Raw genomic sequence first — 114,710 nt, 5'->3', positions numbered from 1 at the left:
CGAGCCAGCACATCATCGCGGCCGGCAGCGGGCTCTGGCTGTACACCGTGAAGATCACGGCCGCGTCGAAGCGGCCGGCCAGCAGCCGGTCGATCATGTCGAGATCGACGACCGGATCGCCGCGCGCCGCCGGATGCTTGACCCACGGCGCGTCATACGTCCACACGTCGTCGACCATCGGCAGATGCTTCTCGAGCGCGGCGCCGGTGCGCGAGGTCAGCAGCGTGAGCCGGCGGCCGTGCCCGCTCTCCTTGAGCGCACGCAGCGCGGGCGTCGTCATCAGTACGTCGCCGAGGCTGTCGAGCCGCACGCACAGGATCCGGCGTGCACGATCCCACGCCGCGCTCATCGCCGCCCCCACGAGCCGTGGCGGCGCACGGCCTCGCGCACGACGATGTCGGCGGCGAGGTCGAGACGGGTGACCACGTGGAGCGGCGTGCGCCGGGCATCGATCCGCCATTCGGTCTCGTTGCCGCAGTCGACGAGGATCGTGCCGCAGCGTGCGGCGCGGCCGGCCTCGACGTCATCGAGGATGTCGCCGATCATCCAGCTCCATTCGGCGACGGCGCCGAGCGTGGCGAGCGCGCGGCGCACCATGCCGGGGCGCGGCTTGCGGCAGATGCAGTCGCAGGTATAGCGCGGCACGCTGCCGGCCGGGTGATGCGGGCAGTAAAAAAAGTCCGCCAGCACCGCGCCGTTCGCTTCAAATAGTTCGGCGAGACGCTGGCGGACCGCGCCAAGCTCCTGTTCGGTAAAGCGGCCGAGCGCGACGCCCGGCTGGTTCGACACGACCGCGATCGGCATGCCCGTCTCGCCGAGCGTGCGCAGCGCGCGCGCCGCTCCCGGCGCGAGTTGCATCCGCGCGGGATCGACGTTGTACGGCACGTTCTCGAGCAGCGTGCCGTCCTTGTCGAGCAGCACGGCGCCGGGCAGCCGCCGTTGGTGCTTCAGGGCCATGACGTCTCCTTCATCGGCAGCACCATCAGCTCCGGCACGACGGTGCCCGGCGGCTGCGTCAGCACGAAACGCACGGCCGCCGCGACGTGCTCCGGCGGCTGCAGCGTGTCCTCGTCGATGTCGGGGAAGCGGTCGAGCAGGAACGGCGTGCGCATCCCGCCCGCGACGATCGCCGACACGCTCACGCCGGCCGGCCGCAACTCCGCATGCAGCGCATGCGACAGCCCGAGCAGCCCCCACTTCGTCGCGTGATACGCGGACGCATTCGGCCACGCGCGCTTGGACGCCGTCGACGCGATGTTGACGATATGGCCGCTGCCGCGCGCCTTCATCATCGGCACGGCCGCGTGGCACATCAGGTACGGGCCGAACAGGTTCGTCATCAGCACCTGCTGCCAGGCTGCCACGCTGACGTCGTCGATCGGCGCGGTCACGTCGATCGCCGCGTTGTTGACGATCACGTCGAGATCGCCGAGCGCCTCGCGCGCGTCGTGCACCACCTGCAGCACCGACGCTTCGTCGCGCACGTCGAGCGGCCGGCCGACCGCCTGGCCGCCATGCCGCTCGAGTCGTTGCGCGACGGCCGCCGCGCGGTCGCCGTCGAGATCGGCGACGATCACGTGCGCGCCGTGTTGCGCCAGCTCCTCGCAGATGGCCTCGCCGAGGCCGCGGCCGCCGCCCGTGACGAGCGCGGTGCGGCCGGCGAGCGATTGGCGGGCGGGATCGTGAGTCGCGTTCACATGCACCTCCTGTATGCGTCCGAAGAATCGTCAGAATCGTGGCCGTGACACTTGTCGCGACAAGCGTCGGTACAGGGGTACAGCGAGAAGCATGCCCGTCTGCGCGCGCCCGCGCCGTGTCGGGGGGCGGCGCGCGGTCGCTGGCTTTTTTATAACGGGCTGTAAAAACGGGCCCGTGCGTTCCAGCGCGTGTTCACGCCCTGGCTCAGATCGCGAGCGCGTCCGGCGTCGCCTGCGCGCGGTGCTTCGCGAGCGCGCGCAGGCAGTGCGCGATGCAGCCCGCGAACGCCTCGTCGAACCACGGTTGCGCGCCCGACACGCCGACCACGATCCCGTGCTGCGCGACACCGCCCCACAGGTTCGTGTCGCCCGCGCGCAGCCGGTACGGCTCCAGCGCCTGCACGACGTGGCCGTCGCGGCCGGTTTCCCACGACAGCCGCGCCTTAGCGCGTGCATAGGCGCGATAGTCGGCATCCCAGTCCTTCGGGTCGGGCAGCGAGAACTCGTAAAGAATGGCGTCCTCGAACGCGGCATCGCGCGGCCCGAGCGCCGGATCCATGATCACGATGTGCAGACAGCCGCTGTCGCCGACGAAGTCGCTCTGCAACGCGGCCGACAGCGTCGGCAGCAGCAGCTCGACGGCGGCGACCGCGGCCTGGCGATCGGCGAACGCGCTACCGCCGCGACGCTGGGTCAGGGTTTCGGGGGACGTCGGATTCAGAAGGTTCGGCATGGAGTTCTCCGGAGGAAAACGCGAGCGCGCGCAGCGCCGCGATCAGGTCGTCCGCCGCGGCGGGCTTGGTCAGGTACGCATGGAAACCCGCTTCGACCGCGCGTGTGCGGTCGCGTTCGCGCGCATGGCCGGACAACGCGAGCGCCTCGAGCGGCGCGCGACCTTCGCGCGCGCGTTCGGCATCGAGCTGGCGGACCCGGCGCATCACCGTGTAGCCGTCTTCCTCGTCGTCGCCGAGATCGATGTCGCAGACGAGCAGCGCCGGCCAGTCCGCGCGGCGCGTGCGCCACAGGTCGTCGAGCAGCTCCTGCCCGGACGCGAACGCGTGCACCTCCGCACCGGCAACCTTCAGCAGCGCGGTGAGCGCCTCGCGCGCCTCGTCATGGTCGTCGACGCATGCGATGCGCACGCCGTCGAGCGATTTCGTCGGCACGGTCGTGCCGGCGCCCGGGCCGGCGCCAGCCGGCTGTACCGATGCCGGCGCCACCGCGCACATCGGTAGCGACAGGTGCAACGTCACGCCGTGGTCGTCGCGCTCGCGCACGACGTAGCCGCCGGCATCCTCGATCGTGTCCTGCAGCCGTTCGAGATCGAGCAGCGACAACTCCGGCGCCTCCACGCCCGCGCACGTGATCGTGATGCGCGCTTCCGGGTCGTGGCGCGCTGTGCGCACCTCGACCTGGCCGCCGCCGCTCGCGTCGATCCCGGCGCGGCACAGCTCCCACACGAAGCGGCGCAGCGCGGCCGGATCGGCCTCCACGACGAGATCCTCGTTCGACAGGTCGCGAAATACCGGCACGCCGCGCCGTGCGGCCGCCTCCGACAGCGAGTCGAGCACGTGCGCCACGAGCGGATTGATCCGCACCGGCTGCCGCGCGAATTTCGCTTCGGTGCGCTCGAGCTCGCGCTGCTTCGCCTGCAGCGACCACATCTGCGCATACACGCCGTCGCTCGCCAGCAGTTCGTCGTGCGTGCCCTGCTCGACGAGCCGGCCGTGCTCCATCACGAGAATCCGGTCGGCATCGACGATCGTCGACAGCCGGTGCGCGATGATGAGGCTCGTGCGGTGCCGCGCGACGCGCATCAGTTCCTGCTGGATCGCGCGCTCCGAGCGCGTGTCGAGCGCCGACGTCGCCTCGTCGAACACGATGATCGGCGGCGCCTTCAGCAGCGCGCGCGCGATCGCGACGCGCTGCCGCTCGCCGCCCGACAGCCGCACGCCGCGCTCGCCGACCCGCGTGTCGTACGCATCGGGCAGCCGCTCGATGAACGTGTCGAGCTGCGCGCCGCGCGCGGCCGCGATCACGTCGCCGCGCGTCGCGTCGCGCTTGCCGTACGCGATGTTGTAGGCCAGCGTGTCGTTGAAGAGGATCGTGTCCTGCGGAACGATGCCGAGCGCATCGCGCAGGCTGCGCTCGGTCACGAGACGCAGGTCCTGGCCGTCGATCCGGATCGTGCCGGCATCGGGCTGGTACAGCCGGAACAGCAGCCGCGCGAGCGTCGACTTCCCCGAGCCGCTGCCGCCGACCACCGCGACCGACTGGCCGGGCTCGACGCGAAACGACACGTCCCACAGGATCTGCCGGCTCGGCTCGTAGCCGAAGTCGACATGCTCGAACTCGATCGCGCCGCCGCGCACCGCGAGCGCCTGCGCACCCGGCGCGTCGCCGTCCTCGCCCGGCTGGCCGCGCGCATCGAGCAGCCCGAACAGCCGCTCGATGTTGGTCATCGCGTCGTTCGCCTCACGGAACACGAAGCCGAGCGCGTTCAGCGGCAGGCTGATCTGGATGATGTACGCGTTGATCAGCACCAGGTCGCCGACCGTCATCGTGCCGCGCGCGACATACTGGCCGGCGAGCAGCATCACCGCCGCGATGCCCGCGCCGATGCACGCGCTCTGCCCGATGTGCAGCGTCGACAGCGCATACTGATTCTCGACGCCGGCCTCGCGCCAGTCGTCGAGCACGCGTTCGAGCCGGCTGCGCTCGACGTCCTCCCGAGCGAAGTACTTGACGGTGTCGACGTTCAGCAGGCTGTCGACCACGCGCGAGTTCGATTCGGCCTCGAGTGCGTTCACGCGGCGCTGGTAACGCATCCTCCGGCGGGTGAACACGGTCGTATACGCCGCGTAGACGGCGAACGTGACGAGGATGATCGCGGTGAAGCCGCCGCCGTACTTGCTGATCACGATCACCAGCACCGAGCCGATCTCGATCGCGGTCGGCACGACCGTAAACACCGCGACGCCGAGCAGGTAGCCGATGCCGGCCGTGCCTTTCTCGAGATCGCGCACGACCATGCCGGTCTCGCGCTGCGAATGAAAGCGTGCGCCGAGCCGGTGCAGGTGGCCGAACGTGCGGACGGTAAACGATGCGACCGTGTGCTGCGTGACCTGCACGAAGGTCATGTCGCGCACTTCGTTCAGCGCGTTCGCCGCGAAGCGCACGACCGCATACGCGAACAGCAGCAGCACCGGCAGCGCGATCGGCTGGCCGGCCGCGCGGCCGAACCCGTCGACGATGTCCTTCAGCAGCAGCGGCACCGATACGGCCGCCGCCTTCGCGCACAGCAGCAGCACGATCGCGGCGAACACGCGCGCGCGATAATGCCGGATCGCGCGCCACAGCTCGAGCGCGATGCGCATGCGCAGGCCGCGTGCGTCGCGGTCGCGGCTGTCGCGGGCATCGCCGCGGCGGTCATCGCGCGCGCCGGTGCCGCGTGGGTCGCGGCCGTCGCGCGCCGGCTCGTCGGTGCCGGCCGTCATGCGCGCGATGCCTGGGTCCGTGGTCGAGTCATTCCGCGCATCGGCCGTCAATGGTGCGATTCGCGGTCGCGACCGGTGCCGCTGCCCGGTTCGGGGTCGCGCGCGGCGGGCTGCGTCGGCGTGACGGTGCGTTGGGACGGATGCAGCACCGTGCCCGGTTCGTGTTCGTCGTCGTCGCGGCGCACCCGCACGCGGTTCTCGACGTCGCGCACGCACATGCAGCCATCGGCGATGTCCTCGATGTCGTGCTTCATCCAGCGCGACGGCACGGTGCCGTCCAGTTCGACGCGGCCTTCGCGCACCTGCACGGTGACGTCGCTCACGTCGATGTCGAGCGCATGCGCAAGCCGCTCGCAGACGTCCTCGCGAATGCGCTCGTCCGAGCGCGTATAGCCTTTCGGGCCACGGCGCTGGCGCATGGCCTCGCGTTGCGCATCGGTACGGCGGGGATCGCGCGGATCGTGGTCGCGCTCGCCGCCGTACCAGCCCATCCGGTGCTGCTCGCGAAACCCCGGCTGATCGCCGCTATACCGACCTTCGCGGCCTTCGCGGCCCTCGCCGCCTTCCGCGCGACGACCGCGATTGCCGTAGCCGCGCTCGGCTTCCCACTCCGGTTCGCGCGAACCGCCCGGCGCGTCGCGCCAGTCGGCGCCGACCTCTCCAGGACCCCGCTCGGCCGACGTGCGCGCCGAGCGTTCGCTCCATTCGCTGCCCCAGTCTTCCGGGCCGACGGTCTCACTCGCGAAGCGCCGGTACGCGGATTCATAGTCGGCATCGTGCCGCCGGGATTCACCGCCGCGAAAGTCGCGCTCGTCGCGCTCGCCGCCCCGGTACATGCGTTCGCCGCGTTCCTGCCAGTCGGGCGGCCCGCTGCGTTCGGCCTGCCGTCCGAGATATCGTCGTTGCATCGTGTCCTCCTTGCGCGCCCCAGTGCCGCGCACGGCTCCATGCCGCATCGCGGCGCGCGTCGTTCGGTCGGTTGCAAATCGCATGCCGCGTTGGTGGCGGGCCCCACACCGCCAAGCGGGCGGGCGGCTCGTCGATTTGCGCCGTCGCCCGCTTCTTCGGTTTCGTGGGGAATCTGCTGTCGAGCGTCAGTCGCCGGTGCCGGCGGCCGCCCCAATCTGCAACGCGATTGCAGTTTTTGCGCGGAACGGCGCCGCATCGGGTCCCTATGCGCCGCCCGTGCCCGGGTCTGTCGGCTCATCCGGATCGTCGAGCCGTTCCGTGCGGTCCGGCTCGATATCCGCGGCGTCCTCCAGCCCCGCATCGCCGTCCGCGGACGCGCGCTCGCCGGTGCCCGCGCGGTCCGTATCGCTGTCGAGCGCCGCGTCGCCGCGCTCCAGCGCGTGCTCGTCGAGCGGCGAATCAATGTCGAACGGATGGCGCCGCGCGCCGGCAGTGTCGCTGCCGCTGTCGGACGAGTCGCTCGGGCCCAGCGCGCGGCCGTCGCGGCCGCGCGTCGCGTTCTCGTCGTCCGGGCCGGTCGGTTCGTTGTCGGGATTCAATGTACTGTTCATGTCGATGTCCTCGTGTTCCGCGCGGCCGCAGGGCCGCCTGCATGCCCGATGTGTCCGGGTAGCGCCGGTCGGACCACGACGCAATCGGCATGCCGCGTCCGCGGCGATCGACCTCCCGCAGCCCGATCGCCCGCGTCATCCGACACGCGGCATGCACAATGCGCACCCATTGATCAGGTGAATCGGGTTCCCGTATGCTTTCGAGCGACTCAATCCGGTTCGAATCGCCGCCGGGAGGCCCGCGGCGGCCGGGCGGCCTGAGGCCACACTCATTTGACTTCCGTTCGATGAACAAAGACGACGCCATTTCCGAATTGCCTCCGCCGCTCGGCCCCGCCGATGCACGCGATCTGCTGCATCGCTTCGCCGAGTTCCGCTTCGAAACCGTCGTGGGGGCGATCACCGACTACGCGGTGTTCATGCTCGATCCGCAAGGCAACGTCGCGACCTGGAACGCGGGCGCGGAGCGGATCAAGGGCTATCGCACCACCGAGATCATCGGCCACCATTTCTCGCGCTTCTATCCGACCGAGGCGATCGCCGCGAGCCGGCCCGCGTTCGGGCTCCACGAAGCGACCGTGCATGGCCGTTTCGAGGACGAAGGCTGGCGCGTGCGCAAGGACGGTTCGCTGTTCTGGGCGAGCGTGACGATCACGGCCGTTCGCGATCATGCAGGCCAGCTGGCCGGCTTCATCAAGATCACGCGCGACATGACCGAGCGCAAGCGGCTCGCCGAACTGGAAATGTCGACGCACCGGCTCAGCGTATTCATCGCGATGCTCGCGCACGAACTGCGCAACCATCTCGCGCCGCTGCGCCACTCCGTCAGCGTGCTCCAGACGCTGCCCGACCCGGCGCCGATGCTCGCGCAATGCCGCGACGCCGTGCACCGTCAGGTCGGACAGCTGACGCGGCTGGTCGACGATCTCCTCGACGTCGGGCGCATCACGGCCGGCAAGGTCGAGCTCGAGAACGCGCCGGCGACGGTGCGCGACGTCGTGTGCCGCGGCGTGGAGAGCATCCAGCCGAAGCTGGCCGCGCGCCAGCAGCATCTTCGTGTCGAACTGCCGCCCGAGCCGGTCGTGGTGCGTGGCGACGCCGCGCGGCTCGTGCAGGTGCTGCATAACCTGCTCGACAACGCATCCAAGTTCTCGCCGCCCGGCGCGCGCATCGACGTCGCCGCCGACCGCGAGGGTTCCACCGTCGCGATCCGCGTGACCGATCACGGCGTCGGCATCGCGGCGGGCTCGCTCGAAACGATCTTCGACCTGTTCGACCAGGACGGCGTGCCGGGCCGGCGTCCGTCCGACGGCTTCGGCCTCGGCCTCGCGATCTGCCGGTCGTTCGTCGAGCTGCACGGCGGCAGGATCTCCGCCGAAAGCGACGGCCCCGGCCACGGCGCGACGTTCACGGTACGGTTGCCCGTCGAGCACCAGGTGCCAGCGGCACGGGCCGAAGCGCCCGCGCCGCGCGCCGGGAAACCGGCCGCCGCGCCGCTGAACATCGTCGTCGTCGACGACAACCGCGACTCCGCCGACACGCTCGCCGTGCTGCTGCAGTTGAAGGGGCACGCGCCGCGCGTCGCGTACAACGCGAACGACGCGCTGGCGCTCGCGCGCGAAACCCTTCCGCACCTGATGCTCATCGACCTGTCGATGCCCGACGTCGACGGCTACACGCTGCTGCACGAACTGCGCGCGATCGACACGCCGGGCGGCATGACGTGTGTCGCGCTGTCCGGTCATGCCAGCTCATCGGATCTCGCGCGCACGGCGCGCGAGGGCTTCGACGATCACCTCGTGAAGCCCGTCGAGATGGCGGTGCTCGACGCCCTGCTGCAGCGTGTCGCGCGCACGGTGCATGGCACGCCATGACCGTGTGCGCGATCGCTCACGCCCGCGCTGACGTCTTCCCCGAGCCCTCACGCAGGCCCGCGCGTGGGCCCCTCACTCAGGCCATCGCGCGGCACATCGCCGCGCACGCGTCGCACGCCAGCGCGCAGCGCCGGCAATGGTCGTGCAGATGCCGCAGGCACTCGACCGCGCACAGCTCGCATACCTGCGCGCACAGCGCACACACGCGCGGCGCGACCACGCTGCCGCGCGCCATCACGCCCGACGCGAAGCGGCACAGCTGCGCGCATTCGATGTCCAGCGCGATGCAGTCGGCCAGCTTGTGTGCGTCGGGCTCTGCCAGGCATCCGGCCATACAGGCGTCACAGGCGTGCGCGCAGGCGTCGCACGCGGCCATGCAGTTGTCGTAGCGAGTATTCGTTTCGCTCATCGCAGTGCTCCTCGTTCCGGTTCGGAACCGTCATGGCGTCAGCTTCACTTTCATCCAGCCGGGCTCGCGCACGTCGAACGCGCGGTACGCGTCGATCGCGTTCGTCAGCGGCTCGCAGCGCGTGAGCACCGACACGGGGTCGAACGCGCCGCTGCGCACCAGCTCGATCAAGTGCGGCGTGATGGTCCGGTGATTGCAATTGCCCATCTTGATCGTGAGATTGCGGTTCATCGCCTCGCCGATCGGAAACACGCGCGCCTGCGGCGGATACACGCCGATCACCGCGACCGTGCCGGCCTTCGCGACCGCGCGCACCGCCCATTGCAGCACCTGCGACGGCCCGTCGCCCGGCGTCCAGTAGCGGCCGTCCGGCTTGCGGCGCGGTGCGACGGCATCGACTTCCGCATCGAACGCGCGCGCCGTGTCGCGGTCGGCCGCGGCCGGCCCGTGCGTCGCGCGCATCGCGTCGACGCCCACCGCGTCGATCACGCGGTCGACGCCGATCCCGCCGGTCAGCCGCAGCACCGTATCGACCGGGTCTTCCTCGGAGAAGTCGATCGTTTCCGCGCCTTGCGCGCATGCCATGTCGAGCCGCGACGCGATGCGGTCGATCGCGATCACGCGCCCCGCGCCCAGCAGCTTCGCGCTCGCGATCGCGAACTGGCCGACCGGCCCCGCGCCGAACACGGCCACCGTATCGCCCGGCTTCACTTCCGCGAGCTGCGCGCCGAAATAGCCGGTCGGGAAAATATCGGACATCAGGATCGCGCGATCGTCGTCGATCGCGTCGGGCAGCCGGATCAGGCTCGCATTCGCAAGCGGCGTGCGCGCGTATTCGGCCTGCAGCCCGTCGAACGGGCCCGTGTCCGCCGGGCCGCCGAAGAACGCGGTGCCCGCGCGCGGCCCGCCCGGATTCGCGACGTCGCATTGCGCGGTGTAGCCCGCGCGGCAGTACGCGCAACTGCCGCACGCGATCGTTGATGGAATCAGCACGCGATCGCCGCGCTTGAGGTTGCGCACGCCGCGTCCGACCGTCTCGACGATGCCGACGCCCTCATGGCCCAGGATCGTGCCCGGCTTCATTCCGCCGAGCGTGCCGCGCACCATGTGCAGGTCGGTGCCGCAGATCGCGCTGGCGGTCAGGCGCACGACCGCGTCGGTCGGTTGCGCGACTTCCGGGTCGGGTACCGTATCGATGCGAATGTCGCCGATGCCGTGAAATACAACTGCTTTCATGTCAGGCCCTCCTTGTCGAAAGCGGGAACGGTGAGGTCACCGTCGCGCTGTTCGAGCAAGGTGCGCGCCTGTCGGGGCTGGCCGAGCTTGGCGTGTTTGGCGTGTTTGGCGTGTTTGGCGTACTTGCCGTGCTTGCCGGGTGCGCGTGCGGTTGCCCGGCCTGAGGTCGCGGGTTCAGCCGCCGCGCGACCCGGTCAATGCCACCCGAGCGCAACGATCAGCTCGACTTTGCCCCGCCCTGCTGCTCGAGCGCCTCTTCCGCCTTCAGGCAGTCGAGATCGCGGCCGATCGTCGCGACCGCGAGCCGCGTGTCGCCGCGCCAGTACGTCACCGAGCCGTCGTGCGCGCGCAGGTCGCCGGCGATCTCGACGCGGTCCCATTGCTCCGCATGTCCCACATAGCGGACGGTCAGATCGTAGTGTTGGCTCCAGAAGAACGGCACCGCGTCGAACGGCCGCTGCTGGCCGAGCATGTTGCGCGCCGCCGCGATGCCCTGCCGCTCCGCGACGACCCAGTGCTCGACGCGAATGCGCTCACCCGTCAACGGATCGGGCCAGCGCGCGATGTCGCCGGCCGCGTAGATGTCCGGTGCGCTCGTCTGCAGGAAACGGTCGACCGTCACGGCGCGATCGACGGCAAGCCCCGCGTCCTGCGCGAGCGCGACGTCCGGGTGCACGCCGATGCCGACCACCACGACGTCGGCCGGCAGCACGTCGCCGTTCGACAGCGTCACGCGGTCCGGCGCGATCTGCGCGGGCGTCGCGCCGAGATGGAACGTCACGCCGTGCGACTCGTGCAGCGCGCGCAGCGTGTCGCCGAGCGCGTCGCCGAGCACGCGCGCCATCGGATGCGCATCGGGCGCGACCACCTGCACGTCGAGCCCGCGCGTGCGCAGCGCGGCGGCCGCCTCGAGGCCAATGAAGCTCGCGCCGACCACGACGTAGCGCTGCGCGTTCTTCAGCTTGCCGATCAGTGCATCGCAGTCGGCGCGCGAGCGCAGCACGCGTACGTGCGGCAGATCGGCGCCCGGCACGGTCAGCCGGTTCGGCTCGGCGCCGGTCGCGAGCAGCAGCGCGCCGTAGCCGACGCGGCTGCCGTCCGCGAGTTCGACCGCATGCGCCGCGGGATCGATCCGCGCGACGCGCGTGCCGCAGCGCACGTCGATGCACTGCTCGGTATAGAACGACGCACCGCGCAGCGGCAGCCAGTCGGCTTCGGCCGTGCCGGCCAGATAATCCTTCGACAGGTTCGGGCGGTCGTACGGCGGCTCGCTGTCCGCGCTCAGCAGCGTGATCGCGTGCGGATAGCCTTCCTGGCGCAGCGTCACGGCCGCCGCGATCGCGGCCGCGCCGCCGCCGACGATCATCACCGATTCGGGCAGCCCGGCCGCTTTCAGGACAGGCGGCGACGCGGCGGGCCGTGCATCGAGCACCACCGCGCGACCATCGCGGCGCTCGACGCGCCAGCAGGTCAGGCCGTCAAGCGCCGGCGCGCGCAGCATTGCGCCGGTGCGCAAACAGAACGCCGCGTGATGCCACGGGCAGCGGATTGTGTCGCCGACGAGCAGCCCATCCGCCAGCGGTGCGCCGTAGTGCGGGCATTGCCCGGCCACGGCAAACAGTTCGTCGGCGCGGCGCACCAGCAGCACCGTGGCGTCGCCGACCCGGCCTTCGATCATCGCGCCGTCGGCGATGTCGTCGAGCGCGATGCCCTGCGCGAGATCGGGACGTGAAGTCGAGGCGTCACTTGCGGACATGGCATGGCTCCCGGGGTGTCGGTAACGGTCCCATTATCGGCGTCCTTCCTGAAAAGAACACGGACGGACGACCCCGCGGCGCATGCAAACGCGGAATGTGGCTCGTATGCGATCCGCGACCGGCGTACAACGTCATCGACGTTGCGGCGCAACACGCCGGATGCGCATATGCGCGGGGACGCGGCGACGCGCGCAATCCGCATGCCACATGCTTTCATCCCATCACGTGATGGCGAGCTCCCTGGCGACGGCGGCAATGTGCGAGGTGACCGACGTGACTTCGCGCGACGCGCCACCGCGCCGTCAATCCATGCAGGCGGTCGCGAGTTTGCCGACCGTGACGATCACCCGCTCGATCTGCGGCGACCACGGGCTGCTGTAGTTCAGCTGGATGAAGTTCCGGTACTTGTCGGTGATCGAGAACATGTAGCCGTTCTCGATGATCGGCATGTCGGCTTTCGTTGCGAATTCAACCAGTTCGCGCTTGCGCTCGTCGGCCGTATCGGCGCAAGCAGTGGACGTGTTCAACGCGATGACCGATGCAATGACATGCCGTGCTCGCCCCCCGCGACAAAAATCCCCATCGCTTCCAGCAGGTTCGTCATGATGGCCCTCGTCGGCGGGTGGAGCGAACCCAATCTACTGCACGCGTCGCGCCCGCTCAAGAGCACAGCGGCGCGGGCTTCAGGAGTACAGCTGCGCGCGCGCGAGCAAAATGGAACCCTGATCAACCGATTCGAATGACAGATCGTCGATACGTGTTCCAAAGACCTGCCGAAGCTGCTAGATTGCAGGCTCGACGACGTTACGCGGTGCGGCGAGGTCATGCGCCGGGCGAACGCGCGGCCATCCTGCCTGCCTTCCCTTTCGCGCCCGGACGGCAGGCCGCCGCCGCTGCGGCCCGTTGCGCGATGCCCGCGCAACGTCCTTCATCCGCATGTCACAAAGAGAACAGTCGCATGACACAGTCCACCCGTTCGTCTTCGCGCGCCGCGGCATCCGCGGCCCGTCCGTCCCGACATGACTGACCGGCAGGCCGCGATGCAAACCCGTCCCCCACTTTCCCAGGCCGTTCACGACCCGATCACGCGCAGCGCGATCTTTCTCGTCGCAACCGTCAACCCAGGCGCCGAGCGCGCCGACACGATCCGCGCGTGGTGCGGCGACATCGCCGCGCTCGTGCGCTCGGTCGGCAAGCGCGTGCCGGGCGGCAACCTGTCCTGCGTATGCGGCTTCGGCTCCGACGCATGGGATGCGCTGTTCGGCGACCCGCGTCCCGCGTCGCTGCATCCGTTCCGCGAATTCGGCGCCGGCCAGCGCGTCGCGGTCGCGACGCCGGGCGACATCCTGCTGCACATTCGCGCCGACGCGATGGACCTGTGCTTCGAACTCGCGACCCAGTTGCTCGCCGCGCTCGGCGACGCGGTCACGGTCGTCGACGAGGTGCACGGCTTCCGCAACTTCGACCAGCGCGCGATCATCGGCTTCGTCGACGGCACCGAGAACCCGGAAGGCCGCGACGCGATCGATTTCACGGTGATCGGCGACGAAGACGCTGAATTCGCGGGCGGCAGCTACGTGCTCGTGCAGAAGTACCTGCACGACATGGCCGGCTGGAATGCGCTCGCGGTCGAGACGCAGGAGCGCATCATCGGCCGCACCAAGCTGTCCGACATCGAGCTCGCGCCGGATGTGAAGCCGTCGTGCTCGCACAGCTCGCTGACCACGCTCGACGAAAACGGCCAGGAAGTGAAGATCCTGCGCGACAACATGCCGTTCGGGCGCCCCGGTTCCGGCGAATTCGGCACCTATTTCATCGGCTACGCGCGTTCACCGGCGCCGATCGAACAGATGCTCGAGAACATGTTCGTCGGCCGCCCGCCCGGCAACTACGACCGGCTGCTCGACTACAGCCGCGCGGTCACCGGCTCGCTGTTCTTCGTGCCGTCGGCCGACCTGCTCGAAGCGCTCGCCGATCGCGCCGCACCGGCCGACGCTGCCGCCGCCGCGCAGCCCGCCCCCTCATCGCCCGAGCCGCGTCGTGACGGCTCGCTGAACATCGGATCGCTGAAAGGAGCCAAAGCCTATGAATAACCTGCACCGCGAACTCGCGCCGATTGCCTCGTCCGCGTGGGAGCAGATCGAGGAAGAAGTCGCACGCACCTTCAAGCGCTCGGTGGCCGGGCGCCGCGTGGTCGACGTCGAAGGGCCGGCCGGCTCCGCGCTGTCGGCCGTCGGCACCGGGCATCTGCGCGACGTCACCGCGCCGCGCGAGCTGGTGAGCGCGCGGCTGCGCGAAGTCCGCAACGTCGTCGAGCTGACGGTGCCGTTCGAGCTGAGCCGCGATGCGATCGACAGCGTCGAGCGCGGCGCGCGCGACGCCGACTGGCAGCCGGCGAAGGACGCCGCGCAGCGCCTGGCATTCGCGGAAGACGGCGCGATCTTCGACGGCTATCTGGCCGCGGACATCGTCGGCATCCGCGAAGGCACGTCGAACCGCAAGCTCACGCTGCCGACCGACGTCAGCGCGTACCCGGACGCGATCAGCGACGCGCTGGAAGCGCTGCGGCTCGCCGGCGTCGACGGTCCGTACACGGTCGTGCTCGGCTCGGACGCCTACACGGCGCTCAGCGAAGCGCGCGACCAGGGCTATCCGGTGCTCGGCCACATCAAGCGCATCGTCAGCGGCGAGATCGTCTGGGCGCCGGCAATCAGCGGCGGTTGCGTGCTGTCCACCCGCGGCGGCGACTACGAGCTGCACCTCGGCGAAGACGTGTCGATCGGCTACACGAGCCATACCGACAAGGTCGTCCGCCTGTACCTGCGCGAAACGTTCACGTTCCTGATGCTGACGAGCGAGGCATCGGTGGCCGTGGCGCCGCAGGCCAGCACGACGGTCTGACGACCCGCCCGCGCGATGCCCGCCGGGCGTCGTGCACCCCGGCCGCGTTGCCGGCCGCACGTTCGTCGCCGGCCAAACCCTCCTGCATGGAGCGTGACATGAGCGATTCGAATCAAGCATTGCAGTCGTTGCAAGCGTCGGTCGACAGCCTGAAGCAGGCCGTCGACGCGAACGCGAGCCGCCAGGCCGGCGACACCGCCGTCCTGTTGCCCGGCAGCGGCTCGCGATGAAACTTTCCGACTGACGCCGGTTCGCCACGGTTGCGCCTTATCCTGCCCGCACCGGGCAACGCGCCCGCGCACGCCACCGCCCCCCGCGGTCGCGCCGCTTCCCGCTTGCCCCCTGCCGATACGCTGCGCGCTGCCGTCGCACCGCGCTTCGCGCGCGTTGCGCGCCGCGCCGTTTCCGGATCCCGCACGCCGCACCCGCATGCGCGCTCGTCTGTACTCCTTGCAGAGGGCGCACGCACGCATGTGAGGGTGCAATTCCCGCCCTGGCCGGTGCGGAACTGTGTCTTGGAGGCCCTCGGCCAATTCGCTATTTTGAACGCAGTCGAAGCGATGCCGCGGGCCGAGCGACGCACCGGTGTTGCGGGCGCCGTCGCCCACGAAGGCGGCATCCGATTCAAAGGACGACGAAGCGAAGGCCGAAACGCCTGCACCCGCGCCAGCACCCGCAGCCAAGCCGTCCGGCAAGAAATCGTCCGGTGCGAAGAAGGACGCGCAGTGATACCACGCGGGCCCGGATGCACCGGCCCGCATGCCCCCCACGCCGCGACGCGGCGCAACCCGAGCCGGCCCGCAGCGGGCCTGGCTGATGGAGATTCACATGACAAATCGACGCGAAGTGCCCGGCATCAGGAAGTACGATGGGCCCGCCGGCGGTTGGGGCGCGCTTCGCGCGACAGCCGAAGCCGTGCGCACGCAGATGGAAACCATCGAGGCGCCGATCGTGCTGATGCGGACCAACCAGCCCGACGGCTTCGACTGTCCCGGCTGCGCGTGGCCCGACAAGGAACACAAGTCGACGTTCCAGTTCTGCGAGAACGGCGCGAAGGCCGTCACGTGGGAAGCGACCACCAAGCGCGTGACGCCCGAGTTCTTCGCGGCGAACCCGGTGTCGTCGCTGCTGCGGATGTCCGACTACGAGCTTGAGAACATGGGCCGGCTCACGCATCCGCTCGTCTACGATCGCGCGACCGACACGTTTCGCGCGGTCGAATGGGACGATGCGTTCGCACGCATCGGCGAGGTGCTGCGCGCGCTGCCGCCCGAGCAGGTCGAGTTCTACACGTCGGGCCGAGCGTCGAACGAAGCCGCCTACCTGTATCAACTCTTCGCGCGCGAGCTCGGCACCAACAACTTCCCCGACTGCTCGAACATGTGCCATGAGCCGACCAGCGTCGGCCTGCCGCAGTCGATCGGGATCGGCAAGGGCACGGTGTCGCTCGAGGATTTCGATCACTGCGAGCTGATCATCTCGATCGGCCACAACCCCGGCACCAACCACCCGCGGATGATGGGCACGCTGCACGAGTGCGCGCGCCGCAACGTGCCGATCATCGTGTTCAATCCGCTGCGCGAGCGCGCGCTCGAACGCTTCGCGGATCCGCAGGACATGATCGAGATGGCGTCGTTCGGCTCGACGCGCATCGCGTCGACGTACTACCAGGTCGACGCGGGCGGCGACGCGGCCGCGCTGAAAGGCATCATGAAGGCGCTGCTGCAGCTCGAGGCCGAGCGCGGCAACGTGCTCGACCGCGATTTCATCGCGCAGCACACGAGCGGCTTCGACGCGTTCAGCGCCGACCTGGAGGCCACGTCGTGGGACGACATCGAGCGCGCGAGCGGCCTGAGCCAGGCGCAGCTCGAACAGGTCGCGCTCGCGTACGCGAAGTCGAACGCGACGATCGTCACGTACGGGATGGGCGTCACGCAGCACAACAAGGGCACCGCCACCGTGCGCCTGATCGCCGACCTGCTGCTGATGCGCGGCAACATCGGCAAGCCCGGCGCGGGCGTGTGCCCGCTGCGCGGCCACTCGAACGTGCAGGGCAACCGCACGGTGGGCATCACCGAGAAGCCGTCGGCCGAGTTCCTGCAGAAGATCGAGGACGTGTGCGGCTTCAAGCCGCCCGCGCAGCACGGACACGATGCCGTGCAGGCGATGCAGGCGATGATCGACGGCCAGGCCAAGGCGCTGCTGTGCCTCGGCGGCAACTTCGCGGTCGCGCTGCCCGATCCCGAGCAGTCGTTCCCCGCGATGGCGAAGCTCGATCTCAGCGTGCATCTCGGCACGAAGCTGAACCGCTCGCACCTGCTCGTCGCGAAGGAAACCTACATCCTGCCCGTGCTCGGCCGCACCGAGCTCGACATGCAGGCGAGCGGCCGTCAGTCGATCACCGTCGAGGATTCGATGTCGATGGTCCACGCGTCGGCCGGCAAGCTCAAGCCCGCGTCCGACCAGTTGCGCTCCGAGCCCGCGATCGTCGCCGGAATCGCCCACGCGACGCTGCCGGCCAGCAAGATCGCGTGGCTCGACCTGATCGCCGACTACGACCGCATCCGCGACCTGATCGACCGCACGGTGGCCGGCTTCGAGGCGTTCAACGAGCGCATCCGCACGCCGGGCGGCTTCCGCCTGCCGCTGCCGCCCACCGAGCGCGTATGGCCCACGGCCACCGGCAAGGCGATGTTCTCGATCTACAAGGGCGTGAAGGAAGACGCGGACGTGCTCGGCGCCGAGCAGGTGCTGCGGCTGATCACGCTGCGCAGCCACGACCAGTACAACACGACGATCTACGGGCTCGACGACCGCTATCGCGGCGTGTTCGGCCGACGCGACGTGCTGTTCATGAACGCGGCCGACCTCGCGAAGTACGGGCTCGAACACGGCGACCTGGTCGACATCGAGACGGTCACCGCGTCGGGCCGCACGCTGCGCCTCGAGAAGATCACCGCGATCGAGTACGACATCGCGCCGGGATCGGTCGGCGCGTATTACCCGGAAGCGAACGTGCTCGTGCCGCTCGACTACATCGACAAGGAAAGCGGCACGCCGTCGTACAAGTCGGTGCCGGTGCGCGTCGCGCGCTCGGCGGTCGTGTGATCCGCGGGCAGGCAGGCGAGTGATGCACGGCACGATACGACACGCGCCTGCCGCCCCTGCCCCCTCTCGCGGCCGCCGCATCGCTACCGATGCGGCGGCCGCTTTCCTTGATCGCATCGAGCGACGATCCGCTTACCGCGCCGCCGATGACGGCAGCTGCGCACCCGTCTGCCGGCGCCGGTACGCGCTGTCGCGCGTCGCGAGCCAGTAGTACAGCGGCGACGTCAGCACCAGCCCGACGAGCCACGACAGGTCGGCGCCGCCGAGATGCGCGGGAATCGGCCCCGCATACATCGGCGTGTTCATGAACGGAATCTGCACGGCGATCCCGATCGCATACGCGAGCAGCGCCTGCGGATTGAAGCGGCCGTACACGCCGCCGTCCGCCATGAAGATCGACTGGATGTCGTACTTGCCCTTGTGGATCACGTAGAAGTCGATCAGGTTGATCGCCGTCCACGGCACCAGCACGACGAGCAGCGCGAGCACGAGATCGACGAGATTGCCGACGAAGTTGGTCGACGCACCGATCGCCGCATAGCAGCACGCGACGAAGATCACCACCGACACCACCGCGCGCGTCTTCGCGGTCGGAATCCATCGGTATGCGAAGGTCTGCACCGACGTGATGACCGCGAGCACCGCGCCGTACAAGTTCAGCGCGTTGTGGCTGATCACGCTCAACAGGAACAGCAGCAGCATCAGCGGGCCGAGCGGGCCCGTCGCCTGCTTGACCGCGTCCATCGTGTCCGCGCCGGCCGGCACCGCGAGCACCGCGACCGCCCCGAAGACGAACGCGAGCGTCGAGCCGATCGTGCAGCCGAGATAGGTCGCCCAGAACGTCGACGCGACGCCGACGTCTTCCGGCAGATAGCGCGAATAGTCCGACACGTACGGCGCGAACGCGATCTGCCACAACGCGGACAGCGACACCGTCGCGAGCCACCCCGCGAAGTCGAAGCCGCCGCGCGTGAGGAAATCGGCGGTGCTCACGTGCGACAGGATCATCCAGAAGCCGACGAGAATGCCGATGCCGAGCACCCATGTGCCGATCCGGTTCAGGATGTGGATGAACCGGTAGCCGACGATCCCGATCAGCCCCGAGCCCACCGCGCCGATCACGATGCCCACGGGCACCGGCACCGACGACGCGATGCCGTGCACCGACTTGCCGGCAAGCACGATGTTCGATGCGAAGAAGCCGACGTACATCACCGCCGCGATCACCGTGACCAGCAGCGCGCCCCACGAGCCGAACTGCGCGCGGCTCTGGATCATCTGCGGAATGCCCATCTGCGGCCCCTGCGCGGAATGCAGCGCCATCAGCACGCCGCCGACCGCCTGGCCGACGACGATCGCGACGATCCCCCACATCAGGTTCAGGTGAAAGATCTGCACGCCGAGCGCGCCGGTCACGATCGGCAGCGGCGCGATGTTGCCGCCGAACCAGAGCGTGAACAGGTCGCGCACCTTGCCGTGGCGGTCTGCGGGCGGCACGTAGCCGATCGTGTGTTTTTCTATCATGGGGGACGCGTTGCGATCCGCGGTCGTCATGGCTAAGTCTCCTGTCCTGCGCGGCGAAGCGCGCGTGCCGTTTCCGCCGGCGCGCGACGATGCGCGCGCCTGCAATCGGGTCCGGATACGCGGGCAACGGTTTGCCGCATGCGGGCGGAGGCGAATGACCTGCCCCGCCGGCGCATGCGCGCTTTTGTCGCGATCCGGATTGCAGACGATGGTGCGCCACGCATGCGGCGACCGGAAAATACTAAAAATATTTTCGGGACATACGAAAAAGCTCTGCAGCGGAAATTCCGGCGCCCGGCGTCTTCGGGTAAGGTTCTACGCAAAACAGCGGACAGAACGCGCCCCGCGGCGGCACGCGCGCGTGGCCGGCATCAGAGGTGCTCGTGGCTCACTACACTTTGCGGCAACTGAAATATTTCGTGACGACGGTGGAATCCGGCAGCGTCGCCGAGGCGTCGCGCCAGCTCTTCATCGCGCAGCCGTCGATCTCCAGCGCGATCAAGGGGCTCGAGGAAAGCTTCGGCGTGAAGCTGTTCATCCGCCACCACGCGCAGGGCGTGTCGCTCACGCCGAGCGGCACGCGTTTCTATCGGAAGGCGCAGGAGCTGCTGCGCATCGCGCACGAGTTCGAGCAGAACGCGCTCGCCGACAACGACGTGATCAGCGGACAGATCGACATCGGCTGCTTCGAGACCGTCGCGCCGCTCTACCTGCCGCAGCTGATCGCGGGCTTTCGCGAACGCTATCCGGGCGTCAACATCCGGCTGCGCGACGGCGATCAGCAGGAGCTCGTGCAGGGCCTGACGGCCGGCACCTTCGATCTCGCGTTCCTCTACGACCACGACCTGGACGGCACGATCGAGACCGAGCCGCTGATGCCGGCGCAGCAGCCGTACGTGCTGCTGCCGGAGAACCACCGGTTCGCGGGCCAGTCGCACGTATCGCTGCACGAACTGAGCGTCGAGCCGATGATCCTGCTCGACGTGCTGCCGAGCCGCACGTATTTCGTCAGCCTGTTTCACGAGCTCGGACTCACGCCGAACATCGTGTTCGCTTCGCCGTCGATCGAGATGGTGCGCGGGATGGTCGGCCAGGGGTTCGGCTTCTCGCTGCTCGTCACGCGGCCGCATTCCGAATACACGTACGACGGCCGGCGCGTCGTGACGATCGGCCTGAGCGAAACGGTGAGCCCGTCGGGGCTCGTGAGCGCGCGGCTGAAGCGCGGGCAGCTCACGAAACAGGCACAGTCGTTCGTCGAGTTCTGCCGAGAGCGGCTGGCGCAGATCGTCGCGGAATCGGCGCGATAGCAACGAAAGAACCGCACGCGCGGCCGAGCGGCGGCGTGCGGCATGCTGCTGGACGGCCGGATCAGCCAGATTAATCGGCCGACGCGAGATACGTCGCGAGACGGCCGAGCATCGCGTCGCATCCATGCAGCTGTTCGAGCGTGACGAACTCGTCGGGCTTGTGCCCCTGGTCCATGCTGCCCGGCCCGCACACCACCGTCGGAATGCCGGCCTGCCCGAACAGCCCGCCCTCGGTGCCGAATGCGACGGTGCCGAACGCGTTGGAGCCGCTCAGCATCGCGAGCAGCCGCGCGGCTTCGCTGTCCGGCGAAGTCGCGAGCCCCGGATACGCGCCGAGCGGCTGCAGACGGATGTCGGTATCGGGCTGCACCGCGCGCATCGTCGGCAACAGTTCGGATTCCGCATAATCCTGCAGCTTCCTCGGCACGTCGTGCGCATCGAACGCCGGCAGCGCCCGCACCTCGAAATCGAACTCGCATTCGGCCGGCACGATGTTCAGCGCGCGGCCACCCTTGATCAATCCGGTCTGCACGGTCGAGAACGGCGGATCGAAGCGGCTGTCGTGATGCTCCGGCCGCGCGAGCGACGCGCCGATCTCGCCGAGGCGGCCGATCAGCTTCGCCGCGTAGTCGATCGCGTTGACACCGAGCGGCGCGTACGCCGAGTGGCACGCGGCGCCCTTCACGTGGCAGCGCATCGCGAGCTTGCCCTTGTGACCGAGCACCGGCTTCAGTTCGGTCGGCTCGCCGATCAGGCACAGGCGTGGGCGGTGCTCGCGCGTCGCCAGTGCGTCGAGCATCGGCCGCACGCCGAGACAGCCGACTTCCTCGTCGTACGAGAACGCGAGGTGCACGGGCAGGTTCAACGGCCGTGACACGAATGCCGGCACGGCCGCGAGCACCGACGCGATGAAGCCTTTCATGTCGGCCGTGCCGCGCCCGTACAGCCGGCCGTCGCGCTCGGTCAGCCGGAACGGCTCGAGCGTCCACGCCTGTCCGTCGACCGGCACCACGTCGGTATGGCCCGACAGCGCGATGCCGCCGCGATCGCGCGGCCCGATCGTCGCGTACAGGCTCGCCTTCGTGCGCTCCGCGTTGTAGAACAGCTCGCTCGAAACACCGAAGCCGTCGAGGTAGTCGCGGATGAAGTCGATCATCGCGAGGTTCGAATCGCGGCTGACCGTCGCGAAGCCGATCAGCCGCGCGAGCAACGCGCGGCTCGACGTGTCATTCATCGCCCGGCACTCCGTAGCTCGGCGCGGCGGTCGGGTTCAGCGCGCGCGTCTGGTAATCCTGCATCTGCGGACGATAGGCCTGCCACAGCGCGTCCAGCTGCCCGATCGGATCGGCGTCGGCCCAGTCGACGCGCAGGTCGACGATCGGCCAGGTCACGTCGCCGGCCACCTTCAGCGCAGCCGAATGCACGGGCCCCGCCTCGCCGCCCGCCGCCATCGCCGCGTGCATCGCGGCGAGCAGGCGATCGGCCAGCAGCCCGGGCGCCAGCTCGAACGCGCGCGCCATCGCGTCGATCACGGCCGGCGCGGCCAGCAGATTGCCGGCTGCCACGCATTGCTCGCCCCGCACCGCGTGGTGCGTGCCGAGCGCCTCCTTGCCGGTGAAGCACGCCGTCTGCCCCTGCCCGTCGATCACCGTGACCTGCCGGTACTGGCTCCAGCCATTCGCGCTGAGCGCGCGGTCGAGCGCGACGGCGGGCGCGAGCTGCTGGTGCTCGATCAGGTCGAGAATCTGCGGGCCGAGCGCGGGCAGCGTGATGTTCTGCGTCGCGACCGCGCCGACGCCCGCCCGCACCCACGGGCAGCGCGCGCCCACCGCGATGCTCGACGAGCTGATCGCGATCCCGAGTTGGCCCGTTTCCGGGCAGCGCCCGACGATGGAGAAAGTCATGCCGCCTCCTAGGCGCGGGTCGGCTGCCAGTTGTCCGGGATCACCGCGATCACGTCGATCTCCATCAGCCACTGCGGCTGGCCGAGCGCCGAGACGACGAGCCCCGTCGAGATCGGATAGACGCCCTTCAGCCACTTGCCGACTTCCTGGTACACCGGCTCGCGATAGCGCGGGTCGATCAGGTAGGTCGTCGTCTTCACGATATGTGTGATGTCGCTGCCGGCTTCCGCGAGCAGTTGCTTCACGTTCTTCATCGCCTGCTCGGCCTGCGCGCGCGGATCGCCGAGGCCGATCAGATTGCCGTCGAAATCGGTGCCGACCTGACCGCGCACGTAGACGGTGTTGCCGGCGCGCACGGCCTGGCACAGGTCGTTGTCGAGCGTCTGGTTCGGGTAGGTATCCTTCGTGTTGAACATGCGGATACGGGTATGGGTAGGCTGGCTCATCGAAGTCCTTCGAAGGTCGGTGTGTGCGCCCGTCGCGGCGGAAACGGTCACGCTCGCGGTGCGGCGGGTGCTGATGGGTGTTCGTGGGTGCGGGTCGCGGCGCAAATGCCGAATCCGTATCAGCCGATCGCGTCGGCCAGCGGGCGCGCATCGGCCTGCGCGGTGCGTGTCGTGTCGCCGAGCCCGGTGCGTGTTTGCGCGCGGCGTTGCGACGCGTCGTGATAGTCGAGGTACTTGCGCTGCGTGACGATGTGGTCGGCGATGTGTTTTGCGTCGTGCCACACGCCCCAGATGAAGCTGGAGCCGCGTCGCGACAGCCACGGCAGCCCGAGGAAATAGATGCCCGGCTCCTTCGACACGCCGCGCTGATGCTGCGGCTTGCCGTTCGCGGCGAACGCGTCGACGTTCAGCCAGCTGTAGTCGAGCGCGTAGCCCGTCGCCCAGATAATCGACGTGACGCCTGCGGCGGCCAGGTCGAGCGCGAGGATCGGCTGCGTGACGCAGTCCGGATTCGGCAGGATGCGGCGGGCTTCCGGTTCCTCGGGCAGGTCGAGGCCGTTGCGCGCCGCATAGGCGTCGGCCGCGTCGAGCAGCGACAGGTAGTTCTCGTCGCCGCGAGCGAGATTGCTTGCGAGATCATTTTCGAACACCGCGACGCCGCCGTCGAATGCCTTCGTCAGCCCCACGAGCGTCACGCCCTGGTGCGCGAGGGCGCGAAAATCGACCGTGTGGCCACCGCGCGCGCCGCTCACCGCGATCGTCACGTGTTCGCGGCCGGGCGTCGCGACTTCCTTGTCCCATTCGCCGAGCACGCCGAGCCACCAGCAGAAGTCGCGGCCGCGATAGGCGCGCGGCGGCCGATCGTGCGGGCCGACCGACAGGTAGACCCGCCGGCCCGCGCGCTGCAGTTCGTCGGCGATCTGCACGCCCGACGAACCCGCGCCGACCACCAGCACCGCACCGTCCGGCAATTGCGCGGGGTTGCGATAGTCGGCGGAATGGAGCTGCACGAGGCCTGCGTCGTCCGGCGCGATCGGCGGGATGACCGGACGCTGGAACGGCCCCGTCGCGACGACCACGCGGTTCGCCTCGATCGTGCCGTCCGACGTTTCGACGATGAAGCCCGGCTTGCCTGCGTTGCGCACGACGTTTTTCACTTCGACGCCGGTGCGGATCGGCGCGCCGAACTTGTGCGCGTAGGCTTCGAAGTAGTCGGCGACCTGGTCTTTCGTTGCGAACGCATCGGGATCGAGGCCGTCGAATTCGAGCCCCGGAAAGCGGTCGTGCCACGCGGGGCCGTTCGCGACCAGCGAATCCCAGCGCCCGGTGCGCCAGCGCTCGGCGATGCGGTCGCGTTCCAGCACGAGATGCGGCACGCCGAGCTTGCCCAGGTGCTCGCTCATGGCCACGCCGGCCTGGCCGGCACCGACGACCAGCGTATCGATTGAGGTTGTTTCCACTGCCACGGCTGTCTCCTTGAAGTGCGGCTCGCTGCGATGCTCGGGTCGTCGCGCGAGGGGGAATGGAGACATTCTGCTGACAGGCGGGCTAGGGCGAAACGATCATTTTTGTCGTTGTTGACGAGAAAAAAGCTGGGGGTGGTGAGGCAGGGTTGAAATAGCGAGCGAATAGCCTGCCGCGCCGTATGGAGTCCAACGGGAAGTAACCGCGCGCGCCTTAATGATCTTGCGCAGTTGCACGATTACTTGATCAACTGCATCCCTGCGACCTTCGACGCTGTCACATCGAAAGTAGCCGTGTACTCGCTGCCGGCTACATGCCCTGAACGCTCGATCAGGCAGTCCGCGAAATCCGCCTTTGCGGACGCAGCGAAAACGCGAAGTGCTTTTCGCACCGTATCAGCGCCTTCGACCATCAATTCCTTGGTGCCGATCATCGAGTCGATGATGTCCTTCATCTGCTCTCGCTCAACGCCGTAGCCGCGCGCGAGTACCTACACGACCCCGACCAGTGCGACCTGCGAAACGTACCCCGGCCATTCGGCCGACAGGGACTCCATCAATGCCGTCGCCTTCTTCGACTGAACGACGTCGTCCTGGGCAAAGTAGCGGACCAGCACGTTCGTATCCAGTCCGATCATCGTGCGGATGCTCCCTGCTCGGCGATGGCCCGATTCATGTCTTCGATCGACACCGGTTTGGCGGGCTTCTTCACGATGCCCTTGAGCGACGCGAGCGAACGCGTGGCCGGGTAGATCTCATACCGGCCGGTCGTCTCGTTGAAGCTGAATTCAATCCGGTCTCCCGACGCAAGGCCAAGCTGATTGCGCACGTCCACGGGGATCGTGACCTGGCCCTTGGAAGTGATAGTTGCTGCTGTCATGGTGATACCTCCTATTCTCCTTACTTTAAGGTAAGGAGAACCGAAAAGCACGGATGGTGCATGTCCCGCGGATCGGGGAACGCATCACCCTGTGCGACATAGGCCTGGCGGTACCACTGATCGAACGTCGCGGCCCGAGGATCGTTCTCTGTCATGCTGGCCTGCCAGATGCCCCGTCACCGGGCACGCGCGTGTGCCCCGGAGGCACTGTGACGTGCGGCTTCTCCGGCAACATGTAGCCATCGGGCACATGCGCACGACCGGTACGCAGCGAGACCGGGTGCATGGCGGGTTTGGAAGGCGGCACGGGTACCGACATCACACCCTTGGCCGCATTGATCAGCGTCTCCTTGTTGCCGTCCCACCTGGGCAATCTGGCCGGCGGCAGCGGCACAACCTTGTCCAGGTTCGGCAGACGGAGGTCCGGATCGCGCTCGAGACGGTCGGCGAGAATGATGTAGCGCTCGGCACGGGCGCGATCCTTTGCGTTACCGGCCACCGGATCACCATCATCGAACGCACCGAACAAATACGCAGCACTCCTGGCGCTGCCGTACTTCACCCCGTCATGCAGAATTCTGAGGGCGCGTTCGTTGTCATCGCCTAGCGACTTGTCGGAACCAACGAGTGTTGTCCCGAGCGCATACGCGGCATCGCCATTCCCCTGCGCAAATCCACACTCGAGCATCTGAAGCGCAATCTTGCGATTACCCCAGAAGCCCGCTTTGGGATCGTCATACACCGCATCCATCTTGCCGCCCAGATACGCCATCGCATTCGGGTTGCCCATATCGGCAGCGAGTTGCCAGAACCCATACGCGCGGCTCGCGTCCTGCTTCACGCCCGTCCCGTTCATGTAATACGTACCCATCAGGTCATAGGCCGCAGGTATGCCGAGTTTCATTGCCTGCTCGACAATCTGCACGGCACGTTCTGCATCACGATCCACGCCATCGCCCTGAGCGTACGCATTCGCCAGATTCAACATCGCCTTCCAGTGTTTGCGCTCGGCGGCCTTCGTCCATAGGTCGGCAGCGCCCTTGTAGTCGCGCTGGTTCGGCCACAGCAGCGAACTGGTGAGCGCCATCGCTTGCCGGTTCCATCGATCCGCGTCCTGATCGATCGGCGGAACGACGTCGGCTTCATGCTTGCACTCGAATGCGGCGCGATGAGGGTTGAAGGCAGTCAGCGACATGTTGCGCGGAAGCGCATCGGTCCGCGAGCAGGCCGCACACCCGACGAGCAGAAAAACGCAAGCCCATCGGAGCAAGCCGATACGGTCGCCGGCGATCGGACGCAATTGAGTTCGCACGATATCGAATGCCTGAACAGGAAAAATGAACGCACTGCTGGCGTGCGCATCACGGAGGCGGATACAAAAGCCCGGACGGCAAGCCATTGTTCCGAGTAATTTCACCGGCCCTCGGCAATGGCGCCGAACCGGAAAAGACCCTTCGCCCACGCTGCGCCGATTTTAGGCGATGACCCTTGATCCGACCATCTCCCGACAATCCTTGACTGTACACACCCGCCCGAACTGGTACGATGCGCATCGCCCACGCAATGCGCACAGCGACACCCGATCGTTCCCTTTTTCGATCCCCCGCGCGCCTCTTGCCGCACCGGGCCGCCGGCCCGGCCCCTCGTTGAACCCCGTAGCATCTCGGCGCCGCCTCACCCGGCGCCGTTGCAGCAACCGTTGGAGTGGCGCACCCTGCGCCTGCAAGCATGAAGAAACTGAAGCAGCACATCATGACCCTGAGCGGGAAAGACCGAACGCCGATGGTACGCGCAGGCGCGCTGCTGTTGATGGCCGGCCTGCTGTACCTGCTGTGGCCATCCGCCGAAACCGCCTACCTCGCGATGGAGTCGGTGATCCGCTGACACGCACGGCGGACAGCGCCCTGCGCTATACTCGCGCAATGGAAATCAAACCTGCCTCGCCGAACGTGCATCGCTGGTGGCGCGCCTGACCCAGGCGGCCCGTTTCCTTTTGCATGTCCCGAACGTGATGCCGCCAGCCATGGCGGCATTGTCGTTTCTGCGCGCACGTCATGGCTGGTGGCTTCGATAACCCGGAGCCAACTCCTACCATGACGCACCCGACTCGACCGACCATCCTCACCGGCGACCGCACGACCGGCCCGCTGCATCTCGGCCACTACATCGGCTCGCTGCGTGCGCGCGTGCAGATGCAGCACGAGGCGACGCAGTTCCTGCTGCTCGCCGACACGCAGGCGCTGACCGACAACATGGGCCGCCGCCAGCGCGTCACCGAGAACGTGATCGAGGTCGCGCTCGACTATCTGGCCGTCGGCATCGACCCGGCGATCTCGACGATCGTCGTCCAGTCGCAGGTGCCCGAACTCGCCGAGCTGTCGCAATACCTGCTCAACCTCGTCACGGTCGCGCGCCTCGAGCGCAACCCGACCATCAAGGAAGAGATCCGTCTGCGCGGCTTCGAGCGCGACATCCCGGCCGGCTTCCTGACCTACCCCGTCAGCCAGGCGGCCGACATCACCGCGTTCAAGGCGACGCACGTGCCGGTCGGCGACGACCAGTTGCCGATGATCGAGCAAACCAACGAACTCGTGCGCCGCTTCAACGCGACGGTCGACAAGCCGGTGCTGGTCGAATGCGAGGCCGTGTTGTCGGCAGTCACGCGGCTGCCCGGCATCGACGGCAAGGCGAAGATGAGCAAGTCGCTCGGCAACGCGATCCCGCTCGGCTCGACGCCCGACGAGATCACGCAGGCCGTGAAGGACATGTACACGGACCCGAACCACCTGCGCGTGAGCGACCCGGGCCAGGTCGAAGGCAACGTCGTGTTCACGTTCCTCGATGCGTTTGAGCCCGACGTGGCGAAGGTCGACGAACTGAAGGCGCACTATCGCCGCGGCGGCCTCGGCGACAGCGTCGTGAAGCGCGTGCTGAACGAGCGGCTGCAGGCACTGATCGAGCCGATCCGCACACGCCGCCGCGAATTCGAGGCGGACAAGGCCGAGGTGATGGCGATCCTGAAGCGCGGCACGCTGCACGCGCGCGAGGTGGCCGGCGCGACGCTGGCGGAGGTGAAAGGCGCGATGGGGCTCACGTATTTCGATTGAGCGGTGACGGCGGCGGCGCTTGTACTCCAGCGCCGCATGCAGGACGCGCGGCCGGTCGCGGCGTGCCGATGAGCGCGTCGAACCGCGAACCTTCCACGCGTCACTTCATCTGCATCAACTGCACGGGATTCCCGCACGTATCGTCAAGCACCGCGACCCGCACGGGCCCCGCGTCCATCGGCGCCAGCGTGAAGCGCACGCCGAGCGCGTCGAGCCGCGCGAACTCCGCGTCGAGATCGTCGACCTGGAACGACGCCGCCGGAATGCCATCCTCGTAAAGCGCCTGACGGTAAGGCGCGACCGCGCGATGATGGCTCGGCTCGAGCATCAGCTCGGTGCCGTCGGGCTGGTCCTTCGATACGACCGTCAGCCAGCGGTACTCGCCCACCGGCACGTTGTTCTTCAGCCGGAAGCCGAGGGTGTCGGTGTAAAACGCGAGTGCCTTGTCCTGATCGTCGACAAAGATGCTCGTCACGTAGATACGCATCGGATGGCCTCCTGATCGTGCGTGCCGCCGCGCGAGCCGAGCGCGCCGCTTACGTAATCTGATACGTCGACGCCGGCACGAATTCCTCCGGCATCGCGCGATCCCCAAGCTCCAGCACCGACCGTTCGATCGTGCGCGCCATCGCGTCGAGCGCCAGCGCGTTCGGCGCGAGCCCGAACGGCTCGGCCACTTCGTTCGCGATTGCTTCGAGCGCGATCAGCGTATACGAGATGAATACGCAGATCAGCGGTGTGAAGAACTCCGTCGAATCGACGAGACCGAACGGCAGCAGAACACAATAAGCATAGACGGTGCGGTGCAGCAGCACGCTGTACGAAAACGGAATCGGCGTGGTGAGGATCCGCTCGCAGCCGCCCACCGCCCGGCCCAGCTCGACCAGTTGCGCATCGAACATCCAGCACGTCGTGTCGCCGCCAGGCGCACGGCCCAGCGCCCGGACGATCCCGCCGCGCAGTTCATCGAGAATCGCGACGGGCTGGTAGCACTTGTGCGCGAACGCGGCGGCACGCTCGGCGCCGAGGATGCGTTGCAGGTCTTGCGTCGCATCGGTATGACGCAGCTGATGTTTCAGCGCATACGTGAACGCGATCAGCAGATCGGCGAGCCGGTTGCGCTCCGCTTCGCCGACGCTGTCGGGCAGGTAGCGATGCAATTGCGACGTGACGGTGCGCGCGGCGATCAGCAGGTTGCCCCACAGAAGCCGCGCCTCCTTGAAGCGCTCGAAGCTCGCGTTGTTGCGAAACGCGAGGAAGATCGCGAGCGCGAGCCCGAACAGCGTGAACGGCGCGGTGTTCAGCGGAATCTTCTCGCCGAAGATGCGCCCGTTCGTGAAGACCGCCAGCGTGCTGACGATCGCCATGAACACGAGTTGCGGAATGATCGACTGCAGCACCGAGCCGTTCCATACGAACAGCATCCTGAGCCAGTTCTGTCGTGGTCTGACGATCATGATGTTTTCTCGACTGCCAAGGAAATGCGCAACCCGTTGCGCCCGCACCCGATGCACAACGGCCCGCGCGTGGCGGGCCGCTTCCGGTCGGGCGCCGTGCGAGCAACGCGCCGTGCCGCGCGTGATGATACGCATGCCGCGGCCCGTCGCCTCGCTTGCCGCTTAGTGATAGCCGATGTCGCCCTCGCGCACCTTGCCGCGGAACACGCGGTACTGCAGCGCGTTGTACACGAGAATGATCGGCAGCACGATCACGGTGCCGACCAGCGCGAACAGCTGGCTCGAATGGCTCGACGACGCCTCCCAGATCGTCAGCGACGGCGGCACGATGTTCGGCCAGATGCTGATCACGAGCCCGGTGTAGCCGAGGAACACGAGCGCGAGCGTCAGCAGGAACGGCGTCGCCTCGTGCTGGCGCTTCACCGTGTGGAAGATGCCCCACACGCACGCGGCGACGAGGATCGGCACCGGCAGGAACCAGCCGAGGTAGCCGCTGCCGAACCAGCGGTGCGCGACCGCCGGCAGCCCGATCACGGTCCACAGGCTGACCACGCCCATCACGGCGAGCAGCACGCCCGCGAGCGGCTTCATCAGCAAGCGCATCTTGCGCTGCAGTTCGCCGTCGACTTTCAAAATCAGCCAGCCGCAGCCGAGTGTCGCATAGGTGACGAGCACGCCGATCCCGCAGAACAGGCTGAACGGCGACAGCCAGTCGAACGGCCCGCCCGCGAACTGGTGGTTCACGATCCGGATGCCCTGCAGCAGCGAACCGAGCACGATCCCCTGGCAGAACGCGGCGAGCGCGGAACCGCCGATGAACGCGAGATCCCACAGGTGCTGCGTGCGGTTCGCCTTCGCGCGCAACTCGAACGCGGCGCCGCGGAAGATCAGCCCGACCACCATCAGGATCAGCGGCAGGTAGTTCGCCGGCAGCAGCGTCGAGTAGACGACCGGGAACGCGCCGTACAGGCCCGCGCCGCCGAGCACGAGAAAGGTCTCGTTGCCGTCCCACACCGGCGCGACGGTGTCGAGCATCACCTGCCGCTCGGCCTTCGCGTCGAAGAACGGAAACAGCAGGCCGATGCCGAGGTCGAAGCCGTCCAGCATCACGTAGATGAACACGCCGAGGCCGATGATCGCGGCCCACACGACAGGAAGATCGATCTGCATGGCTTACTCCGCTTCGTTGACGTTCAGCGGCGTGGACAGCGCGCTCTTGCGCAGCCCCGGATGCCGGTGCAGCTCGATATACCCCGCGTGTGCGGCCGGCCCGCGCTTCATCAGGTTCAACATGTAATAGATACCCGTTCCGAACACCAGGAAATACACGACCACGAAGATCAGCAGCGACACGCCGACCTGCTGCGCGCTCAGCGGCGCGACCGAATCGACGGTGCGCAGCACGCCGTACACGGTCCACGGCTGCCGCCCGACCTCGGTCGTGATCCAGCCGGCCAGCAGCGCGACGATGCCCGACGGCCCCATGCATACGACGAACCACTGGAACCAGCGCGTTTCATACAGGCGCCCGCCCTTGCGCAGCAGCAAGCCGAGCACCGCCGTGAGCAGCATCAGCATCCCGAGGCCGGCCATGATCCGGAAGGTCCAGAACACGATCGGCGAATACGGACGGTCCTGCGGCGGGAATTCCTTCAGCCCGCGAATTTCGCCGTCCCAGCTGTGCGTGAGGATCAGGCTGCCGAGGTGCGGCACCTGGATCGCATAGCGCGTCGTTTCGGCCTGCATGTCGGGCAGCCCGACGAGGTTCAGCGAGGTGCCGCCCTTCTCCGTTTCCCACAGCCCCTCGATCGCCGCGATCTTCGCCGGCTGGTATTCGCGCGTGTTCAGCCCGTGCGCATCGCCGACCATGATCTGGATCGGCGCGAGCAGCAGCAGCATCCACAGCGCCATCGAGAAGCTGCGCTTCACCGGCTCGTCGCGACGCCCCTTGAGCAGGTGCCACGCGCCGCACGCGGCGACGATGAAGCCCGCGACGATGAACGCCGCGATCGTCATGTGCACGAGGCGATACGGGAATGACGGGTTGAAGATGATCTTGAACCAGTCGACCGGCACGATGAGGCCGTTCTCGATCTTGTAGCCCTGCGGCGTCTGCATGAAGCTGTTCGACGCGAGAATCCAGAACGTCGAGATCAGCGTGCCGACCGCGACCATCAGCGTCGCGAAGAAGTGCGCACGCGGGCTGACGCGCTGCCAGCCGAACAGCATCACGCCGAGGAAGCCGGCTTCGAGGAAGAAGGCCGTCAGGACTTCGTAAGTAAGCAGCGGGCCGGTGATGTTGCCCGCGACGCGCGAGAAGCCCGCCCAGTTCGTGCCGAACTCGTAGGCCATCACGACGCCGGAGACGACGCCCATCCCGAAGCCGATCGCGAAGATCTTCGACCAGAACTGGAACATGGATTTATAGGCGGCGTCGCCGGTGACGAGATAGCGCCATTCCAGCACCGCCAGAAAGCTCGCCATGCCGATGCTGATCGCCGGAAACACGATGTGGAACGACACCGTGAACGCGAATTGCAATCGTGCGAGATGGAACGCATCGAAGATTTCCATGACCGAAATTTGCTCGTGGTTGTGAGGACGTCAGCTCGAAGCAGGAAATCGCGCGACGGCTTCGCGACGGCACGCGCCAACTGGGACGGATCGCGGTGCACGGCAACGAAGCGTGAATGACGATATCGCGTTTTGGACGATACTCGCAATCGCGCGAGCGTGCGCTGAAACTGTGCTTTCCTCCGATCCGAAGATGTGTGTACGGAAAATCCGTTTCGGGGTGTGGAGGCCGTCAGCTGTACTGCATTGCGCACCGCGACGCTGTGCATCCGCGACCCGGCCGAACGCCCGTACCATTGACTCGAAGCCTGCCCGTGGCGAGCCGGCGCGACGCCGCGCACCGCCCTCCGCAGAATCCGTTTCCGTCGCCCGGCGCCCGCGCCGGCCGATTCCCGATTCACCCCAGGAGAAAACCGCATGGAGCCCGCCGACCGCCCCGACGATCCGGCCGGCAGCCGCGCGTGTCAGGTGACGCGTCATCGTGCCGGCGACGTGCTGGGCGCCGTCGATCGCGTCGTCGACGAGACGCCGGTTGCACTCGTGTTCAACGGCATCGCGCACACGGTGATGATGGCGACGCCGATCGACCTCGACGCGTTCGGCCTCGGCTTCGCGCTGAGCGAAGGGATCGTCGGGCGCGCGTCCGACGTCTTCGACATCGAAACCGAATGCCGGCCCGGCAGCGCCGAAGTGCGGCTCACCGTGTCGCAGCAGGCGTTCATGGCGCTGAAGGCGCACCGGCGCGCGCTGGCCGGCCGCACCGGCTGCGGCGTCTGCGGGATCGAAAGCATCGCGCAGCTCGACCTGCATCCGCCCCGCATCGCGGCCGCGGGCGCGGCGGCCGGCATCGGCGCCGACGCCGTCGCCGTCGCCGTCGCCCGCGAAGCCGGCGTGCGGCTGCTCGGCTTCTGCCGCAACGACGGCTTCGTCGGCAAGGCGCCGGCACGCTGCAATCGCTCGTGCAGGCGAGCGGGCTCGCGCGGCTGCCGGCCGGTCGACGCCTCGCACGCGGCGACGCGGTGCCGTATTACGATTTCGCGCACTGGCTCGCGTGAGCATGAGCATGCGCGCGATGCCCGCCTTTCGTGCATGCAGGATCGCGAACTGTATTCCTGCATTTCAGGCGGGATTGTGCCTCTGCCGGAAAAGTCCGGCGGACTATCCTCACGATGACGCTCGTCACGACCTATGCGCCGATACGTCGGCGCATACGCGGCCGCTCGGCGACGCCGTTCCGCTCACTTCATGCAGGCCGACGAACCGACCGTGAATGCCATCGTTTCCGCGCCGGCCGCCGCCGCAACCGGCGGCGTATCGCCCGGCGCCTTCTCCCGCCCGCTCGACACGCTCGCGCGGCCGCTGCGCGATCTGCGGCTGTCCGTCATCGACCAGTGCAATTTCCGTTGCGGCTACTGCATGCCGCGCGACAGCTTCGGGCCCGACTATGCGTTCATGCCGTCGTCCGAGCGGCTGTCGTTCGCGCAACTCGAGAAGATCGCCCGCGCGTTCATCTCGCTCGGCGTCGAAAAGATCCGACTCACCGGCGGCGAACCGCTGCTGCGCCGCAACCTCGAAGCGCTGATCGAACGGCTCGCGACGCTGACGACCATCGACGGCAAGCCCGTCGAAATCGCGCTGACAACCAACGGTTCGCTGCTCGCCGCCAAGGCACGCATACTGCGCGATGCGGGCCTGTCGCGCGTGACGGTGAGCCTCGACGCGATCGACGATGCCGTGTTCCGCCGGATGAGCGATGCCGACGTGCCCGTCGCGCGCGTGCTGGCCGGCATCGAGGCCGCGCAGGCGGCCGGGCTCGCGCCCGTGAAGGTCAACGCGGTGATCGAGCGCGGCGCGAACGACGACCAGATCCTGCCGCTCGTGCGCCACTTCCGGCATGGCGGCGTGGCCGTGCGCTTCATCGAATACATGGACGTCGGCGGCGCAAGCGCGTGGTCCGGCGACAAGGTCGTGCCGGCCACGCGGATGCGCGAGCTGATCGAAGCAAGTTACCCGCTCGTGCTCGTCGGCGAACCGGGGCACGACGCCACCGCGATCCGCTGCCGGCACATCGACGGCGCGGGCGAGGTCGGTTTCATCGCGAGCGTGTCGCATCCGTTCTGCGGCACGTGCTCGCGCGCCCGGGTGTCGGCCGACGGCCAGCTCTATACGTGCCTGTTCGCCACGCGGGGTACCGACCTGCGGCCGTGGCTCGACGACAACGCATCGACCGGCCAGCTCGCCGACGCCGTGCGCGCGCGATGGATGCAGCGCGACGACCGTTATTCCGAGCGGCGGGCGACGCGTGCGGCGCGGCCGTCGGGCAAGACCTATCCGACCGTGCGCATGTCGTTCGTCGGCGGCTGACGGCTGCCGCGCGAAGCGGCGCCCACCGCTTACAGGAGAACCGTCATGACGAGTTTCACCGAATCCCGTGGCGCGCCACCCGACGATCCGTCGCGTGACGGCAGCCATCCCGAGCCATCCGCGCCGCACACCGAACCGCCGCCGGCGATTGCCGCCGGCTTCGAGGTGCGGGTGCAATACGCGGCGATCGACGCCGGCGCCGAGATCGCGCCGATCGTTCGCAATCCGAATGTTGGCGCGGTCGTGAATTTCCTCGGTGTCGTGCGCAACGAAGGCGACGTCGACGACGTGATCGCGCTCGAAGTCGAGCACTATCCGACGATGACCGAGCAGGCGCTCTGGAGCATCGTCGAGGAAGCCGGCGCGCGCTGGCAGCTCGAAGCGGTCAGGATCGTGCATCGCGTCGGGCGGATTCCGCTCGGTCACGCGGTCGTGATCGTCGTGGTCGCCGCCGTGCATCGCGCATCGGCGTTCGATGCGTGCGAGTTCATCATGGACTTCGTGAAGACGCACGCACCGTTCTGGAAGAAGGAGATCCGGCATGACGGCGTGTCCGGCTGGGTCGAGCCGAAGGCGCACGACGACCAGGCAATGCGGCGATGGGGATGAACGTGCCCGCCATACCCTTTCCCCTTCCTCCGATTTCGCCCGGGACATCGCCATGAAACTGACGATCAAATACTTTGCGAGCATTCGCGAACAACTGCATACCGACGAGGAAGTCGTCGAGATCGATGCGGATGAGGTCACCGTCGACGCGCTGCGCGGCACGCTCGCCGCACGCGACGCGCGTAGCGCCGAAGCGCTGCGAATGGATCGGCCGGTGCGGGCGGCCGTGAATCTCGAGATGGTGACGGGCGGCTTCGTCGTGCGCGAGGATAGCGAGGTGGCGTTCTTTCCGCCGGTGACGGGCGGGTGAACCGTTCGCGCCACGTGAACATATTTGGCGTCTCCGCCATCACCGGCGCGCCTTGGCGCGCGCGGCTCACGTCTGCCCCGGAATGAATGCCTTCGGGGGTCCGCGACGCGGCCGGCTTCCGCTCAACCGCCACGCCGCGACCTGTCTCGGGAAGTCTCAAAATCCAACTCTTATATAAGACATAAGACATTTGACGCCTGACTGGATTGCGATTAGAATCCCCTCGAAAGCAGTGAAGCAGTGTCCGGAACAGCAGCCCCGGCGTGCCTGGAAAGCCCTTCCCCTGAAACGCAATCTCAGCAGGTCCCCCATGCTTGAAAACTTTCGTGCTCACGTGGCCGCCCGCGCCGCGCTCGGTATTCCCCCCCTGCCGCTGACGGCCCAGCAAACCGCCGAGCTGGTGGAACTGCTGGCGAACCCGCCCGCAGGCGAAGAGCAGACGCTGCTCGACCTGATCACCCACCGCGTCCCCGCCGGCGTCGACGAAGCCGCCCGCGTGAAGGCCGGCTTCCTGGCCGCCGTCGCGAAGGGCGAGACGGCCTGCCCGCTGATCTCGCGCGAGCGCGCGACCGCGCTGCTCGGCACGATGCTCGGCGGCTACAACATCCAGCCGCTGATCGAGCTGCTGTCCGACGACGCAGTCGCGGCAGTCGCGGCCGACGCGCTGAAGAAAACCCTGCTGATGTTCGACCAGTTCCATGACGTGAAGGAACTCGCCGACAAGGGCAACGCACACGCGAAGGCCGTGCTGCAAAGCTGGGCCGACGCCGAATGGTTCACGAGCCGTCCGGAAGTGCCGGAAAGCCTGACCATCACCGTGTTCAAGGTCACGGGCGAAACCAACACCGACGACCTGTCGCCGGCGCCGGACGCCACCACCCGCCCGGACATCCCGATGCACGCGCTCGCGATGCTGAAGACCGCCCGCCCCGGCATCACGCCGGAAGAAGACGGCAAGCGCGGCCCGGTCAAGTTCATCGAATCGCTGAAGGAAAAGGGTCACCTGGTCGCCTACGTCGGCGACGTGGTCGGCACCGGCTCCTCGCGCAAGTCGGCCACCAACTCGGTGCTGTGGTTCACCGGCGAAGACATCCCGTTCGTCCCGAACAAGCGTTTCGGCGGCGTGTGCCTCGGCGGCAAGATCGCCCCGATCTTCTACAACACGATGGAAGACGCCGGCGCGCTGCCGATCGAACTCGACGTGTCGCAGATGGAAATGGGCGACGTGGTCGAACTGCGCCCGTACGAAGGCAAGGCGCTGAAGGACGGCAACGTGATCGCCGAATTCCAGGTCAAGTCCGACGTGCTGTTCGACGAAGTGCGCGCCGGCGGCCGCATTCCGCTGATCATCGGCCGCGGCCTGACCGCGAAGGCGCGCGAAGCGCTGGGCCTCGCACCGTCGACGCTGTTCCGCCTGCCGCACCAGCCGGCCGACAGCGGCAAGGGCTTCTCGCTCGCGCAGAAGATGGTCGGCCGCGCCTGCGGTCTGCCGGAAGGCCAGGGCGTGCGTCCGGGCACGTACTGCGAACCGAAGATGACCTCGGTCGGCTCGCAGGACACCACGGGCCCGATGACCCGCGACGAACTGAAGGATCTGGCGTGCCTCGGCTTCTCGGCCGACCTCGTGATGCAGTCGTTCTGCCACACCGCCGCCTATCCGAAGCCGGTGGACGTGAAGACGCACCAGACGCTGCCGAACTTCATCAGCACGCGTGGCGGCATCGCGCTGCGCCCGGGCGACGGCGTGATCCACTCGTGGCTGAACCGCATGCTGCTGCCCGATACCGTCGGCACCGGCGGCGACTCGCACACGCGCTTCCCGATCGGCATCAGCTTCCCGGCAGGATCGGGCCTGGTCGCGTTCGCGGCCGCCACCGGCACGATGCCGCTGGACATGCCGGAATCGGTGCTGGTCCGCTTCAAGGGCAAGATGCAGCCGGGCGTCACGCTGCGTGACCTGGTCAACGCGATTCCGCTGTACGCGATCAAGCAAGGCATGCTGACGGTCGCCAAGCAAGGCAAGAAGAACATCTTCTCGGGCCGTATTCTCGAGATCGAAGGCCTACCCGACCTGAAGGTCGAGCAAGCGTTCGAGCTGTCGGATGCGTCGGCCGAGCGTTCGGCGGCCGGTTGCTCGGTGCACCTGAACAAGGAACCGATCATCGAGTACCTGAACAGCAACATCACGCTGCTGAAGTGGATGATCGCGCAGGGCTATCAGGATCCGCGCAGCCTGCAGCGCCGTATCGCGGCGATGGAGCAGTGGCTGGCCGACCCGCAATTGCTGTCGCCGGATGCCGACGCCGAATACGCGGCCGTCATCGAGATCGACCTGGCCGACATCCACGAGCCGATCGTTGCATGCCCGAACGACCCGGATGACGTGAAGACGCTGTCCGACGTCGCAGGCGCCACGATCGACGAAGTGTTCATCGGCTCGTGCATGACCAACATCGGTCACTTCCGTGCCGCGTCGAAGCTGCTGGAAGGCAAGCGCGACATCCCGGTCAAGCTGTGGGTCGCCCCGCCGACCAAGATGGACCAGAAGCAATTGACGGAAGAAGGTCACTACGGCGTGTTCGGCACGGCCGGCGCCCGTACCGAAATGCCGGGCTGCTCGCTGTGCATGGGCAACCAGGCACAGGTGCGCGAAGGCGCGACGGTGATGTCGACGTCGACCCGTAACTTCCCGAACCGCCTGGGCAAGAACACGAACGTGTACCTCGGCTCGGCGGAACTGGCGGCGATCTGCTCGCGTCTGGGCCGGATCCCGACCAAGGAAGAGTACATGGCCGACATGGGCGTGCTCACCGCGGACGGCGACAAGATCTACAAGTACATGAACTTCGACCAGATCGAAGACTTCAAGGAAGTCGCCGACACCGTGCAGATCTAAGCATGCGGTCGAGCCGCGGCGGGTCGTGCCCGCCGTGGCGACACGCAATGGCGCCGCGGGCTGAATGCCTGCGGCGCCATTTTTTTGAAGGTCGCCGACGTCGCGCAACGATCCGGCTCACACGTCAGACCATCGTCCTCAGCCAGTCGAGCAGAGCCGACTGCGCGCTTCCGTCCTTCACAGGCTCCGGCGTCAGCAGGCAATAGTGCGAGCCGTCTTCGACGAAACCCATCGGCGCGACCAGGACCCCGCTTTCGAGGTCGTCGCGAACGAGGTGCCACGGGCCGATCGCGACACCCAGCCCCGCGACGGCCGCCTGAAGGCTGAAATAGAAATGGTCGAACATCTGCCCGCGCCCGCTGCCCGCCGGTTGATGCGCGGCCGCCGCCCATTCCTTCCATGCGTCCGGCCGCGTGCGCGTATGCAGTCGCGGCGCGCCGCGCTTCAACGCGCGGCCATCGCGTCCGCCGGAAAACCACGTATCGACGCGATCCGGCCGACACACCGGCCCCACCCTTTCCGTGAACAGTCGCTCGGCGTGATAACCGGCAGGCCACGCGAAGTCGTTGCGGCGGATCGCGATATCGATGCCGTGATCGAACGAGAACGGGCCGCCGGCCGCGGCGAGATGGATATCGACGCGCGGGTAAGTTGCCTGGAAGTGCGGCCAGCGCGGAATCAGCCAGCGCATCAGCAGCGTGGGTTCGCACGACAGCACCCAACGCTGCGCACGGGCCGCGTCGGTCCGTAACGCGTGCGCGGCCTGCGTCATCAGGTGCAGGCCCTCATGGACGGCCTGCGCGAGCTTGCGGCCTGCGTCGGTCAGGAACACGCGACGGCTGCGCCGCTCGAACAATGCCACACCCAGGTCGTCCTCGAGCAGACGCACCGCGCGACTGACCGCGCCGTGCGTCACGTGCAGTTCGTCGGCGGCCCGGCTGAAATGCTCGTGGCGCGCCGCCGCTTCGAAGCAGCGCAACGCCATCAGCGACGGCAGCGCGGCACGGACATTCTGCGAGCCAAACTCACCATCTTGGTCAGAAATCATCGCTTTTCCCGGCGAATCGTGATCCCTAATATTGGCGCATCACGACGAAAATCGAAAGGACGATGCAATGACGGAATGGATAGCCGTAGTCACCATCACTTTGCTGGCCGTGATCAGCCCGGGGCCGGATTTCGCGATGGTCACGCGCAACAGCCTGATGCTGTCGCGCCGCTCGGGCTTGCTCACCGCCTGGGGGATCGCGCTGGGCGTGACGGTTCACGTGAGCTACACGCTGCTTGGCGTGGGCCTGCTGGTCCGCCAATCGCTGTGGCTCTTCAACGCCGTCAAGCTCGTCGGCGCGATCTACCTGATCTACCTCGGCGCGCGGATGCTCACGGCGAAGCCCGCCGACGGTCGGCCCGCGACGCAGGTCGCGCCGCTGTCCGATCGGGCGGCGCTGCGCACCGGCTTCCTGACCAACGCGCTGAATCCGAAAACCACCGTGTTCATCGTCAGCCTGTTCATGCAGGCCGTCCGGCCCGACACGCCGTTGCACGTGCAGATCGGCTATGGCCTGTTCATCGCGCTGGCGCATGCGGGCTGGTTCAGTCTGGTCGCGGTCTGCTTCTCCGCCGATGCCATCCGCGAGCGTTTGTTGTCGTTACGTCACTGGATCGACCGCACCTTCGGTGTTCTGCTCGTCGGCTTCGGGATCATGCTGGCCGTTGCGCGCGGCAGTCGCTGAGCGGCACGCAATCGACTTGATCGAGGGCTCGGCTGCCACATAGATTCCTACGATGGACATCGACGAGCTGCGGCCGATGAAGCTCACGTATGGCGCGATCGAAAGCACGCCGCGCCTGCGCAAAGCGATCGCGTCGGCCTACGCGCGCCAGTCGGCCGTCAACGTGATCGCACTTCACGACTGCATGCACGATGCCGCGAGCTTCCCGACCGCGATCACCGCCTGCTCGATCTCCGGCGACCACGGGCTGCTGTAGTTCAGCCGGATGAAGTTCCGGTAGTTGTCCGTGATCGAAAACATGTAGCCGGGCCCGATCGTGATGCCCTGCTCCAGCGCGAGCTGGTACAGGCGCATCGCGTCGACCTGTGCCGGCAGCTCGACCCACAGCACGTAACCACCCGCCGGGCTCGAGATGCGCGTGCCTTCCGGGAAGAACCGCGACACCATCGCTCGCATCAGGTTCGCCTGCTGCGCATACGCCTTGCGAATCCGCCGCAGGTGATGCTCGTAGCCGTCGCGTTCGAGAAACTCGGCGATCGCGAGCTGCGGCAGCGACGGCGTCGCCAGCGTGTTCAGGAACTTCAGCTTCTCGACCTGATCCCGATAGCGCCCCGGCAACGCCCAGCCGATCCGGTAGGCGGCCGTCAGGCTCTTCGAGAACGACGAGCAGTGCAGCACGATCCCGTTGCGGTCATAGGACTTCAGCGCGCTCGGATGCGACTCGCCGAAATACAGTTCGTTGTACACGCCGTTCTCGATGATCGGCATGTCGGCTTTCGTTGCGTATTCAACCAGTTCGCGCTTGCGCTCGTCGGGCATCTGGAAGCCGAGCGGGTTCTGAAAGTTCGGCATCACCATGCACGCGGCGATCGGCTGCGACTTTGCAATGGCCGCCAGCGCCGCGATGTCGATTCCGTATTCCGGGTGCGTCGCGACCTCGATCGCCTTCATCCCCATCCGCTCGATCGCGTGCAGCATCGCGTAGAACGTCGGCGACTCCACCGCGATCGTGTCGCCCGGTTTCGCGACCGCCTGCAGGCACAGATTGATCGCCTCCGTCGCGCCGACCGTCACGATGATCTCGTTCGGATCGACCGACATTCCGTTTTCCAGATAGCGCCGTGCGATCTGCCGGATCAGGCGCGGATGGCCCGGCGGCAGCCCGTCCGTCACGCCCCACAGCGACTTGTCGCGGCCGGCCGCATACGCATAGCGGTTCAGCTTCTCGAACGGAAACAGGCTCGGGTCCGGATACGGCGAACCGAGCGGCACGGCGTCGTCGGTGCCGATCGAACGCAGCGTCGACAGCACGAGCCGGCTCATGTCGACCGACGACGAGATCGCGATCGGCTTCGACGGCCGCAGTTCACGCACCGGCGCGTGGTTGTCGTCACGGCGCAGGTTCACGAAGTAGCCGGACTGCGGGCGGCTTTCCAGCAGCCCGCGGCTTTCGAGCAGCAGATATGCATGCAGCACGGTCGTGATGCTGATCCGGTGCTGCTGGCTCGCCTGACGTACCGACGGAATCCGGTCGCCGTGCCGGTACACGCGCTGGCGGATCAGGCGCTCGATGTCGTCCGCGAGTTTTTCGTAGAGCTTCATCGCACGCTCCCCGCCGGCCTGCGCATGCGCGCCGCCGTCCCGTACGCGTCCGATACGCGCATGTGCTGCCCGCCGACCGGGCTGTCGTTCTGCCTGATTGCTCCCTCCGGTTTTGCCTTTTCCATCGCAGTGGCTCGCTTTTGAAGATGCGCCGGGAGGATTCCGTTACAACGGGATCCACGGCACTGTGCACTTGATGGAAGAATCTTAAGAGAAGAACAGTTGGCGACGGGTACACACATCGATCACGCGAACAAGAGTACAGTTCGGCGCGCCTCGCGCATGGCGGCGCAACTGTACATCTTATGAAATGGCCGAACGGCCGGAGGGCTTGCGCGCATCCTGAAACCGGCCGAACGCGCGCTCGAAACGGAGCGCCAGCACCGCCTGAACCGGTTGTCGGATCTTCCATTGGGCGTGATGGCGCGCCATCGCAGGCACGTGCTGTCGCTCGTGGTCGCCGAACCGGTTGCGCAAGGGAGGATCACGATCGACGAACGCCACGCGCGCGCGGCGCGTGGGCGGTGCATTGCGCGACCGGGCGCGTGACGTGCGACGGCGAGCCCGTGGGACCCGCGATCGACCCGCCGCCGTCGCCGCTGCGCGCGGTGCCGTGGCTGCCTTACGACGAAGCGCTGCTGCAGCGGATCGTCGCCGTCGTGGCGGGTTGCTCGACTGAGTGGGTGCAGTCAGATCGAGCCGAACAGCGCGCGCGGCCGGTCCTTCAGCGTGCCGGCGAGGATTCGCAGCCCGTTGACGAGTTCGTCGCGCGTGGCCGGGCACGCGAGGTTGATGCGCACGCCGTGCTCGAGTTCCGCGCGATCGACCGCGAACGTCGACGACGGCATCACGATCACGCCGCGCGCCTTCGCGTTCGCGGCGAAGTCGTCGGCGCGCCACGGCGGCGGCAGCCGCAGCCACACGAACATGCAGGCGGGATCGGACCTCAGTTGCCCGGCCGGCAGCAGCTCCCGCGCGAGATCGACGCGCGCGCGGATCTCCGCGAGTTGCGCGGCCATGATCCGCTCGGCAGTGCCGTCCTCGATCCACACCGTTGCAATCAGCATCGACGTGGGCGCCGGCATCCATGCGGTGGTGCGCACCGCTTCCGCGCACAGCGCGACGCTGTCGCGCGGGCAGCTCAGATAGCCGAGCCGCAGCCCCGGCGCGAGAATCTTCGACGTCGCACCGATATGAAACGTCAGCTCGGGACACAGCCCCGCGATCGCCGGCAGCCGGTCGCGCACGAGCGGCCCGTATACGTCGTCTTCGATGATCGTCACGTGATGGCGCCGCGCGATATCGACGAGCGCCATCCGGCGCGCGAGGCTCATCGTCGTCACGGTCGGGTTCTGCAGGTTCGGCACGACGAAGATCGCCTTGACGGGTGTGCGCTGGCAGATCCGTTCGATCTCGTCGGGCAGCAGGCCGTCGTCGTCGGCCGGCGCGCTGACGATCTCGAACTGGAACACCGGCGCGAGCGCCTTCAGGCCGTAATACGTGAGGCGGTCGGCGACGATCACGCCCTCGGTGCCGATCAGGCTGTTCAGTACCGCATAGAGCCCGTGCTGCGCGCCGCTCGTGACGACCACCTGGTCGCGCGACGGCGCGAAGCCCGGTGCGGCGAGCCACTGCGCGCCGGCCGCGCGTGCCCAGTCGGGCCCCTGCGGCGGCTGGTATTCCTGCAGCGACGCGAAACGCGGGTCGGCCGGCAGCTCACCGAACGTCCGGGCGAGATTCGCCAGGAACTCGCCCGTCGCCGGACGATTCACCGTCAGATCGATCACGCCGTTGCCCGCGGCGAGCGACGCCCGGGCCGGCTCGATGCTCGGCATCGCGCCGCCGGTGACGAGCGAGCCGCGCCGCTTGCTGCCGATCACGAGGCCCCGCAGCTGCAACTCCTTGTACGCACGCGATACGGTCGACACGTTGATGCCGAGCTCGGCCGCGAGCTGGCGCTGCGGCGGCAGGCGGCTACCCGGCGGGTACATGCCGTTGCGGATTTCCGCCTCGATCGAGCTGGATACCTCGACATAGGTCGGCCGCTTCGCCTGCGCCGGCACGGCGTCGGCTCGCTCTCCGGAAATTTTGTCTGCTGCCATGTATCGCCCATGTCCACACAAAAAGCGTTTGTCTGCCATTTAAACCTGTCCGGCGATTGTAGCCGACATCCCCGTCCGATCAAACATCTGCCGAAAAGGCCGCCGAATCACGCGGTTGGAATCGGGTAAACGCTAGGCCCACACAATCGATTTTTGATTGCACACAAAAAATTACTGTGTGATTCTTAATCCCATCTTTGTGTGAACCAGCGTGCCGGAGGAGAAGCTTCATGGCGAACATCGCCATCGTGGGTGCAGGCTTCATCGGGCTCGGCGCGGCGGCATGGCTGCAGCGCGACGGGCATCGCGTCACGCTGTTCGATCCGGCCGGGGTTGGCCACGGCGCATCGTTCGGCAACGCCGCGACGTTCGCGCCGTATGGCTGCGTGCCCGTCAACGGCCCGTCCGTGTTCCGCGACATGCCGCACTTCCTGTTCGCCGCCGACAGCCCGCTACGCATCCGCTGGCCGTACCTGCTGCGCGGCGCGCCGTGGCTCGCGCGATTCCTCGCCGCGTCGACACCCGCGCGTCATGCGCGCAGCGCCGGCGCACTGGCCGCGCTGCTGTCGCGCGCCGCCGACGGCTATGCGCCGCTGCTCGCTTCCACGCGACTCGCAGCATTCGTGCGGCCGCGCGAATGCCTGTATCTGTATGCACGGCAGGCGTCGTTCGACGCCGCGCAGCCGTCGCTGGCGCTGCGGCGCCGGCTCGGCGTGCCGTTCGACACGCTCGACGCTGACGCGATCCGCCGGCTCGAGCCGGCACTCGCGCCGATCTTCACGCGCGGCGTGCTGTTCCATGGAAGCTGGCATTTCTCCGATCCATGCGGATTTCTCGACGCCCTGTTCGCGCACCTCGCAACCGGCGGCGCGACGCTCGAACGCGCGCAGGTCGAACGAATCGAGCCGGTCGGCGACGGCGTGAACGTGCATGCGGGCGGTGCGGCCGGCATCTTCGATCATGTGGTGATTGCCGCCGGCGCCCGGTCGCGCGCGCTCGCCGCCGCGTGCGGCGACACCGTGCCGCTCGATACCGAGCGCGGCTACCACGTGCAGTTCGGTGCGCACGAACTGATCGTCACTCGACCGGTCGGCTGGGCCGAACGCGGTTTCTACATGACGCCGCTCGACGAAGGACTGCGCGCGGCCGGCACCGTCGAACTCGGCGGCTTCGACGCCGGCATGAATCGCTCGCTGGTCGCGCTGCTCACGCGTTCCGCGCGCGAAGCGCTGCCGTCGCTCGGCACGCCGACGCGTAGCTGGCTCGGCTTTCGGCCGACGCTGCCGGATGGCGTACCCGTGATTGGCCGCGCGCGGCGCAGCGAGCGCGTGATCCACGCATTCGGCCACCAGCATCTCGGCGTCACGCTCGCCGGGATCACCGGGCGGATCGTCGCCGATCTCGTCGCGCGACGCGCGCCGCCGCTGGACCTCGCACCTTACCGGGCCGCGCGATTCTGACGCGCGCCCCAACCTTCACCCCTGCAAGGAGGCATCATGAATCGTCGTAACTGGCTGGCATGGCTGGCCGTCTGCTCGATCGGCACGGTCGCCGCGTCCGCGCAAGCCGCGGACCCGGAACCCATCAAGATCGGCTTCGCCGGCCCGCTGACGGGGCCGGTCGCGCGCGTCGGCAAGGATCTGCAATACGGCGCGCAACTCGCGCTCGACGAGGAGAACGCGAAACATCCGACCATCGGCGGCAAGCCCGTGCACTTCGTGCTCGACGTGCAGGACGACCAGGCCGACCCGCGCATCGCGATCCAGGTCGCGCAGAAGCTCGTCGACGACGGCGTGGTCGGCGTGATCGGCCACTACAACTCGGGCTGCAGCATTCCCGCGTCGGCCGTCTACAAGCAGGCGAACATCGCGATGATCACGCCCGGCTCGACCAATCCTCAACTGACGATGCAAGGCTTCAAGAACGTGTTCCGCACGATGGGGCACGACGGTGTAGGCGGCGTGGTAGCCGGCCGCTTCGCGGTCGAACAGTTGAAGGCGAAGCGGATCGGCATCATCGACGACCGCACCGCGTTCGGCCAGGGGCTCGCCGACGCATTCGAGAAAGGCGTGAAGGACGCGCACGGCAGCGTCGTCGATCGTGAATACACGAACGACAAGGCCGTCGACTTCCGCGGCATCCTGACGACGATGAAGAGCAACAACGTCGACCTGCTGTTCTTCGGCGGCCTCGACGAACAAGGTGCGATGCTCGTCAAGCAGATGCGCTCGCTCGGCATCCGCGCGCAGATGTTCGGCGCCGGCGCGCTCAAAAGCAATGCGTTCCTGAAGATTGCCGGCAACGCGGGCGAAGGCACGCAGGATCTCGAGCCAGGCCCGGCGCTCGACAAGCTGCCGTCCGCGATCGCGTTCGCGCAGCGCTACAAGGCGCGCTTCAACCAGGACGTCGAGCTCTATGCGCCGTTCGCGTACGACGCGGTGCTCGCGATGATCGCGGCGGTCCACAAGGCCGGTTCGGTCGACCGCGCCAAGATCGTCGCGAGCTTGGCCGGCGTGTCGGTCACCGGTGTGACCGGGAAGATCTCGTTCGACGAGCGCGGCGATCTGATCAAGCCGCCCTACACGCTGTTCCGCGTCGAACAGGGACAGTGGCACAGCATTCGCACGGTCGGCGGCGCGTCGAACTGATCGACTGATCGACTGATCGACGCCGGGCCGCGCCGGCGGCAGGCAGCGTCAGCGCGCCGCCTGCTGCCGCTGCACCTCCTGCGCTTTCATCTGCAGATACGCGCCCCGCTCGACTTCGTGCAGTTGCTGCGGATACTGCTCGGTGGCGTCGAACCAGCGCCCAAGGCGCTGCTCGAGCGGTTTGTCGAGCGTCGCCAGATACGTGTCGATCGCGAGGTAGTAGCGCATCGTGTTGCGCTCCAGCAATCCGCGCACGCCGCCGATGTATTGCGGCTGCGCGGCCGATGCGCCGCTCGCGAGCGTGAACCCGACCTTGTCGCTGCCGGCCGTCGCGAGGTAGGTCTTCATCGCCATGCGGCCGACGGTGCCGAAGCCGTACGAATACGTGAGATGCAGGAACGTGCGCGAGGCGCCGATCGGCACGGCCTCCAGCGCGATCCGGTAATCCTTCGTGCCCATCGGGCCGCTGTCGGCGGTCAGGTCGACCTGGAAGTAGTCGGGCGTCGCGGCGGCCACGCCGTAGCGGAACTGCACGCGATAGGTATCCGACAGCTTCTGCTCGATCTTGCGGCCGAGGTTCACGTCGAGCACAGGGCCGGTGCTGCCGGTCGACGCATGGCAATACTTCGTGTTCAGGTGCAGGATCAGCACCGCGCACCAGTTGGCGGGGCCCTGCGCGGGATCGTTGAGCTTGCCGTTCACGACGGCGAACGGATAGTCGACGACCGCGTAGATGTCGCCCTTCAGCGACGACGACGCCTCGGACGATTCGAGGTACAGCGGGCGGTGGAACGGGTTGTTCTTCAACTGCTCGCCGAGGCTGTGATAGCGGTCGAGCAGCGCCGCCGCGCCGTTCGCGCCGAACGACAGCGCACTCCAGCCGACGCATAGCGCCGCGACGAGCGCGTGCCATGCGCGGCGAGCATATCGCGGGGCTTGCGGGTGTCGGGTTGTCTCCATTCTTGTGCTCCAGTGCGGCGTGCGGGGTTGGCGCGCCTGTTCCACGGAAGATGCTGACCGCTATCGGCTTCGCTTCACCGGGGCCGGCAATTGCGCGGCGGTGATCCGAATCAGGGTCGACAGCCATTCGCGGTCGTCCCAGCGGTCGCCGCCGATGACGAGATGCGGCTTTGCTGCCGGATACGGTGGAGCTTCGTCGCAGGTACCGACAAACGCACGCCCGTCGGACGTCGGCTTGACGAACAACCGGTCGTCGCATACCAGCGCGACCATCTTGCCGTCACAGTAGATTCCGTATTCGCCGAACATCTTGCGGGCCGACACCGTGCCGGCCGAGGCCATCTGCTCGACGATGAAATCGACGGTTCCCTGACTCGATGCCATCCATCCGCTCCGTGACCGAATAACCGTTCTGACCGTCATCGATGCCGTGTCGTTCCGTTCGATCCGCTCGCGCCCCGCTTATTTGTCAGCCGAAAACGCGCTCGACATCTGCCGCGCCCGCTTCACGTCATCCCCGTGCAGATAGATCGACGTCGTCGAGATCGACGCATGCCGCAGGTTGTCGCGCACCGTCGTCAACTCGGCGCCCCGCGCGAGCGCGTGCGTCGCATGTGTATGCCGCATCCAGTGCGGGCTCGCCTGCCGCAGCTTCTGCGCGAGCGCAGGGTTGTCGGCATCGACGAGCGCGGCCGTCTGCGCGAAGAACCGCTGCATCAGCTTCCACAGCCGCACGCTCGTGATCGCGGCCGCGCCGTCTTCCGCGAGGCTCGGAATCAGCGGCGTATCGGGCCGCCAGCGCACCGGCGTGACCGGCAGCCGCCGCGCGACCAGATAGCGATCGAGCGCCGTGCGCGCGAGCGGCGGCAGCGCGACGCGCGCGGCCTTGCTGCCTTTGCCGATCACCTTCAGCCACGTGTCGCCGTGCGCGTCCGTATCGATGTCGCCGAGCGTCGCGCCGACCAGCTCGCTCGCGCGCAGCCCCGTCGCATAGCCGAAATCGAGAATGAAGCGCAGCCGCTGCGCGGCGGCCGGCGTCCAGGCGGACGCCGGCGCGCCGGACGGCTTGTCCTTGCGAAACTCGAGCCCGTCCGCAATCGTGCGCACGAGCAGCCATTCGCCTTCGGTGAACGCATGCGACGTGTCGAGCGCATTCGCGCCGCGCGTGTCGCGCACCTTGACGCCCGCGAACGGATTCGCGAGCAGGTAGCGCTGCTCGATCAGCCAGCGGAACAGCGCGCCGAGGACCGACAGCGTGTACGCGGCCGAGCGCGCGGACAACCCGCCCGAAAACGGCCGCCAGTCCGGCGCGCCGCGCGGCCGCACGGGGCCGACCCAGCGTTCGTGCGGCGTCGGGCGCCGGATGAACGCGCGATACGCGAGCGCATCCTCGGTCGTCAGCGACGACAGCGCACGGCCGCGCTCGACGATCGCCCACAGGATCAGCCGCTCGGCCTCCTTCCGGTACGCGCGCCGCGTCGCGGCCGATTCGTGCAGCGACAACCACGCGCGCACGGCCGCGTAGTCGTTGTCCGCATCGAGCGTGCTGGTGGCGCGCGGCGCGCGGAACGTGCCGGCCGATCCGTCGACCTCATGCGGCAGCTTCAGTTGCTCCCATGGCACGATGCTGCCGCGCGGCGTCGCGGCGATCAGCGCGCGCGCCCGCTCGGTCAGGTCGGGATGCGCGGAAAAGAACGCCTCGATACGCCGCGCGCTCGCCACACCGAGCCCCGCGATCGCGCGCCACCACTGGCGCCGGCGCGGAATTCGCACGGTCAGGTCGGCCAGCGTCGCGATCCCGTGCGCACGCAGCGCGACGACCGCACGCGCCGGCAGCCACAGGCCGACGTCGTCGCTGATCTGCGGCACCGGCGCGCGCGCATGGCGCAGCACGCCGATCGCATCGGTCGCGGCCTTTGCCATCTGCATGCGCTCGCTGTCGGCATGACCGAGCTGCTCGGCGAGATCGGGCCGCCCGGCCTGCCGCGCGACCCGCACGAGGCGACGTCGAATTGCGCCGATCACGCCGCGCGCCGAGCGCCCTTCGCCGAGCCGACCGGGCAAATAGCGCTCGACGGCCTGGCGCACGGTCATGCCCGCGTACCACGCACGCAGCGCGGCCAGTTCGTCGGCGTCGGGAAAGCCTGCGGGCGCAGGCGTGGAATCGGGGGAAGGCGGCAGGGTGAGGCGCGGTGTCATGGGCGCAAGTTTGACAGAACTGCGCACGGTCGCAAACGCCCGAAGCGCGGTACGACAGCGATGCCGGACGCAACCGGCATCGCGCAACAGCGCTCAGCCCGCCACGGGCATGCGCCGCATTTCCGACAGGTAAATGAGAATCAGCGACACCCACACGATTCCGTACAGGAACATGAAGCAGGACGTGCGCACGCGGAGCAGGTCGAACAGCATGCCGAACAGGATCGGCAGCAGGAAGCCGCCGAGCCCGCGCCGGCTCTGGTACGAACGCCGGACGTCGTCGTCTCGACGATCGCGCGCCAGGCGTCGACCGGCGCCAAGCGTGCGGCGGCGTTCGCGCCCCAGCCTCACCCATGCGCTGCGCACCAACGGATGCTTCGGACGTTTCGCGCAATAAATATAGCAGGAGTACGAATCACTTGGTGAGCGGCCGCATTGTTCGTGGTTCGTGGTTCGTTCTCGCTTTTCAGGTCTTTTCGCAAACCATGATTATTCAAGGAAGTGAAATACAGGTTGTAAAGGACCATCGGATTTCGATCGCTGCCGATTGATGGGCACCACCTGCTATGCTGCACGCGGGCGCTCCGCTGCGCCTGCCCGTCCGGTTCCGCATGGATCAGTCGGGCGCAATCCGCCTCGAATGGCATTGAATGAACGGCGATTCCCCTCGGGTAATCGCCGGCCCGCAGCACGTTGTTTATAGAAGACTGCGCAACCCGTTCGAAGGTTTACCGGCCGTCGGTCAATCACTCCATTACCTATAAGAACCGCATTTTCATGACATCCCGCTTTTTCACCGCATGCATTGCCGCCGCCATCGGCTGCGCCACGCTGCCCGCCGCTCACGCCCGTACCTATATCGCGCCGACGACATCGCTCGGCAAAGGCGCTTACGTCCATCAGTTCGTGCTGCGCGACCCGGTCACGCACCAGCCGCTGCCGAATGCCCGCTATCGGCTGTTCCTGCCGGGCCAGGTCATCGCGGGCCTGCCGGTCAAGCCGGGCCAGCACGACAGCGTGGTCTTCGGCACGACCGACGCCGCCGGCCGCACCGTGCGGATCCGGCTGCCGAAATCGCATCCGCAGAAGCAGTGGGTGTTCAACCCGGTCATCGGCGACGGCGACCTGGGCGAATCGTTCCGGCTGGTCGATGCGGCCGGCGACGCGCCGCTGCGCGGCTTCCCTTACCTGCTGGACGTGGAGCACGAATATCTGGCGTGCGGCCACTCGGACGCGAACGGCTACACGTACTACGCGCAGTCACGCACGCCGCGCACCGTCAATCTGTACACCGGGATGCTGGGCGAATCAGCCGACACCGACTGGTGCGCGGGCCCAGGCGCCGCCATCGCGAACAGCGCGAACGAACCGGGCGCGCCGGACCTGTACACGCAATACCTCGGCAGCCTGGTCGCCAACGGTGACCGGATCGGCAGCGAATTGCGCCAACAGATCGTCATCAAGCTGCTGTCGCTCGCGGTCGCCGAACGCGACGCCGGCCGCGTGGCCGCCGTGCTCGACCTCGGCGAGATCCCCGACGACCGCCTGAACGACACCGGCTATCGGCTCGTCGACGCGGGCGTCGCAGTCGATCGCGGGCTGGCGATGATCGACACGCATCTCGCGAAATCGCCCGACGATGCGTATGCGCTCGACAGCAAGGGTTGGGCGCTGTATCGGCTCGGCCGCGACGACGAAGCGCTCACGTGGTTCGACCGCTCGATCGCGATCTTCGAGAAGAAGGGTGACGGCGACAGCGATACGCGCGAGGCTTGGGCAACCGGCCTGACGCACAAGGGCGAGGTGCTGTGGAAGCTGGGCCGCCAGGATGAAGCGCGCGATGCGTTCGCGCAGGCGCGGAAGATTCAGCCGAAGAACACGGAGCTGGCGGAAACGTTGAAGCGGCTGAATGTGCAGGAAAAGCCGGCCGACGCAGGCGCGTCGGCATCCGGTACGACCGGCACGTGACACGTCACCGGCCCGCCACACGCGGCAGGCGGTGATCGTCGGGCCCCGGCGGTCACTGCCGGGCGCCGGCACGCGCCGTTACGGGAAGACGGCGCTTTCCCCGCCTCACCCTTCGCCCTTGGGCCCCGGGTTGAGCATCACGACGAAACCGGCCACGCCGACGATCAACGCGATCGCACCGCCGCGCAGCGCGATCGTTTCGTCGAACAGCAGCCCGGTCACGACGGCCATCATGCCCGCGAGCGACAAGAACACGGCGATCGTCGCGACGACGATGCGGGACTGGCGACGTATCATCGCGCGCCCCCGTGTCAGGCTGCCGTGGCGGACGCCGGCACGCCGCCGTCGTCGCCGCGAACCAGCAGCACCGGGCACTTCGCGCCGCGCACGAAGCGCTCGGCGACGCTGCCGAGCAGCACGCGCCGGATGCCGCGCCGCCCGTGCGTGCCGACCACCGCGAGCTCGATGCCGCGCTCCTTCACGTAACGCTGCAGGCGTTCCGCGATGTCCTCGCCGATGCTCTCGGTCTCGACGAGTTCGCCCTCGCCCTTCGCACCGGCCAGTGCGATGATCTGTTCGGCTTCACGCAGCACCTTGCGCCCGTCGTCGCGGATTTCCTCGACGAGCGCGTGCGGATCGAAGCGGCCCGCGTACGTGAACAGCACCGACTTGTCGACCACGTATACGACGCTGACGTGCGTATCGGCCGCCAGCGCCACCTTCACGGCCTCGGCAAGCGCCTGTTTCGACGAAGCGCTGCCGTCGATGGCCACCATGATCTTCTTGTACATACGAACCTCGCTGGGGTGAGTTGCCGCGAGCGGTCGCGCGCGGCCATGCCCCCATCATCGGCGGACTGCGGGTTCGAAGGTTGACGGCGATCAAGGTCCATCCGAAGCCGGTCGTGCGGCGAAGCGCCACGTGCGGAAATCGGCGTGCCAGGCCTGCAGCCGCGCCGCGCAACCGAGCAGCCATGCCGCCGAAGGCGCTATCATCGGATCTGCGATCTTCGTCCGGCCCCTTTTTGCCGGTTCACTTTCAACTCGCTCAACCGACATGACCACGACTACCGAACGCGTGGACGGCGCCGCCCAGCATCTCGTCGCCGCCCGCCATGCCGGCGCGCCCGGCCCGCTGCTGCCCGACGCCTTCCGCCCCGAGAACGTCGACACCGCGCTCGCGATCCAGCATCGCGTCGCCGATCTGCTCGGCGAAACGATCGGCGGATGGAAATGCGCATTGCCGCCGCCCGACCGCGTGATCGTCGCGCCGATCTTCGCGTCGACGATTCGCGAAGCCGATGCGCCGTACCGCGTCGTCGGCGGCCCGATCGTGCGGATCGAGCCTGAAATCGCGTTCGTGCTCGAGCGCGACCTGCCCGCCCGCGCGCAGCCGTACGACGAGAACGACGTGCGCGGCGCGATCCGCGAAGTGCGCATCGTGCTCGAGGTATTGGGCTGCCGCTATGCGGAGCCCGCGCGCGCGTCGAAGTTCGAACTGCTCGCCGACGGGCAGTTCAACCAGGGGCTGTGCGTGGGCCCCGTCGTGCCGGACGGCCTGAACGTGCCGCTCGAGACGCTCGCGCTGTCGTTCGACGGCGCACTGAATCGCACGATCGACGGCCGCCATCCGGACGGCGATCCGCTCAAGCCGCTCGTATGGCTGGTGAATTTCCTGGCCTCGCGCGGCGACGGCGCACGCGCCGGCCAGATCGTGACGACCGGCTCGTATGCGGGCGCGATCGACGTGCCGCTCGGCGACGCGCTGACCGTGCGCTTCGGCGAGCTCGGCAGCCTGTCGGTGATGCTGACGGCGTAACCGGTCACGGGCGCCGCTGCCCGGGCTGGCGTGAAGGCCGCGTCGACGCGGCCACGCCGATGCCGGCGGCGATCCTGATGAACATGCAGCACGCTCCCCACGACGTCGACGGCGTCACGAGCAGCAGCAGATCCACGACGGCGGGTTGGCGGCGGCCATCGCCGGCTGCATGCCGGGCCGCTCCCGTTTCGCGGCTCGCCGGTCGGTTCCGTCCTGCCCGGCGTGATAACGTTGCACATCGTCGCCCTCGGTTCGAACAACGGGCACGCGAACCGCTTTCACGCCCATACGCCATGTCGCTGACACCGCTGCCCGCCCTGCTCGACGAAATCCTGCACACCGTCACGCGCCGCTACCGGCTGCCGCCGTTCGACGGCGCGCCGACGCCAGCCGACGCCGCGAACCCGGCGGCGACCCTTGCGCGCGTGATCGAGGACGCACGCCGGATGCTGGCCGACGGCCGGTCTCCCGGCACGGCTCTGCGGCAGCGCTTCGTCGATGCCCTTGCGCACATGATTCGCGCTGCGATGGATGCGCATTCCGGCGATCACGCGTTTCAGGCGTCAGTCCTGCGGCACGACGCGGCGAGCGTGCGCGAATACGCATCGCTGCACGCGCACGCCGAGCAGGACCGGCGCGCGCTGCACTCGGCCGTCAACGCGATCGCGCACCCGGCCAAACTCGAGCGCAGCGCCCAGGCGTGGCAGCGCGACGGGCTCGCGCGGTTGCATGCGGCCGCAACGTCCGCAGAGTGGGGCGAACTCCATGCCACACTGGAGCAACTGCTCGCGCTGCCCGGCATGGCGACCGACACCGCATTCGAGCAAGACATCGTGAAGTTGAAGGACGGTGCCGCGCTCGAACGCCTGCTGCGTCTCGACGCGCTAGCATCGGACGAGCACGTCCGCCGTTATCGCGCACTGTGGGTCCGGCAAGGTCCGCTCGAAGGCAGCACGGTCGCCGTCGCGCAGGGCGTCGCGTCCCAGCAGCGCGGCGCGGCCGTCGAAGCGCTGGCCGCGCGGGCGCTCGACGCACTGGCCCGCCGGCTCGACGCGGTGGACGAGCGGCGCACGTACCGCGTGGTCACGTCGATGCGCGTGCCGTCATCGATACCGGGCCGCCACGACCGCGCGAAAACCGAATGGGACGCGATCCTGCTCGAGCGCACACGCGGCGACGAAGCGGCGCCCGCGTGGAACGTGCGCTTCCTCGTCGAGGCGAAGGCGTCGGCGGATGCCGCGACGACCGATTTGCCGCGACTGCTGCGCGGCCTGAACCTGCTCGCGCAGGCCGACGCGGACACGATCTATTCGTTCGAGACGCACCAGGGCACGGTGCGCGTGCACGGCGCGTCGCTGCGCGCGTTGACGACCGACGACGCGGCGCTGCAGCGGGAAGTACTCTATTGCTGCGATGCGTCCGCGGACGCGACGCCGCGCCTGCTGGGCGCCGCGAGCCGGATGCAGTTGCTGTCGGCGCAGGCGAGCCTCGAATACGCGAGCGCGCTCGCGCAGCAGCCCGATGCCGATCCGTCCGGCCTCGGTGTGATCTGGCAGGCGCTGCTGACGCAACCGCAATGGCATGCGGTGCTGCATCAATACCCGTCGTTGCGGCAGGTTCGCGAACTGATGGTGGCAATCGACGACTTGCGCGCCGCGATCGACGACGCGGACGAAGGCGGCGTCGCGAGCAGCGCGTGCGGGTGATGGCCGAAGCGGGCCGCCGCACGACCGCCACGCGCGGCCCGCTCAGTTGGTGAGCACGCCGAACGGCAGCGTCCATCCCGCCAGCCGGCCGCCGTCGCCCCATCGATCGTCGGCCGCATCGCACGGCAGCAGCACGGGCGCGGCCGCACACTCGAGCGTTTCCTTCGGCGTATGGCCGAACTCGGCCTTGAACAGCCTGTGGAAATACTTCTCGTCGGGAAAGCCGTGCGCCCACGCGATTTCCGCGATGCGCCGGTGCCGGCGCTGCGGATCGCCCAGCACGTGGTAGGCGTGACGCAAGCGCCTGCGCGTGATCTGCCGCATCACGCCGCCGTCCTCCTTGAACAGCTGATAGAGCCGCGCCCTCGACACGCCGATGTCCCGGCAGATCCGGTCGGGCGTCAGGTCCGGTTCCAGCAGGTGCATGTCGATGTAGCGCCGCACGCGCTCGACCAGCGCGTTGTCGATCGGGCCGCGCGCGTCGTCGAGTGCCTGGGCGCTCGGCGCCACCGCCGCCGCCAGCAGCAGCAACAACGATTGCACGACGCTCGGCACGTCGTGCATGCGCAGGTCCGGCAGATTCCGGAACAGCGACAGCATCTGGTCGCCGACGAGGCGGCCCACGCCGCTCGTCAGCGTCTGCCCGTGCGCCCGCGCCGCATGGCTCGGCAGCAGGTATCTGGGCACGACCAGGCTGATCACGTCGCCGGCGTCGACGCGGCAGTCGTTGATCTGCGCGACGTCGTACACGAACACGTCGCCGGCGCGCTTGATCAGCTCGGGGCCGCCGGTATGGCACGCGAGCCGGCCGCCGAGCAGCAGCGTGAAGCGGATCGAGTCCTGCCCGTCGAGCCGGATCCGCCGGGTGGTCCGGTGAACCGTATAGGTCGGCGCGCGCGAGCGCCATTGACGGCCCGACAGGATCAGCGGGCCGAGCGCGGCGCCGCTCGCTTGCGCGTCGAACGGGCCGTGGCCGCCGGCGTCATCCAGCCGGTAGTCGCACAGCATGTCCTTGACCCAGACGTGGAACCGGTCCGGCTCGGGGTAATCGGTTGTGCGAAACTTGAAAACAGGGACGAATGCCGCTTGATCCATGACGGTTTTTTTATCGAGCCGACGGGAAGGAATGAATCGGTTCGTCGATTATCGGACCAAATTGCGCCGGCGCAAGGCCCGCGCGGCATATCGTCCACACAAGCGGTCGAGCGACGCCCTGCGGCGGGCGTCGTCGTGATCGCGGCCATCAGCGTTGCGGATGGCACTCCCAGTTGTTGTACGTCGGCCGATCGATCGGCGTGAGCCCCGGAATCATGAACACCGTACAGCCGAAACGCCGCCCCTTGCCCGTCGTCGCGTTGTAACTCACGTTCTGGCCGCCCAGCCCGTCCTTCTTTCCGTACTGCACGTTGGCAATGGTGATCTCGTCGGACGACGCGAGCCCGAGCGTCTTCGCGGTCGACGTCTGCACGTCGACCATGTTCATCTGCGTCGTGCCGCACGCGGACAGCACGAGGCTGGCGACCGCGGCGCCCAGCGCGGTCCGTACTGTGCAATGCAAGGTTTTCTTCATCGTTTCTCCTCCGGTTTCCCGCGCGACGCGATTACGAGCCTGGGGTATAGAAACTGGACTGCAGTTGGCTGCCGATACTCGCGACATACGACTGCCAGACGAGCGCCATCGACCCCGTGCCGTTGACGGCCAGCGCCGGCCACGATGCGCTCTGCGCCGCCACCGTCGACGCGCTCCACGCACCGTTCCGGTAGGTGGCCGCGATGACGGCCGACGCGCCCGGCAAGCCCGTGTCCTGCCATGCGGCCGTCACGTTGCCGGCCGCGTCGACCACCAGCGGCGGATACTGCGCGGCCGCCCCGTTCAGGTGCTCCGTCAGACGCTGCAGCGGCCCCCAGTTGCCGCTGGCATCGGACACGCTCGCCTGCAGGACGGCGCCCCCTTCGGCCCACATCGCGGCGGCCACGCCGTTTTCGTTGACGGTCAGCATCGGCGTCGCGATGAACCCCGTCGGCTCCGCGATCGCCGGCGCCACGGGCTGCGCGGGCTGCCATCCGGTGCCGGCCACGTAGCGTTGCGACATCGTCGCCGTGAGGATCTGCCCGCCCGTCACGTCGAGCCGCCCCCAGAGCAGCGTGATGTTGCCCTTCGCGTCCATGCCGGCCACCGGCGAGATGATCGTCGTGAACAGGCTCGAGTTCGACACGGCCTGGTTGACGTCGGTCCAGCCGTTGGTCGCGTCGTACGTGGCCGTCCACAGCGCCGACTTCGTATGGTTGGTCTGCCGCCACGCGAGCACCGCGCGACCGGACGGCAGCACCGACATCATCGGCCGCACGTTGTCGGTATCGCCGGTCACCGCGCCGGGCCCGGTCTGCACCGGCATCTGGATCAGCGCCGTCGGCGACCACTGTCCCGCCTGCGTATAGCGCGTCCATGCGATGCGTGTATCGAGCAGGCTGATCGATTGCGTCCAGGCGACAAGCGCGTTGCCCTGGCTGTCGATCCCGGCCGTATAGGACGAACCGGCCATGTCCGCCGCCAGCTCGAGCGGCGCGCCCCATCCGGTACCCGGGCTGTACGGGCGCGCCCACAGTGCGTACGTGTTCGGGCCCGGCATCCATTCCGTCCAGAACGCGACCGCCTGCCCGCTCGCATTGCCGACCAGTTGCGGCTGAACCCCCGTCAGCCCGTTCATCGAATGCGAACCGTCGCTCGTGTCGAGCCGCGTCGCGCTGGCCCAGCCCGAGCCCGGGACATAGCGTGCACCCCACATTTCATTGCCGTTCGCGCCGGCCGGGCCGACGGTCATCCACGTGGCGAGCGCATTGCCGCTCGCGTCGATCGTCACGCTGGGGTCGCCTTCCGGTCCCTTGCCGTCCACCGCGACGGCCGTCGACCAGCCCGCCTGCGGCTGCGCGGTGCCGCCGCCCGTCGGGCCGCCGCTCGAACCGCCGCCGGGCGGTGTCGTCCCGGACGGCGAACCGGGATTGACCGGCGTCGACGACGACGCGCCGCCGTTCGTGGCGACGTCGTCGCCGCCGCATGCGCTCAGCGCGAGAACGGCTGACATGACCAACAATGTGATGGGTTTCATCGGAATCCTCTTGTTTTCGTGTTCCGGCATGCTCTCGTCTGCCGTTGGCCGCAACGCCGTATCGCGTCGGTCGGCCGATCGATTAGCAATACTATTGAACAGGCACGCAAGGCGGCGCCGTTTCATGTCCCCGTCAGGACCGATTCCGTCGCGCGGATCGACCCAGACGCCGCCTTCTCCAGACCTCCCCCGTCGGACGGCGAAGACGACCGCTGGTCGTCTATCCCCGGATGTCCGTCACTGCCGGCTGCATCTTAATTCATGCGCTCCGGATTCAAGGTGGCGTTGCGTCTACAGTGAGTGGACTTCCATCTCGCCGGGCCGGCGACCGAAGCGGCTCGTGAGGTACGATACGCGCCGAGGCGAAATGCCTGCTGAGAGACCCGGCCCTCGCGGCCCCACACCAGTACAAGAAAAATGCCGAGAAACCCGACGCTGAACCGAAACCTGCTCGCCGCGCTGGCGGCCAGCCTGCTTTGCCTGCCTGCCGCCCACGCCAGTTCGGACGACAGCTGCAACGTGCCGCCCACGCTCCGCCAGAGTACGTACTCGTGCGGCAACGTGCCGATGCTGAGCCCCGCCAACGACACGCGCATCAACGCGATGCTGATGATGGTCGACAGCGCCAAGGTCGCGCGGGTGTTTCCGGACCCGAAGACCATCCCGCCGAAAGACCGGATCAGCCAGATGATCGTGCCGTTCCCGATGGATTTTTCCGGCTGGATCGATATCGGCCAGAAGGCGCCCGACCAGACTGGCGGCGCAGCGGACGCCGACGCACTGTCGAACCGGTACGCCGACGGCGAAGGCAGCATCTGTCGCAGCATGGACTCGGGCGCGGACGCGTTCAACGATGCGCTCGGCGGTGCCGGCGGCCTTCCCGCCGACGAAGCCGTCCGCCTGCGCGCGGCGCGCGCCGACATCGCGCAGAAAACCTGTGCCGCGGGCGGCGCGAGCGCCGCGTGGACGAAGCCGCCGGTCAAGTCGCCGCTCGGCCAGCAGTTCGCCGCGTACCTCGACGGCACGAACGCGTTCTACCGCGCCGACTTCCACACCGCGACGCGGGCCTTCGCGAGCGCATCGCACAGCGCGAACCCGTGGCTGAAGGAAACCGGCCTCTATATGGCCGGGCGCGCGCAACTGAACGCCGCGCAGGCCAACGCTTTCGACAACGACAGCCCGACGCCGTCGCGCGCTCGCGTCACGAAGGTGTCGCTCGACGCCGCGAACACCGTGTTTCGCACCTACCTGAAGGTGTATCCGCAGGGGCGCTATGCGGTTTCCGCGACCGGGCTGCTGCGGCGCGTCGCGTGGCTCGGCGGCGACGTCGCGCAGCAGGCCGACCTCTACGGCCACGCGCTCGCGCGCTGGTCGCCGGCGACGTCGAACGTGCCGCTGATCCAACTGGCGAACGAACTCGACAGCAAGCTGCTGTTCGGCTCGGAACTCGACGCGCGCCAGATCCAGTCGCCGACCGTGCTCGCGACCGTCGACCTGCTGCGCATGCGTACGTCGGACAGCAGCGATTCGAGCCGCGGCAAGCCGCTGACGCTGGACGACCTGCAAGCGCAGAAACCGCGCTTCGCGAACGCGCCCGCGCTGTACGACTACCTGCTCGCCACCTGGTATGTGCAGATCGGGCGCAAGCCCGATGCCGCGCTCGCGTTGCTGCCCTCCACGCCCGCCGTGCCGCTCGACTACTTCGGCTTGAGCCAGCAGGCGCTGCGCGCGTTCGCGCTGGAGGATAGCGGCCAGGGCGACAAGGCGCGCCAGCTGTGGCGCGACCTGATTCCGCTCGCGAAATTGCGCTTCCAGCGCGAGGCGCTGGAACTCGCGCTCGCGATCAACCTGGAGCAGGCCGGGCTCGTCAACGACGTGTTCGCCGACGATTCGCTCGTGCAAAACGCCGCGATCCGGGCCGTCCTGCTGCAGCGCTCGGCCAATGCGGACCTGTTGCGCACGCAGGCGCAGAACCCCGCGGCCGGCGGCGCGCTGCGCGACACCGCGCTGTACACGCTGCTGTACAAGGAGCTCACGCGCTCGCACTACGCCGATTTCATCGCCGATACCGCGCTGGTGTCCGGCGCGCCCGCCGATCCGTTGAAACCGTTCATCGCCTCCGGCACCCGGAACGACGACGGCTACGTGTGCCCGTCCGCGCGCGAGATCGCCGCGGCGCTCCAGCGGAATCCCGCCGATGCGAAAGGGCTGAACTGCCTCGCCGATTTCGTGCGCCTTCACCCGCCCGCAGCCGGCCTCGAAGGCGACCCGGTACCGCCGTGGATGCGCAACGCGTCGGCGGCGGCCGCCACGCGCGTGCCGCCGACGCTCGGCGGCGCGCCGTCTCAGTTCGCGGGCAAGCCGTACGAGCGGATGTCGAGCTACGTGACCGTGATCGCCGATGCGCAGGCCAGCCCGAACGACCGCGCGTACGCGCTCTACCGCTCGATCAAGTGCTATGCGCCGGGCGGCTCCAACGAATGCGGCGGCAAGGACGTGCCGAAGAACACGCGCAAGCGCTGGTTCGACATGCTGAAGACCGCCTATCCGGGCACCCCGTGGGCGCAGAAGCTCCGCTACTACTGGTGAGCGCCGCGTGAAGCGCATCGCGTGTGTCGCGCTGCTGCTGGCCGGCCGCGTCGCGCTGGCCGGCACCGTCGATGCCGCGCAGTACGACGCGTTCTGGCTGTGGGCCGGCGTGAAGCCGCAGCCGGTCGTCAGCGGCGCGCGCACCCTGTACGTGCTGCAAGGGCAGATCGAAGCGTCGCCGCGCGACGAGTCGCAGGTGCGCGTCATCGCGCAGGGCGTCGCGCTGCCGCCCGCGCCGAACGCCCGCGTGTGGCTCGTCTATCGTGCGCATACGCTGCGCTGGACGCCGCGCGTGACGCGGATCATGCTCGCGCAGCTCGAGCGCTGGCGCGCGTCGGGCCGCACGATCACCGGTATCCAGATCGACTTCGACGCGCGCACGCGCCACCTGCAGGATTACCTCGAATTCCTGCGGACGCTGCGCGAGACGCTGCCCGCCGATTGCCGGCTGAGCATCACCGGGCTGCTCGACTGGAGCAGCCGCATCGATACCGACCAGGTCAACCAGCTCAGGGGAATCGTCGATGAAGTGGTCGTGCAGACCTACCAGGGGCGCAGCACGATCCCCGACCATGCGGCCTACCTGCCGCGCGTCGCGCGGCTGCAGTTGCCGTTTCGCATCGGCGTGATCCAGGGCGGCGAGTGGGACGCACCGCCGTACCTCGCGGCGAATCCGTGGTTCCGCGGCTACGTCGTATTCCTGCGCAACAGCTAGCGGGCAAAAACGCGGCGACCACCAACCCGCCCGCACCATGGCGACGCAGCCTGTCGAGGCAGGCATGCGTCGCGCCGTTACACCGCTTGCACCGCGTACACCGTTAGGCCTGCACGAACGCCAGCAGGTCGGCGTTGAGCACATCCGCGTTGACCGTCAGCATCCCGTGCGAGTAGCCCGGATAGGTTTTCAGCGAGCCGTTCTTCAGCAGCTTGATCGACTTCAGCGCGGCATCCGCGATCGGCACGATCTGGTCGTCCTCGCCATGCAGCACGAGCGTCGGCACGGTGATCGCCTTCAAGTCCTCGGTCTGGTCCGTTTCCGAAAAGGCCTTGATCCCTTCGTAGTGCGCCTTCGCGCTGCCGCTCATGCCCTGGCGCCACCAGTTCTGGATCACGCCCTGGTGCACCGTCGCGCCGGGCCGGTTGAAGCCGTAGAACGGGCCGCTCGGCACATCGAGGAAGAACTGCGCGCGATTGTCGGCGAGCGCCTTGCGGAAGCCGTCGAACACGTCGAGCGGCAGGCCTTCCGGGTTCGCGTCCGTCTTCAGCATCAGCGGCGGCACCGCGCTGACCAGCACCGCCTTCGCGACGCGGCCGGCCGGCTCGCCGTGCCGGGCAACGTAGCGCGCGACTTCGCCGCCGCCGGTCGAGTGACCGATGTGCACCGCGTTGCGCAGGTCGAGCGCCTCGGCCACCGCGAACGCATCCGCCGCGTAGTGATCCATGTCATGACCGTCGGATACCTGCGCCGAGCGGCCGTGCCCGCGGCGGTCGTGCGCGATCACGCGGTAGCCTTTCTGGACGAAGAACAGCATCTGGGCATCCCAGTCGTCGGACGACAGCGGCCAGCCATGGTGGAACACGATCGGCTGTGCATCCTTCGCGCCCCAGTCCTTGTAGAAGATCTCGACGTTGTCCTTCGTGGTGATGTAAGGCATGGCTGCAGGCTCCGTTGGGGTAGGTGAACAGCGTGCCGGCCGAGCACCCGGGCGGGTGTCGGCACGAACCGCGGCGCGGCGGCACACCGCGCCGATCGATGCGGCACTTAGGCGTTGTAACGGAAAACTGCGACCCTGTCATGAAATGAACTGAATCCGGGATGAACGAGGCCCGGCGGGCGGCCGCGGCGTATGGCAATATCGCGTCGGATCCGCCGTGCAGCCCCACTCACTTCAGGGATACTCATGTTCGACCACGTCAAATTCGGTGTCAGCGACTACGCAGCCAGCAAGGCGTTCTTTCTCAATGCACTCGAACCGCTCGGTGTGGCGGTCCTCGACGAAGGCGTGCCGACCTACGGCGTCGAACTCGGCGTGCCGGGCAAGCCGACGCTGTGCCTGTTCCAGACCGACGAGAAGCCGGCCCATCTTCACCTCGCATTCGCGGCCGACACGCGCGCGCAGGTCGACGCATTCCACCGTGCGGCGCTGGCGGCGGGCGGCAAGGACAACGGCGCACCCGGCCTGCGCCCGCAGTATCACGCGCACTACTATGCGGCGTTCGTCATCGGTCCGGACGGGCACAACATCGAAGCCGTTTGCTCGCGGCCCGAAGCCTGATCGTTCGATCGGGTAACGATGCACCGCATCCGTGCGTCACGCAGCCAATTGCGGATTCGCCACACGCGAGCAATTGAATTGCCCTTCAACCGTCCGTCGACACGGTCACCGCCTCCCACGCGCGCATCTCGTCTTCCAGCGCCGCCCATTTGGCGCGCACGAGCCGCAGCGCATCGCTGCCGAGCAACAGATGGGCCGGCGGACGGTCCGCCGCAATCACCGCGAGCATCGCGCGCGCGGCCTTCGCGGGATCGCCCAATTGCCGGCCGCTTTTCTCCTCGCGCGCCTGCCGGATCGGATCGAAGAGCGCGTCGTAATCGGCGATCGAGCGCGGCGTGCGTGCCATCGAGCGGCCGGCCCAGTCGGTGCGGAACGAGCCCGGCGCGACAGCGGTCACCGCGATGCCGAACGGCGCGAGCTCCTGGCCGAGCGTGTCCGAAATCCCTTCCAGCGCGAACTTGCTGCCGCAGTAATACGCGATGCCCGGCATCGTGATGTGGCCGCCCATCGACGTGATGTTCAGAATGCGGCCGCGCCGGCGTTCGCGCATGAACGGCACGACGGCCTTCATCATCGCGACGGCGCCGAACACGTTCACGTCGAACTGTCGGCGCATCTCCGACAGCGGCGACTCCTCCAGGATGCCTTCGTGCCCGTAGCCGGCGTTGTTCACCAGCACGTCGACGGGGCCGACGCTCGCCTCGATGTCGGCGACGACGCCATCGATGCGCTCGAAGTCGGTCACGTCGAGCACGCGCCCGATGGCCGCATGCGGGGACAGCGCTTCGAACGCCTGTCTGGCCTCGTCACTTCTCACGGTGCCGACCACCGTATGACCCGCGGCCAGCGCTTCCTGCGCGAGCGCGCGGCCGAAGCCGCTGCTGACGCCGGTGATGAGCATGAGATTGCCGGATGCCATGTGAGCTTCTCCCAAATGTCGATCGAAGCATGCATGCTAGTCTGACGATCTACGCCAAATAAGCCCGATTCTGCTGATTTTCTTGCACAAAACTATGAGCACCGCGCCCTCTTCGCCCCGATCGCCGTCGCTGCCCGCGCGCGGCCGCCAACGCCTGATCGCGTTACTGCACGCGTTGGCGCCCGACGAAGGCTACAACCTGACCGCGCTGCCGAGCGTGCGCGTCCTGCGTTCGAACCGCGCGCTGTCGCGCACGCCGGTTCTGTACGACCCGGGCATCGTGATCGTGTGCCAGGGCCGCAAGCGCGGCTATTTCGGCGGCGAATGCTATCTGTACGACGAGGATCACTATCTGGCCGTGTCGGTGCCCGTGCCGTTCAGCATGGAAACCGACGCGACGGCGGAGCGCCCGCTGCTCGCGCTGTATCTGCACCTCGATTTCCCGATGGCCGCCGAACTCGCCGCGCAGATCGACCGCGCGGGGCTCGCGGAGCCCGTGCAGGCGCCGAGGAGCATGATGTCGACGCCGATGGACGAAGCGATGCAGGCGAGCGTGCTGCGTTTCGTCGAGGCGATGCATCGGCCGCTCGAAGCGGCGGTGCTCGGGCCGGGGCTGCTGCGCGAGCTGTATTTCCGCGTGCTCACCGGCGCGCAGGGCAGCGCGATGAGAAACGCGCTGGCGATGCGAGGCCAGTTCGGCCGGATCGGCCGTTCGCTGCGCGTGATTCACGCCGACTACGCGCAGGCGCTTGACGTGTCGCGACTGGCCGGCGAAGCCGGCATGAGCGTGCCGAGCTTCCACAGCCACTTCAAGGCGATCACGCAGGTGTCGCCGATGCAGTATTTGAAGTCGACGCGGCTGCATCAGGCACGCCTGCTGATGGTGCGCCAGGACCTGACGGCGGAGGCGGCCGGTTATGCAGTCGGCTATACGAGCCCGTCGCAGTTCAGCCGGGAATTCAAGCGGCTGTTCGGGCTCACGCCCGCGCAGGAGACGAAGCGCATGCGCGCGCAGTTCGCGATTCCGGCGGCGTTCGACGATGCGGTGTACGTGTCGTCGCATTGACGTGCCGCATCCCGCTGCGCGTCAACGCCGTCATCGCGCGCCGACCTTCCATACCGTCACCTCGTGCAGCGTCTGCCCCGGCTTGAGCACGGTCGTCGGGAACGACGGTTGGTTCGGCGAATCGGGAAAGTGCTCGGCTTCCAGCGCGAACGCGTCGGTCTGCCGGTAAGCCCGCCCGCCCTTGCCCGCGACGCTGCCGTTCAACCCGTTGGACGTATAGAACTGCAGCCCCGGCTGCGTCGTGTACACCTCGAGAAACCGCCCGGACGCCGGGTCGTATGCGCGCGCGGCAAACGCCGGGGCCGGCTGGCCGCCCTGGTCGAGCACCCAGTTCTGGTCGTAGCCATGCGCGACGACGAGCTGCGCATCGTTGTCACGCAGATGCGCGCCGATCGGCGTCAACTGGCGCAGGTCCATCGGCGTGCCCGCCACGCTCGCGAGTTGCCCGGTCGGGATCGACGTGGCGTCGGTCGGCGTGAAGCGCGACGCGGCGATCTCGATCAACCGCCGCTCGATGCTGCCGCCAGCGTGCCCGGCCAGGTTGAAATAGCTGTGGTTGGTCAGGTTCATGCGGCGCCCGACCATATGCCGATCGACGCGCTCAGGGAATGCCGCCGGCCATCGCGCATGAACGTGGACGACGGTCGACACGCGCCGTTTCGCGTCAACGCAGGCCCCCGATCGTCGTGCGGCCCGGTCACGGCTTCGAAATGGCCGCGTCGATCCCGGATCACGACCTTGCGGGGCGCAACGCGAAGCCGGCCAGCGCGCCGACGATGCACAGCGCGCCCACATAAATCTCGGGCGCCTGCGGGTTCGATTTCAGCATCACGGACACGAACACCGGCGTCAGGCCGCCGAACAGCGCATACGCGACGTTATACGAGAACGAGATCCCCGAAAAACGCACGACCGGCGGAAATGCCTTGACCATGGCGACCGGGATCGCCGCCACCGCGCCGACGAAGAAGCCGGATACCGCGTACAGCGGCAGCAGCAATGACGGATCGACCGCGAGCTGCCGGAGCATGAAAAAATACGATGCGCCGAGCAGCAGGCAGCCACAGAAAATCGTGCGGGCGGTGCCGATGCGTCCGGCCACCGTACCGGCAACGATACATCCGATGGTCAGGCAGAGCGTCGCAGCCGAATTGGCCTGCAGCGCGAGCGCCGGCTCGATATGAAAACGCTTCGCGACGAGCGTCGGCGTCATCAGGATCACGACGACGATCGCGGCGGTCAGCGTCCATGTGAGCATCATCGAAACCAGCACCGCCCTGCCGTGATCGCGCAGCACGGCCTTCAACGGCACTTCGCGGGTCAGCGCCCGGCTGCGCTTCATGTCGATGAACACGGGCGTTTCATTGAGCCAGCGTCGCAGAAATGCGGACAGGATTCCGAACAATCCGCCGACCACGACAGGAATCCGCCACGCATAAGCGCCGATGGCGGCATGCGAATAGTGCTGGTTGATCCCTGCCGCGATCAGCGAGCCGAGCAGGATGCCGAGCGTCAGGCCACCCGTCAGCAGGCCGCACGCATAGCCGACATGGCGCGGCGGCACGTGCTCGGACACGAACACCCACGCGCCGGGCACCTCGCCGCCCACCGCCGCGCCCTGCAATACGCGGCACAGCAGGAGCAGCACGGGCGCGGCGACGCCGATCGATGCATAGGTCGGCAGCAACCCCATCATCAACGTCGGCAGTGCCATCAGCATCACGCTCATCGTGAACATGCGCTTGCGGCCGACGAGATCGCCGAAATGCGCCATGATCACGCCGCCGAGCGGGCGCGCGAGATAGCCGGCCGCGAAAACCCCGAACGTCTGCACCTGACGCAGCCAGTCTGGAATCGACGGCGGGAAGAACAATTGACCGATGACCGTCGCGAAAAACACGTAAATCACGAAGTCGTAAAACTCTAGTGCGCCGCCCAGCGCGGCAAGCACCAGCGTTCGGTGGTCGCCGCCTGTCAGCGGACGCGGCGGCGCTAGCGGAATCTGAGACGCGTTCAATGAATTCATTCCTGGAAGAGGTTGGGTGTCGGATCGGCATGCCGATCCCGATCCGATGACGTGCCACCTCACGAGAACACGCGACGTGTTCGCGTCATTCCGTCGCGCATCGATTTATCGGAGTCACGAAGGTGCCGGGAATAAACCGACGGTCTCGCGTGTTTGACGTGCATGGACGGGCCGACGTGCCTGTTTCACCCATGCGGCTTGTTCGCGCATGCCATGTTCATTGATTCCCTCGGAGACATCATGCGGTTTGCAGTCCTCGGCGCCGGCTCGGTCGGCTGCTATTTCGGCGGCATGCTGGCGCTGCACGGCCACGAGGTCGCATTCATTGGCCGTCCCTTGCATGTCGACGCGATCCGCGACCACGGCTTGCGCGTTCAGACGCGCACGTTCGACACGCGCGTGTCCGCCAATGCGTCGACCGACATCGCCGCGGCCGGATCGGCCGACGTGGTCTTCGTCTGCGTGAAAGCGGGCGATACCGCCGAGGCCGCACGCGGGTTGCGTCATGTGCTGGCGCCGGACGCCATCGTGGTCAGCCTGCAAAATGGCGTCGACAACGCGGCGCTGTTGCGTGCCGAGATAGCGCAGCCGGTCATTTGCGCAGCCGTCTACGTGGCGAGCGAGATGGCCGGCCCGGGGCATCTGCTCCACCACGGCCGCGGCGATCTCGCGATCGAAGCGTCGCCGTCCAGCGAACGGCTCGCGCAAGTACTGCGCGCAGCGGACATTCCCACCCGGATAGCCGACGACGTGCGCGCGGTACTCTGGCGCAAGTTCATGCTCAACTGCGCATACAACGCGATTTCCGCGATCGTGCACCTGCCGCTGGGCGAGATGCCGCATCGCGATGCGTTGCGCGAAACGATGTGCGCGATCGTCGCCGAATGCATCGCCGTCGCCGCGGCCGAAGGCGTGCATGTCGACGACGAGCCGACCGATATCGTCGCGCAAATCGAAGCGACGATTCCTCCGGGCCAATATTCGTCGACAGCGCAGGATCTGGCGCGCGGCAAGCCCGGCGAAATCGACCATCTGAACGGCGCGGTCGTTCGGCGCGGTCTGGCCGCACGCATCGGCACGCCGGTCAATCGGACACTCCATCTGCTCGTGAAGATGCTGGAAGCAAAGGCCGCGGCGCGCTCGTGACGGGCGACGATCGCGGGGGGTCGACCGGGGCAGGTAGTCGGGTCGACCGAGACGGACGAACACATTCAGCATATCGCGAGAGATCGGATACACCGTCGCCTTCGCCAACAGCGCAGCCGCGTCGCCGAATCCGCCCGTGGTGGCGGCAGCGACGCCGGCGCCCGATAGCCACAGAACGTTGCTCGCCTGTCCAAACTTCGTCCAGGTATTCGCCCGCCCGTCTCTACGTTGTTTCAAAAACACCAGTGCGTTAAGCAACGCAGTGGCGCCGAGAATCGTGCCGGATACCGCGATCTTGGTGGACTGAGGCGAATGATCCAGCCATCTATCAGCGTCACCGCGGTGCCGGGAATAAACCGACGGTCTCGCGTGTTCGATGTAGGCCTCGCAAGCCGGCGTGCGATCCGGGATGCCGGCCAGGTCATCGCGGAACTTCAGCCCCGGGCGCAGCACATGGCCGCCAGCCTCAACCGGCTGCTCACGCCGACGCCTGCGGCCCTCGCGAACCGTGACGCACCCGCATGCCGGCCGCGGCGCGTGCACGGTGTCGCCGCGAACCGTCAGCTCGCGATCGCCGGGCCGGCCTGCCGCAACTGACCGAGCACCTCTTCCATGCCGTTGTCGGCGATCCGCTTGCCGATCGCGCCAAGGTCGGTGTCGCCGGGCGCGGCGATCAGCGCATAGGTGACACTGGCACGGCGCCAGGTCACGACCTCCATGCTGCCGACCTGTTGTCGGGCGAGCGCCATGTCGGGCCGTTCGTCCTTCATCACGCACAGCGCCACGGGCAAGCCTTTTTCCGGCAGATAGACGATCTGCACCAGCGGCTTGTGATTGAAATTCAGCTGCTGTATGCGCTTGAAGGTCAGCCCGACCGAGCGCAGGTCCGGAATGCGGATCCGCAGCCCGTCGTCGCGGCGAATGTTTTCAACCATATGCGCGGCGGCTGCGAGATTCGACGAATCGAAAGCCACCGTGTCGCGCGTATAGAGCCGCTGATAGTTCACGGCCGCCATGATCCACGGGGACATCTGCGTCTGCGCGGTCACGAGCGCATCCCGCGACGCGAAGTGCAGTATCGCGCCGCAGCAGAACGCTCCCGCGACGAAGGCGACCGCGAGCCACGGCACCATCGTGCGAACGCGCGAGCGAACCGGTGCGGACGACGGCGCGCGTGCGTGGGGCCGCGACGACGGCGCATCCGCGCGACGCGCGCCGCCGACCGCGGACGGCGCCGACGGCCCCGCATACGCCCGCGCGATTTCAGCGACCTTGCTGATCAGGCTCTGCGGCAGCGGCGGCCACTCCTGACGCTGGAACGCATACTGATAGGGCAACACCGATGCTTCGAACAGGGCAACCCGCCTGGCGATATCGGCCGACGTGCCGATCGCCCTGTCGACTTCCTCGCGCTCGTGCGACGTGAGTTCGCCATCCACGTATGCCATGAGCAGGATGTCGTCCATTTTCATGCCCCCTGATCCTCACGCTTCGCTGCGCCTTTCATGGGTCGTTCCTTTCCATCGCTGAACAGCGCGCCGATCGTCTGGCGGGCACGCGAAAGCCGGCTCATGATCGTCCCGATGGGTACGCCGAGCGCCTCGGCCGCTTCGCCATAGCTGAGCCCCTCCACAGCGACCAGCAACATGACCACGCGCTGCGCTTCGGGCAGCTGCTGCACCGCCCTGACGATCTGCGCATCGAGCGCCTGCTGCTCCAGGGTCGGCGCGGTGGGATCGGCGATGGTTTGGAGCAGGTCGTCGTCCCAGTCCATGCCCGAGCGCCGACGCACGCTGCGTGCGCGGAGTTCGTTGAGCCAGGTGGATTGCACGATCGAGAACATCCAGCTGAGCGGCGCGGTTCCCGGTCGTAGCTGATGCGCTCGTTCGAGCGCACGAACGCACGCGCCCTGCACGAGATCCTCGGCGTCGTGCCGGTCGCCGGAGATTCGCAGCGCGAAGGTCCAGAGACGCGGCAGCATCGCGGGGAGCATGGCGGACAGTTCGGCTGCGGTCATCTACGTCGATCCTCCCGTGGTGCAACCAAGCCGACGTTGACGAACTGCAGTATCTGACGTGTATCCATGGGTTTAGGCGAAATTGAGCGGGCAACACCCCTGCAGTGCACGTAAACAGCTGGACGGCGCAGATATTCCATCCGCCGTCGCGTATTACCCGAACTGCCGGATCACAGGTCCTCGCGACCAGAGCGCGCGTTCGCTCACGCCCGGGCGATGAATGGATAGGTCAGCAACCCGAACTGCACCAGATTGACGCCGAAGTGCGCGAGCACGGCCGATTGCAGACCGCCGGCGCGACAGGCGAGCCCGTATCCGATGCCGGACAGGCCGACCAGCAGAACCAGCAGCGCGCCGCCCGGGTAATGAGCAAGGCCGAACAGCACGGCGCCCGCCACCAGCGCCAGCCAGCCGGCATTCGGTTGCGCACGCATCAACCGCGTCGCGCCCGCCTGGATATAGCCGCACGTCGAACGCCGCACGCGTATCAGGCCACCGTGACGACCACGTCGATGTTGCCCCGCGTCGCCTTCGAATACGGGCACGTCCGGTGCGCCGCGTCGACCAGCGCCTGCGCGACGTCGGCGTCGACGCCCGGCACGCTCACGTTCAGTCGTGCCTGCAGGAAGTACGCGCCGTCGTTCATGGCCAGATCGATCTGCGCATCGACATGCGTGTCGCGCGGCAGCGAAACCTTCAGCTTTTGCGCGGCCAGGCCCATCGCGCCGATGAAGCATGCCGACCAGCCCGCGGCCAGCAATTGCTCGGGATTCGTGCCGGGCGCCGCCGAGCCCGGCGCGGAAAGCTTCACATCCAGACGGCCGTCCGCGCTGTGCGCGGCGCCGTCGCGGCCGCCGGTAGTGCGAACCTCGCCGGTGTACAGAATTTTCGTTTCGTGGTGCATGATCGGTACCGTGTTGAACGGGGTGGGTGAATGACGATGCCGACAATCGGCATCGCGTCGGCAGCAGGCAATCAACTGCCTCGATAGAGCTTGTCGAGCGCCGCGAGTTGACCGTCCTTCTCCGCCTGCACCAGTTCCGCGCGAACCTGGGCGCGCGTCTTTCCCTTCGGCGCCTTGCCGCCCGTCGCCCACTGGCTCGCTTGCCCGATCGCCTGGTCGTTGATGCTCGTGTCGACGGGGCTGCTTGCAAAAGCGGAGGTGGTGGCTGCAACGGCGGCGCACGCCGCGAAAACCAAAGCGATCGTCTTCACTTTCATGTCGTTCTCCTGGATAAATTCGGCTGTCACGAATCTGTCGGGGTGCTCGGCGGTCGTTGGTCGCTGATCTCGCGAAGCCGGCTCGAGCGCGCTGATCGGATTCGATCGGTGAGATCCATTAAATCCAGACCACGTATCTGACGTATGTCTCGAGCATTGGCTTTTGCAAGGCCATGTATCCGGAGCGGTTTCATACACATTGAGAAACAAATCCACCGTCTCGTTTTCGATCGATCGTCAAACGGAACAGGGTTTTTCCGACAAAATGGCGCGACGACAGCGCGTTCATCCTTTACGTCGCTGCTACGAAAAAACCAAGGAGAGATAGCCGATGCCCAGATATGCCCTCGGAGCGCTGCTGTTGTTCAGCGTCATGACCTCGGTCGGCGCGCATGCCGAAACGATCAAGCCGATCAAGGCGTCGAGGTCCGACCTTGCCGGTGCGATATTCAATCGCGCCGACGCCGTGAAAAAAGACGAAGCCGGCGAAACGAGCGCGGACGTCGCGACGTTCACGTCGACCGACAACGCTTACCAGACCGGCGTCTATCGATCCGGGCCGTCGCATGAGGAAATCAAGGGGCCGCAGGGGCTGCCGTACAACGAGTTCCTGTACTTTCTGTCAGGCAGCGTGAAGCTCACGTCGTCGGACGGCTCGGTGATGCTCGTGAAGACCGGCGAGGCCGTCACGCTTCCGAAGGGATGGACGGGGCATTTCGACACACCGGGCTATACCAAGCTCTATGTGACCTACAACCCCGACGACAGAAAAAAATAGTCCGGCATGTCGAGCGATCCGGCCATGGCGGAATAGCGCACCCTCCTCGATTGTTCTGTTGAGGCAGACCATCACTTCGGGAGTCAGGCGGTGCGGAATCACTCACAGGCAATCGACGACAATCAGCGACTCGTGCGGGCACTCGGGAGCACGGAGCACCTGTTCTGGCTGCTCGACCAGAATCGGCCGACGCATTTCGCGATGGTTGCGGAGATCGACCGGCGCTTTTCGCCGGACGCATGGCACGCGGCGTTTCAGGCGCTCCAGCGCAGGCATCCGCTGTTATCGACCTGCATCGCCACCGACGCGCAACAGCATTCGGGCTTCTACCGCGTGACTGACGCCGCGGTGCCGTTGCGCGTGCTCGAGCAAGACCCGACTGCGTGGCAGACGGAAGCGGCCCGCGAAATCGCCGCGCGCTTCGTCGGGTCCGCGGCGCCGCTGCTGCGCGCGACCTTGCTGCAAGGCGAATGCAGCTCGACGCTGATTCTGGTTGCACATCATTCCGTGGTCGACGGCATGGGCAGTGCATCGCTGATCGACGATCTGTTGCGCATGCTGTCGGGCGAGCGACTGGCGCCGTTGCCGCTGGTGCCGTCGCTGGAGACCGTGCTCGGTACCGATCTGAGCCACGCCGCCGTCTTGCCGGCCCCGTCGCCGGCGCCCGCGCCCAAACCATTTCGTCCGGATGCCGCACAAGCGCCGCATGTCGACGCCATCGCGCTTTCCGCCGATGTCACCCGCCGGCTCGTTGTCCGCGCACGCGCCGAGCAAACCACCGTGCACGGCGCGCTTGCCGCGGCCGTTCACGAAGCCGGCCGGCGCCTGTCCAGCGCGTGGACTGAACGCGCGTTGAGAACCGTCACGCCGATCGACCTGCGCCCGCTCTCCGACGACGCGCGTGTCGCCGCCGGCGTCTACATCACGCAAACCATCACGATCGACGATCACCCGCGCGGTACGGATATATGGACCGCCGCCCGCAAGATCAAAGAGGATCTTGCACCGTCGCAGGCGCGCGCGAGTGTGGCGGCGGAACTGAAGGCGCTCGATGCGGCGATGTCCGCGCGGCCGAGCGTCGAGCATGCGGCCGGGTTTCTATCGGCTGTGCTGGCCTTCGACGTCATGGTGTCGAATCTGGGCAATCAGCCGATTGCTTCGGAATACGACGGCTTGTCGCTCAAAGCGCTGTGGGGCCCCATCGTGACGTCGGGCTTCGCCGACGACCAGATCATCGGCGCGTGCACGATCGACGGCGTGCTACGTCTCACGCATACAAGCCATGGCGCGATACGCGGACTTCTCGAAGAAGTCCGCGCGATTCTCCACGAAGCCGTTAGCTGACCGTCGGAGGCTACTCGCCTCGTGTGCGTTCGACGCCGACCATCGCGCGCGTCGCAGCGGCAGACGAATTCCGGAACCCCGTTGCGTGCGTTCAGCACGCCACCGGCAATACTCGCTTGCGGTGCTCGACGATCGACAGAAGCAGCGCCGCCAGGCCGCAAGCCGCGATCACTATCAACAGCATCGTCTTGCCCATGCTGACCAGCACCATGCTGCCGAGCGCCGGGAATCCGAATGCGCCGACGAAATACGACGCCACGAACCACGTCAGCACGGCGTGCCGGTGCCGCGCCTCGGCACTGTTGACGGCCTGCGCCTGCACGATCGGATAGACGAGGCCATACCCCGTGCCGAGCAGCACGGCGCTGGCAGAATGAAGCAGCGCGTTATGCGGCACGGCGAACGTCACGGCGACGCTCAGGATCATGAAGCCGAGCAGGATCTGCGTCGTCGCGCTGACGCGGATCTGAATCACGACCGCGCCGAGCAGGCCGCGGATGACGACCACCGTGGCCGAATACAGGCCGAAAAACGTTCCAGCCTTTACGCCGGGGCCTTGCGCCATCGACATCTGAAACGTCATCAGCCCCGAGAAGACGCTCGAGCCCAGCGCGATGATTGCGATCGGATAGATCGCAGGCGTGCGGGCGATCGCGCCCATCTCGCGTACCCACCGATCCCGCATCGGCGGCGCAACGGCGTGCGACGCAGGCGAGAGGCGGCCGAAACATTCCAGCATCACCGCAGCCGTCGCGCACAGCGCGCCGACCGTGCAGAACACAGCGCCGGTCGTCCAGTGCCAATTGCGAATCGCAAGTGCCGCAACGGCCGGACCGCCGCCGACGCCGGCCATCTGAAACGACCCGAACCGCAGGAACCAGCGTTCGCGTTCGATATCCGCCGTGCGCTCCGCGATCATCATCGGCGCCGCGAGGCAGAACCCGCCCCAACCGATGCCGACCAGCAATCCCGGCACGACGCTCAGCGAGCCGGTTCGCCCGATCAGCGCGAAGCCGACGACGCCTGCGCCGACGACGAGCGCCGCCAACGCGGTCGCCCGCGCGGCGCCGATCCGGTGCGCGCACCATGCGACCAGCGGCAGGCCGATCAGCGCACCGATCATCGCTTCGGCCAGTGCGGCCCCCGTGTCGATGTCGGTTCCTCCCGCCACACGGAAATGCATCGACAGCAGAAACGTCGCGCCGTAGCCGCATGCCGTCAGCAGCGCGCCGAGCAGCACGAACGAGGCGACGCGCGGCGACATCGTGCGTGAATCGGCCATCATGCTTCCCCTTGTTTCAAGATTCCGGTCGATTCGGGCGGCGGCGCGAAAAGCTCGCCGCTCGGGGCCGTCGCACGCGTGGGAGCTGCTCGGCGAACGGATCGAGCACGTTCAGCAGCACCCGCGCCACGATGTTGTCCTCGGACAGCGTGGTCATCGGTGGTATCCGGCAGCCGGCTTCATTCGGGCTGCGCCGGCGGAAACGAAACCGATTCGCTCAATGCGCGCCATTGCGCGTCCTCTTCCGCACGGAACCTTGCCGCCGCGCCGGCTACCGCGACCGCGTCGCTGCCCATCAGCAATCGCAAAGGCGCTGTCGGCGATCCGGCAACGCCGAGCAGCGCCCGCGCGATCCGCGCTGGATCGCCGGGCTGCATGCCGTCGATGCTGCGCAAGCGCGCCGCTACCGGCTCGATGATCGGCTTGTACGCGTCGCTGATCGGCGGAATGGTCATCGACGAACCGGCCCAGCGGGTCCGCATCGATCCCGGCTCGACGATCGTGACCTGGATGCCGAAATCGCGGACCTCCTTCGCCAGCACTTCGGAGAAACCGCCCACCGCCCATTTGGCTGCCTGATAGGCGGCGAGCCCGGGGCCGCCGACTCTTCCGCCCACCGACGAAATCTGAATGATGTGGCCGGCCCGTTGCCGACGCATGAACGGCAGCGCCGCACGCGTGACATTGCACACGCCGAAGAAGTTGACCTCGATCTGCTCGTGCAGCGCTTGGTCGGTGATGTCTTCGATCGACGCCAGATCGGCATAGCCCGCGTTGTTCACCAGCACGTCGAGACGGCCGAATCGCTCCACCGCCAGGCTGACGGCGCCGCGCGCCGCGTCCGGATCGGTAATGTCCAGCGGGATCGCCAGCATCCGGTCGCCATATGCGTCCACCAGGCTGGCGAGACGCGTCACGTCCCTCGCCGTTGCCGCCAGTTTGTGGCCGGCGGAAAGCACCGCCTCGGCAAGCTGAAGACCCAGGCCGCCGGAGCAGCCCGTGATGAACCAAACCTTGCTGTCATGCATTGTCGTACTCCCGGTCATTTGCGATCAACGTCCGGTTTCGCACACGCCGTGGAAACGGGGGTTTGCCGTGCGTCCGCGGGATCGCGAACCCGCCGAACCCGACGTCATGCGTCATTGGGAGCCCGTCATGTATCTCGCGTATGTCCGTCGCGTATCGCAATGTATCTGGTGAACCGCGCGTACGACGCGCCGATCGCGCAATCGTCCCGAAGAACGTTCCGCGGTCTATGAGAGGCGTTCACAAAAGAACAGATCATCTGGATCACTACACGATTTGATGTGCGTTGTTGAACGGCCATATGAAATCGAACGCCCGCAGAACGTCGTCCAGCATCGCGCATGCGTCGAGATTCGCGGCGAGCAGGCGACCGCTGCGTGCGTCAGGAAACGTAGCGTCCGCAACGACAGGCGCGTGCAGGCTCGCACGCGACATCGTGTCCAGCAGTAGTGGCAAGCGGCAACGTCACGCGCGCTTCGAGGCCTCCAGTGCTGCGATTGTTCAGCTGCAGCTCGCCCTGCATCGCTTGCGTCAGCCGCCGTGCGATCGCAAGCCCCAAACCGGATCCCGGTGCACGCGCCGCTGTCTGCGGCGCCCGATACCATGGCGTGAACACCGCTTCCATCTCCGTCGGCACGATGCCCGGCCCCGAATCCACCACCGCAAGCATCACGCGCCGGGCATCGACGCGAACGCACAGGCGGACATCGCGTCCGTAACGCAGTGCGTTGTCGATCAGGTTGACGAGCACGCGCCGCAGTGCATGCGGAAACGTCACGAGCGGACAGTCCAACCGCCCGTCCAGCGCGACGGCAAGCCCCGCGTCGCGGTAGTTGTCCACCAGCGAGCCGAGCAACGCGTCCACGTCGACGCTGCGCGGCGGCTCCGCCACGCTGCACTGAAGCCGTGCGCAGGCAAGGCTTGCGTCGATCAGCTCTCCCATCTCGGCAAGATCGCGCTCCATCGCATCGCGCAACGAGCGATCTTCCAGCATTCCGCTACGCAGCATCACGCGCGTCAGCGGCGTGCGCAGATCGTGCGCATAGGCCGCGAGCACGTGCAGCAATTCCGTCACGCGATCCGCATGCTGGTGATGCGCACCGTTGATCGCGGCGGCCAGTCGTGCGATCGACGGCGTGCCGCGCTCGACCAGTGAACGGGGCAGCTCTTCCAGCCCGTGCTCCTCGAGTGCCGCGGCGAGTTGCCGGATTGCCGCGTCCAGCCGCAGCGCACGCAGCCACAGCACCGCCGCCACCAGCGCGAGCATCGCGCACGTCACGCTCGCAATCAGAAGATCGCCGTCGACGGCGGGGAGCAATGCATTCGCGAGCAGGTCGCGAGCGTCGTACAGCGCCGCCGCGACGAACAGCACGCCAGCGACGACGAACAGCCGGGCCGGACACGCGACGAGACCGCGTGCATGCTCGCGGCATGTGCGGCTGAAGTTGCGTATGGAGCGCGTGAGCCGAGCCTCGAACCAGGCTCCGGACGATAAGGTAGGAATGTTGGCCATCTTCGTTCTCCTGTCGCCGTCGCGGCGGACGGTACAGGGAAGATGAAAACATGCGTGCGGGGGTTCGCACCATCAAACAAGCGGCCATCTACCCCCTACGAAGGTTTAGGTTGCCGTTGCGGCGCGGGCCGGCGATCAGCCGTATCCGAGCGCACGTGCAAGCCAGCCTTCGAGCTCCTGGGCGTCGATCGGTTTCTCGAGCAGACACAGCGCGGTGCTGGCCCGCGCTCGCTCGGACGTGCGGACGCTGACGAACGCCGTGACCAGCACGGTCGGAATGCGCAGCCCGCGTGCCTCCATCCGGGCCAGCACTTCGAGGCCATCCATCTCGGGCATCTGGAGATCGCAGATCAGGCAACCCGTGCGCGACACCACGTCGGACGCCAGGAATGCCGGCCCCGACGCGAATTCGCGCGCCTCCCCGCCCAGCGAACGCACGAAACTACCCGCGGCGGCGCGCACGAAGGGATCGTCGTCGACAATGGACACGAGATCGGAGGCTGAGAGTGAAAAAGGCATCCCTGCTTATGACGAGGGGGACGGACCGGGCCCGTCCCGAGCACTGTTACCCAAGTTGCCAGCATACCGTCACGCCGCGGCAGCGTCATCATACCTACGTATGGGTAGGCTCAGCGCCGGTGCATCGGCCGGTCGAGGAAGGATCCGGGTAAACGCGTGACGCTCGCGCTTTCCCACGCCGGGCGCGCGGTGCACCGCACCGACGGGTTTCGCGCCCGCGCCGCCGCTAGCGCGACGGCACGTTGATGCCCAGCGCAGTCATCTTGCGCACCAGTTCGGCCACCGAGCGGCACTTCATTTTTCGCATCGCCTGGCTGCGATGAATCTTGGCCGTGATCTCCGCGATGCCCATGTTGCCCGCGACCTGCTTGTTCATCAGGCCCGTCGCGACGTGTTGCAGCACCTCGCATTCGCGCGGCGTCAGCGATTCCCAACACGCGCGCAGATCGAGCAGCGAGTGATCGTCCTGCAGCCGTTTCGCATCGCGCTCGAGCGCCGCGATCACCGCATCGATCATGTCCTGGTCGCGGAACGGCTTCGTCAGGAAATCCATCGCGCCGGCTTTCATCGCCTTCACCGTCATCGCGATATCGCCGTGCGCCGTGATGAAGATGATCGGCATCTGCGGACCGCCGCTCTCCGCCAGCGACGTCTGAAACGCGATGCCGCTCTGCCCGCGCAGCCTGACGTCCAGTACGAGGCATGACGGCCCCGCGCCCTTCGGTGCCGCGAGAAACTCTTCCGTCGACGCAAAGGCGCGAACCTCCAGGTCGATCGATCGCAACAGGCTGATCAGCGCGGCACGAACGAATTCGTCGTCATCGACGACGTAGACGATGCGGCTGTTCCGATCAGGTGTCGCGTGGGGCATTCTGGTTTCCGGCATCGAGATTCGCTGATGAATTTTCAGGAGTGGCCGCGCGGCGCGCGGCGCGCAAACGGATCACCCATCATGGATCGACCCGCGGCAGCATCACGGTTGCGCGCGTACCGGCACCTTCTCGCGGCGACAGCGTCAACGTTCCGCCGTGCGCGTCCACGATCGAATGCGAGATGGCAAGGCCCATGCCCATCCCGTTCTCCTTGGTCGTGAACAGCGGTTCGAGCAGCCGGTCCGCGATATCGGGTGCAATGCCGCTGCCCGAATCCTCCACGCTCACACGCACACTGTCAACGCCGTGCGCTTCGCACGCAAGCGAAAGACGACGCGCCGTGCCGAGTTCGGCCATCGATTCGGCACCGTTCGTCAGCAGGTTGATCACGACCTGCTGAAGCTGGATCCGGTCGCCGTATACATAGACGGGACCCTCGTGACTGCGCAGCTCCAGCACCACGTCCAGCGTGTCGAGCTGCCGCGCGACGAGCGCCGCGGCCTCGCGCACGGCCTCGGCGAGGTCGACCGTCGCAAACTGCGGCGCGGCCTTGCGTGCCTTCGCGCGCAGCGCCTGGATGATGCTCTTGGCCCGCGCCGCGCTCCGGTTGATATGCTCGAGCATCGCCCGCGCTTCGCCGACGTCCGGCGGTTCCCGGTTCAGCCAGCGCAACCCGGCGCTTGCCGACGTGTCGACGGCGGCGATCGGCTGTCCGATCTCATGAACGATGGACGCGACGAGTTCGCCCATCGCGGTCAGCCGGCTGGCGCGCTCGAGGCTGGCCAGTGCGGCACGCAACTGTTCCTCGGCATGCGCGCGCTGACGGTTCTGCTCGACCAGCTCCTCATAGAGCCGCGCATTCTCGAGCGCGAAAGCGGCCTGCGACGCGATCACCTCCACCAGCGCCGCCTTGGCCGCGGTAAACATCCGCGCCGCCAGATTGTTTTCCATATACAGCACGCCGACGAGCGTCGCATAACGCATCAGCGGGACGCACATCACCGAACGCGGGCGCCGGCGGCGAACGTAAGCATCCTGACCATGAACCGGCGACTCCGATGCATCGTCGATCACCACCCCTTCCTGCGTCCGCGCGACCGCCTGCACGACGGAGACAGGCAGCACGCTCGCCGTCAACGACACGGCCTCCTGCGTCACGACGATCGTGCCGTCGATCACATCCGCGCGCGCCGGTACATGCCAGACGCCCTCGCGCAGCACCGCGAGCGCGCCATGCTCGGCCCCGGCGCTTTCGAGCGTCGTGCGCAACAGCGTTTCCACGAGACGCGCCGGCACGATGTCGCTCGCCAGCGCGTTCGACACGCGCAGCACCGCGTTCACGTCCAGCGCGTGCGTCCGGCTCCCGACCGGATTGCCGGCTCCGGCATCGAATACATCGGGATGCGCGGCCTGCAACTGGCGCACCTTCGCGAGCGCCCCCCAACGCTGCCACGCGCTCTGCGCATGGCGCAAATACGCGTGCGCGGCAATAGTGTCGCGACCCGCATGGAATCGCGCCGCATACTCGGCGGCCAGCGCCTCGACCTGCGTAAAGCCATGCCTGCCCGCGTGCATCACGGCGCGCGCATACGCTTGCGCCGCATCCAGCGGCTGCCCGTTCACGCGCGCGTGCTCGGCGCGCACCAGCTCGCGTCGCGCGACGAAGTTCGCCGGGCACGCCCGCGCCCAGACGTCGAGTTGCTCGACATGACGCTGCAGCGCAGCCTCCTCCGACGCATCGCGGCCAGGCAGCGCAAGCAGTGCGAGCGCGCCGTAGAACGGCAAATCGGCCCGCTCGGCAAACGAACGCGCCGCATGCTCGCAAGCTTCCGCGTGCCGACGCGCGTCGAGCGCGTCCGGAAGATCGCCGAACAACAGTGCGGCCTGCAGCCTGTAGACCCAGTACGCGAGATCGACCAGGGTCGCCGGCCGGCCCTCCGGCGGCGCCCACACGTCGCGATCGTCGCTCTCGCCTTCCTGTAGCCGCGTCAGCAGCATCTGCTGCGCGAGCAGCGCATCGATCACGAGCTGGAAATTCGCATCGCGCGCGATCGCAAGCCCGTGCGTCACCGTATCGCGCACGTCGCCGAGAAATTCGCCGGCGAACAGCATGCCGGTCGCCTCGTTGCGCTTGCAATAGAGCGCGAACGTATGATCGCAGCACTCGACCGTGATCTCGAATGCCCGCGAGATATACCCACGCGCCGAGCGCGCCGGCAACACCCATGGCACCACAATCGTGCCGTGCGCCATGTATACGCGGCCGCGATACCGATCGAGTCCGCGCTCGTCGACCAGATGCAGCGCGAGCTCGCCGAATGCCAGCGACGCGGCGTAATCGCCGTAACGTGCGCCGAAGATCTGGTTCATGCAGACGTAGACGTCGGCCGATGCATCGGAATGGCCGTGCGCGATCGCCAGATTCACCGCGCGCAGCAGAATCATGTCGACCAGATCCTGGTCGGAATAGAGTGCCGGCGGGATCAGGTCCGCAAAGATGTCGACAATCGCGCGCTGCAGCGGATCGGCGATGATCGGCAGGTCGCGCAGCGCGTCGATCCCGTTGCGGTCCAGCCAGGCGCGCAGGCGCAGGTATTCGCGATGCACGTCCGCGCTGTCCGGATGGGGCGGGATATCGATGCCGGCGCGCTTCAGGAACGCAAGGCCGACACCGAGCGCCAGATCGAAGCGGCCCAGCGCCGTGTACAGCGCCGCGCGCAGGCGCGTGAGATCCGCGCCGAACGTGCCGTCGCCGGCTACCCGCTCCAGCTCGGCCAGGCGCGCTTCGGCGGCTTCGAGCGCACCGGTCATGAACTCGGCCTCGCCGCACAGCATGCGCGCCTCGAGCCCGTCGTCGCTGGTGTCCCGCTCGCCGAGGAAATCGACGGCCGCGCGAAAGAAGCCGAGCGCGGAATGATGCGCGGTGGCAGCCCGGGATTGCCGCCCGGCCTCCAGATTCACGCGCGCGAACGCGCGGCGCTGCGCGGGTGTCTCGACCACCGCGCCGGCGAAGTTCGCCTGCGCGGCCAGCACGAAGGTGTCGGCGCAGACCTCGCCGGCCGCCAGCAAACGGCACGCGATTGCATGATGCAGCGGCGCGCGCTCGTCCTCCGGAATCGACGCATAGGCCGCCTCGCGAATGCGATCGTGCCAGAAGGTCCAGTCGTCGCCGTCGCGCTGGACACTTCCGGCATCGAGCGCCGCCTGCAGCCCCGCGATCGCATCGGGCTCGCTCAGGCCGGCCGCCGTGGCCAGCAGGCGCGTCGACGCACGCTGGCCGATGCAGGCCAGCAGGCGCAACATGAATCGTGCGGCGTCCGGCAGCAACTCGAACTGCCGCGCCAGCATCGTCGCGACGTCATCGCCGCCGCGATGCGCGGCAATACGCGCCATGTTCCAGCGCCACAGGCCGGCGCCCGCATCGTAATCGAGCATGCCTTCATCGGCCAGCAGGCGCAGCAGATGATGCACGAAGAACGGATTGCGTCCGGTTCTCTGCCCGATCAGGTCGGACAATGGGAGAAGCGCATCGGTGTCCTGATGCAGCGCGTGGGCGATCAGCTCGGTCGTCGCGCGCTCGTTCAGCGGCCCGAGTTCCACCGTCAAGGCATCGGGAACCTCGGCCAGAGGGCCGGCCCGCAACGGATGATCCGCATCGATCTCGTTGCCGCGATATGCGCCGACGAGCAGCAACGCCGTGTCGCGATGTTGCCGCACCAGTCGCTCCAGCACCTGGATCGTGCCCGCATCGGCCCATTGCAGATCGTCGAGCAGCAGCGCGAGCGGACGCTCCGGTGCCGCGAAACACGCGATCAGCCGGGCAATCGCCTGCAGCACGCGCTCCCGCTCAAGCCCGGGCGCCAGCTCGGATTGCTCCGGCGGCCCCGCTTGCGGGCCCAGCACCGCCGAGAGCGCCGGCAGGAATCTCGCGAGCGTGCGTCCGACAGGCGCGACGGCCGTTCCGATTCGCGCGCGCCACATGTCGAATTCGTCGTCCGCGCAACCGAGCACGAACTGCAGCAGCGGCTCCAGCGCCTGGGCAAGCATCGCATACGGCGTGCCGCGGCGGCCTTCCTCGCCCTTGCTGGTGGCCACGAGCAGCGCGCCGTCGTGCCTGAAGCGCGCGACGGCCTCCACCAGCAGCGTCGATTTGCCGATGCCCGAGTAGCCGGACACCCATGCGACGCGCATCTCCCCACCGGCGGCGACGGCACGGTACTGCGCGCGCAACGCGTCGATCTCCTGTTCGCGGCCCACCACATGATCGGCTTGCTGTAGCCGCTGCAGCGCCGCATGAACATCGAGCGCGAACATCGGAATGCGACCGTCGCGGCGCACGCACTGCTCGCATCGCTGCAGGTCGGCGACGAGCCCCGCGGCCGTGCGGTAACGCTGCTCCGGCGCCTTTTCGAGCAACTTCACGATGATTCGCGAAATCTGCTCGGGTACGTGCGCAAGGCGTTCGTGAGGGGGCCGCGCCGAATGCGTGGCGTGCGCGTGCACGAGCCCGGCGGCATCGGCCGCATCGAACGGCGGCACACCGGTCAACTGCTCGTAGAGAATGCATCCGAGCGAATAAAGGTCGGCGCGCGCGTCGACACGCAGGTTCATGCGCGTGCCGAGCTCGGGCGCCGTGTAGATGAAATCAGTGTCGTCCCATTCGAGACCGGTGTCGCGCAACGAGTCGGCCGCATCGGGGCCGATCGCATAGCCGAAGCCCGTCAGGAACGCACGATCGTCGCCATCCACGAGGAAGCGATGCGGCGCAAGCGCGCGATGCACGATGCCGGCCGCATGCATCTCGCCCAGCGCAGTCGCGAGCGCAATCGCGCGCCGCAGAAACGCGGACAAACGCTGCTGCGGAATAGCATCAACGGATAGCGGCATGCCGCCCGGATCGGCCAGGACGAGCACCGCGCCGCCACCATGCGACACGATGGCTTGCGGCACGGCGGACCAGCGTTCGTGCAGTGCCGAGCGCAATACATATTCGCGTTGCAGCGCCGCGACCGCGGACGGCGCCGCCGCGCCGCGCCCGGCGACGAGCACCGGCGGCGCATGGTCGTCGATCGCGCGGTGCAGCCGTGGCGGGCCGGGGCTCAATTCGATAAAGCGGCGTGTCGAAAGTTCGATCATGCGAATGCAGTAAGGAAACGGTGGCGTTCATCAGCTCGAACGCCGCTGGCACGGCGGCGTGGAGCACGGCATGCGACACCCGTGCCACGTGCCGCGGCGGGATGCCGGGTTGTATCCGCTCGTTCGCACCCGCGGTCGCGACGCGGGCCGCGGGGCGCCCTCGAGTTCGCTCGTGCGGTGTCGCACCTCACCGGCCGCCGCGCCCTTCTTCCAGGTACCCGTGATAACACGCGAACCCCGCCGATTATTCCAGCCCGATATCGTCAATGCAATGACGCGTGCCGACCCATGCATGCGCGCTGCCGAAACGCACGCGCGTCGCGTCATGATCGGCGCTTTCGTATCCGGATGTATCGCGTGTCCGCATCGATACATGACATTGCAAAACGCCGCGCCGCGGACACATGCGGGATACCTTCGCGGCGCTCAATACACATGCGACGGATTCTGACGACATTCGCGACGCGGCCGGCGCATCCTGCCTCCGCGTTCGCCAGATACCGTGCGTACCGTTCGATCGACCCACGTTCCGGATTCCGACATGAAGACCTCAAGGATCACCTTCGCGCTCGTCGCGTTTGCTACCGCAGCCTGCGCCCATGCAGCGGCCTCCGTCGATTCGACGACAGGGGATCAAGATGCCGTGGCCACGACCCAATGGGCACCGGCCATCGCGATGCCGACGGGAAAGACACGTACCGACGTGCGTCAGGAGCTCGCCCGCGCGCGCAAGAGCGGCGAGCTCGACGCGCTCAGGAAACTCTATTCCGGCCATTGAAGCACCGACGTTTTCCGGAGATCCGGCACGGGCAGGCGCAATGCTCGCCGGCTCGTGCGCGCGCTTCATCGGCCGGCCGCCCATCTGCGCCCGGACGAAGCCACGAAGATGCCGGGATCCCTCGGCACCGCATGTGCGACCAACGCGTCGCATGACGTGCACCAGGAGACGGGACATCGCATCGACGCGCGACGTCGCGCGCCTGCCGATGTGAACCGGCCGCGACACGATCGCCGGCGCGCGGGATCGCATCGGAATAAACGATCGCCATCGCGTGTTCAGTCAAAGCAGTCGCGCCCGCTTCCGCGCACGTGGCCGCATGCCGACCGCTTGTACCGGTGCCCGTCACGGGCGATCTCATTCCCCCGCCGCCAATATCGAAGATGTCATCGCTGTCCAGAATGCTGCTCGTCTATGACGGATCCCACGAAGCCAACGCCGCGCTCGCACGCTGTGCGTCGCTTTCCCGCGCATTGTCGGCGACGGTCGACGTCGTCGCCATCGTCGACAATGTCACCGCCAACGCACGATCGGCCGGACTCCTCAGCGAGCTCGCCCATCAGCGTCTGGCAGAATCCGCCCACCGCGACCTTCAACGGGCGATCGACACACTGACAGGCGACGGCATCGCCGCGCACGGCTATCTCCGCTTCGGACGCGCGGCCGATGCAATCGCCACGCATGCGTCGACAACCTGCGTGGACATGATCGTCGTCGGATATCGTGCTCCCACCGGGTTCGCTCGCTGGTGGCGCGAGCCTCCCGTTCACGTCGATCTGGCCGAGCGCGTTCCGGGTGCCGCGCTTATCGTCGTCACGGTTGCATCGACCTAGCGCCGCAGCGCATCGATGCGCGCGGACGACCCGCGATCGCGTTCGTCCGCGGTTCGCCGCCCGGCCTAATTCACGTCGGCCGCATCGATGCACGGCTGAACGGTCGCGGCAAGAATCATCCGCTGGCGGTTGCCGGGCAGACAGACATCGCTCCCCCGCGGACGAAACACCGGATCGCCGCGTTGTATCGCACGCCCTGTCAGCGCACATATCGACGGCACACGCGCGCGGCTCCTGCACCAGATTTGCTCGGCATACCGCCCTGAACACGAGTCACTCCACGAAACACTGATCATGGACAACGACAGGCGCTCCATCACGGCTATCCGGGTAGGCGGCTCGGTGCGCGCACGCGCATCGTCCTCGTCCCATTGACGCAGCCCGAGGCGTCGCGCCTTGTATCGCGTGCGTTGCGCTCGCAAGCACACGCTGCGCTGTTCCTGCGAAGGATCCAGGACATTGATCAACGTGCGAGCCACGATGTCCGCTTCATGCAGCATCACCATCACCTCTTCTCCCCATCGATCGGATCGATCATGTGAAAGCGGACGCGCGAATCACCGACACCTCGTCATTCGGCCCGCGATGCGCGCGCTCTCGCTCAGGCGCCGCCTTTCTCACGCAGCATCAGCTCGCTTTTCACCGACTTGACGCCGCGGATCTTCCGGGCCGACTCGACTGCCAGATGGTCTTCGTCTTCGGTCTGCACCTGGCCGGCCAGCGTCACCTGTCCGGTCGCGGCATTGCCGAAGACCGTGATCGCCTGCCCCTGCAGCCCCTTCGTTCGCGACAGCGTCCTCTGAATCGACCGCGAGAACGTGCGATTGGCCGCACGCGTGGCCTTCTTCGTCTGGGCGGATGTCGGGGTGGACGTCGCCGCGGCACCCGTGCCCGCCGCATCGGGACTTTCGTCGGCAAATGCCTGCAGTTGCAGGCAAGCGAGCAGGACGGCCGCGAGGCCGCCATTCAGGATGACTTGTCGAATTTTCATGATGGGTTCCTTGGGTTGCTGGTATCGAATGGCACGCAGGTTCCGGTCGTGTGCGTCGTCGCGACGCACGCGAATCGCATCATTGCCGCATCGCGAAGCCGACTCGATCACCCGTCGCCCGAGTCGTCACCGATGCGATTCGTGTACCGGTGGAACCAGAATAAGGTGCGGCGTCAATGGCATCCATAGCATCTGTAGCTAGCTGCACAACCCGTCAGGATAGATGGCCGCATACGTTCGTATAGGCCGCGGAAATGTTGCACGCGCGCGGCGCATCACGCCGCCCGATGCGCGGCCGCCGCGCCGTCGACCGGAAAACGCGGGAGCGTCACCATCGCGCGCGTGCCGCCTTCCGTGCGCGGCGTCAGCGCCAGTTGACCTTGGTGGGCATCCACGATGGACTTGCAGATGGAAAGGCCCATGCCCATCCCGTGCGGCTTGGTGGTGAACAGCGGTTCGAAGACGCGTTGCGCCAACCGCGGATCGATGCCATCGCCGCTATCGTCGATCCGAATACGCCAGCCATCCTGAGCGGCTTCGCACGCCAGCACGAGTGCGCGGCGCTCCTCCGGGATGCACAGCATCGATTCCGCGCCGTTCATCAGCAGGCCGATGACGGCCTGCTGCAGTTGAATGCGTTCGCCGCGCATCGGCATCGGGGCCGCGAGTCCGTCGACGCGCAAGCGCACCTTCATCGCATCCAGCGTGCTTGCCATGATCTCGGCCGCCTCGGACAGCGCGTCGGCGAGGTCGAACGTCGCAAAGGAGGGAGCCTCGTGCCGTGCGTTGGCGCGCAGCGCGCGGATGATGGTGCGCGCGCGCTCGGCGCACGCGCAGATGTGGGCGAACATCTCGCGCGCGGCGTCGAGGTTCGGCGCGGCGCGATCGAGCCACTTCAGCCCCGCGCGCGCGGACGTATCGATTGCCGTGATCGGTTGCGCGACTTCATGCACGATCGACGCCGCCAGCTCGCCGTACGCCTTCAGCCGATCGGCGCAAGCCGCGTCGGAACGCGTGTCGCCGATCCTTGCCGCGATGCTGTCCGCGCGGGACTGCCGAGCGGCAAGCTCGTCGTGCAGACGCAGGTTCTCCAGAACGAACCCGGCATGCAGCGCAAGGATCTCGACCAACGCGGCATTCGCCGACGTGAAAATGCCCGGCAAATCCCCGTGTTCCAGATACAGCGCACCCATCAATGCGCCATTGCAGCGTATCGGCATGCACATCACCGAGCGCGGCTTGCGACGGCGCACATAGTCGTCGGTCCACCAATGGTCGGCGGCGCACGCGTCGCGCAGCACCAGCCCGTCGCGCAGATGCACGGCGGCGGCCATGATCGGCACCGGCAACCGGTCGGCCGGCAGCCGCTCCACGTTCGACGCATGCGCCGCCGCACTGGCGGCCGCCTCCCAGCCGCCTTCACGCATGACCGCAATCACGCCCCACGTCGCTGCCGTGCCCTGTATCGCAGCCTCGAGCAATTTGCCGACGCGCGTCGCGGGCGCGACCTCGTCCGCCATCGTGCGGGAAAGCTGGCCCAACACCTGCACGTCCAGTGCGAGAAGCGATTGAGACATGAGTTCCTCGATGACCGGGGTCATTTCAGGGCCGCTCGGGCCGGCGAGCGATTTCCAGGTAGTCCGCGCAGCGAAAGCGCTGCAGGAATCGTCGAGTTCGTTGTTCATTCGTCTATCTCCTGCGTACCGGGTTGCGGCCTCTGCCAACCTGAAATCAACGTTTCATGTAGTGAGTACTCCACAAACGAATGTTAGCAGCACTTTCTCGAAATAAAAATGTGAAGATAGCGACTTTCGCTCGCAACGCTGCTGGCTCGCCCACGCCGCACAAATGCAAGCCCTTGAATATACGGTAAATTTATGTCGTGTTGCGGACACGAGAAGAGTTCCGTAGAATCCGAAGTTCATGTAGCGTTCCCTGTACGAAAGTCGGGGAACGCCGCCAGTTCAAGTTTTTTCAGGCGGCATGGCCGGGTTGGCGGCCGCCATAGGAACGGTATGGCTCAAGCAGCAAAAGGCAAGGCTGTGCGTGGAACCGGTGTCCGGGAGGCGGCGGCGCAGGAAACCCGCGACAAGATCCTGCACGCGGCGACCAAGGTCTTCGCGCGCTACGGTTACGAAGGCGGCAGCGTGGAAAGGATTTCGCGGCTGGCGAAGTCGTATGACCGGATGATCTATTACTACTACGGGAGCAAGGAGGGGCTGTTCGTTGCGGTGCTCGAAGGCATCTACCGACGGATGGACGAGGCGGAGCTCAAAATGGCGCCCGATGCTTCGAACCCCGTGGAAGCGCTCAAATCCGTGATTCGCTTCAAGCTGGACTATTATTGGCGCAATCCGGATTTCATCACGCTGCTCAACACGGAGAACCTGCACAAGGGCAAGCACTTGTCCAAGCTCGAGCGTCGGGGCGAATACTCGTCGCATGCGGTAGAGATCATCGCGAAGATTCTCGAGAACGGCGTCGAACAAGGCTTGTTTCGCAAGGGGCTCAGGGCGCGCGACGTTTTCCTGCTGATCATCTCGACCGCGTATTTTTATACGTCGAACCTGTATACGTTGTCCGCGTTTCTCGGTGAGGAACTGAATGCGCCGGATGCCGTGCGCCATTGGGAGACGTTCGTGATCGACAGCGTGCTGCGGGTGGTCCGCAAGGATGCGTCGATCGATGATTGAGCGTGTGCACGCGCCCCTGGCGACCCTCGTGACCATCAAGATGCAGGCCCCGTTGCGATGAACTATCTTCGCGCCCACACCATCGACGAAGTGCTCGGCCGGCTGGCGGCCCAGCCGCGGCCGCGCATCGTGTGCGGGGCCACCGACGCCTTCGCCGATATCGGCCTCGTGCCCGCCCGCTCGGCCTGGGTGGATATCAGCCGTGTCAACGCATTGCGCGCCATCGAGCAGCACGACGGCGTGATCCGCATCGGCGCGGCGAGCACGTGGGAAGCCGTCGGCCGGACGGCATGGCTGCCCGTGGCGCTGACAGCCGCCGCCGCTTGCGTCGGGCCTCGGCAGATTCGCGTCCAGGGCACGATCGGCGGAAACGTGTGCCATGCGTCGCCGGTGGCGGACGGGATCCCCGCGCTGCTGGCGCTCGACGCGCGCGTCGAGCTGGCGAGCCTGCGCGGCGTGCGCCGCTTGCCGTTGGCCGAATTCCTGCTCGGCAACGGCCGGACCGCGCTGCTCGCGGACGAACTGCTGGTCGCCGTGCTGCTTGCACCACCACACGCGCACGACCGGACGGCGTTCATCAAATGCACGAATCGCGACGGCACGGCGATCGCCGTCGTTTCGGCTGCCGCGCAATTGCGCGTGGGCGCGGACGGCACGGTCGACGCGGTCGCCGTCGCGATCGGCGGCGCCTCCGACGTGGCGCGCCGGATGCCGGCGCTCGAGGCGGCACTCGCGGGCCGGCGGCTCGACGAACTGGCCGGCGTGATCGCGGCGGCACCGCTTGCCGAGCTGTCTCCGGTCGACGACTGCCGGGCGACCGCGTTGCATCGCATTCATCTCGCGCGGCTGGCGGTCACGCGCGCTTTCACATGCTGCATCGAGGAGAACGCACGTGGCGCATCCACTGCCTGATCAGCTGGCCGAGGTTCGCGAAACCATCGCGGGCGGCAGCACGTCGGTTTCGCCGGAACCGGACTGGTTCGAGCTCAACGGCACGCGGCGGAGCCTGCCGGCGGACCATTCCCAGCGGCTCATCGACCATCTGCGCGCGGATCTGCGTCAGTTCGGCACCAAGGAAGGTTGCCGCCAGGGCGATTGCGGCAGCTGCACGGTGATCGTCGATGGCGACGCGCGCTACGCGTGCCTGATTCCGGTCGGACAGGTCGCGGGGCGCCGTGTCGTCACCGTCGAAGGCCTCGCCGAACGCACCCGCTGCGGCGAGCGCCTGCAGCACGCGTTTCTCGCGCATCAGGCGGTGCAATGCGGCTTCTGCACGCCCGGCATGCTGACGGCCGCGGCAGCGGCAATCGACGCCGGCCAGGTGAGCGACCGCGCCAGTGCGCGGGCCGCCATCGACGGCGTGCTGTGCCGCTGCACCGGCTACCAGAAGATCGTCGACGCGGTAACGGAGGCGGGCTGCGGCACAGCCGCGCGATGCGTCACACTTCCTCCGTCCGAAGGGCCGTCCGTCGGCGTACCGTTGACGCGCCTCGACGGCCCGGAAAAGGTCGATGGCAGCCAGCATTTCGGCGCCGACGGCTATCCGGCCGACAGCCTGTTCCTGCGCGCGGTCCGCAGTCCGCATCATCGCGCGCGTTTCGCGTTCGGCGACCTCGACGCATTCGTGCGCGCCCATCCGGGCGTGCACCGCATCCTCACCCACGCCGATGTGCCCGGCATGAATCTGCACGGTGTCGCGACACCGTACGCGGATCAGCCCGTCCTTCCGGAGACAGAGGCGCGCCACCATCTCGAGGCGGTGGCGCTGGTGGTCGGCGAGCGCGCCGCCATTGCGGCGCTCGACCTGGACCGTTTTCCGGTGAGCTGGGAACCGCTGACGCCGGTGCTCGCGGTCGCCGATGCGGTACTGGACGACAGTCCGCAACTGCACGCCGATCGTCCCGGCAACGTGCTGATCGAGGGGCGCGTGTGCCGCGGCGACCCGGAACGCGCGATGCAACGCGCCCGTCACGTCGTGAGTGCAACGTTCGAATCCAGTTTCGTCGAGCACGCGTACCTCGAGCCCGAGGCCGGCTGGGCGCGACGCGTGGGCGACACGATCGAGATCCATTCGTCCACGCAGGCGCCGCATCCGCATCGCGCCGATCTCGCCCGCATTCTTGCGGTCGCGCCGGAGCAGGTGCGCGTCGTGGCGACCGCGGTCGGCGGCGGTTTCGGCGGCAAGCTCGACATGACGGTCCAGCCGCTGCTCGCGATCGCGGCCTGGCATCTCGACAGGCCCGTCGCGATGGTGTTGTCGCGCGAGGAATCGATGGCCACGTCGACCAAGCGCCATCCCGGCCGCATGACGTCCAGCATGGCCGCCGATGCCGAGGGCCGGCTCCATGCGGTGACGTTCGACGGCGACTTCAATACCGGCGCGTTCGCGTCGTGGGGCACGGCCGTCGCCAACCGGGTCCCGGTGCACGCCGGCGGCCCGTACGTCATTCCCCACTATGCGGCGCGGGCCCGTGCGATTCATACGCACGTCACGGCCGCGGGCGCATTCCGGGGCTTTGGCGTGCCGCAAACGACGATGTCGCAGGAACAGCTCATCGACGAGCTGGCGTTCACGGCCGGCATCGATCCGCTCGAGTTCCGCGCGATGAACGCGCTGCGGCCGGGGGACACCCTGCCGACCGGGCAGGTGCTGGACGACAGCGTGGGGCTCGTCGCATGCCTCGATGCGCTGCGACCGGCGTGGCGTGACGCGCACGCCCGCATCGCCGCGCTGAATGCGGCGGCGCCGGGCCATCTGCGTCATGGCGTCGGCGTGGCAGCGTTCTTCTACGGGTGCGGCAACACCGCGTTGCCGAACCCGTCGACCGTGCGCTTCGGCATCCGGCCCGACGGCGCGATCGTGCTGCACCAGGGTGCAGTGGACGCCGGTCAGGGGGCGAATACCGTGATTCCGCAAATCGCGGCCGATGCGCTGGGTGTGCCGGTCGATCGGCTGCACTTCGTCGGCCCGGACACGTCGGTGACGCCGGATTGCGGTCGCACGTCCGCTTCGCGGCAGACGTTCATTACCGGTCGAGCGGCCTTCCTCGCCGGCACGACGCTGCGCCACCGGCTGCTCGCCTTCGCCGGCGCGGCACCCGATGGGCGCATTTCGGCCGATGCGCGCGGTGTTGCCGTCGATGGCGAAGTGCTCGATCTCCGGACGCTGCCGGTCGATGCACACGGCTACGTCGTCGCGGCCGAAGAAAGCTTCGATCCGCCGACCACGTCGCTCGATGCGTCGGGGCAAGGCTCGCCTTACGCCACCTACGCGTTCGGCGCGCAGATGGCCGAAGTCGCGGTGGACTGCGACAGCGGCCGCGTCCGCGTACTCAAGGTCGTGGCCGCGCACGACGTCGGCAGAATGGTCAATCCGACGCTGCTCGAAGGACAGATCGAAGGCGCGGTGGCGCAAGGTATCGGCATGGCGCTGATGGAGAAGTACCACCCCGGGCGATACAACAATCTGCACGACTACCTGATTCCGACGGTGCATGACATGCCCGACGTGCAATCGATTTTCATCGAAGCGCCGACGGCCGTCGGCCCGTACGGGGCAAAAGGCATCGGCGAGCCGGCGCTGGTCCCCACGGCGGCGGCCATCCTGAATGCCATCCATCACGCAATCGGCGTGCGCATCCGCGAAGCCCCGGCCACGCCGGAGGTCGTGCGTCGCGCGCTCGCGGCCCGCAACTCGCCATCCGCGCTCCGATAGCGCCGTTCCCACCCAGCGAACAACACGATGACGCCAACACGAAATGCCGAGGAAGTCTCATTGCGAGCCGGATCCGGCCCGTCCTGGTACGCGGAACTCGATCCCGCCGGCAAGCGCGCGTTCAAGGCGTCGTTCGCCGGCTGGGCGACCGACGCGTTCGACTTCATGGTGTTCAGCTTCGTGCTGGCTTCGCTGATCGACCTGTGGGGCCTCGATCGCGGCAAGGCTGGCCTGCTGAGCACCGTGACGCTGATTTTCTCGTCGGTGGGCGGCTGGATTGCCGGCATCCTGGCGGATCGCTACGGACGGGTCAAGGTATTGCAAGGCACGATCCTGTGGTTCTCGGTCTGCACGCTGGCGATCGGCTTCGCGCAGAACTTCGAGCAGATCTTCGTGCTTCGCGCGCTGCAAGGGCTCGGCTTCGGCGGCGAATGGGCCGTGGGCGCCGTGCTGATCGGCGAGATCGTCGCGCCCGCACATCGCGGCAAGGCGGTCGGCCTGGTACAAAGCGGCTGGGCGATCGGCTGGGGTTGCGCGGCGATTCTCTACAGCATTGCGTTTTCCGTCCTGCCCGAGTCGCTGGCCTGGCGCAGCCTGTTCTGGGTGGGAATCGTGCCCGCCCTGCTGGTGCTCTACATCCGCAAGCACGTGCCGGAGCCCGACGTGTTCGTGCAGGCGGACGCAGCCCGGAAACAAGGCGCGAGCCAGCCGTCGGTGTGGGCCATCTTCTCGCGTTCGCAGGTGCGCCGCACGGTCCTGGCCGCGCTGCTGTGCACGGGCATCCAGGGTGGCTTCTATGCGATGTCCACCTGGCTGCCGGCCTTCCTCAAGATCGAGCGACACCTGTCCGTGCTCGACACCAGCGCTTATCTGTTCGTGATCATCGTGGGGTCGTTCTGCGGATATGTCGTCGGCGCGTACCTTTCCGACTTCTGGGGACGCCGGCGCAATTTCATGCTGTTCTCCGCACTGTCCCTCGTGTCGGTGTGCCTGTACCTGACGCTGCCGCTGTCGAATGCGCAGATGCTGTGGCTAGGCTTTCCGCTGGGCTTTTCTTCATGCGGGATTTTCAGCGGGGTCGGCGCGTACCTGACGGAACTGTATCCATCGAACTTCCGCGCGAATGCGCAAAGCTTCACGTATAACTTCGGCCGCGGCATCGGAGCGCTGTTCCCGAGCCTTGTCGGGATACTGAGCCATTCGCTCGGTCTGGCGCTGGCCATCGCGATCTTTTCGGGCGCGGCCTATGGCGTGGTGCTGTTGGCGGTGCTCCTGTTGCCGGAGACGAAAGCCCGATCGCTTTGACGGTCGGCGATGGAATGAGCGCCGTTCAACGCCCGGAATGCGCCGGGCGCCGCAGCGACCTACGTACACCTGCCACTGCCGCGAGTTCGGCGCGTTGTGATCCCCGGAACGGTCAGCATCACGGCAACACTCATTGCGTCGGGTCTTTCAACTCGATCAGCAGATCCTTCGCCGCGACCCGATCGCCTGGCTTCACGTGCACGGCCGCTATCTCGCAGTCACGCTCCGCGGCAATGTGCGTTTCCATCTTCATCGCCTCGAGCGCGAGCAGCGTCGTGCCGGCCGTCACGCGCTGCCCCGGCTGCACGGCGACCGTCACCACCGAGCCCGGCATCGGCGCGGCGACATGCAGCGGATTCGCCGCATCCGCACGCTGCAGACCATGGCGCTCCTTGCCCGCCTGCACGACCGTCTTCTGCTCGACCAGCGCGGAACGCGACTGGCCGTTCAGCTCGAACAGCACCTTCACGATGCCGTCCTGCGCATCGGCGTGCTGGCCCTGCAGCGACACGAGCAGCGTCTTGCCCGGCTCGATGTCGATCGCCACTTCCTCCTGCGGCTGCAGCCCGTACAGGAACGCCGGCGTCGGCACCACCGACGTGTCGCTGTACGCGCGAACGTGCGCGTAGTAGTCGACCGTCTGCTTCGGATACATCAGGTAGGACGCCAGTTGCCGGTCGTCGAGCGGCTGCTCGCATGCGGTCTCGGCCTGCGTGCGTGCCGCGTCGAGATCGACCGGCGGAATCTGGTCGCCGGGACGATACGGCGCCGGCGGCTCGCTCTTGAGTACCTTGCGCGACAGCTCGGCCGGGAAGCCGTCGGGCGGGAAGCCGAGCTCGCCCTTGAACAGCGACACGACCGACTCGGGGAACGCGAGGTCCTTGTCCGGGTTGCGCACGTCGTCCACGCTCAGGTCGTTCGCGACCATCATCAGCGCCATGTCGCCGACCACCTTCGACGTCGGCGTGACCTTCACGATGTCGCCGAACAGGCGGTTCACGTCCGCATACGCGCGCGACACCTCGGTCCAGCGATGATCGATGCCGAGCGAGCGTGCCTGCTCGCGCAGGTTCGTGTACTGGCCGCCGGGCATCTCGTGACGATAGACGTCGGCCGTGCCCGCGCGAATCTCCGATTCGAACGGCGCGTAGTAGCGGCGCACGCCCTCCCAGTACATCGACGCTTCGTGCAGGCGATCGGCGTCGAGCCCGGGGTCGCGTTCGCCGCCGGCCAGCGCGGCCGCGATGCTCGACAGGTTCGGCTGCGACGTGAGGCCGCTCATCGCGTCGAGCGCGCCGTCCACCGCGTCGCAGCCTGCTTCGACAGCCGCGAGCACCGACGCCGCGGCGATCCCGCTCGTGTCGTGCGTATGGAAATGCACGGGCAGCCCGGTTTCTTCCTTGAGCGCCTTCACGAGCGTCGCGACCGCCTGCGGGCGGCAGATGCCGGCCATGTCCTTGATACCGAGCACATGCACGCCGGCCTGCTGCAACTCGCGTGCGATGCCGACGTAATACTTGAGGTCGTATTTCGAACGCGACGTGTCGAACAGGTCGCCGGTGTAGCAGATCGCGCCTTCGCACAGCATCCCGCTTTCGCCGACCGCGTCGATCGCCACGCGCATGTTGCGCACCCAGTTCAGCGAGTCGAACACGCGGAACACGTCGACGCCCGCGCTTGCGGCCTGCTGCACGAAGAAGCGCACGACGTTGTCCGCGTAATTCGTGTAGCCGACCGCGTTCGAGCCGCGCAGCAGCATCTGGAACAGGATGTTCGGCACGCGTTCGCGCAGCAGCGCGAGCCGCTCCCACGGGTCTTCCTTCAGGAAGCGCAGCGCGACGTCGAACGTCGCGCCGCCCCAGCATTCGAGCGAGAACAGTTGCGACAGCTCGCGCGCGTAGAACGGCGCGATCGGCAGCATGTCGGCCGTGCGCATGCGCGTCGCGAACAGCGACTGGTGCGCGTCGCGCATCGTCGTGTCGGTCAGCAGCACCTGCTTCTGGTCGAGCATCCAGAGCGCGAATTTCTCCGGGCCGAGCTCGCGCAGGCGATCGCGCGTGCCGGCCGGAATCGCCACGGCCGTATCGATCTTCGGCAGCACCGGTTTGGGCAACGGCAGCGCCTGCAGCGCGCGACCGTTCATTTCGGCGTGGCCATTCACGTTCAGCTCGCCGAGATAGCGCAGCAGCTTCGTCGCGCGATCGCCGCGCTTCGCGAATTCGAGCAGCTCCGGCGTCTTGTCGATGAAGCGCGTCGTCACTTCGCCCGCGATGAAGGCCGGATGGTTGATCACGTTCTCGAGGAACTGCAGGTTCGACGTGACGCCGCGAATCCGGAACTCGCGCAGCGCGCGATCCATCCGGTGAATCGATTCGGCGGCCGTCGGCGCCCACGTCGTCACCTTCACGAGCAGCGAGTCGTAGTACGGCGTGATCACCGCGCCGCCGTAGGCCGTGCCGGCATCGAGCCGCACGCCGAAGCCGGCCGCGCTGCGGTACGCGGTGAGCCGCCCGTAATCGGGCAGGAAGTCGTTCTCCGGATCCTCGGTCGTGATCCGGCATTGCAGCGCGTTGCCGTTCAGCGGAATCGCGTGCTGTTCCGGCACGCCCGCCGCGCGCGCGACGAGCGCGCCGTTGGCGTCCGTTGCGTCCTCCGCGAGCCCGATCCGCCCGCCTTCGGTGATGCGGATCTGCGCCTTCACGATGTCGATCCCGGTGACCATCTCGGTCACCGTGTGCTCGACCTGGATGCGCGGATTCACCTCGATGAAGTAGAACTGGCCGGTGTCGGCATCCATCAGGAATTCGACGGTGCCTGCATGCGTATAGCCCACCGCGCGCATCAGGCGCAGCGCGGATTCGCACAGCGCGTGCCGGCTTTCGCGATCGAGATACGGCGCCGGCGCGCGCTCGACGACCTTCTGATTGCGCCGCTGCACCGTGCAATCGCGCTCGTACAGATGCACGACCGTGCCGTGCAGATCGCCGAGCACCTGCACCTCGACGTGCCGCGCATTGCGCACGAGCTTCTCGACATACACCTCGTCGTTGCCGAACGCGGCCAGCGCCTCGCGGCGCGCGACAGGCAGCAGCGTTTCGAGGTCCTGAGCGCTTTCCAGCACGCGCATCCCGCGCCCTCCGCCGCCCCAGCTCGCTTTCAGCATCAACGGATAGCCGACTTCCGCGGCCAGCGCGCGGCACGCGTCGAGATCGTCCGGCAGCGGCGCGGTCGCGGGCATCACGGGCACGCCGGCGGCGATCGCCGCATGGCGCGCGGCCACCTTGTTGCCGAGCGTGCGCATCACGTCGGGCGACGGGCCGATCCAGCGGATGCCGGCGTCGATCACGGCCTGTGCGAAGTCGGGGTTCTCGGACAGGAAGCCGTAGCCGGGGTGGATCGCATCCACCTTCGCCTGCCGCGCGACACGCAGGATATCGTCGATGTCCAGATACGCGGCGAGCGGCTTCTTGCCCTCGCCGATCAGGTAGCTCTCGTCCGCCTTGAAGCGATGCAGCGCGAGGCGGTCTTCCTTCGAATAGATCGCGACCGTGCGGATGTTCAGCTCGGCGGCGGCACGCATCACGCGGATCGAGATTTCCGAGCGGTTCGCGATCAGGATGGACTGGATGGAGGTAAGCGTCACGGCAGCCATGGATAGTGAATGGTTGAATTGAACGCGCCGATGTGCCGTCCGCCACGCGCGCCACGTGCACGCGTCGCTGGGCGGCATGTGGATCCTCGCATCGGTCATTCGCGGTGGCATCGTCCCGGCTTTCGCCAGCCAACATGTTCGCCATATCGCGCGAGGGCCGCTATCGACATCGCGACGGCGAATAGCATCCAGCCGACCAGCAGGAAATAAGGGACTGGCTCGCCGGCCGGCCGACCGGCTGGTTCATTTCACTATTCTTCGATGCGAACGCGTGAATCTGCTCTTCACCGCCCGGCGTGCTCTTCGCGTGGGCACGCGGAGCGCGTTCGCCGCGCTGATGATGATCCAGATCGCGGCGGCCGTACGCCACGCGATCACGCTGCGGCCGAAGGCGGCGCGGCAGATCCTCGCGATGTTCAAGCGGGCGTTGCCAGAAGATTTATCGGTGCTTCACCGCCAGGATGTGCTCGAATCCTCGAACCGAGACATTCCGATTTCTCACTTAAAATAAAATATTCGTTAATACAATTACGCAAATCCATATGGGCGCAATCCGAGACCCCGGCGCCCGAATCCCTGATTTTCCATCCAGATCGACTCAAGCCCCGCTGCTCCTGAGAGCGCGGGTCTTTCGCCTTTCGCGCGGGACAATCCACTTCGTGACGCGATGCTCGTTTCGCCTTGATGAACTTCCCGACGCTTTATTCAGTGCTCCGACAACCAGACTCCACCGAAGTCAACAAATCGCAAGATGGTTAACCGAAATCGATTAATTCAATAAAACGTCGGTGCTTAATGGAATCGATTTCAACAAATAATTCCAATCACCCCTCATATGACCGTTTACTTTCCAAGTTTACTTCCGCTAAGCTTACGGCACACTTTTTAAACCCACCAAATCGATCGACGAATTTACAACCTCAAGCAATCCACACTAAATAGCTCGATTATTGTTTATTTTTAAAATCAAATGAGACGGAATCAATCCATAACCACCGGCAAGCCATCATGTGATTGACCGGGCTCTCCGTGCGTCGCTCGTCGACATGTGCCTGCCCCCCCACCCCGTCTCCTTGGCATCGCGATTCAGGTTGGGCGGGCCGGGCCCGATCATCTGGCCAGGCCCGCGCCGCACCGCTATCGCGAACTTCAAACTCACACTCTTGCGAGCGCTGACGATGGACGACTTTTGCCGCGCGAACTTGCCCCCTGCCGAAGATTGGCCAACGTTTGTCTTTGAGTTGCCGGGGCTGCAGTTTCCGCCGTTTCTCAATTGCGCCGCCGCGCTACTGGATACCGCAGTCGAAGAACGAGGCTGGGGCGATCGTATTGCGATCAAGACCGAGTCGGGCATCGCGTGGTCGTATCGCGAATTTCGCGATGCCGGCAACCGGATCGCCAACATGCTGGTCCGCGATGCGGGCCTGGTGGCCGGCAATCGAGTGCTGTTACACGGCACCAATCACCCGATGCTTGCCGCCGCGTGGTTCGGCGTGGTCAAGGCCGGTGGCGTGGCCGTCGCGACGATGCCGAAGCTGCGCGCGGGAGAGCTGTCGACCATCATCGCGCGAGCCCGGGTCACGCACGTCATCTGCGAAGCCGGGCTGTCGACCGAGCTCGACGGGGCGATGGCGAGCGTGCAGTGGCGTGGCGACGTTCGACGCTACGAGACGGACGACACGCATCCGCACGCGCGCTGGCTCGGTGGCTATTCAGCGGAATTCGCGGCCGCCGACACGCGCGCGGACGATCCTTGCCTCATCGCGTTCACATCGGGGACGACCGGGGAACCGAAGGCAACCGTCCATTTTCATCGCGACGTGATGGCAGCCTGCCACTGCTTTCCGGAGCACGTGCTCCGGCCCACGGCCGATGACGTCTTCTGCGGGTCGCCGCCGCTCGCGTTCACGTTCGGGCTCGGCGCGCTGCTGCTGTTTCCGATCAGTGTCGGCGCGAGCGTCGTGCTGTTGCCGAAAGCGAGCCCGGAACGGCTGCTGGCCGCCGTCGACCGGCACCGGGTCAGCATCCTGTTTACGGCACCGGCGGCCTATCGGTCCATGCTCGACCATCTCGACAGGCATGACGTGTCGTCTCTGCGCAAATGCGTGTCGGCGGGTGAGGCGCTCCCGTCGTGGACGCGCGACGCATGGCGGGAGCGCACCGGCCTGCGCCTGATCGACGGAATCGGGTCGACCGAGATGCTGCATATCTTCGCGTCGACAAGCGACACCGGCGCGAAGGACGGCGCGATCGGCAAGGCAGTGCCCGGTTACCGCCTTGCCGTCGTGGACGAGCACGGCCAATGCCTGCCACCCTACGAAATCGGCTATCTGGCCGTGCAGGGGCCGACCGGGTGCCGCTACCTGAACGACGCGCGGCAACGCGACTACGTCAAGCACGGCTGGAACCTGACGGGCGACAGCGCCTACCTGGACGAGGACGGCTATCTGTTCTATCAGGCGCGCGCGGACGACATGATCATCAGCTCCGGCTACACGGTGTCTCCCGGCGAAGTGGAGCAGGCGCTGCTGCGCCATCCCGATATCGCCGAATGCGGCGTCGTCGGCCAGATCGACGAACGGGGCGGCACGCTCATCTGCGCGCACGTGGTGCTGCGACCTGGCGTCGACGGCTCGGAAGCGTTGACGATGCAACTGCAGCAGCACGTCAAGAGCGTGATTGCGCCGTACAAATGTCCGCATCGTATTGCCTACCACGCCTGCAGTTTGCCGCGCAACGAATCGGGCAAATTGCGTCGCGCCGTGCTCCGGCAGGCGGGTCATGGCGTGACGCGTCCCCTGAATCAAGCAGTCCAGAACGAGCACACCCTTTGACGTCCTCACCCGCCTAAAGGCAGGTGATTCCCACACCTGGCGATGCACGTCCGCATCGGAGAATGTTCAGCGCAGCGTTGATATCACGATCATGCACGACACCACAGCCATCGCAGGCCCACTCTCTTATTCGCAGTCCCGCGATACCTTTCGGCCGCGTCGTGCTGTCTCTCGACCCGCACGCCGAACAGGACTGGGTAGAACCGCTTTCGTCGACTTCCTCGAACGTGGCCCCGTGCGCCATCGCTTTGTAACGGAGCTTGTTTCGGAAGGACGACCAGGACGCGTCGTAGACGCTCTTCGCCATCCTGGTTCTGGCAAGTTTGACGGCAGACACATTGCCAACCGCGATGTAATCGAAGCGCCGCACCAGATCGAGCGCGAGCTTGTGCTGGAAATCGGCACGGGCATTCGCGACCTTGGCGTGCAACTTCGCGATATGCCGCTTGTGCTTTCGCGCCCGTTGCGCTTTCGCGAGTTTCTCGGCCGCGCATCGACCGAACCGATCGTTAGGCAGCTTCTCGCCGGTCGAAAGTGTGGCGAAGTCTTTCAAGCCGAGATCGATGCCGACACCGGAACGGATCGGTCGGGCCTGAACATCGGGTATCTCGATCACGATGTTGAGAAACCAGTTGCCACGCCCATCCTGCGCAAAGTTGGTTTCATCCCTGATCTTGCCTTCGGGAAGCGATCGGCTGTTGAGCACGCGAAACGTGTTACCGGCAAAGCGGAATGCTTCGCCTTCGCGCTTCAGGTCACGCCCCTTCAGCGGCACCCAGCCCATCGATTTCCTGCCGCGATAACGCAGGTAGGGCCGACGGTGCTGACTGCGCGACTTCGCATATTGCTCGCACGTTGCGTTGACTGTGCCGGAGTGAATACCGAGCGCCTTGCTGCTCCCCGTCGTCAGCACGTTCAGATCGAATCCCGTCGGCCACTTCTTGCCCCACTTAAGCGCGTGCTTCTGCGTGTCGTTGCAGAAGTTCCAGACGTAGTTCACCGCACGGCTCTGATTGTTAAGCAGTCCGTTGAGCGACTTCACGCGGTAGCGGTAGACAAGAATCATGCAGGTGATCCTAACCCGTGGAAGAAGCTGCCTGTCAACAGCACGCCTTTCCTTCCCGCCATCAATGGCGGGGTTTCTCGGAGCAAATTCTGATGAAAATTCTCGGAGCCGCGGTGGCCATTCCGGACTCGGCGACCACGGCGCAATCCTGCGCCAACGATTACGCGATCAAGGCAGCCAGGCAGGCGCTGCTGCAAGCCGGTTGCCTGCCGTCGGAACTGGATCTGATCGTCAGCCTGTCGATTTCTCCCAGCCGGATGGCGGACGCACCGACGATCGCCGGGCCGCGGCTGGCGCACCCGGTGCAGCGCGACCTGCGTGCGCGACATGCGGCCGTGTTCGATCTGCTCGACGCGGACTGGACGCTCGCACTCGATCTCGCGCAAAGCCATTGCAAACAGCTCGGCTATCGACGCGCGCTCGTCGTTCGCGCGGAGGCGCTCGCGGACGTCGAACAGGTGGCCACGAGCGGCTTCGCCGACGGCGCGGGGGCGATCGTCCTGACGCCTGCCGGCCATGACCGAGTTTATGCCAGCCGCTACGCGGACCTCGAGTCGCCCCCGTTCGCGACGCTCGACGCGCTTCCCGCCCGGCGCGTGAACGGCATCCTGTCACTGGCCCGCTTCGAGAGCCGGTTCGATCACGCAACCGGTCGATTCGACGCCGAACCGGCCAATGCGGCCACCGCGCTGCGCGCGATGGTCGACGCGGTGCAGAGCCGCATCGACCGGCGCGTCGCCACGCTGTTTTGCGAATCGTGGTTGAGTGGATGGCCATCGATCGTCACCGGCGTGGGTCGCGATTTCCACGTCGATGTCGTCGCCGGTTCGACGGACATCCCCAACCCGTTCCAGTTGCCCGCGTGGCTCGCGTCCCGCGTCGCACATTCGATGTCGTTGCGTGACGATGAACATACGGTGGTCGCCATGACGCTGGATCCGTTCAGGCCGCGCATCGCCTGCAGCACGATGGAGGTCTGATGGTGCACAACGTCCGAATCGCAAGTCTGGCGTGCCGCCTCCCGGCACGCCAGGTACCCAACGACGATCCCGTCTTCTCGGGCGTCGAACCCATTCCGCCGGAATGGTGGCAATTCTGGGGCATCGAATCGCGCTACATGATCGATCCCGATGCCGGCGAATCCGAGCTTGTGCTGGCCGAGCGCACGGCCCGCGACGCACTCGCCCGTGCCGGCGTGGAGGCCGCCGAACTCGATCTGGTGCTGTTCAACATGACGTCGCCGTTCGTCTCGCTCGCCGACGGCCGGCGCCGTTTCGCGCCGCGGCTGGCGCGTGCGCTGCGCGACAGGCTCGGCGCCACGCGCGCGCTCGATGCCGATGTCGAGATGGAATGCGCGAGCTTCGTGCTGCAACTGCAGATCGCCACCAACCTCATCAAGCAGGGACGGGTGAAGCGGGCCCTGGTGTGCTCGTCGGAGCGCATGTCGGCCGTGGTCGACTACACCAGTAAATCGTCGACGAACTTCGGCGATGGCGCGGCCGCGGCCGTGCTCGTCGCCGAGCCGGCCGATCCCGATGGCGCCGATTGGCTGGATGCCGCGTATCACAGCGATGCAACCCGCTACGACCTCGTGACGATGCAGTGGCGCAATGCGCGGGCTGCGGCAGACGACGCGGCAACCGACGCCGACAACCCGTTCGGCGTGTATTTCACGCTCAAGCCCGAAGCGCAGGAGGCGATCTCGCGTTTCATGCCGGTGGCCATTCCCGATATCGTCGAGCGGCTGTTGCACCGGAGCGCAACGGGCATCGCCGACATCGACGCGATGGTGTTCCATCAGCCGTCGGCGCTGCTCGTGCGCGCCTGGGCGCAGCGGCTCGGGCTCAGGCCCAACCAATACGTGATTCGCGTGGCCGATTGTGCGTGCCTCGTGTCGGCCGCCGTGCCGTTTGCGCTGTACGAGTCGATCCGGGAAGGCGTGATCCGCCCAGGATCGCTGGTCGTGATTGCCGGTGCAGGCGCCGGCTGGGGGTTCGGCGCGCAATTGTGGCGCTGGGGCGAAACCGTCGTGACCGATGCGGGCGATGCCGTCGCTGCCGTGACGGAGCAGGAGGTGCGGACATGACCGCCAGACTCGTCATCGCCGGGATGGGCCACGCACTGCCGGACCGGATCGTCGGCAACGACGAAGTCGCCGGCATGATCGACACCAGCGACGCGTTCATTCGCGAACGAACCGGCGTCGTGGCGCGACGCTATCTTGCCCCCGATCAGCATCTGGCGGATCTCGCGTGCCCGGCCGCGGAACGGGCGATGGCCGACGCCGGCGTCACGGCGCGCGACGTCGATCTGCTGATCGTCAATACGCTGTCGCCGGATCACCACGATCCGTCGCAAGCGTGCTACATCCAGCCCCGGCTCGGATTGCGGGAGATTCCGTGCTTCGATATCCGCGCGCAATGCAGCGGCGGGCTCTACGGGATCGAGATCGCGCGCCACTTCCTCGCGAGCGGCCTGTATCGCAACGTGCTGCTGATCTGCGCCGAAGCCCTGTCGCGGCGGATCGACCCCAGCAATGCCGGCCGCAATCTGTCGATCCTGCTGAGCGACGGCGCCGCCGCGCTGCTGCTGCAAGCGACGGACCACCCGGCGCACGGGCTGATCGACCTGACGCTTGGCGCCGACGGCACCCAGTTCGACCTGCTCAGCACGGAAGCGCCCGGCGCGCGACGCCCACGCTTCATCGACGCAGACGACATCGCGGCCGGCCGGCACCATTTCCGGATGAAAGGCAGACCGATGTTCGAAGACGCCACGCGGCGCATCGTCGACGCGTGCCGGCAGATGCTCGACAAGCACCGGCTGACGATGTCGGATATCGGCCTGGTCGTGCCGCACCAGCCGAACCTGCGCATCCTCGACGCGGTCATCGGGCAACTCGGGCTGCCCCGCGAGCGGTGCATGATTTCCGTCGATCAGCTGGGCAACATGGCGAGCGCGGCGTTTCCGGTCGCGCTGGCCATCGCACGCGAGCTAGGCCGCATGCCGGCCGGGCAGCTCAACCTCTTCGTGACCTACGGCGCGGGCGCGACATGGGCCTGTGCGCTCTATCGGAGCTGAACGACATGCTGAACGCTTCCCCGGGGTGGATCGATCAGCGGCTGGCCCTCGTCGGCACGGCCGACGTGCCGCTGTACGTGATCGTCAACGACGAGGCCGCGACGCTGATCGAGGGTGGCCTGAGCGGCATGACGGAGCTCGTGTGGCAGCAGCTTCACGACCTGCTGCGGGACTTTGGCGGCATCCGGCATTTGCGCTACTGGCTGATCACCCACTCGCACTATGACCATTGCAGCCTGCTGATGACCCTCAAGTCGCGCATGCCGTGGCTCCATGTATCCGGTTCTCCCGACGCGTTCGATGCGTTCCAGAGCCCGTCGGCCTGCCGAACCATCCGTCAGCTCGACGCGCAAGCGTCACGGTCGTGGGATCCCGCCGTCGGCGTCGATTTCACCGAGTTGTCCGACCTGCCGTTCTACCCGGTCAATCCGGGCACGCAGCTCGACATCGGCGACGGGATGCAGATTCGCACGATCGCGCTGCCGGGCCACAGCCGTTGCCAGTTCGGCTACTACTGCCCACAGCTGGACATCGGTTTCGTGTCGGATGCGCTCGGCGAGTTTCACGGCGCCGCCAGCTGGCTGCCGCTGGTCTTTCAGGACCTGTTTGCGTATCGGCACACGCTGGACGTCATCGAGCAACTGCAGGCGCCGCGGCTCGCATTGGGGCATCACGGCATCCTCACCGGCGAGCTTGCCCGATCGGCCGTGCGGCATGCACGTGCGTGCCTCGATGCGCGCGAGGCCGACGCACGCGCGGTTCGCGGCAACGCCACCGCCACGCACGAACTGGCCCACCACTGGACTGCGCGTTATGCGGCAAGGAGCGAACGGGTGGTGCCGCATTTCCTGCATCTCAAAAGCATGATGCACATGATCGATCTGTTCCATCGCGCCGAATAGCCTCCTACGGATTCCCGCCGCGGCAACGCATGGGCGCCGGCCGACGTCAGGCCGCGGCTCGCTGTTTTCATTCCACTTCCGACGACATCATGACCACTGCGACCTCGCCGACCACGCTTAGCGAATTGCTTCAGAACCGGGCCGCCACACTCGGCGACAAAACCGCCTACGTGTTCCTGAGCGGCCCGCCCGAACAGGAACAGGCCGAATCGATGACCTTCGCGGAACTCGACGCACGCGCTCGCCGGGTCGCCGCGCTGCTGCAGCAGAACGCGATCGACATCGGCGACCGGGTCCTGCTGCTGTGCCGGCCGGGGCTCGACTATGTCAGCGCCTTCTTGGGGTGCCTGTATGCGGGCGCCATCGCAGTTCCCGCCTACCCGCCGCGCAACAGGCAGCATATGGTGCGGATCGCCGGCATCGTCGAGAATGCAGGCGCGAACACGATTCTGTGTTCGGCCGAGGACCATGCGCGCTGCGCGACCTGGCTCGCCGATACCGACGCATCCGGCAGCACGCTGCTCGACGTCGGGGGCGCGCAGGTGCTGGATCCCGTGCCTTCGCCCGCCAGCGTGCAGCCATCCCGGATCGCCTTTCTGCAATACACGTCGGGAACCACCGGCAGCCCCAAGGGCGTGATGGTGTCGCACGGCAACCTGATGCATAACCTGGGGCTGATGCGCGAATGGCTCGGCTACGACGAGCAGAGCACGATCGTCAGCTGGCTGCCGCCATACCACGACATGGGCCTGATCGGCGTGATCCTGACGTCGCTCTACGGCGGCTTCCGGAGCGTGCTGATGGCCCCGGAGCGCTTCATCCAGCATCCGCACCTGTGGTTGCGTGCGATCAGCCAGTACCGTGCGGATCTGACGGGCGCTCCGGATTTCGCATACCGGATGTGCTGCCGGCGGATCTCCGACGAACAGCTCGCGACGCTCGACCTATCGTGCCTGCGGGTCGCCTATAACGGCGCCGAGTCGGTGCGCGCCAGCACCTTGACTGATTTTGCGCAGCGCTTCGCCGCCGCAGGCTTCGCTGCCGACGGCTTTCTGCCGTGCTACGGGCTGGCGGAGGGAACGCTGTACGTCGCCGGTCGCGCGAAGCAGCATCCGATCCGGACGCTATGCGTCGACCAGGCTGCGCTCCAGCGGCAATCCGTGGTGCTGCGCGGCGAATTCCTGGGCGTGTCGCCGCAGCCGCTGGATCGTCCGGGCGAACGGGTCCTGGTCAGCGTGGGTCGCACTGACGGCGAACAACACGTGATCGTGCGCGACCTGGAGACGAACGAGCGTTGCGCCGATCGGACCATCGGCGAAATCTGCGTGGCCGGCCCGAGCGTCGCGGCCGGCTACTGGCATCTGGACGAGCAGACGCATTCGACCTTCCAGCACAGTCTGGCAGGCCATCGGGACCAGGTGTTCATGCGCACCGGCGATCTCGGCTTCATTCTGGGCGACGAGCTTTACGTCACCGGCCGGCTCAAGGACATGGTGATCCTGGCCGGCCGCAACTACTACTCGGAAGACATCGAGTACGCGCTGATCGTCGGCGTGCCGGAACTCGTGCCGAACGGTTGCGCGGCCTTCATGGACGACCAGGTCGACGCGGAGCGCCTGATCGTCGTGGCGGAAGTCGAGCGCACGCAGCGCAAGGGCAATCTCGACAGCTTCATCGACGCGATTCGCCAGGCTATCTGGAACCGCCTCGACATCGGCCCAAGCGCGATCGTGCTGGTGTCGCCCGGCAGCGTGCCGAAAACGTCGAGCGGCAAGGTGCGCCGCAGCACGTGCCGCACGCAACTGCACGACGGCGCGCTGACGATCCTCGCGCAGTGGGACGTCGAGGGCGGTGTACATACGCCCGCGCCCGATCGCCGACAGCCCGCACGCCCGACAGCTGTTGCCGACCAGCCGGCGGCCAACGATCGCCGGCGTGATGAAAGCGCGACCGTCGACGAACTGAACGACTGGCTCAGGCACTACGCCCGCACGCGGATCGATTCGCGAACCATGGACGAGCGTCGCACCATTGCGCCGCACGTCGTGCTCGATTTCGGGAATCGGGGCCTGCTCGGCATGCCGATCGACCGTTCGCATGGCGGCCTCGGCCTCGGCCAGCGCGACATGTTGCGCGTGTTGGTGCAGTTGGCCGCGATCGATTCGACCCTGGCTTTCTTTGTCGCCCTGAACAACACGCTCGGGATCCTGCCGATCATGCAGCATGCGCAGCCACCATTGCGCGAGGAATTGCTGCCGAGCCTCGCGAGCGGTCGGATGCTCGCCGCATTCGCGATCACGGAGCCGGCCGCGGGCTCGCACGTGCGCGCGATTGCCTCCCGCGCACAGCGCACCGACTCCGGCGACTGGCTGGTCACGGGGAACAAGCGCTGGAGCGGCTCATCCGCATGGGCGGGAATCATCAACGTGTTCGCGAGGCAGGCCGACGGCACCGGAATGGTCGGGTTCGCGGTGCGCCCCGGCACGCCAGGCGTGCGGATCGGTGCCGAGGAGCTGACGATGGGCGTGCGCGGCATGATCCAGAATTCGCTCCATCTGGATCGGGCACGAATCAGCGACGCATACCGGCTCGGCGACATCGGCCAGGGGATGCTCGTGGCGCAGCACGCGATGAACATTGCGCGCCTTGGCATCGCTGCCGTCTGCGTGGGCGCAATGAAACGCTGTGCGCAGCTGATGCATCGCTACGGAGCGCGGCGCCAGGTCGGCACCGGCCTCCTGCTGGACAACCCGCTGAGCCGCCTGCGCCTGGGCGAGCTGCGTGACCGCATCGACGGGCTCAATGCACTGGTCGAACACCTGGCCACGGAACTGGACCTCGGCGTCGCGCTGCCTGAAGACTGTCTCCTGATTTCGAAGATTCTCGGCTCCGAGCTGCTGTCGCAATCCGCTGACGAGATGATGCAGTTCCTGGGTGGCCGCGGTTATATCGAGACCAACCTGGCGCCGCAGATCTTCCGGGACGCGCGCCTGACCCGCATCTTCGAGGGGCCGACCGAAACGCTGCTGGTTCACCTGGGCAGTCGTCTGCTCAACGGGAGCGACGATTTGCTGCGCTATCTGGAGAGTGCGCTGAGCGCCGGTGCGCTGGCCAGGGAGCTGCGCGAACTGGGCGCACAGCTGGCGCAACACGCGCTCGCCAATGCGTCGAAACTCGACGGCACCGCGCACGCTGCCGTCTGGGTCAATTATTGGCTCGGCACGATCGCGCAATGGGGATTGCTGCTGGCGGTGACCGAACGCGCGGCGGCGCAGCAGCGCATCGGCGACGGCACGCTGCGCTGGGTGCAGAGCCAGTACGAGCTCGCGATCGAGGCGGCGCAACGGCAGGTCGGCCTGCGATCTGCGTTGTCCACGACAGTGGAATTGAACGAATGGGCAGCGCGCATCGGGTTCGAGATCGGCTCGATCGAGCAAACGATCCCGGGCGCAAGCCAACTCGTCGATCCGTTGCTGGACGCCAATCCCGACGCGCGTTCGTTCTCCCGCGCGCCCGACGCGCCAGCCGGCGAAGACGCCGGTTCGGCCGCAACCCCGATCGTGAGCGAGCCGGCAAGCCTGCTCGATCGCCAGCAGGTTCATGCCGTCGAACAATGGCTCATCGCGTGGCTGGGCGAGCGCCTCAAGCACCGCAAGCTTCGATTGACGCGCGAGTCGACGTTCGCCGAAATCGGCTTCGACTCGATCCTCGCCGTCGAAATGACGATCGTTTTCAGCGAGACGTTCAGCGTGAACGTCGATCCGTCCGCGGTCTGGGACTACCCGTCCATTCGCGCGCTGGCCGCCCATCTCGCGCCCCGGACTCACGGCGCCGCGCCGGCAGTTGCCGTCGCGCACGCCGATTCGGATGCATCTTCATCCATTGCAGCCCAACCTTCGACCCTGTGAGACCGTCCAACATGCACGCCCGATTCGACCTTGGTGATTCCACCGCCGCACTGGCCCGGCAGCTCGAACACTATCTCGACGCCTATCCCGACGAAACACGCACATTGCTCGGCCTGTCGGCCGGCGCCACGATCGGCGTCGAGGTGCTCGACATGGAGCTGCCGGTCAAGCTGGAGCAACACACGCATGCAGCCACGCTGCGCATCGGCCGACACGACGCTCAGCGCGTAATGGCCTATACGCGCAGTTGCAACTGGGCGAACGGTATCGTGCTGGTGCCGACGCTGGCGCGCCTGGTGTTTGCCGGCGCGTTCCGCGGCCTGCGGGCCGGCGCGCCCCGCGCGATGCGCGCGTTCGCAAAGTCCCGCCAGCCCGACCCGACCCGTAACCTGGGGGTTCTGTGGGGCGCCCTCAACCTGTTGAGCCTGGCCGGCTGGCTGACCCTCGATCGCGGCGACGAAGACGCCGAATATGCGCTCACCCCGGCCGGTGAATATGTCGTCGCGTGCGTCGAGCACACCCGACCGCTGTTCGAGCAACTGGCGAGTGCCACCTCGGTGCTCCAGCATCTGCACGCCCTGTGTCATCGAACGCGCGTGGCGGCCGACGACAGCGTGCTGTATGCACAGCTCGCGCGGATCTGCATAGCGGGTTGGCCGGAGCTTCCGATTCCAGCCACCGATCTGGAGCGCCAGGTGAATGGACAGCTGCGCACGGCGATGGACGGCCTGTTGCTCGGCCCGACCTGGGTCGCACTCGATATGCCGGTGTTCGACAGGCAGCCGGATGGCCAGTACACGCAATCGGCGCCCGGAATCCTCGGCAAGCTCGACCAGCAGCCCGACGGGGTCGCGGTCGGCGCCTGGACGCAGGCTGATCCTGTCGTGCTGCACGCGGCATGGGCGCTGATGTGCAAGTTCGGCATGGCGGAAATCGATCGGGAGAAGGTGCGCCTCACCGAGGCGGGCCGGATTCACCGTCCGATTGCCGCCCCTTACGCGGGGTTGCCCGCGTCCTATCTGCGTTCGTATGCGTTGCTCGACGAACTCCTGTTCCGCAACCCCGATCCGCTCGATATCGATAGCGACGGCCACATCGATCGCGTGATGAACGTGTATGCGTCGAGCGGCGCCGGGTCCGGGCCGGCGTCGCAGGAAATCACGACAAAAATCCTGCGCAAGTTGTTCGACGACACGCCGCTGGATCGCCAGCCGGCCGGCATCGCCGACATGGGCTGCGGCGACGGCAGCGCGCTGAAGCGCCTGGCGGAATACGTCATTACGTCGACGCGGCGCGGCCGGCACCTCGCGGCCTATCCGCTACTCGTGATCGGCGCGGACTACAACGAATCCGCGCGCGGGCGCGCAGCCGCCACGCTGTCTGCGCTGACGGACATCTCCGGCGTGCAGGTACGCGTGATCGCCGCCGACATTTCCCAGCCCGACCGCTACGACGAAGCCGTGGCCGCAAGCGGCCTGACCGTCAGGCAGCCGGACGGCAGCGTGCGCCCGGCGCGACTGAGCGACTTGTTGCATACCTTCATGTTCCTGGTCCACAACCGCCGGCTGAGCATCCGTCGCAAGGACGCCGCCGAAGCGATCCTCGCGAGCCATCTCCGCACCGTTGATCGAGCACGCCTGCGCGCGGTTATCGATCAGCACTATGCGGGCGTCCTGACGGTATCTAATCAGGCCGAGTTGCCGATCTCGCTCGACCAGATCAAGCTTGCGTTCAAGGTGGCGTATAGCGATGCGGAAGGCCTTGTTCCCGGTTACGTGGCGGCTGCGGATCTCATCGATTTCCTGACCCGCTGGAAGCGCCACGCGAAGCATGGCTTTCTCATCGTGGAAGGGCATAGCCCGTGGGCGGAGAATCTTTGCGCGCGTGCGCCGGGCGGGCCGGACACGTGGTTGCGCACCGAGCAGCTTCCGTCGGTGTTCAACTGGGGCATGCATTTCGTGTCGCGCCAATTCATGGCGCCGTTCAACGAATTCACACTCGCGTTGACCCTGGCTGGCCTGCGTCCCGACAGCCCGATTTATGGGCGGATTCATCCGGAGGGGTTCCCGGCGCCGGATCTGCTGAGCGACTATCGATTCTTCAGTATCGCAAATTATGTTGCCGATACCGGCAACGCCGTTTCCAGCTAACGGTCCGTTCGGCGCCACCCAGCGCGCGGCTACGCCGCGAATGGCGTCAGGAAAACACCCCGGAGGCCGGATCAAGATCCGGCCTCCGGGTGCGGTGCCAAACCTGCCTTCACGCCGGTTTCATGCCGTCGCCCGATTCACGCGGAAGCGTACACGCCACCCGCGCCCGACGCTCGCATCATGCGCTGTAGTCGTACACCCCACGCCCCGTCTTGCGCCCCAGCCGCCCGGCCGACACCATCTCGCGCAGCAGCGGGCACGCACGATACTTCGTGTCGCCGAAGTCCTTCAGGAACACGTCCATCACCGCGAGGCACACGTCGAGCCCGACGAGATCGGCCAGCGCGAGCGGCCCGATCGGATGGTTCGCACCGAGCTTCATCCCCGCGTCGATCTCCTCGGCCGACGCGATGCCTTCGGCCAGCACGAAGAACGCTTCGTTGATCATCGGCACGAGGATCCGGTTCACGACGAAGCCCGGCGCGTTGCGCACGCCGATCGGCGACTTGTCGAAACGCTCGGTGAGCGCGCGCACCGCCGACGCGGTCGCGTCGCTCGTCTGCAGCCCGCGGATGATCTCGACGAGCGGCATCAGCGGCACCGGATTGAAGAAGTGCATGCCGACGAAGCGCGACGGATCGGCAAGCAGCGCCGCGAGCGCGGTGATCGAGATCGACGACGTGTTGGTCGCGATGATCGCATCGGGCCGCGCGACCGATTCGATCTGCTTCAGGATGCGGCTCTTCAGCTCGACGTTTTCGGTCGCGGCTTCGATCACGATGTCGACCGCGGCAAGCTTCGCGTAATCGGTCGACGTCGTGATGCGCGCGAGCGCGGCGTCGCGTGCGCCGGCGTCGAGCTTCTCCTTCGACACGAGCCGCTCGAGGCTGCCCTTCAGCGCGGCGACGCCCTTGTCGAGCGCCGCATCGCTGACGTCGATCATCACGACGTTGAGTCCTGCAACGGCGGCGGTTTGCGCAATGCCGTTGCCCATGGTTCCGGCGCCCACGACGCCGACGGTTTCGATGGCCATGACGATTCCTGTATGTTCGGGTGTTGAGCGTTCGATTATCAGACGTTCTCGAAGATCGCCGCAATGCCCTGGCCGCCGCCGATACACATCGTCACCAGCGCATAACGCCCGCCGATGCGCTTCAGCTCGTACAGCGCCTTGACCGTGATCAATGCGCCCGTCGCGCCGATCGGGTGGCCGAGCGAAATGCCCGAGCCGTTCGGGTTGACCTTGGCCGGATCGAGGCCGAGCTCCTGCGTGACCGCGCATGCCTGGGCCGCGAACGCCTCGTTCGCCTCGATCACGTCGAGATCGGTGATCTTCAGGCCCGCACGCTCGAGCGCCTTCTGCGTGGCCGGCACGGGGCCGATGCCCATGTACGCCGGATCGACGCCCGCATGCGCATACGCGACCAGACGCGCGAGCGGCTTCACGCCCTGCGCACGCGCGGCATCCGCGCTCATCATCAGCACCGCGGCGGCCGCATCGTTGATCCCCGACGCGTTGCCGGCCGTCACCGTGCCGTCTTCCTTCACGAACACCGGCTTCAGCTTCGAAAAATCGTCCGGGCCCGCATCGTGACGCACGTGCTCGTCGGTGTCGAACGCGACCTCGCCCTTCTTCGTGCGGATCGAGATCGGCAGGATCTGATCCTTGAAGCGGCCTTCGGCGATCGCGCGCGCCGCGCGACGATGCGATTCGAGCGCGAGCGCATCCTGCGCATCACGCGAAATGCCGTACTTGCGTGCGACGTTCTCGGCCGTCACGCCCATGTGGATCGTCTGGAACGGGTCGTGCAGCGCGCCGAGCATCATGTCGACGAGCTTGGCGTCGCCCATGCGCTGGCCGAAGCGTGCGGCCGGCACGGTGTACGGTGCGCGGCTCATGTTCTCCGAGCCGCCGCCGATCGCGACGTCGGCATCGCCGAGCATGATCGTCTGCGCGGCCGACACGATCGCCTGCAGGCCCGAGCCGCACAGACGGTTCACGGTCAGCGCCGGCGTGTGCTGCGCGACGCCGCCGTTGATCGCCGCGACACGCGCGAGATACATGTCCTTCGGCTCGGTGTTCACGACGTGGCCGAACACGACATGCCCGACCGCATCGCCCGGCACGTTCGCGCGCGACAGCACTTCGCTCACGACCTTGGCGCCGAGATCGGTCGGCGAGAAATCCTTCAGGCTTCCGCCGAAATCGCCGATCGCGGTACGGACACCGCTCACCACCACGACTTCCTTCGCTGCATTGCTCATCGTCTCACTCCGGTTCGTTCGCGCCCGCGGGCGCGGGGATGCGTTGCGTTACATATTCGGGTAATTCGGTCCGCCGCCGCCTTCCGGCGTGACCCACACGATGTTCTGCGTCGGGTCCTTGATG

99 protein-coding genes and 5 pseudogenes (1 of these 104 running past the window's edge) are annotated in these 114,710 nt (G+C 67.2%); 41 read left to right on the top strand and 63 right to left on the bottom strand.

The features are described from left to right. The 7 genes from SB786_RS17420 to SB786_RS17390 all read right to left on the bottom strand — a co-directional run. Positions 1-349, bottom strand: partial view of a glycosyltransferase family 9 protein gene (locus tag SB786_RS17420; protein WP_410728509.1) — the beginning only. The gene continues 854 nt to the left of window position 1, outside the view; the window shows 349 of its 1,203 coding nt (coding positions 1-349); the start codon lies at positions 347-349; its stop codon lies beyond the left edge, outside the window. Beyond that, positions 346-957, bottom strand: a complete 612-nt coding sequence (locus tag SB786_RS17415) for a D-glycero-alpha-D-manno-heptose-1,7-bisphosphate 7-phosphatase (RefSeq protein ID WP_410728508.1) — start codon at positions 955-957, stop codon at positions 346-348. The genes SB786_RS17420 and SB786_RS17415 overlap by 4 nt, the downstream gene beginning before the upstream one ends. Further along, positions 948-1,697 carry an SDR family oxidoreductase gene (locus SB786_RS17410; RefSeq protein ID WP_006755682.1) on the bottom strand — a complete coding sequence of 250 codons (750 nt, stop codon included), beginning with the start codon at positions 1,695-1,697 and terminating at the stop codon, positions 948-950. Before SB786_RS17410 ends, SB786_RS17415 begins: the two co-directional genes overlap by 10 nt. Positions 1,698-1,902: 205 nt before the next feature. Next, positions 1,903-2,430, bottom strand: coding sequence for a hypothetical protein (locus tag SB786_RS17405; RefSeq protein WP_012372705.1), 528 nt, complete (start codon positions 2,428-2,430; stop codon positions 1,903-1,905). After that, on the bottom strand, positions 2,372-5,194 hold the full coding sequence (locus SB786_RS17400; protein ID WP_410728507.1) for an ABC transporter transmembrane domain-containing protein: 2,823 nt from the start codon (positions 5,192-5,194) through the stop codon (positions 2,372-2,374). The genes SB786_RS17405 and SB786_RS17400 overlap by 59 nt, the downstream gene beginning before the upstream one ends. A 47-nt stretch (positions 5,195-5,241) precedes the next feature. After that, on the bottom strand, positions 5,242-6,102 hold the full coding sequence (locus tag SB786_RS17395; RefSeq protein WP_410728506.1) for a BON domain-containing protein: 861 nt from the start codon (positions 6,100-6,102) through the stop codon (positions 5,242-5,244). A gap of 264 nt (positions 6,103-6,366) precedes the next feature. Next, positions 6,367-6,714: a hypothetical protein gene (locus SB786_RS17390; protein WP_006761716.1), complete on the bottom strand. Its 348-nt coding sequence runs from the start codon at positions 6,712-6,714 to the stop codon at positions 6,367-6,369. A gap of 287 nt (positions 6,715-7,001) precedes the next feature. Between SB786_RS17390 and SB786_RS17385 the strand changes: the two genes are divergently transcribed. Beyond that, complete coding sequence (locus SB786_RS17385; protein ID WP_410728505.1) at positions 7,002-8,588, top strand: ATP-binding protein; 1,587 nt, start codon at positions 7,002-7,004, stop codon at positions 8,586-8,588. Positions 8,589-8,664: 76 nt separating this feature from the next. Here the strand turns inward: SB786_RS17385 and SB786_RS17380 are convergent, their stop codons facing one another. From SB786_RS17380 to SB786_RS17365, 4 genes are all read right to left on the bottom strand, one after another. Beyond that, positions 8,665-8,997: a four-helix bundle copper-binding protein gene (locus SB786_RS17380; RefSeq protein WP_410728504.1), complete on the bottom strand. Its 333-nt coding sequence runs from the start codon at positions 8,995-8,997 to the stop codon at positions 8,665-8,667. A 30-nt stretch (positions 8,998-9,027) separates the two neighbouring features. Then, positions 9,028-10,233: a zinc-dependent alcohol dehydrogenase gene (locus SB786_RS17375; RefSeq protein WP_410728503.1), complete on the bottom strand. Its 1,206-nt coding sequence runs from the start codon at positions 10,231-10,233 to the stop codon at positions 9,028-9,030. A gap of 217 nt (positions 10,234-10,450) precedes the next feature. Then, positions 10,451-11,989, bottom strand: coding sequence for an FAD-dependent oxidoreductase (locus SB786_RS17370; RefSeq protein ID WP_410728502.1), 1,539 nt, complete (start codon positions 11,987-11,989; stop codon positions 10,451-10,453). A 303-nt stretch (positions 11,990-12,292) separates the two neighbouring features. Then, complete coding sequence (locus SB786_RS17365; protein WP_410728586.1) at positions 12,293-12,517, bottom strand: hypothetical protein; 225 nt, start codon at positions 12,515-12,517, stop codon at positions 12,293-12,295. Between the two features lie 492 nt (positions 12,518-13,009). Between SB786_RS17365 and SB786_RS17360 the strand changes: the two genes are divergently transcribed. The 4 genes from SB786_RS17360 (at position 13,010) to SB786_RS17345 (ending at position 17,999) form a co-directional block, all read left to right on the top strand. Continuing rightward, positions 13,010-14,083, top strand: coding sequence for a Dyp-type peroxidase (locus tag SB786_RS17360; RefSeq protein WP_410728501.1), 1,074 nt, complete (start codon positions 13,010-13,012; stop codon positions 14,081-14,083). After that, positions 14,076-14,891 (top strand): family 1 encapsulin nanocompartment shell protein, encoded by an 816-nt coding sequence (locus SB786_RS17355; RefSeq protein WP_410728500.1) that lies wholly within the window; start codon positions 14,076-14,078, stop codon positions 14,889-14,891. Before SB786_RS17360 ends, SB786_RS17355 begins: the two co-directional genes overlap by 8 nt. A gap of 98 nt (positions 14,892-14,989) precedes the next feature. Beyond that, positions 14,990-15,121 carry a hypothetical protein gene (locus tag SB786_RS17350; RefSeq protein ID WP_410728585.1) on the top strand — a complete coding sequence of 44 codons (132 nt, stop codon included), beginning with the start codon at positions 14,990-14,992 and terminating at the stop codon, positions 15,119-15,121. A 598-nt stretch (positions 15,122-15,719) separates the two neighbouring features. Then, a complete protein-coding gene (locus SB786_RS17345; RefSeq protein ID WP_410728499.1) occupies positions 15,720-17,999 on the top strand; it encodes an FdhF/YdeP family oxidoreductase in 2,280 nt (759 codons plus the stop codon). Positions 18,000-18,131: 132 nt separating this feature from the next. Here SB786_RS17345 and SB786_RS17340 read toward each other — a convergent pair whose 3' ends face one another. Further along, on the bottom strand, positions 18,132-19,553 hold the full coding sequence (locus SB786_RS17340) for a purine-cytosine permease family protein (protein ID WP_410728498.1): 1,422 nt from the start codon (positions 19,551-19,553) through the stop codon (positions 18,132-18,134). A 353-nt stretch (positions 19,554-19,906) separates the two neighbouring features. Here SB786_RS17340 and SB786_RS17335 point away from each other — a divergent pair, with 353 nt between their 5' ends. Continuing rightward, complete coding sequence (locus SB786_RS17335) at positions 19,907-20,830, top strand: LysR substrate-binding domain-containing protein (RefSeq protein ID WP_012372721.1); 924 nt, start codon at positions 19,907-19,909, stop codon at positions 20,828-20,830. A 70-nt stretch (positions 20,831-20,900) separates the two neighbouring features. On the opposite strand, the gene argE is transcribed toward SB786_RS17335, so the two are convergent. The 7 genes and pseudogenes from argE to SB786_RS17300 form a co-directional block, all read right to left on the bottom strand. Continuing rightward, positions 20,901-22,064, bottom strand: coding sequence for an acetylornithine deacetylase (argE, locus tag SB786_RS17330; protein WP_410728497.1), 1,164 nt, complete (start codon positions 22,062-22,064; stop codon positions 20,901-20,903). Beyond that, positions 22,057-22,734, bottom strand: a complete 678-nt coding sequence (locus SB786_RS17325) for a DUF1028 domain-containing protein (RefSeq protein WP_410728496.1) — start codon at positions 22,732-22,734, stop codon at positions 22,057-22,059. The genes argE and SB786_RS17325 overlap by 8 nt, the downstream gene beginning before the upstream one ends. Before the next feature lie 8 nt (positions 22,735-22,742). Continuing rightward, complete coding sequence (locus SB786_RS17320) at positions 22,743-23,180, bottom strand: RidA family protein (protein ID WP_410728495.1); 438 nt, start codon at positions 23,178-23,180, stop codon at positions 22,743-22,745. Positions 23,181-23,299: 119 nt separating this feature from the next. Then, the gene (locus tag SB786_RS17315) at positions 23,300-24,646 is read right to left on the bottom strand and encodes a flavin-containing monooxygenase (RefSeq protein ID WP_410728494.1); all 1,347 of its coding nucleotides are present in this window, start codon (positions 24,644-24,646) and stop codon (positions 23,300-23,302) included. A 236-nt stretch (positions 24,647-24,882) separates the two neighbouring features. Then, positions 24,883-25,281, bottom strand: a pseudogene (locus SB786_RS17310) (PIN domain-containing protein). Continuing rightward, the gene (locus SB786_RS17305; protein ID WP_006753129.1) at positions 25,278-25,523 is read right to left on the bottom strand and encodes an AbrB/MazE/SpoVT family DNA-binding domain-containing protein; all 246 of its coding nucleotides are present in this window, start codon (positions 25,521-25,523) and stop codon (positions 25,278-25,280) included. Before SB786_RS17305 ends, SB786_RS17310 begins: the two are co-directional and overlap by 4 nt. A 151-nt stretch (positions 25,524-25,674) precedes the next feature. Continuing rightward, on the bottom strand, positions 25,675-26,940 hold the full coding sequence (locus SB786_RS17300) for a DUF6396 domain-containing protein (protein WP_410728493.1): 1,266 nt from the start codon (positions 26,938-26,940) through the stop codon (positions 25,675-25,677). A gap of 311 nt (positions 26,941-27,251) precedes the next feature. On the opposite strand from SB786_RS17300, the gene SB786_RS17295 reads away from it, so the two are divergent. Continuing rightward, positions 27,252-27,407, top strand: coding sequence for a hypothetical protein (locus tag SB786_RS17295; protein WP_006753127.1), 156 nt, complete (start codon positions 27,252-27,254; stop codon positions 27,405-27,407). A gap of 209 nt (positions 27,408-27,616) precedes the next feature. Beyond that, positions 27,617-28,630 (top strand): tryptophan--tRNA ligase, encoded by a 1,014-nt coding sequence (gene trpS / locus SB786_RS17290; protein WP_410728492.1) that lies wholly within the window; start codon positions 27,617-27,619, stop codon positions 28,628-28,630. Positions 28,631-28,730: 100 nt separating this feature from the next. Here the strand turns inward: trpS and SB786_RS17285 are convergent, their stop codons facing one another. The 4 genes from SB786_RS17285 to SB786_RS17270 form a co-directional block, all read right to left on the bottom strand. Continuing rightward, entirely contained in the window at positions 28,731-29,117 is a 387-nt protein-coding gene (locus SB786_RS17285) for a VOC family protein (protein WP_410728491.1), read from the bottom strand. A 49-nt stretch (positions 29,118-29,166) separates the two neighbouring features. After that, positions 29,167-30,087: a bestrophin family protein gene (locus tag SB786_RS17280; RefSeq protein WP_410728490.1), complete on the bottom strand. Its 921-nt coding sequence runs from the start codon at positions 30,085-30,087 to the stop codon at positions 29,167-29,169. A gap of 162 nt (positions 30,088-30,249) precedes the next feature. Beyond that, entirely contained in the window at positions 30,250-31,257 is a 1,008-nt protein-coding gene (gene cydB / locus SB786_RS17275) for a cytochrome d ubiquinol oxidase subunit II (RefSeq protein ID WP_410728489.1), read from the bottom strand. A 3-nt stretch (positions 31,258-31,260) separates the two neighbouring features. Further along, a complete protein-coding gene (locus SB786_RS17270; protein ID WP_410728488.1) occupies positions 31,261-32,661 on the bottom strand; it encodes a cytochrome ubiquinol oxidase subunit I in 1,401 nt (466 codons plus the stop codon). A gap of 417 nt (positions 32,662-33,078) precedes the next feature. Between SB786_RS17270 and SB786_RS17265 the strand changes: the two genes are divergently transcribed. The 5 genes from SB786_RS17265 (at position 33,079) to acnB (ending at position 38,840) form a co-directional block, all read left to right on the top strand. Further along, positions 33,079-33,834: a formate dehydrogenase accessory sulfurtransferase FdhD gene (locus SB786_RS17265; RefSeq protein ID WP_410728487.1), complete on the top strand. Its 756-nt coding sequence runs from the start codon at positions 33,079-33,081 to the stop codon at positions 33,832-33,834. Positions 33,835-33,906: 72 nt separating this feature from the next. Continuing rightward, on the top strand, positions 33,907-35,025 hold the full coding sequence (gene moaA, locus SB786_RS17260; protein ID WP_410728486.1) for a GTP 3',8-cyclase MoaA: 1,119 nt from the start codon (positions 33,907-33,909) through the stop codon (positions 35,023-35,025). Between the two features lie 45 nt (positions 35,026-35,070). After that, positions 35,071-35,634, top strand: a complete 564-nt coding sequence (locus SB786_RS17255; RefSeq protein WP_410728485.1) for a molybdenum cofactor biosynthesis protein MoaE — start codon at positions 35,071-35,073, stop codon at positions 35,632-35,634. 52 nt (positions 35,635-35,686) lie between these two features. Next, positions 35,687-35,944 carry a molybdopterin converting factor subunit 1 gene (moaD, locus tag SB786_RS17250; protein WP_228910891.1) on the top strand — a complete coding sequence of 86 codons (258 nt, stop codon included), beginning with the start codon at positions 35,687-35,689 and terminating at the stop codon, positions 35,942-35,944. Between the two features lie 310 nt (positions 35,945-36,254). Beyond that, entirely contained in the window at positions 36,255-38,840 is a 2,586-nt protein-coding gene (gene acnB, locus SB786_RS17245; RefSeq protein WP_410728484.1) for a bifunctional aconitate hydratase 2/2-methylisocitrate dehydratase, read from the top strand. A 124-nt stretch (positions 38,841-38,964) separates the two neighbouring features. On the opposite strand, the gene SB786_RS17240 is transcribed toward acnB, so the two are convergent. Then, the gene (locus tag SB786_RS17240) at positions 38,965-39,888 is read right to left on the bottom strand and encodes a LysR family transcriptional regulator (protein ID WP_410728483.1); all 924 of its coding nucleotides are present in this window, start codon (positions 39,886-39,888) and stop codon (positions 38,965-38,967) included. A gap of 67 nt (positions 39,889-39,955) precedes the next feature. Between SB786_RS17240 and SB786_RS17235 the strand changes: the two genes are divergently transcribed. Beyond that, positions 39,956-40,573, top strand: a complete 618-nt coding sequence (locus tag SB786_RS17235) for a LysE family translocator (RefSeq protein ID WP_410728482.1) — start codon at positions 39,956-39,958, stop codon at positions 40,571-40,573. A 52-nt stretch (positions 40,574-40,625) separates the two neighbouring features. Next, complete coding sequence (locus tag SB786_RS17230; RefSeq protein ID WP_410728481.1) at positions 40,626-40,829, top strand: hypothetical protein; 204 nt, start codon at positions 40,626-40,628, stop codon at positions 40,827-40,829. Here the strand turns inward: SB786_RS17230 and SB786_RS17225 are convergent. The 3 genes from SB786_RS17225 to SB786_RS17215 form a co-directional block, all read right to left on the bottom strand. Further along, a complete protein-coding gene (locus tag SB786_RS17225; RefSeq protein WP_410728480.1) occupies positions 40,748-42,175 on the bottom strand; it encodes a PLP-dependent aminotransferase family protein in 1,428 nt (475 codons plus the stop codon). The genes SB786_RS17230 and SB786_RS17225 overlap by 82 nt on opposite strands. A gap of 303 nt (positions 42,176-42,478) precedes the next feature. Continuing rightward, positions 42,479-42,679, bottom strand: a complete 201-nt coding sequence (locus SB786_RS17220) for a hypothetical protein (protein ID WP_410728479.1) — start codon at positions 42,677-42,679, stop codon at positions 42,479-42,481. A 185-nt stretch (positions 42,680-42,864) separates the two neighbouring features. Further along, on the bottom strand, positions 42,865-44,277 hold the full coding sequence (locus SB786_RS17215) for a PLP-dependent aminotransferase family protein (protein ID WP_410728478.1): 1,413 nt from the start codon (positions 44,275-44,277) through the stop codon (positions 42,865-42,867). Positions 44,278-44,507: 230 nt separating this feature from the next. On the opposite strand from SB786_RS17215, the gene SB786_RS17210 reads away from it, so the two are divergent. Both SB786_RS17210 and SB786_RS17205 read left to right on the top strand, forming a co-directional pair. Continuing rightward, complete coding sequence (locus SB786_RS17210) at positions 44,508-45,737, top strand: NAD(P)/FAD-dependent oxidoreductase (RefSeq protein WP_410728477.1); 1,230 nt, start codon at positions 44,508-44,510, stop codon at positions 45,735-45,737. Positions 45,738-45,773: 36 nt separating this feature from the next. Further along, positions 45,774-46,925, top strand: a complete 1,152-nt coding sequence (locus SB786_RS17205; protein WP_410728476.1) for a branched-chain amino acid ABC transporter substrate-binding protein — start codon at positions 45,774-45,776, stop codon at positions 46,923-46,925. 48 nt (positions 46,926-46,973) lie between these two features. Here SB786_RS17205 and SB786_RS17200 read toward each other — a convergent pair whose 3' ends face one another. The 5 genes and pseudogenes from SB786_RS17200 to SB786_RS17180 form a co-directional block, all read right to left on the bottom strand. Then, positions 46,974-47,885 (bottom strand): hypothetical protein, encoded by a 912-nt coding sequence (locus tag SB786_RS17200; RefSeq protein WP_410728475.1) that lies wholly within the window; start codon positions 47,883-47,885, stop codon positions 46,974-46,976. A 60-nt stretch (positions 47,886-47,945) separates the two neighbouring features. Continuing rightward, on the bottom strand, positions 47,946-48,269 hold the full coding sequence (locus SB786_RS17195) for a TfoX/Sxy family protein (protein WP_410728580.1): 324 nt from the start codon (positions 48,267-48,269) through the stop codon (positions 47,946-47,948). Between the two features lie 78 nt (positions 48,270-48,347). Further along, a complete protein-coding gene (locus SB786_RS17190; RefSeq protein WP_410728474.1) occupies positions 48,348-50,084 on the bottom strand; it encodes a phage integrase family protein in 1,737 nt (578 codons plus the stop codon). Positions 50,085-50,177: 93 nt separating this feature from the next. Then, a pseudogene (locus SB786_RS17185) lies at positions 50,178-50,333 on the bottom strand (MFS transporter); the annotation flags it as partial. Beyond that, positions 50,316-50,537: pseudogene (locus SB786_RS17180) on the bottom strand (hypothetical protein); the annotation flags it as partial. The pseudogenes SB786_RS17180 and SB786_RS17185, both read right to left, overlap by 18 nt. 324 nt (positions 50,538-50,861) lie before the next feature. Here SB786_RS17180 and SB786_RS17175 point away from each other — a divergent pair. Beyond that, positions 50,862-52,052, top strand: a complete 1,191-nt coding sequence (locus tag SB786_RS17175) for a tetratricopeptide repeat protein (protein ID WP_410728473.1) — start codon at positions 50,862-50,864, stop codon at positions 52,050-52,052. Between the two features lie 105 nt (positions 52,053-52,157). Here the strand turns inward: SB786_RS17175 and SB786_RS17170 are convergent, their stop codons facing one another. Then, positions 52,158-52,349 (bottom strand): DUF2964 family protein, encoded by a 192-nt coding sequence (locus SB786_RS17170; RefSeq protein WP_006753113.1) that lies wholly within the window; start codon positions 52,347-52,349, stop codon positions 52,158-52,160. Positions 52,350-52,363: 14 nt separating this feature from the next. Beyond that, the gene (locus SB786_RS17165; protein ID WP_410728472.1) at positions 52,364-52,843 is read right to left on the bottom strand and encodes a universal stress protein; all 480 of its coding nucleotides are present in this window, start codon (positions 52,841-52,843) and stop codon (positions 52,364-52,366) included. 265 nt (positions 52,844-53,108) lie between these two features. Between SB786_RS17165 and SB786_RS17160 the strand changes: the two genes are divergently transcribed. Further along, the gene (locus tag SB786_RS17160; RefSeq protein WP_410728471.1) at positions 53,109-53,870 is read left to right on the top strand and encodes a 2-keto-4-pentenoate hydratase; all 762 of its coding nucleotides are present in this window, start codon (positions 53,109-53,111) and stop codon (positions 53,868-53,870) included. 4 nt (positions 53,871-53,874) lie between these two features. On the opposite strand, the gene SB786_RS17155 is transcribed toward SB786_RS17160, so the two are convergent. Beyond that, positions 53,875-54,006: a hypothetical protein gene (locus tag SB786_RS17155; protein WP_410728470.1), complete on the bottom strand. Its 132-nt coding sequence runs from the start codon at positions 54,004-54,006 to the stop codon at positions 53,875-53,877. Between the two features lie 157 nt (positions 54,007-54,163). On the opposite strand from SB786_RS17155, the gene SB786_RS17150 reads away from it, so the two are divergent. Beyond that, positions 54,164-55,576, top strand: coding sequence for a 3-deoxy-D-arabino-heptulosonate 7-phosphate synthase (locus SB786_RS17150; RefSeq protein WP_410728469.1), 1,413 nt, complete (start codon positions 54,164-54,166; stop codon positions 55,574-55,576). Positions 55,577-55,618: 42 nt separating this feature from the next. On the opposite strand, the gene SB786_RS17145 is transcribed toward SB786_RS17150, so the two are convergent. The 3 genes from SB786_RS17145 to SB786_RS17135 all read right to left on the bottom strand — a co-directional run bounded on the left by SB786_RS17145 (position 55,619) and on the right by SB786_RS17135 (position 58,683). After that, positions 55,619-56,671: an AraC family transcriptional regulator gene (locus tag SB786_RS17145; RefSeq protein ID WP_410728468.1), complete on the bottom strand. Its 1,053-nt coding sequence runs from the start codon at positions 56,669-56,671 to the stop codon at positions 55,619-55,621. A gap of 148 nt (positions 56,672-56,819) precedes the next feature. Then, complete coding sequence (locus tag SB786_RS17140; protein WP_410728467.1) at positions 56,820-57,146, bottom strand: hypothetical protein; 327 nt, start codon at positions 57,144-57,146, stop codon at positions 56,820-56,822. A 31-nt stretch (positions 57,147-57,177) separates the two neighbouring features. Beyond that, entirely contained in the window at positions 57,178-58,683 is a 1,506-nt protein-coding gene (locus SB786_RS17135) for a hypothetical protein (protein ID WP_410728466.1), read from the bottom strand. 417 nt (positions 58,684-59,100) lie between these two features. Between SB786_RS17135 and SB786_RS17130 the strand changes: the two genes are divergently transcribed. Both SB786_RS17130 and SB786_RS17125 read left to right on the top strand, forming a co-directional pair. Continuing rightward, a complete protein-coding gene (locus SB786_RS17130; RefSeq protein ID WP_410728465.1) occupies positions 59,101-61,272 on the top strand; it encodes a hypothetical protein in 2,172 nt (723 codons plus the stop codon). A 7-nt stretch (positions 61,273-61,279) separates the two neighbouring features. Beyond that, a complete protein-coding gene (locus tag SB786_RS17125) occupies positions 61,280-61,987 on the top strand; it encodes a DUF3142 domain-containing protein (protein ID WP_410728464.1) in 708 nt (235 codons plus the stop codon). 103 nt (positions 61,988-62,090) lie between these two features. Here SB786_RS17125 and SB786_RS17120 read toward each other — a convergent pair whose 3' ends face one another. Further along, on the bottom strand, positions 62,091-62,927 hold the full coding sequence (locus SB786_RS17120; RefSeq protein WP_410728463.1) for an alpha/beta fold hydrolase: 837 nt from the start codon (positions 62,925-62,927) through the stop codon (positions 62,091-62,093). Between the two features lie 246 nt (positions 62,928-63,173). Here SB786_RS17120 and SB786_RS17115 point away from each other — a divergent pair, with 246 nt between their 5' ends. Next, positions 63,174-63,548: a VOC family protein gene (locus SB786_RS17115; protein ID WP_006756848.1), complete on the top strand. Its 375-nt coding sequence runs from the start codon at positions 63,174-63,176 to the stop codon at positions 63,546-63,548. Between the two features lie 85 nt (positions 63,549-63,633). Here SB786_RS17115 and SB786_RS17110 read toward each other — a convergent pair whose 3' ends face one another. Beyond that, entirely contained in the window at positions 63,634-64,467 is an 834-nt protein-coding gene (locus tag SB786_RS17110; RefSeq protein ID WP_410728462.1) for an oxidoreductase, read from the bottom strand. Positions 64,468-64,561: 94 nt separating this feature from the next. Here SB786_RS17110 and SB786_RS17105 point away from each other — a divergent pair, with 94 nt between their 5' ends. Then, complete coding sequence (locus tag SB786_RS17105; RefSeq protein WP_410728461.1) at positions 64,562-65,533, top strand: AraC family transcriptional regulator N-terminal domain-containing protein; 972 nt, start codon at positions 64,562-64,564, stop codon at positions 65,531-65,533. Between the two features lie 30 nt (positions 65,534-65,563). Here the strand turns inward: SB786_RS17105 and SB786_RS17100 are convergent. Both SB786_RS17100 and SB786_RS17095 read right to left on the bottom strand, forming a co-directional pair. After that, positions 65,564-66,103: pseudogene (locus SB786_RS17100) on the bottom strand (galactose-1-epimerase); the annotation flags it as partial. Between the two features lie 160 nt (positions 66,104-66,263). Beyond that, positions 66,264-67,559, bottom strand: coding sequence for an MFS transporter (locus SB786_RS17095; RefSeq protein WP_410728460.1), 1,296 nt, complete (start codon positions 67,557-67,559; stop codon positions 66,264-66,266). Between the two features lie 240 nt (positions 67,560-67,799). Between SB786_RS17095 and SB786_RS17090 the strand changes: the two genes are divergently transcribed. Further along, positions 67,800-68,705 (top strand): ketopantoate reductase family protein, encoded by a 906-nt coding sequence (locus tag SB786_RS17090; protein ID WP_410728459.1) that lies wholly within the window; start codon positions 67,800-67,802, stop codon positions 68,703-68,705. Between the two features lie 560 nt (positions 68,706-69,265). Here the strand turns inward: SB786_RS17090 and SB786_RS17085 are convergent. From SB786_RS17085 to SB786_RS17065, 5 genes are all read right to left on the bottom strand, one after another. Next, positions 69,266-70,177 (bottom strand): anti-sigma factor family protein, encoded by a 912-nt coding sequence (locus SB786_RS17085; protein WP_410728458.1) that lies wholly within the window; start codon positions 70,175-70,177, stop codon positions 69,266-69,268. Continuing rightward, positions 70,174-70,722 (bottom strand): RNA polymerase sigma factor, encoded by a 549-nt coding sequence (locus tag SB786_RS17080; protein ID WP_410728457.1) that lies wholly within the window; start codon positions 70,720-70,722, stop codon positions 70,174-70,176. Before SB786_RS17080 ends, SB786_RS17085 begins: the two co-directional genes overlap by 4 nt. A gap of 203 nt (positions 70,723-70,925) precedes the next feature. Beyond that, entirely contained in the window at positions 70,926-71,156 is a 231-nt protein-coding gene (locus tag SB786_RS17075; protein ID WP_410728456.1) for a type II CAAX prenyl endopeptidase Rce1 family protein, read from the bottom strand. 53 nt (positions 71,157-71,209) lie between these two features. Beyond that, the gene (locus SB786_RS17070) at positions 71,210-71,626 is read right to left on the bottom strand and encodes an organic hydroperoxide resistance protein (RefSeq protein ID WP_410728455.1); all 417 of its coding nucleotides are present in this window, start codon (positions 71,624-71,626) and stop codon (positions 71,210-71,212) included. Between the two features lie 71 nt (positions 71,627-71,697). After that, positions 71,698-71,943: a DUF4148 domain-containing protein gene (locus SB786_RS17065; protein WP_410728454.1), complete on the bottom strand. Its 246-nt coding sequence runs from the start codon at positions 71,941-71,943 to the stop codon at positions 71,698-71,700. A 331-nt stretch (positions 71,944-72,274) separates the two neighbouring features. Here SB786_RS17065 and SB786_RS17060 point away from each other — a divergent pair, with 331 nt between their 5' ends. Then, positions 72,275-72,721, top strand: coding sequence for a cupin domain-containing protein (locus tag SB786_RS17060; protein WP_410728453.1), 447 nt, complete (start codon positions 72,275-72,277; stop codon positions 72,719-72,721). A gap of 102 nt (positions 72,722-72,823) precedes the next feature. Here SB786_RS17060 and SB786_RS17055 read toward each other — a convergent pair whose 3' ends face one another. Next, entirely contained in the window at positions 72,824-72,997 is a 174-nt protein-coding gene (locus SB786_RS17055; protein ID WP_410728584.1) for a hypothetical protein, read from the bottom strand. Between SB786_RS17055 and SB786_RS17050 the strand changes: the two genes are divergently transcribed. Then, positions 72,923-74,065 carry a phthiocerol/phthiodiolone dimycocerosyl transferase family protein gene (locus SB786_RS17050; RefSeq protein ID WP_410728579.1) on the top strand — a complete coding sequence of 381 codons (1,143 nt, stop codon included), beginning with the start codon at positions 72,923-72,925 and terminating at the stop codon, positions 74,063-74,065. The two genes, SB786_RS17055 and SB786_RS17050, sit on opposite strands and share 75 nt — an antisense overlap. A gap of 91 nt (positions 74,066-74,156) precedes the next feature. Here the strand turns inward: SB786_RS17050 and SB786_RS17045 are convergent, their stop codons facing one another. From SB786_RS17045 to SB786_RS17015, 7 genes are all read right to left on the bottom strand, one after another. Next, positions 74,157-75,350 (bottom strand): MFS transporter, encoded by a 1,194-nt coding sequence (locus SB786_RS17045; RefSeq protein WP_410728452.1) that lies wholly within the window; start codon positions 75,348-75,350, stop codon positions 74,157-74,159. Positions 75,351-75,363: 13 nt separating this feature from the next. Then, positions 75,364-75,504 carry a hypothetical protein gene (locus SB786_RS17040; protein ID WP_410728451.1) on the bottom strand — a complete coding sequence of 47 codons (141 nt, stop codon included), beginning with the start codon at positions 75,502-75,504 and terminating at the stop codon, positions 75,364-75,366. 22 nt (positions 75,505-75,526) lie between these two features. Next, on the bottom strand, positions 75,527-76,375 hold the full coding sequence (locus tag SB786_RS17035; protein ID WP_410728450.1) for an SDR family NAD(P)-dependent oxidoreductase: 849 nt from the start codon (positions 76,373-76,375) through the stop codon (positions 75,527-75,529). 380 nt (positions 76,376-76,755) lie between these two features. Continuing rightward, positions 76,756-77,886 carry a sensor histidine kinase gene (locus SB786_RS17030; RefSeq protein WP_410728449.1) on the bottom strand — a complete coding sequence of 377 codons (1,131 nt, stop codon included), beginning with the start codon at positions 77,884-77,886 and terminating at the stop codon, positions 76,756-76,758. A 135-nt stretch (positions 77,887-78,021) separates the two neighbouring features. After that, the gene (locus tag SB786_RS17025) at positions 78,022-78,405 is read right to left on the bottom strand and encodes a response regulator transcription factor (RefSeq protein WP_006756865.1); all 384 of its coding nucleotides are present in this window, start codon (positions 78,403-78,405) and stop codon (positions 78,022-78,024) included. A gap of 226 nt (positions 78,406-78,631) precedes the next feature. Continuing rightward, entirely contained in the window at positions 78,632-79,276 is a 645-nt protein-coding gene (locus tag SB786_RS17020) for a response regulator transcription factor (protein ID WP_373422143.1), read from the bottom strand. A gap of 79 nt (positions 79,277-79,355) precedes the next feature. Further along, on the bottom strand, positions 79,356-84,413 hold the full coding sequence (locus tag SB786_RS17015) for an AAA family ATPase (RefSeq protein ID WP_410728448.1): 5,058 nt from the start codon (positions 84,411-84,413) through the stop codon (positions 79,356-79,358). Positions 84,414-84,954: 541 nt separating this feature from the next. Here SB786_RS17015 and SB786_RS17010 point away from each other — a divergent pair. Together SB786_RS17010 and SB786_RS17005 are read left to right on the top strand one after the other, a co-directional pair. Beyond that, positions 84,955-85,191: a DUF4148 domain-containing protein gene (locus tag SB786_RS17010; RefSeq protein ID WP_410728447.1), complete on the top strand. Its 237-nt coding sequence runs from the start codon at positions 84,955-84,957 to the stop codon at positions 85,189-85,191. A gap of 401 nt (positions 85,192-85,592) precedes the next feature. Further along, positions 85,593-86,024, top strand: coding sequence for a universal stress protein (locus SB786_RS17005; protein WP_410728578.1), 432 nt, complete (start codon positions 85,593-85,595; stop codon positions 86,022-86,024). 65 nt (positions 86,025-86,089) lie between these two features. On the opposite strand, the gene SB786_RS17000 is transcribed toward SB786_RS17005, so the two are convergent. The 3 genes from SB786_RS17000 to SB786_RS16990 form a co-directional block, all read right to left on the bottom strand. Then, positions 86,090-86,530, bottom strand: a complete 441-nt coding sequence (locus SB786_RS17000; RefSeq protein WP_410728446.1) for a DUF3331 domain-containing protein — start codon at positions 86,528-86,530, stop codon at positions 86,090-86,092. 95 nt (positions 86,531-86,625) lie between these two features. Continuing rightward, positions 86,626-87,015: a BON domain-containing protein gene (locus tag SB786_RS16995; RefSeq protein ID WP_410728577.1), complete on the bottom strand. Its 390-nt coding sequence runs from the start codon at positions 87,013-87,015 to the stop codon at positions 86,626-86,628. Positions 87,016-87,290: 275 nt separating this feature from the next. Continuing rightward, positions 87,291-88,700 carry an ATP-binding protein gene (locus SB786_RS16990; RefSeq protein WP_410728445.1) on the bottom strand — a complete coding sequence of 470 codons (1,410 nt, stop codon included), beginning with the start codon at positions 88,698-88,700 and terminating at the stop codon, positions 87,291-87,293. 330 nt (positions 88,701-89,030) lie between these two features. Between SB786_RS16990 and SB786_RS16985 the strand changes: the two genes are divergently transcribed. From SB786_RS16985 to SB786_RS16970, 4 genes are read left to right on the top strand one after another with little or no spacing between them, the layout of a single operon-like run. Further along, the gene (locus tag SB786_RS16985; RefSeq protein ID WP_410728444.1) at positions 89,031-89,708 is read left to right on the top strand and encodes a TetR family transcriptional regulator; all 678 of its coding nucleotides are present in this window, start codon (positions 89,031-89,033) and stop codon (positions 89,706-89,708) included. Positions 89,709-89,765: 57 nt separating this feature from the next. Further along, on the top strand, positions 89,766-90,620 hold the full coding sequence (locus tag SB786_RS16980; protein ID WP_410728443.1) for an FAD binding domain-containing protein: 855 nt from the start codon (positions 89,766-89,768) through the stop codon (positions 90,618-90,620). After that, on the top strand, positions 90,601-93,423 hold the full coding sequence (locus SB786_RS16975) for a molybdopterin-dependent oxidoreductase (protein ID WP_410728442.1): 2,823 nt from the start codon (positions 90,601-90,603) through the stop codon (positions 93,421-93,423). The genes SB786_RS16980 and SB786_RS16975 overlap by 20 nt, the downstream gene beginning before the upstream one ends. Positions 93,424-93,450: 27 nt before the next feature. After that, complete coding sequence (locus SB786_RS16970; protein WP_410728441.1) at positions 93,451-94,728, top strand: MFS transporter; 1,278 nt, start codon at positions 93,451-93,453, stop codon at positions 94,726-94,728. A gap of 130 nt (positions 94,729-94,858) precedes the next feature. On the opposite strand, the gene SB786_RS16965 is transcribed toward SB786_RS16970, so the two are convergent. Continuing rightward, entirely contained in the window at positions 94,859-98,380 is a 3,522-nt protein-coding gene (locus SB786_RS16965) for a pyruvate carboxylase (protein ID WP_410728440.1), read from the bottom strand. A 316-nt stretch (positions 98,381-98,696) separates the two neighbouring features. On the opposite strand from SB786_RS16965, the pseudogene SB786_RS16960 reads away from it, so the two are divergent. Together SB786_RS16960 and SB786_RS16955 are read left to right on the top strand one after the other, a co-directional pair. Next, positions 98,697-98,891 (top strand): annotated as a pseudogene (locus SB786_RS16960) (hypothetical protein); the annotation flags it as partial. Positions 98,892-99,558: 667 nt separating this feature from the next. Next, positions 99,559-101,214 (top strand): AMP-binding protein, encoded by a 1,656-nt coding sequence (locus SB786_RS16955; protein WP_410728576.1) that lies wholly within the window; start codon positions 99,559-99,561, stop codon positions 101,212-101,214. 13 nt (positions 101,215-101,227) lie between these two features. Here the strand turns inward: SB786_RS16955 and SB786_RS16950 are convergent, their stop codons facing one another. Continuing rightward, positions 101,228-102,280: an RNA-guided endonuclease InsQ/TnpB family protein gene (locus SB786_RS16950; RefSeq protein WP_410728439.1), complete on the bottom strand. Its 1,053-nt coding sequence runs from the start codon at positions 102,278-102,280 to the stop codon at positions 101,228-101,230. A gap of 92 nt (positions 102,281-102,372) precedes the next feature. On the opposite strand from SB786_RS16950, the gene SB786_RS16945 reads away from it, so the two are divergent. From SB786_RS16945 to SB786_RS16920, 6 genes are all read left to right on the top strand, one after another. Beyond that, a complete protein-coding gene (locus SB786_RS16945; RefSeq protein WP_410728438.1) occupies positions 102,373-103,260 on the top strand; it encodes a hypothetical protein in 888 nt (295 codons plus the stop codon). After that, positions 103,260-104,366, top strand: a complete 1,107-nt coding sequence (locus SB786_RS16940) for a 3-oxoacyl-ACP synthase III family protein (protein WP_410728437.1) — start codon at positions 103,260-103,262, stop codon at positions 104,364-104,366. Before SB786_RS16945 ends, SB786_RS16940 begins: the two co-directional genes overlap by 1 nt. Next, positions 104,363-105,361, top strand: a complete 999-nt coding sequence (locus SB786_RS16935; protein WP_410728436.1) for a ketoacyl-ACP synthase III — start codon at positions 104,363-104,365, stop codon at positions 105,359-105,361. Before SB786_RS16940 ends, SB786_RS16935 begins: the two co-directional genes overlap by 4 nt. 5 nt (positions 105,362-105,366) lie before the next feature. Beyond that, positions 105,367-106,263 carry an MBL fold metallo-hydrolase gene (locus tag SB786_RS16930; RefSeq protein WP_410728435.1) on the top strand — a complete coding sequence of 299 codons (897 nt, stop codon included), beginning with the start codon at positions 105,367-105,369 and terminating at the stop codon, positions 106,261-106,263. An 89-nt stretch (positions 106,264-106,352) separates the two neighbouring features. Further along, entirely contained in the window at positions 106,353-110,171 is a 3,819-nt protein-coding gene (locus tag SB786_RS16925; RefSeq protein ID WP_410728434.1) for an AMP-binding protein, read from the top strand. Positions 110,172-110,182: 11 nt separating this feature from the next. Then, on the top strand, positions 110,183-112,321 hold the full coding sequence (locus SB786_RS16920) for a hypothetical protein (protein WP_410728433.1): 2,139 nt from the start codon (positions 110,183-110,185) through the stop codon (positions 112,319-112,321). A gap of 178 nt (positions 112,322-112,499) precedes the next feature. Here SB786_RS16920 and SB786_RS16915 read toward each other — a convergent pair whose 3' ends face one another. The 3 genes from SB786_RS16915 to SB786_RS16905 form a co-directional block, all read right to left on the bottom strand. Then, entirely contained in the window at positions 112,500-113,354 is an 855-nt protein-coding gene (locus SB786_RS16915) for a 3-hydroxybutyryl-CoA dehydrogenase (RefSeq protein WP_410728432.1), read from the bottom strand. A gap of 38 nt (positions 113,355-113,392) precedes the next feature. Then, entirely contained in the window at positions 113,393-114,586 is a 1,194-nt protein-coding gene (gene bktB, locus SB786_RS16910) for a beta-ketothiolase BktB (RefSeq protein ID WP_410728431.1), read from the bottom strand. Between the two features lie 48 nt (positions 114,587-114,634). Next, the coding region (locus tag SB786_RS16905) for a 4Fe-4S dicluster domain-containing protein (RefSeq protein WP_133168007.1) at positions 114,635-114,710 on the bottom strand (76 nt) is incomplete at its 5' end.

It is taken from the genome of Burkholderia sp. SIMBA_062 (genome assembly GCF_046534765.1).
GTDB lineage: Bacteria > Pseudomonadota > Gammaproteobacteria > Burkholderiales > Burkholderiaceae > Burkholderia > Burkholderia ambifaria.
This window is presented reverse-complemented; position numbering and strand designations above follow the sequence as displayed.

What these genes read in the sequence shown, in the direction of transcription:
- SB786_RS17265 (WP_410728487.1), top strand. Translation starts at nt 33,079, where the DNA reads ATGGAGCCCGCCGACCGCCCCGACGATCCGGCCGGCAGCCGCGCGTGT.
- SB786_RS17200 (WP_410728475.1), bottom strand. Translation starts at nt 47,885, where the DNA reads ATGGAGACAACCCGACACCCGCAAGCCCCGCGATATGCTCGCCGCGCA.
- SB786_RS17270 (WP_410728488.1), bottom strand. Translation starts at nt 32,661, where the DNA reads ATGGAAATCTTCGATGCGTTCCATCTCGCACGATTGCAATTCGCGTTC.
- SB786_RS17130 (WP_410728465.1), top strand. Translation starts at nt 59,101, where the DNA reads ATGCCGAGAAACCCGACGCTGAACCGAAACCTGCTCGCCGCGCTGGCG.
- SB786_RS17080 (WP_410728457.1), bottom strand. Translation starts at nt 70,722, where the DNA reads ATGACCGCAGCCGAACTGTCCGCCATGCTCCCCGCGATGCTGCCGCGT.
- SB786_RS17090 (WP_410728459.1), top strand. Translation starts at nt 67,800, where the DNA reads ATGCGGTTTGCAGTCCTCGGCGCCGGCTCGGTCGGCTGCTATTTCGGC.
- SB786_RS17215 (WP_410728478.1), bottom strand. Translation starts at nt 44,277, where the DNA reads ATGGCAGCAGACAAAATTTCCGGAGAGCGAGCCGACGCCGTGCCGGCG.
- SB786_RS17140 (WP_410728467.1), bottom strand. Translation starts at nt 57,146, where the DNA reads ATGAAGAAAACCTTGCATTGCACAGTACGGACCGCGCTGGGCGCCGCG.
- SB786_RS16925 (WP_410728434.1), top strand. Translation starts at nt 106,353, where the DNA reads ATGACCACTGCGACCTCGCCGACCACGCTTAGCGAATTGCTTCAGAAC.
- SB786_RS17210 (WP_410728477.1), top strand. Translation starts at nt 44,508, where the DNA reads ATGGCGAACATCGCCATCGTGGGTGCAGGCTTCATCGGGCTCGGCGCG.
- SB786_RS17115 (WP_006756848.1), top strand. Translation starts at nt 63,174, where the DNA reads ATGTTCGACCACGTCAAATTCGGTGTCAGCGACTACGCAGCCAGCAAG.
- SB786_RS17295 (WP_006753127.1), top strand. Translation starts at nt 27,252, where the DNA reads ATGAAGAAACTGAAGCAGCACATCATGACCCTGAGCGGGAAAGACCGA.
- SB786_RS17395 (WP_410728506.1), bottom strand. Translation starts at nt 6,102, where the DNA reads ATGCAACGACGATATCTCGGACGGCAGGCCGAACGCAGCGGGCCGCCC.
- SB786_RS17380 (WP_410728504.1), bottom strand. Translation starts at nt 8,997, where the DNA reads ATGAGCGAAACGAATACTCGCTACGACAACTGCATGGCCGCGTGCGAC.
- SB786_RS17045 (WP_410728452.1), bottom strand. Translation starts at nt 75,350, where the DNA reads ATGATGGCCGATTCACGCACGATGTCGCCGCGCGTCGCCTCGTTCGTG.
- SB786_RS17175 (WP_410728473.1), top strand. Translation starts at nt 50,862, where the DNA reads ATGACATCCCGCTTTTTCACCGCATGCATTGCCGCCGCCATCGGCTGC.
- SB786_RS17105 (WP_410728461.1), top strand. Translation starts at nt 64,562, where the DNA reads ATGAGCACCGCGCCCTCTTCGCCCCGATCGCCGTCGCTGCCCGCGCGC.
- SB786_RS17225 (WP_410728480.1), bottom strand. Translation starts at nt 42,175, where the DNA reads ATGAAGCTCTACGAAAAACTCGCGGACGACATCGAGCGCCTGATCCGC.
- SB786_RS17030 (WP_410728449.1), bottom strand. Translation starts at nt 77,886, where the DNA reads ATGGCCAACATTCCTACCTTATCGTCCGGAGCCTGGTTCGAGGCTCGG.
- SB786_RS17005 (WP_410728578.1), top strand. Translation starts at nt 85,593, where the DNA reads ATGCTGCTCGTCTATGACGGATCCCACGAAGCCAACGCCGCGCTCGCA.
- SB786_RS17010 (WP_410728447.1), top strand. Translation starts at nt 84,955, where the DNA reads ATGAAGACCTCAAGGATCACCTTCGCGCTCGTCGCGTTTGCTACCGCA.
- acnB (WP_410728484.1), top strand. Translation starts at nt 36,255, where the DNA reads ATGCTTGAAAACTTTCGTGCTCACGTGGCCGCCCGCGCCGCGCTCGGT.
- SB786_RS17360 (WP_410728501.1), top strand. Translation starts at nt 13,010, where the DNA reads ATGACTGACCGGCAGGCCGCGATGCAAACCCGTCCCCCACTTTCCCAG.
- moaA (WP_410728486.1), top strand. Translation starts at nt 33,907, where the DNA reads ATGCAGGCCGACGAACCGACCGTGAATGCCATCGTTTCCGCGCCGGCC.
- SB786_RS17165 (WP_410728472.1), bottom strand. Translation starts at nt 52,843, where the DNA reads ATGTACAAGAAGATCATGGTGGCCATCGACGGCAGCGCTTCGTCGAAA.
- SB786_RS17375 (WP_410728503.1), bottom strand. Translation starts at nt 10,233, where the DNA reads ATGAAAGCAGTTGTATTTCACGGCATCGGCGACATTCGCATCGATACG.
- SB786_RS17135 (WP_410728466.1), bottom strand. Translation starts at nt 58,683, where the DNA reads ATGAAACCCATCACATTGTTGGTCATGTCAGCCGTTCTCGCGCTGAGC.
- SB786_RS17320 (WP_410728495.1), bottom strand. Translation starts at nt 23,180, where the DNA reads ATGAGCCAGCCTACCCATACCCGTATCCGCATGTTCAACACGAAGGAT.
- SB786_RS17050 (WP_410728579.1), top strand. Translation starts at nt 72,923, where the DNA reads ATGGTTGCGGAGATCGACCGGCGCTTTTCGCCGGACGCATGGCACGCG.
- SB786_RS17035 (WP_410728450.1), bottom strand. Translation starts at nt 76,375, where the DNA reads ATGCATGACAGCAAGGTTTGGTTCATCACGGGCTGCTCCGGCGGCCTG.
- SB786_RS17095 (WP_410728460.1), bottom strand. Translation starts at nt 67,559, where the DNA reads ATGAATTCATTGAACGCGTCTCAGATTCCGCTAGCGCCGCCGCGTCCG.
- SB786_RS17230 (WP_410728481.1), top strand. Translation starts at nt 40,626, where the DNA reads ATGGACATCGACGAGCTGCGGCCGATGAAGCTCACGTATGGCGCGATC.
- SB786_RS16990 (WP_410728445.1), bottom strand. Translation starts at nt 88,700, where the DNA reads ATGAACAACGAACTCGACGATTCCTGCAGCGCTTTCGCTGCGCGGACT.
- SB786_RS17255 (WP_410728485.1), top strand. Translation starts at nt 35,071, where the DNA reads ATGACGAGTTTCACCGAATCCCGTGGCGCGCCACCCGACGATCCGTCG.
- SB786_RS17340 (WP_410728498.1), bottom strand. Translation starts at nt 19,553, where the DNA reads ATGACGACCGCGGATCGCAACGCGTCCCCCATGATAGAAAAACACACG.
- SB786_RS17160 (WP_410728471.1), top strand. Translation starts at nt 53,109, where the DNA reads ATGACCACGACTACCGAACGCGTGGACGGCGCCGCCCAGCATCTCGTC.
- SB786_RS16945 (WP_410728438.1), top strand. Translation starts at nt 102,373, where the DNA reads ATGAAAATTCTCGGAGCCGCGGTGGCCATTCCGGACTCGGCGACCACG.
- bktB (WP_410728431.1), bottom strand. Translation starts at nt 114,586, where the DNA reads ATGAGCAATGCAGCGAAGGAAGTCGTGGTGGTGAGCGGTGTCCGTACC.
- SB786_RS17240 (WP_410728483.1), bottom strand. Translation starts at nt 39,888, where the DNA reads ATGATTTCTGACCAAGATGGTGAGTTTGGCTCGCAGAATGTCCGTGCC.
- SB786_RS17015 (WP_410728448.1), bottom strand. Translation starts at nt 84,413, where the DNA reads ATGATCGAACTTTCGACACGCCGCTTTATCGAATTGAGCCCCGGCCCG.
- SB786_RS17065 (WP_410728454.1), bottom strand. Translation starts at nt 71,943, where the DNA reads ATGAAAGTGAAGACGATCGCTTTGGTTTTCGCGGCGTGCGCCGCCGTT.
- SB786_RS16940 (WP_410728437.1), top strand. Translation starts at nt 103,260, where the DNA reads ATGGTGCACAACGTCCGAATCGCAAGTCTGGCGTGCCGCCTCCCGGCA.
- moaD (WP_228910891.1), top strand. Translation starts at nt 35,687, where the DNA reads ATGAAACTGACGATCAAATACTTTGCGAGCATTCGCGAACAACTGCAT.
- SB786_RS17000 (WP_410728446.1), bottom strand. Translation starts at nt 86,530, where the DNA reads ATGGTGATGCTGCATGAAGCGGACATCGTGGCTCGCACGTTGATCAAT.
- SB786_RS17085 (WP_410728458.1), bottom strand. Translation starts at nt 70,177, where the DNA reads ATGAAAATGGACGACATCCTGCTCATGGCATACGTGGATGGCGAACTC.
- SB786_RS16995 (WP_410728577.1), bottom strand. Translation starts at nt 87,015, where the DNA reads ATGAAAATTCGACAAGTCATCCTGAATGGCGGCCTCGCGGCCGTCCTG.
- SB786_RS17355 (WP_410728500.1), top strand. Translation starts at nt 14,076, where the DNA reads ATGAATAACCTGCACCGCGAACTCGCGCCGATTGCCTCGTCCGCGTGG.
- SB786_RS17150 (WP_410728469.1), top strand. Translation starts at nt 54,164, where the DNA reads ATGTCGCTGACACCGCTGCCCGCCCTGCTCGACGAAATCCTGCACACC.
- SB786_RS16930 (WP_410728435.1), top strand. Translation starts at nt 105,367, where the DNA reads ATGCTGAACGCTTCCCCGGGGTGGATCGATCAGCGGCTGGCCCTCGTC.
- SB786_RS17415 (WP_410728508.1), bottom strand. Translation starts at nt 957, where the DNA reads ATGGCCCTGAAGCACCAACGGCGGCTGCCCGGCGCCGTGCTGCTCGAC.
- SB786_RS17390 (WP_006761716.1), bottom strand. Translation starts at nt 6,714, where the DNA reads ATGAACAGTACATTGAATCCCGACAACGAACCGACCGGCCCGGACGAC.
- SB786_RS16950 (WP_410728439.1), bottom strand. Translation starts at nt 102,280, where the DNA reads ATGATTCTTGTCTACCGCTACCGCGTGAAGTCGCTCAACGGACTGCTT.
- SB786_RS17345 (WP_410728499.1), top strand. Translation starts at nt 15,720, where the DNA reads ATGACAAATCGACGCGAAGTGCCCGGCATCAGGAAGTACGATGGGCCC.
- SB786_RS17060 (WP_410728453.1), top strand. Translation starts at nt 72,275, where the DNA reads ATGCCCAGATATGCCCTCGGAGCGCTGCTGTTGTTCAGCGTCATGACC.
- SB786_RS16965 (WP_410728440.1), bottom strand. Translation starts at nt 98,380, where the DNA reads ATGGCTGCCGTGACGCTTACCTCCATCCAGTCCATCCTGATCGCGAAC.
- SB786_RS17385 (WP_410728505.1), top strand. Translation starts at nt 7,002, where the DNA reads ATGAACAAAGACGACGCCATTTCCGAATTGCCTCCGCCGCTCGGCCCC.
- SB786_RS16955 (WP_410728576.1), top strand. Translation starts at nt 99,559, where the DNA reads ATGGACGACTTTTGCCGCGCGAACTTGCCCCCTGCCGAAGATTGGCCA.
- SB786_RS17025 (WP_006756865.1), bottom strand. Translation starts at nt 78,405, where the DNA reads ATGCCTTTTTCACTCTCAGCCTCCGATCTCGTGTCCATTGTCGACGAC.
- SB786_RS16920 (WP_410728433.1), top strand. Translation starts at nt 110,183, where the DNA reads ATGCACGCCCGATTCGACCTTGGTGATTCCACCGCCGCACTGGCCCGG.
- SB786_RS17190 (WP_410728474.1), bottom strand. Translation starts at nt 50,084, where the DNA reads ATGACACCGCGCCTCACCCTGCCGCCTTCCCCCGATTCCACGCCTGCG.
- trpS (WP_410728492.1), top strand. Translation starts at nt 27,617, where the DNA reads ATGACGCACCCGACTCGACCGACCATCCTCACCGGCGACCGCACGACC.
- SB786_RS17350 (WP_410728585.1), top strand. Translation starts at nt 14,990, where the DNA reads ATGAGCGATTCGAATCAAGCATTGCAGTCGTTGCAAGCGTCGGTCGAC.
- SB786_RS16980 (WP_410728443.1), top strand. Translation starts at nt 89,766, where the DNA reads ATGAACTATCTTCGCGCCCACACCATCGACGAAGTGCTCGGCCGGCTG.
- SB786_RS17110 (WP_410728462.1), bottom strand. Translation starts at nt 64,467, where the DNA reads ATGGCATCCGGCAATCTCATGCTCATCACCGGCGTCAGCAGCGGCTTC.
- SB786_RS17405 (WP_012372705.1), bottom strand. Translation starts at nt 2,430, where the DNA reads ATGCCGAACCTTCTGAATCCGACGTCCCCCGAAACCCTGACCCAGCGT.
- SB786_RS17235 (WP_410728482.1), top strand. Translation starts at nt 39,956, where the DNA reads ATGACGGAATGGATAGCCGTAGTCACCATCACTTTGCTGGCCGTGATC.
- SB786_RS17370 (WP_410728502.1), bottom strand. Translation starts at nt 11,989, where the DNA reads ATGTCCGCAAGTGACGCCTCGACTTCACGTCCCGATCTCGCGCAGGGC.
- SB786_RS17145 (WP_410728468.1), bottom strand. Translation starts at nt 56,671, where the DNA reads ATGGATCAAGCGGCATTCGTCCCTGTTTTCAAGTTTCGCACAACCGAT.
- SB786_RS17170 (WP_006753113.1), bottom strand. Translation starts at nt 52,349, where the DNA reads ATGATACGTCGCCAGTCCCGCATCGTCGTCGCGACGATCGCCGTGTTC.
- SB786_RS17195 (WP_410728580.1), bottom strand. Translation starts at nt 48,269, where the DNA reads ATGGCATCGAGTCAGGGAACCGTCGATTTCATCGTCGAGCAGATGGCC.
- SB786_RS17280 (WP_410728490.1), bottom strand. Translation starts at nt 30,087, where the DNA reads ATGATCGTCAGACCACGACAGAACTGGCTCAGGATGCTGTTCGTATGG.
- argE (WP_410728497.1), bottom strand. Translation starts at nt 22,064, where the DNA reads ATGAATGACACGTCGAGCCGCGCGTTGCTCGCGCGGCTGATCGGCTTC.
- cydB (WP_410728489.1), bottom strand. Translation starts at nt 31,257, where the DNA reads ATGCAGATCGATCTTCCTGTCGTGTGGGCCGCGATCATCGGCCTCGGC.
- SB786_RS16935 (WP_410728436.1), top strand. Translation starts at nt 104,363, where the DNA reads ATGACCGCCAGACTCGTCATCGCCGGGATGGGCCACGCACTGCCGGAC.
- SB786_RS17205 (WP_410728476.1), top strand. Translation starts at nt 45,774, where the DNA reads ATGAATCGTCGTAACTGGCTGGCATGGCTGGCCGTCTGCTCGATCGGC.
- SB786_RS16985 (WP_410728444.1), top strand. Translation starts at nt 89,031, where the DNA reads ATGGCTCAAGCAGCAAAAGGCAAGGCTGTGCGTGGAACCGGTGTCCGG.
- SB786_RS17055 (WP_410728584.1), bottom strand. Translation starts at nt 72,997, where the DNA reads ATGCCTGCGCTGGAGCGCCTGAAACGCCGCGTGCCATGCGTCCGGCGA.
- SB786_RS17285 (WP_410728491.1), bottom strand. Translation starts at nt 29,117, where the DNA reads ATGCGTATCTACGTGACGAGCATCTTTGTCGACGATCAGGACAAGGCA.
- SB786_RS17120 (WP_410728463.1), bottom strand. Translation starts at nt 62,927, where the DNA reads ATGCCTTACATCACCACGAAGGACAACGTCGAGATCTTCTACAAGGAC.
- SB786_RS16915 (WP_410728432.1), bottom strand. Translation starts at nt 113,354, where the DNA reads ATGGCCATCGAAACCGTCGGCGTCGTGGGCGCCGGAACCATGGGCAAC.
- SB786_RS17040 (WP_410728451.1), bottom strand. Translation starts at nt 75,504, where the DNA reads ATGACCACGCTGTCCGAGGACAACATCGTGGCGCGGGTGCTGCTGAAC.
- SB786_RS16970 (WP_410728441.1), top strand. Translation starts at nt 93,451, where the DNA reads ATGACGCCAACACGAAATGCCGAGGAAGTCTCATTGCGAGCCGGATCC.
- SB786_RS17075 (WP_410728456.1), bottom strand. Translation starts at nt 71,156, where the DNA reads ATGCGTGCGCAACCGAATGCCGGCTGGCTGGCGCTGGTGGCGGGCGCC.
- SB786_RS17400 (WP_410728507.1), bottom strand. Translation starts at nt 5,194, where the DNA reads ATGACGGCCGGCACCGACGAGCCGGCGCGCGACGGCCGCGACCCACGC.
- SB786_RS17020 (WP_373422143.1), bottom strand. Translation starts at nt 79,276, where the DNA reads ATGCCCCACGCGACACCTGATCGGAACAGCCGCATCGTCTACGTCGTC.
- SB786_RS17305 (WP_006753129.1), bottom strand. Translation starts at nt 25,523, where the DNA reads ATGACAGCAGCAACTATCACTTCCAAGGGCCAGGTCACGATCCCCGTG.
- SB786_RS17070 (WP_410728455.1), bottom strand. Translation starts at nt 71,626, where the DNA reads ATGCACCACGAAACGAAAATTCTGTACACCGGCGAGGTTCGCACTACC.
- SB786_RS17325 (WP_410728496.1), bottom strand. Translation starts at nt 22,734, where the DNA reads ATGACTTTCTCCATCGTCGGGCGCTGCCCGGAAACGGGCCAACTCGGG.